The organism is Shinella yambaruensis (assembly GCF_050859155.1).
Classification (GTDB): Bacteria; Pseudomonadota; Alphaproteobacteria; order Rhizobiales; family Rhizobiaceae; genus Shinella; species Shinella yambaruensis.
Genome location: NZ_CP150638.1, coordinates 165,290 through 277,230 on the forward strand (window position 1 = coordinate 165,290; position 111,941 = coordinate 277,230).

The following is a 111,941-nucleotide window of genomic DNA, read 5'->3' on the forward strand; positions in this document are numbered from 1 at the left end:
AGACGGACAACGAATACGGCGACCATGACACGATCCACAGCTATTCCGACGAGGCGAAGCTGGCCTTCCGGCAATGGCTCGCCGCGCGCTACGGCACGGTCGAGGCGATGAACCGCGCCTGGGGCACGACCTTCTGGAGCATGCACTACAACACGTTCGACGAGGTGGACCTGCCGAACAACCTCGTGGAAGAGCCGACGCCGACCCATCTCGTCGATTATTTCCGCTTCTCTTCTGACCAGGTGAAGACTTTCAACAAGGCACAGGTGGACCTCATCCGGCAGCATTCGCCGGGCCGTCCGGTCACGCACAATTTCATGTCGCAGAACACCGACTTCGACCATTACAAGGTCGGCGAGGATATCGATATCGCCTCCTGGGATGTCTATCCGATGGGCGGGCTGATCAACGGCCGCCTCGGCGCGGAGGAGAAGGCGCGGTATCTGCGCGTCGGCGATCCCGACCAGCCTGCCTTCAACCACGACCTCTACCGCGCCGTCGGCCGCGGCCGGGTCTGGGTGATGGAACAGCAGCCGGGCCCGGTCAACTGGGCGGCGCACAATCAGTCGCCGGCAGACGGCATGGTGCGGCTGTGGACCTGGCTCGCCTATGCGCATGGCGTCGACATGGTTTCCTATTTCCGCTGGCGCCAGGCGCCCTTCGCGCAGGAGCAGTTCCATGCCGGTCTGCTGCTGCCGAACAGCGAGGTGGACCAGGGCTATCTCGAGGTGGCGCAGGTTGCCGAGGAGATGGCGTGGCTGCCGAAGGGCGAGGTGCGGGAAAAGGCCGACGTCGCGATCCTGCTCGATTACGAATCGCGTTTCGCCACCAGCGCCCTGCCGCAGGGGCGCGGCTACGCCGCCTCGGCCATCGCGCTCGACTGGTATTCCGCCGTCGCGCGCCTTGGCGTGGATGTCGATTTCATCGGCCAGCATTCCGATCTCTCAGGCTACGGCCTCGTGCTGGCGCCCGACCTCGTCATCCCGGATGCCGCCTTCCTTGCCCGGCTGAAGGTGTCGAAGGCCAAGGTCCTGTTCGGTCCGCGCAGCGGCAGCAAGACGCACGACATGCACATCCCCGCCGACCTGCCGCCCGGCCCGCTTGCCGAGCTCCTCGATTTCCGCGTGACGCGCGTCGAGTCCCTGCCGGACTACCACAGCGAGCCGGTGCTCTACGGCAATGCGAGCCACCCGGTGACCGGCTGGCGGGAGCTCATCCGCACGAACGAGACGGTGCTGGCCACCTTCGAGGGCGAGCATCGTCCCGGCTCCCCGGCGGTCATCGGCAATGATCGCGCGCGCTATGTCGGCACGCTGCCGCGCGGCGAATTCCTGGCGAAGCTGATGGGCGACACGCTCGGCTGGGCCGGCGTCGGGAGCCTGCCCGATCTCGGCGACGTCAGGATCGCCCGCCGCGGCCGGCTGCGCTTCGCCTTCAACTATGGCAGCACCCCCGCCGCCGTGCCGGCCGGCGCGGAGGCGACCTTCCTCGTCGGCGACCGGCAGCTTGCGCCCGTCGACGTGGCGATCTGGACGGAAGGCGGCCGCTAGGGCAATCCCGGCAAGAGTGCGAAGCGGTCCCGCGTCCGCAATCGCGCCGAAACGCTCCTGGCCGCGTCGGGGCGTCCCCTTCGTCCGGTCCCTCCGTCCCTCCCTGGGGAGAAGGACCGGATGAAGGGTTGCTTTGTTGCGTTTGCTGGTAAGAGCGGAAAAATTATCCGGCTCCCGTTTCCGCCTGGGGCTGCACCGGCCGGTGTGTCGTCTTGTTCCAGAAGAAGGGATTGTGGCGCAGCTCCCCCACGGCGCGCCAGGCGGCGACCGACAGCAGCAGCCAGTAGACGGGCGTCATCACCCAGTGCCTGCCCACTGCGGCCTGTTCCCTGTCCGTCATGCCGCCTCGCCCGAGTGCGATGAAAACCGCGTAGCTGCCGAAGATGTTGACGATGTCGATGGCAAAGAGGGTGAATTCGAGCGGTCCCACCATGAAGGCGGATTGGGAGAACAGCGACCAGGTGATGAGGCCGAGATAGGCGAGGATCAGCGGATGGGCGAGCGAGGAGAGGATGAGCCCGCCGATCAGCACCTGGAAGACGACGCTCGGCCAGAGGCCCATCTCCGAGACGAGGCGCGAGGGATGGCGCATCAGCACCAGCCAGGTCTGCAGCCAGCCCTTGAACCAGCGCGTGCGCTGGCCGAGCCAGGCGTCACGCCCCACGGGCGCTTCCTCGTAGGTCGGCCGGGTGAGCGTGCCGCAGCGATAGCCGAGCCTGTAGAGCCGGAGCCCGAGATCGGCATCCTCCGTGACATTGTAGGGGTCCCATCCGCCGGCCTGCTGGAGCACGCGCGTGCGAAAATGGTTGGACGTGCCGCCGAGCGGCATGGGCAGGCGCGCGGCGGCAAGGTGCGGCAGCAGCACGCGGAAAAGGCCGGCATATTCGAGCGCGAAGAGCGCGCTGAGCCAGCCTTCCCGTGCATTGGTGACGACGAGCGGCGCCTGGAGGCAGGCGATATCCGGCGGGCCGGCCTCGAAGGTCCGCCACGCCTCTTCCAGCTGCATGGGATCGACCCGGTCTTCCGCGTCGTAGATCACCAGGTAGTCGCCGCGCGCGGCGCCGAGCGCATAGGTGAGCGCCTTCGGCTTGGTGCGCGGCCGGCCGGGCGGCACTTCGACGATCTCGTACTGCCGGCCGAGGCGGGTGAGGGCGAGCGCATCGAGCGTTTCCTGGTCGTCCGCCTCGCAGATCAGCTTGATATCGAGCCGGGCCGCCGGCCATTCGATCCGGTTCAGGGTGTCGATGAGTTGCGGCACGACGGCCGCTTCCCGGTAGAGCGCGACGAAGATGGAATAGGTCGGGCGCGGCCGGGGCGGCGGGGACGGCACCAGCGCCCGGCGCTCCCGCCGCCATTTGGCGATGAGGGCGATCAGGCGGATCAGGAAACTGCCGAGGAACAGCAGGCTCAGCACGATGTGCAATGCCAGCGCGGCCAGCACGGGGGCGGCGACGGCCAGCACGAGGAGGAGCGTCACGGCGACGCCGGTATAAAAGCCCTGCCGCCCGCGCAGCGTGATGCGGGCGCTCGCCTCCGGCATGGTCGCGTGGAGGTCGTCCACCGTGTCGCGCAGCCGCCGGTGCCGGCCGGCCTGCCAGAGCGCGGCCCTCAGGGCCGAGGGCGTGGTCGCCGCCATCATGGTGCGCAAGCCAGGCGACTGTGCCAGCCGCTCGCCCAGATAGCCGAGCCGCTCGGCACTCGGCACGATCGCCGTCGTCGGCGGACGGGAAGGATGGCGCAGCCGCACCACGGTCGGATCGACAAGCTGTGTATCGGCATCGGGAAGATCCTCGACCTCGGCCGGATCCAGACGGTCGAGGAAGGGGATGTCCAAGAGTTCGGCCAGCGCCTCGTAATAGATGTCTTCCGAAATCGAACCGCTCGCCAAAAGCTCCGTTTCCAGCGACGTGCCGTGCTGGTTGGCACGCACCAGCATGGTCGAGATGAGGGGTTTGGGCAGGCCGAGGCGCCGGAAGAGCCGGGCTTCCGTCATCAGGCGGGACGGCACGGTGTCGTCGCGGGGTGGCGGCAGCTGTGCCGGCAGGATGCCGATTGCGGTAGCGAAACCGATGTCGTCGGGATATTCTGCCAGTCGCATGCAGCCACCGCAGCCGCGCAGGCGGCTGCACCCCTTTTAAACCCCAAGTTGATTGTAATGCGGCACACCGGAAATTCACCTCTTAAAATTTATGGGCTTTTTGCGCTTTGTCTGTTGATGGCGGCGGCCAAGCCCCTGGGCGTCGCGGCACAGGAGCGCGCGCCGGTCGACCTGCCGATCCTGTTCGACACGCGCGAGCGCATCGGGCGGCCCGATCTGTCGGGCATCGTGCGGCTGCGCTTCCTGACCACGGTGGATTTCCCGCCGTTCAACTTCATCGACCAGACCGGCAAGCTCGCCGGCTTCCATGTCGACCTGGTGCGGGAGATCTGCCGGGAGCTGGCACTCACCGAAAAATGCCAGATCCAGGCTGTGACCTTCCCGGAGCTGGAAAAGGCGCTGGTCGACGGCAATGGCGAGGCGGTCGCCGCGGGCGTCGCCGTCACCGCGGAGCTGCGCAAGCGCTTCCTCTTCTCGCGCCCCTTCATGCGCCTGCCGGCCCGCTTTGCGGTGACGAAGAAGGCGCCGCCCGCCGGCGAGACCGCGGCGGCGCTCGATGGCAAGCGGGTCGGCGTCGTTGCGGCGAGCGCGCATGAGGCGATGCTGAAGGCCTTTTTCCCGCGCGTGCAGGCGGAGGCCTTTCCCGATCGTGCCGCCCTGCTGGCGAGCCTCAAGGACGGCAAGGTGGAGGCGGTCTTCGGGGATGGCATGCAGCTCGCCTTCTGGACGAGCGGCTCGGAATCGGCCGGCTGCTGCCGCCTGTTCGACGGCCCCTACCTGTCGGAGCGGTTCCTCGGCGAGGGGCTGACCATCATGTTCCGCAAGGAGGACGCGACGATCACCGGCGCGATCGACCATGCGCTGCTGGCGCTCTCGCGCAGCGGCCGCCTGCAGGAGATCTATCTGCGCTATTTCCCGGTCAATCTCTACGGCGGCTGATGCGCCCTACTGGCTGGCCCAGATGATGCGGGCGATCCAGTCGACGTCGTCGATGTCGAAATTGCGGTTCGGATGCTCGGGATTGAGCGAGACGAGCTCGATCGTGCGCGGCGTCTGGCGATGCAGCACCTTGGCCATGACCTCGCCCTCGCGGGTCTTGACCACGACCCGGTCGCCGCGGCGCACCTGCGCCCCCGGCTCGACAATCAGCACGTCGCCGTCGCGGTAGAGCGGCAGCATGCTGTCGCCCTGCACCTCCAGCGCATAGACGCCGGGCTTGCGGTCCGGCGAGGCGGGAAACTCCACCACGTCCCAGCCTTGGCCGGCGGGAAAGCCGCCGTCGTCGAAGAAGCCGCCGGCACCGGCCTGGGCGAAGCCGAGCAGGGGAATGGCGCCGGTCTGCGGCGGAAAGGCGCCCTGCGGCAGGGCGGCGTCGCGTGCCGGGTCGGCCAGCATGAAGAATTCGTCGATCGAGGCGCCGGTCGCGTCGAGCACCTTGGCGATCGATTCCGTCGATGGCCAGCGCTGGCGGCCGTCCGCGCCCTGCCGCTTCGATTTGTTGAAGGACGTCGGGTCGAGCCCGGCGCGGCGGGCAAGGCCGGACGGCGAGAGCCGGTTGCGCTCGGCAAGGGCGTCGATCGCTGCCCAGATCCGGTCGTGGGAGAACATGCTGAAAAACCCTGCCAAGGCAACGGGCCGGCCAGTGCCGGTCCGACTGGCCGGAAGCATATCCAAGGACGGTTTCCGAGTAAAGAAAAAAGGATTATTTTCCTGTATGCTTTCCAGGCAGGTTTTCCGCCGCCCGGCGGCGTGCCACCACGCTCTCGCGCCACACGGTGAAGATGCCGGCCCCGACGACGATGGCCGAGCCGAGCACCATGTTGAGGTTCAACGTTTCGCCGAAGATGCCGACGCCGATGATCGCCGCCAGCACGACCTGGAGATAGGTGAGCGGCTGCACGGCGGCGGCATCGAGCAGATCGTAGGCGCGGATCAGGAAATAGTGGCTCGACATGCCGGTGATGCAGAGCAGGCCCATCCACAGCCAGTCACCCGGGGTAAGGTTCATCCAGAAGAAGGGGCCGACGAGGGAAATCGCCGCCGCGCCGGCCACGCCGATATAGAAGAAGCTCGTCGAGGCGGTGTCGTCCCGGCTGACGAGGCGGGTCGCGATGACATAGACCGCGAACATGAGCGCGGAAACCAGCGGCAGCAGGACGCCCGTGTCGAAGCCGCCGCCGCCCGGGTTGAGAATGATCAGGACGCCGCAGAGCCCGACGCTGATCGCCGTCCAGCGCCGCCAGCCGACCCTTTCGCCGAGCAGCGGCATGGACAGGAGCGCGACGAAGATCGGCCCCGACGCCAGGATCGCCTGCGAATGGGCAAGGCCGACCGTGGTGAAGGCAGTGATGGTGACGACGATCTGGCAGGCGAGGAGCACGCCGCGCAGGATCTGCAGCGCCGGCCGTTTCGTCGCCGCCGCCACCCTCAGTCCGCCCGGGCTGCGCGCGCCCAGCGCCATCGCGAAGGCGCCGAAGGCCCAGAAGCGCAGCATGGCGATGAAAACCGGCGGATAGAGGCTGCCGAGATGTTTCGAGATCGCGTCCTGCAGGCTGAAGATCAGGATGGCAAGTAGGGTGAAGAGGTAGCCGGTGCGTTTGGAGTCCATGGCTCGCGCATATACCTGTGCGGCCCCGCTTGCACGCCGAAACTTGCCGGCGCAGCGGACTTTTCGCGGCAGGATTCACGGCGGTGGGAAAAATTTCCTCCCCCCGTGATTTTCTGCCTCTTTCGCTGCATCGAGCGGCGCGCTATCAAGGCGGAGCGCGGCGTTTCCGCGCCTTCGAGGCCCATTCCGTGCAAAAGACCGTCTCTTCCGGCATTCTGCTGACGTCCTTCGCCTATTTCATGTTCTCCTTGCAGGATGCGACCGTCAAATGGCTCGTCGCGGCCTTGCCGGTCTGGCAGATCCTGTTCGTGCGCAGCTTGACGATCTTCGCACTCTGTCTTGCCTTCGGCGGGCGCCCGCTTCTGCAAAGCGCGCGTCGCTCGCCGGTGCTGAAGCCGCTCTTCCTGCGCAACCTGCTGCTGCTCGCCGCCTGGCTGTCCTACTACACCGCCGCGCGCGATCTCGGCCTTGCCGAGCTGACGACGCTCTACTATGCCTCGCCGGTCGTCATGACGATCCTCTCCGTGCCGATCCTCGGCGAGAAGGTGCCGGGATACCGGTGGTTCGCGGTGGTGATCGGTTTCGTCGGCGTGGTCGTCGCCTGCGGGGTGGCGGCCGAGGGCCTGCGGCTTTCGCTGCCCGTCTATCTCGCCCTGCAGGCCGCCATCTTCTGGGCGATCGCGACGGTGCTCTTGCGCAAGACGGCGCTGCACGAGCGCACGCAGGTGCAGGTGACCATATCGAGCGGCTTCTTCCTCCTCTTCACCGCCGTCGCGCTGCCCTTCGTCTGGCAGCCGGTCGCGCTGCTCGACCTGGCGTTGATGGCGGGAACCGGGGTGATTGCCGGCCTGGGGCAGTTCGCGATGTTCGAGGGCATGCGCCGGGCGCCGGTTTCCGTGCTCGCACCCTTCGAATATTCCTCGCTCGTCTGGGCTTTCGTGCTCGGCTATCTCATCTGGAGCGACGTGCCCGGCTCGAATGTCTTCGTCGGCGCCACGCTGATCTTTTCCGCCGGCATGGTGATCATCGCCAGCGAACGGTTCGCCGGGCGCTTCCGGGCCCGGATTTGACCTCTTAAGTAACGAAACAACCAAAAGAATTCCGTTTTCATCACACTGGTTGGTTGCAAGCGGTCATGACAACGATATTGTCGCCGTCCTGTGGACGGCTTGAACCGGGGGAGTAGATGCCGATTTCGAACGCCGCCTTCGTGCGCTCGACAGTTATCCTGCTGATTGCAGGCATGCTTGCCTTGCTTGGCATCGTCGGCACGTCGCTCTGGCTCGTCAGCAAGGTGCAGGGCTATTTTGCCGGCTTCATCGAGGTGCGCGAGGCGCGCAGTGCCGCCGCCGATCTCCTGTCCATCCTGAAGGATGCCGAAACGGGCCAGCGCGGTTTCATCATAACAGGCGACACGGCATTCCGGGCCCCTTATGACGATGCGCTGCGCGGCGTCGCCGAACAGGAAAAGGTCTTCCTCGAGAAGGCGATGCGCCTTCCCGCATATGCCGAGCGGGCGACGCGGGTCGGCACCCTCGTCGAGCAGAAGCTGGCGGAGCTTGCCGGAACCGTCAGCCTTATGGAGCAGGGCCGCCAGGCGGAAGCGATCGAGGAGGTCAAGACCGATCGCGGCCGGGTCCTCATGGATGAGCTTCGCGTCGAAATCGGCTCCATCATGGACGATGCGGACCGGAGCCTGGAGGAAAGCGTCGTCGATACGCTCCGGTCCGCCAGCGCGCTGCAATGGACGACGGTGATCGGCGCCATCGCCATCATCGGCGTGCTCGGCGGCGCGGCCGCCGTCATCATGCAATATACCCGCGACATCATCGTCGCCCGCCGCGAGGTCGAGACGCTGAACGCCACGCTGGAAAGGCGGGTGGACGAGCGCACCGAGGAACTGATCCGCGCCAACCAGGAGGTGCAGCGCTTCGCCTATATCGTGACGCACGACCTGCGCGCGCCGCTCGTCAACATCATGGGCTTCACCAGCGAACTGCAGGCCTCGCTCGCCGCCATCCAGAGCTATGTGCTGGCCGACGGCAAGGCGCCGAGCGAAGGCGACATTCTCGAGGCGCGCCGCGCGGCTTCGGAGGACCTGCCCGAGGCGATCGGCTTCATCCGCTCCTCCACCAAGAAGATGGACGGCCTCATCAATGCCATCCTGAAAATTTCGCGCGACGGACGGCGGGAGCTCAGGATCGAGCGCGTGGACGTCAAGGCGCTGGTCGAGGCGGGCGCGGCGGCCGTGGGGCATCAGGTCGGCGAATCCGACGGCGAGGTCACTATCGACGACAAGCTGCCGACCGTCATTTCCGACCGGCTGTCGCTGGAGCAGGTCTTCGGCAACCTCTTCGACAACGCCATCAAGTACCGCTCGCCGGACCGGCCGCTGCGCATCTACGTCACCGCGAAGAATGGCGGGCGCGCCGGTTTCGTCATCGAGTTCACCGACAATGGCCGCGGCATCGCGCCCGAAGATCACGAACGGGTCTTCGAACTGTTCCGCCGCTCGGGCACCCAGGACAAGCCCGGCGAAGGCATCGGCCTTGCGCATGTGCGTTCACTGATGCGCAATCTTGGCGGTGATATCGTCGTCCGATCCGAACTCGGGCAGGGGACGACATTCGTGCTTCGTCTGCCGCCCGACCTCAGCAAAGTAGTCAGGAGTATGCAGGCATGAACGGTCTGGGCAAGGAAGTCACCATCGTCATGATCGAGGACGACGAGGGCCATGCGCGCCTCATCGAGAAGAACATCCGCCGCGCCGGCGTGCACAACGAGGTCGTGCCCTTCACCAATGGCACGGAGGCGCTCGATTTCGTGCTCGGCAAGGATCGGTCGGGCCTTGCCAGCGCCGGCAAGTTCCTGCTGATCCTGCTCGATCTCAACCTGCCGGACATGTCCGGCATCGATATCCTCCAGCGCATCAAGACCAATGTCCACACCAAGCGCCTGCCGGTCGTCATCCTGACGACGACGGACGACGAGCGGGAGATCCAGCGCTGCTACGATCTTGGCGCCAACGTCTACATCACCAAGCCGGTGGAATACGAGAGCTTCGCCCATGCGATCCGCCAGCTCGGCCTGTTCTTCTCCGTGATCCAGATTCCCGAGACGCAGTAAATGAAGGAAGGCGCCGCCCGCATCCTCTATATCGACGACGATCCGATCCTGGCGCGGCTCGCCGAGCGCGCGCTCGGCCGTCTCGGCTACGCGGTGCTGCATGCCGAGGACGTGGAGCACGGCCGCGCGCTTTTCGCCGAAGGTGGTTTCGATGCCGTCGTGCTCGACCATTTCCTGCAATCCGGCACCGGCCTTTCCTTCCTGAGGGAGCTGGTCGATGCGCCGGGTGCGGTGCCGGTCGTCTATGTGACGGGGTCCAACGACGCCCAGGTCGCCGTCGAGGCGCTGAAGGCGGGCGCGGCCGACTATGTCATCAAGTCGGTCGGCGAGGATTTCATGCCGCTTTTGGCCAATGCGCTCGGCCAGGCACTGGAAAATGCCGAGCTGAAGCGTGCGAAGCTCAGGGCCGAGCAGGAGATCCGCGCCGCCAAGGAACGGGCAGAGGTGCTGCTGGCCGAGGTGAATCACCGGGTCGGCAATTCGCTGGCGCTCGCCGCCGCCCTCATTCGCCTCCAGATGTCGAGCGCGTCCGACGAGGCGGTGAAGGAAGCGCTCTCCGAGACACAGGCCCGCATCACGGCCATCGCCGGCATCCATCGCCGGCTCTATACGTCGGAGGATGTGCGCCATGTCGACATGGGCGCCTATCTCTCGACGCTGCTGTCCGAGCTCGACACGTCGATGAAGGGCCAGGGCCGCAATGTGCGGCTCAACCGCATGCTGGAGCCGTTGCACGTGCCGACCGACAGGGCCGTCTCGCTCGGCGTCATCGTCACGGAGCTCGTCACCAATGCCTTCAAATACGCCTATGGCGAGACCGGCGGCGAGGTGCGGGTCGGCTTCACCCGGCTTGACCCTGAAACCGCGCTGCTCTTCGTCGAGGACGACGGCATCGGCTGGCGCGGCGAGGGCCCGGTGCGCGGTACCGGCCTCGGCTCCAAGATCATCGGCGCCATGGCGTCGAGCCTCGGCGCGAAGCTCGCCTATGCCAGCCGCACCGTCGGCACGCGTGCCGAACTGCTGGTGCGCATGGCCGATGCCGCGCGGCAGGCGTAGCGCGGAACACCGGACGGCAAAAGACCCGGAGGCTGGGCTCCGGGCCTTTCGCTCAAAGGTCTGTGCCGGGGACGCTTACTTGCAGACCTTGATCTTCTTGAAGATGACATTGCCGTAGTAGTCGTAGGCCTTGACCTTCTTGATGAAGCAGTGCGGCTTGTAGCCGTAGCTGTAATAGCCGGCCTGCGAGGGGGCGGCGAAGGAGATGGCGGCAACGGCGGCGATGGCGGCGGAAACGATGATCTTGCGCATGGGGTCTCTCCTGATCTCTCTTTGGGGATGAGCCTCTCTCATCCGGTGATCAGAAGATCGCATAGCGCCCCGCCGCGCGCTGTTCCTCAGGAAACAGTAAAAAATGTCCCATCCCCGGAGCCGATATGCGCATCCGGTTCAGGTGGCTGCGGGCGCTGTACGCTTGCGGGATTTGCGGGGCGGCTTGGGCTCCGACTCGACCGGCTCCTGTTGCAGGCGCAGGGCGCGCAGCCGGGCGGTCTTCTTGTCCCGCGCGGTCGCTTCGGCGGCGATGATGGTGCGCGCCGTCTGGTCGGTCGCCGCCGCCTTGTCCTGCGCGGAAAGCTTGACGGGATTGAAGAATTTTTCCTTGGTTGCGGTCATGACCTCTCCTTTCTGGATCGTCAGGGCAGTTCCGGCAAAGGGCGAAGCGGTTTGCGTTCGCGATTGCGTAGAAGCAACTGCTCTAGCGGGTCGGACGCACCGCGCGCTTGGGCGCGGGCAGCAGACCTTCGCGCTGCAATTTCTTGCGGGCAAGCTTGCGCTGGCGGCGCACGGCTTCTGCCTTCTCGCGGACCCGCTTCTCGGACGGCTTCTCGTAGGCGCTGCGCGCTTTCATTTCGCGAAAGAGACCTTCGCGCTGCATCTTCTTCTTCAGTACGCGGAGCGCCTGGTCGACATTGTTGTCTCTGACGAGAACCTGCACGATATGTCCTTTCTCTCGCGGCTTGCGCCGCACTGGGGGGTGGACGATGTCGCCACAGCGTCATCGACCTGCGCGGGATGGTTTTAAGGCACCGCGCCCGCGCAACGCGTTCGGCCCGTGATCGCAAAGCGGCCGCAGGCTCCGCGGCGTCATTTTCCGATGCGGATGCTCGACGGCTTCAGCCAGGGGCCGCCCTTGCCGGCAGCCGTCGTCCCCGCCTTGCGCGCCGCGGGAGCGGCGGTCTCGTCGGCATCGATGTCGCTATGGACGACGCGCCGCTCGAAATTCTCGTTGTCGAGCCGCACGCGATACTGGGCTTCGCCATGGTCGGCCGGCAGGACGCCGACGATCCGGCACGTCCGCGCGCCCGTTGCCGTGCGGGACAGGCCGGCCTTCAGAACGACATGGTCGCCGACGGCATGGGTTTTCCGGCTCATGACCTTCTCCTTCGGGGCTATGGAAACAAAAAGGCCGGGCGTGACCCCGACCTCTTCCCGTCATTCGAACGCTCCGCCGCCAGTACATCCGTGGTCGGCGGGCAGAATGACAATCTTATGCGGCGCGAAGGTTGTCGGCCGAATTCTTGCCGGACTTGCGGTCGCGGACAATTTCGTAGCTGACCTTCTGGCCCTCGGCGAGCGAGCCGAGGCCCGAACGCTCGACAGCCGAGATGTGGACGAACACATCCGTCGCGCCGTCGTCAGGCTGAATGAAGCCGAAACCCTTGGTGCTATTGAACCACTTTACGGTACCTGAATTCATAACGATATCCTTTCCATCGCTAGTGTAACCGGACGATACATTGTCCGTTTTGATCGATCTTGAAAGGAAATCTGACAGAGCTGGTTAGCTCGAAGACAAAGGTCGCAAGCAGTTTTCGATATGTTCTATATAAAGTTTATTTCGGAAAGTGCAATGGTCGGTGGGAATTTTTCTGGAATCACATCGGAGAAAAGGCCAAAAAGCGCAATGATTTCCTGATTTTTCTCGAAATTAATTTACGGGTCGAGCCGTTTTATTTTTCGTGGATCGGGAGATGGAATTGACGGTGCCAAACGAAAAAAGGGCGGCGCCAAGCCACCCTTTCTTATCCGTGAGGCTCGTTCAGGCCGCCTTCTTGGCCTCCGGTGCGAAGCGGCTGTAGAAGGTTTCGCCCTTGGCGGCCATGTCCTTCAGCAGCGGCGTCGGCTGGAAGTGGCTGCCATACTTGGCGGCGAGTTTTTCGCACAGCGCCACGAAGGCCTTCACGCCCATCCCGTCGATATAGGACAGCGTGCCGCCGGTATAGGGCGCAAAGCCGAAGCCGAGGATGGAGCCGACATCGGCCTCGCGCGGATCGGTGACGATGCCCTCCTCCATGGTGCGCGCGGCCTCCAGCGCGATGGTGACGAGCAGGCGCTCCTTCAGCACCGTCACGTCGACATCCTCGGGCTTTTCCTGCGGGTAGAGGTCCTTCAGCCCAGGCCAAAGCTTCTTCTTGGCCGGCTTCGGCGGATAGTCGTAGAAACCCTTGCCGGCCTTGCGGCCAAGGCGGCCTTCGCCTTCCACCAGCTTGGTCACCAGGTCCATATGGCGCGGATCGACCGATTGCGGCCCGAGATCGGCAATGGAGGCCTTGAAGATCTTGTAGGAGAGATCGACGGCGACCTCGTCGTTGAGCGACAGCGGCCCGACCGGCATGCCGGCCATCTTGGCGGCGTTCTCGATCATCGCCGCCGGCACGCCTTCGATCAGCATGTCATAGGCTTCGGCCATGTAGCGGAAGACGCAGCGGTTGACGTAGAAGCCGCGCGTGTCGTTGACGACGATCGGCGTCTTCTTGATGGCCGCGACGTAATCGAGCGCGGTGGCAAGCGCGCGGTCGCCCGTCTCCTTGCCGAGGATGACCTCCACCAACATCATCTTGTCGACCGGCGAGAAGAAGTGGATGCCGATGAACTGCTCCGGGCGCCGGGAATTCTTCGCAAGCCCGGTGATCGGCAGGGTCGAGGTGTTGGAGGCGAAGATCGCGTCCTCGCGCAGCACCGCCTCGATCTTCTCGGTCACGTCCTTCTTGACATTGCGGTCCTCGAAGACGGCCTCGATCACGAGGTCCGCATCGGCAAGCGCGGCATAGTCGGGTGTCGGCGTGATGAGGGAGAGCAGCGTCTCGCCGTCCTCCTTCGTCATGCGGCCCTTGCCGATCGCGCCGGTGACGAGCCCCTGCGAGACAGCCTTGCCCTTGTCGGCGGCCTCCTGGTCGCGGTCGACCAGCACGACCGGAATGCCGGCGGCGGCCGTCACATAGGCGATGGAGGCGCCCATGAAGCCGGCACCGACGACGGCGACCTTCTTCAATTCCGCCTTCGGCTGGCCGGCCGGGCGGCGGGCGCCCTTGCCGAGCTCTTGCATGGAGATGAACAGCGACCGGATCATGGAGAAGGCTTCGGTCGTCTGGAGGATGTGGGTGAAATAGCGCTGCTCGATCCTCAGCCCCGTCTCGAAGGGCACCTGCAGGCCTTCATAGACGCATTTGAGGATGGCGAGCGCACCCGGATAGTTGCCGGCGGTCTCGCGGCGCAGGATGGCGGGCGCGGCGGGCCAGAGCTGCGCCGCGGCCGGCGTCCAGATGCCGCCGCCGGGGGCCTTGAAGCCTTTTTCATCCCAGGGCTGGACGGGTTTCAGGCCGTCCTTGATCATCTGCCTGGCGGCGGGGATGAGTTGGTCGGGCTCCACGACCTGATGCACGAGGTTCATCGCCTTGGCGCGCGCCGCGGTCAGCGAGGAGCCGGTGGTCATCATCTGCAGCGCATCCTGCGCATTGGCGAGGCGCGGCACGCGCTGGGTGCCGCCGGCGCCCGGGAAGATGCCGACCTTCACCTCGGGCAGCGCGATCTTGACCGACTTGGCATTCGAGGCGACGCGGCCGTGGCAGGCGAGCGACATCTCGAAGGCTCCGCCCATGCAGGTGCCGTTGATGGCGGCGACCCAGGGCTTGCCCGAGGTTTCCAGCTTGCGGAACAGCCAGGTCATGCGCCCGGTGGCTTCGAACAGCTTTTCGACGGCGGTAGCCGGATCCTTCGCCTGAGCGTCCTTCAGGAGGTCGAAGCTCGCCTGGATCATCGAAAGATCGGCGCCGCCGGAGAAGGAGGATTTGCCCGAGGTGATGACGACGCCCTTGACCGCGCCATCCGCCACGACCTGATCGATGATCCTGTCGAGCTCGTCCATCACTTCGATGGTGAAGACGTTCATCGACTTTTCCGGCATGTCCCAGGTGACCAGCGCAATGCCGTCGGCGTCGGTCTCGATGGTGAAATTCTTGTAGCTCATGATGGGATTCCTCTTCCCTGAAATCTCTCTGGCGAGGCGACTGTTGCCCCTCATCCGCCTGCCGGCACCTTCTCCCCGTGAACGGGAAGAAGGGATTTGCCGCGCCGTCGCCGGTCCCCTTCGCCTCGCTTGCGGGGAGAGGGCGCGCCGAGCGCAGCGGAGGCGGGGTGAAGGGCTTTCATGCGCACGCCCTCTAGACCCGTTCGATGATCGTCGCCGTGCCCATGCCGGCGCCGATGCAGAGCGTGACGAGGGCGGTGTTGAGGTCGCGGCGCTCCAGCTCGTCGAGCACCGTGCCGAGAATCATCGCGCCGGTGGCGCCGAGCGGATGGCCCATGGCGATGGCCCCGCCGTTGACGTTGATCTTGTCGTGCGGGATGTCGAAGGCCTGCATATAACGCAGCACCACGGCGGCGAAGGCTTCGTTCAGCTCGAAGAGATCGATGTCGGAAAGCTGCATGCCGGTGCGGGCGAGCAGCTTCTCCGTGACGTCGACGGGGCCGGTCAGCATAAGCGCCGGATCGGAGCCGATATTGGCGAAGGCCTTTATGCGCCCGCGCGCCTTCCTGCCGAGGATCGCGCCGCCTTCCTTCGAGCCGAGCAGGACGGCGGCGGCGCCGTCGACGATGCCGGAGGAGTTGCCGGCATGGTGGACGTAGTTGATGCCCTCGATTTCCGGATGGGCCTGGATGGCGACGGCTTCGAAGCCGCCCATCTCGCCGGGCATCTGGAAGGACGGCTGGAGCTGCGCGAGCGCCTGCATGTCCGTGCCGGGGCGCATGTGCTCGTCATGGGCGAGGATGGTGAGACCGTTGATATCCTTCACCGGCACGACGGAATTCTTGAAATAGCCGTTCTGCCAGGCGTGCGCCGCGCGCTTCTGGCTCTCGACGGCATAGGCGTCGACGTCGTCGCGGGAAAAGCCGTACTTGGTGGCGATGAGGTCTGCCGAGACGCCCTGCGGCATGAAATAGGCCGGGAAGTTGACGGAGGGATCCATGAACCAGGAGCCGCCCGACATGCCGAGGCCGACGCGCGACATGCTCTCGACGCCGCCGGCGATGACGATGTCGTCCGCCCCTTGCGCGATCTTCGCCGCGCCGAAATTCACGGCGTCGAGGCCGGAGGCGCAGAAGCGCGAGATCTGCATGCCCGGCGCGCGGGTCGAATAGCCCGCCTCGAAGGCGGCGGCCTTCGGGATCACCGAGCCGGCATCCATGACCGGATCGACGCAGCCCATGACGATGTCGTCGACCTTGGCGGTGTCGAGCCCGTTGCGGTCGCGCACCGCCTCCAGCACCTTGGCGGCAAGGCGCACGGACGGCACTTCGTGCAGCGAGCCGTCCTTCTTGCCGCGCCCGCGCGGGGTGCGCACATGATCGTAGATGAAGACGTCGGTCATTGGTCTCTTCTCCCTGGCGGCGCCGTGGCGCCCTGTCGTTCGAAACTGTCGCGGGGATTTGCGCTGACGGCAACCCCCTCTCGCCTGCCGGCCATCCTCTCCCTCGCACAGGGAAGAAGAATCGCAGGGCCGTTTTCCGTTCCACGCCGGTACGGCGGTGAAGCCCGCTCCTTTGCGGGAAGGCGTGTCAGAACGCCTCGGCCGGAAGCTCCATCATCGTGTCGGCGCCGGCCTCGATGCGGGCCTTGCGCAGCGCGGTTTCCGGCATCAGGCGCTCCATGAAGAATTTCGCGGTGACCAGCTTGTTCTTCAAGAAGTCCTCGCGCTTGCCCGCGCCGGCCGCAAGGCCATCCTCGGCGGCCTTGGCGATCTTCGCCCACATGTAGCCGATGACGACGAGGCCGAAGAGGTGCATGTAGTCGGTCGAGCCGGCGCCGGCATTGTCGGGCTTGGCCATGGCGTTCTGCATGAACCACATGGTGGACGCCTGGAGGTCGTTCAAGCCCTTCTTCAGGTGCTTGGTGAAATAGGCGAGCTTCTCGTCCCCCCGGTTCTCCTCGCAGAAATCGCCGATCTCCTTGAAGAGGGCCATGACGGCGCGCCCGCCGTTCAGCCCGAGCTTGCGGCCGACGAGGTCGAGCGCCTGGATGCCGTTGGCGCCCTCGTAGATCATGGCGATGCGCGCATCGCGCACATACTGGCTCATGCCGTGCTCTTCGATATAGCCGTGGCCGCCGAAGACCTGCTGGGCCATGACGGCGTGGTCGAAACCCTTGTCGGTCAGCACGCCCTTGAGGATCGGCGTCATCAGGCCGAGGATGTCGTCGGCGGCCTGGCGTTCCTTCTCGTCGGCAGCGCGGTGGGCGATGTCGGATTTCAGCGCCGTCCAGAGCGTGAAGGCGCGGCCGCCCTCGGTCCAGGCCTTGATGGTCATCAGGGCGCGGCGGATGTCGGGGTGGACGATCAGCGGATCGGCCTTGCCGGCGGGGTTCTTCGCACCGGAGAGCGAGCGGCCCTGCAGGCGCTCGCGGGCGTAGTCGGCGGCGTTCTGGTAGGCGATTTCGGCGATCGACAGGCCCTGGAGGCCGACGCCGAGACGGGCCTCGTTCATCATCACGAACATGGCGTTGAGGCCCTTGTTCTCCGCCCCGATGAGGTAGCCGGTCGCCTCGTCATAGTTCATGACGCAGGTGGCGTTGCCGTGGATACCCATCTTGTGCTCGATGGCACCGCAGGAAACCGTGTTGCGCGCGCCCGGCGTGCCGTCTTCCTCGAGCAGGAATTTCGGCACGATGAAGAGCGAGATGCCCTTGGTGCCTTCCGGCGCGCCCTCGATGCGGGCGAGCACCAGGTGCACGATGTTCTCCGACATGTCGTGCTCACCGGCGGAGATGAAGATCTTCTGGCCGGAAATCCTGTAGGAGCCGTCGGCCTGCGGCACGGCCTTGGTGCGCAGAAGCCCGAGATCGGTGCCGCAATGGGGCTCCGTCAGGTTCATGGTGCCGGTCCAGACGCCTTCCACCATCTTCGGAAGATACGCGGCCTTCTGCTCCTCGGAGCCGTGCACGAGGATCGCGGCGATCGCGCCCTGCGTCAGGCCCGGATACATGGTGAGCGCCATGTTGGCCGAGGACATGTACTCGCCGACGGCGGTGTGCAGCACGTAGGGAAGGCCCTGGCCGCCGAATTCCTCGGGCACCGCAAGGCCGATCCAGCCGCCCTGGCGATAGAGATCATAGGCCTGCTTGAAGCCCTTCGGCACCGTGACCGTTGCATCGTCGTGGCGCTTGCAGCCTTCCTGGTCGCCGGAAAGGTTGACCGGGAACAGCACTTCTTCCGCCACCTTCGCCGCCTCGCTGGCAATCGCTTCCAGCATGTCGCCCGTCGCGTCGGCGAAGCCGGGCAGGTTGTTGTACCGCTCCAGCGCCAGAACGTCGTTCAGGATGAAAAGCGTGTCATTCACGGGGGCCTTGTAGGTCGGCATGCTCGGATTCCTCACCTGTCCTGCGGACATGCGTCCGCTCCTTGGCAAGGGATACTATAAAACTTTGACGTTTGCGTAAACGTCAAAACATACCGGAGCGGTGAAATTTTCCTCGAGCGGGGAGGGATGGTGCGTCGCTGGCGGGTGGCGGATGGAATCCCCGCGCCCATGGCTGTGCCGCAAACGGTCGCCTTTCCCCGCGAGGACCATTCTATGAGCAAATCGTTAAAAAATTTCCGGGGCGATTAACCCCTTGTTTACCATGTTTCATGAATTGTGACGCCTGAGGGCGTGGGATCGGGAATCATTTCGGCTTCCCTTTGTGACGACCGGACAGGCGGTCCGGAGCCGACAGGGGCGATACTGTTTCCCATTGCGCATGCAGTGTTTGACGGCGGGGATCCGCCGATATGGAAGAAAAGGCGCAGCCGGGCGGCAGTGCTTTCAAAAGTATCTCCCGGCAGGCCGGATGGCCGCCAAAGCGAGGCGAAAGATGAACGGATCGCGAAACCCGCAACGTCACGGCGAAAGATCCTCGCTCGACGCGCTCAATCGCACCATCGAGGGGCTGGAAGCCCGCATCGAGGGCCTGATGGCGGGTGGCCGGGAGGCGCGCGGCCGCGGCGAGGAGCGCTATGCACCCCGCGGCGAACAGCCCCGTTATGATTCGGCGCGCGCGATCCCGTTGCGCGACGACCCGGTTTCCGAAATCGTGCAGCGCCAGCGCGCGATCGACGGGGGCCGCGAACGCGTCGCCCAGCGTCTGGAGCGCCGCCCGCTTTCGGCCGATCACCATGCCGCCGCCCAGCAGGCCCATGCTGCCTATGGCGGCCAGCAGACAAGTGCCGCTTATGGCGGCCAGCAGGCGCATCCGGCCTATGGCCATCAGCAGGCCGCACCTGCCCGTGCGGACAATTCCGTCGAGGATATCGCCAAGGCGCTCGTTTCGCTGCGCCAGGACCTGAAGAAGGACATCGCCGACGGGCTGGAGCGCGAGATGCAGTCGCTGCGCTCGGAGATCCGCGGCATCCGCCAGATGGCCGAAGGCCGCGACAACAATGACGACCTGCGCGAGGAGCTGCTGCGGCTTTCCACCGGCATCAACCAGCTCGGTCGCCAGTCGGGTCAGGCGGTCGGCCAGACGGAAGGCCTGCGCGTCGAATTCGACGAACTGCGTTCGGTGCTCGACGGGCTCGCCCGCGAGGATTCCGTGCGCCGCATGGAGGATCGCTGGAGCGGCGTCGAGAAGAAACTCTCGATCTTCGACCAGACGCGTGACGACGAGCTGGTGGCGCTTGCCTACCGGCTGGACGAGCTGAAGAGCCAGCTCGGCGCCATAAGCGCCACGCCGGCCATCCACGCGCTCGAAGGCAAGATCGAGACCATCGCCCGCGCCATCGACATGCTGGCCCGCCAGGCGCAGCCGGATGACGGCCGGTTCGTTTCCGCCGTCACCTCGCAGTTCGAGGGGCTGGATGCCCGTCTCGACGAGATCAGCCGGGCGATCGCCGCGGCCGGCCGCATGCAGCAGTCGTCCATGGCCGACAACGGCATGATGCAGCGCCTCGAAGGCCGCATCGCCGATCTCGCCGGCCAGCTCGATCTCATCGCCCACCGTCCGGAGCCCGTGCCGGACCAGGGCCTTGCCTTGCGCATCGAGGCGCTGGCGAACCGCATCGAGGACCTGTCGAACGAGCGCACGGCGCTGCGCCTCGAGGAGCGGATCGAGCAGCTCTCGCAGATGCTGGAGCAAAGCCAGCAGGCCGCGCCCGCCCAGGGCAGCGACGAGCTCGCCTACTATCTCTCCGACATTTCCCGCAAGATCGACGCGCTTGACCAGGGCAGCGTCAACGACCAGCTTGCCGAGCGGCTGGACGCGCTTGCCCGCCGCATCGACAGCCTCGACGTGCCGACCGGCAGTCCCTTCCAGGAAGACCGTTTCGCCCATATCGAGGGCCGCCTTTCGGCGATTGCCGACCGGCTCGATGCGACCCGCGTCGCCCCGGCGGGCGACCATGAGGCCCTGCGGGGCCTCGAGGCGCAGATCGCGCATCTCTCCACGCTGATCAGCACGCCGTCCGCCGCGGCGCCCGTGCCCGCCGAGTTCGAGAACCGTCTTGCGACGATCGAGGACTACATGGCGACCAATGACGAATATATCGTCGAGGCTGCCCGCCAGGCGGCGGAAGCCGTGATGGAAGCCTACCGCCATGCCGGTCCGGCCACGGCCGCCAGCACCGACATGGAGGCAATCGCCGGCCTTGCCGACGACCTGCGCGTTCTGGAGGAACTGACCCGCTCGAGCGAGGAGCGCACCGCGCGCACCTTCGATGCGTTGCACGACACGCTGGTGCAGATCGCCGGCCGCCTCGAGCAGCTCGACGCCCCGCACGAGACCTTCGGCCGTCGCGAGGCTGTCATGCCGCGCGCAGAGATGCCGGCCATGGACGTGGAGCGCCACGCTGCTCCCGTCTCCAGCATCTACGGCAACGACTACCCTTTTGACGATGACGGCTTCGGCGCCCGCGAGACCCGCAAGGCCGAAGCCGAGGCGCCGCAGGAGGAAAGCCGCTTTGCCGAGATCGAGGTCGAGAACATTCCCGTTCCCGAGCGGCCCGCCCCGGAAGAGGCGCTTGCGGACGAGCCCGCCGCGCTCGCTGCCGGCCAGCCGGCGGAGGTCCAGGCCAAGGGTGGCCTGCTCGCCGGCCTGAAGCGCCGCTTCGCCCCCGGCCGCAAGGAGGCCGCACCGCAGGCCGAACGCCAGCAGATCGACCCGACGCCCTCGCTCGACCCCACGGACGAACTGGCGCCGGAAGAGGCGAACCAGCTGCTGGAGCCGGGCTCCGGCGTGCCGGACGTCCGCCGCATCCTCGAGCGCGTGCGGGCCGGCCAGGCTTCGGGAAGCCGCCCGGCGGCCGGCAGCGAAGGCGAGAAGGCGGATTTCATCGCCGCCGCCCGCCGCGCCGCCAAGCTTGCCGCCGAGGAGACCGATACGATCTCCCGTGTCGCTCCCGCCAGGAAGACGGAAAAGCTGGCGAAGGGCGAGAAGCCGGCATCGGCGCTGTCGCGCCATCGCCGGCCGATCCTGCTTGCCGTCGGCGCCGTGCTGCTGGCGATCATGTCCTATCCGCTGGTCAACACGCTGGTGGCGGGTGACGAGGCGCCGGCCGTGGTCGAGCAGACCGCCATCACGACGAACGAGACGGCACCGGTCGAGACCACGACGGGCGCGGGCGACACCGCGACCGCCAGCACCGCCGCCATGCCGGCCGCCGGCGAGGAAACCTTGACGGATCCGGTCGCCGGCGACGGTGATGATGCCGGGAGCGGGGCGACGCGCGGCCTTGCCGACACGCAGACGAATGCCGGCGCCGAGCCGACATCGACCCAGACCGCCGCCACCGGCAGCGCGGCGCTGACGGCGCCGGCCGAGACGACAGACGGCGCCGCGACGGCCGGCTTCGAGCCGGTGACGACGCCGGAAACCGCTGCCGTCGAGGAAGCGCTGCCGGTCGACCAGACGCAGACGGCGGCGATCGTCGTTCCGGAAGCGATCACCCCGGCCTCGCTCTCGAAGGCGGCGACCGACGGCGATCCGCTGGCGCTGTTCGAGATCGGCGCACGCTATACGGAAGGCCGCGGCGTTGCGATGGACCTCGCGGAGGCCGCCCGCTGGTACGAGCTTTCCGCCGCCCGCGGCTTCGCGCCCGCCGAATACCGCCTCGCCAACCTCTACGAGAAGGGCCAGGGCGTTGAGCGCGACCTGCCGCGCGCCCGCGAGCTCTACGAGGTCGCGGCGAACAAGGGCAATGCGAGCGCCATGCACAATCTCGCCGTTCTCCTCGCGACAGGCGTCGGCACCGAGCAACCGGATTTCGACGGCGCGGCCAAGTGGTTCCAGAAGGCCTCCGAGTTTGGCGTGCGCGACAGCCAGTTCAACCTCGCCATCCTCTATGCGCGCGGCAACGGCGTGAAGCAGGACCTGGAGGAATCCTACAAGTGGTTCGCCATCGCCGCCCGCGATGGCGACGGCGATGCGGCGCAGAAGCGCGACGAGGTGGCCAACGCCATGCGCCCGGAGCAGCTTTCCAGCGCCAAGGCGAAGGCAGACCTGTGGAAGCCGCAGCCGCTCGACGAGAAGACCAATTCGGCGGACCTGCCCGATGAATGGGTCGGCAAGCCGACGAAGACCGCCAGCGTCGACATGAAGAAGGCGATCCGCAACATCCAGGCGATCCTCAACAACAACGGCTTCAATGCCGGCACGCCGGACGGCGCGATGGGCAAGAAGACGGTCGCCGCCATCAAGGCCTTCCAGAAGTCCGTCGGCCAGAAGGAAACCGGCGAGATCGACGATGCGCTGGTGACGGAGCTCCTGAAGCGCAACAAGCAGCCGAGCTGATCGGCGGACCGCCGGAGAGGTCCTGAAAGCGGCTTCTCCGGTTGACTTGTCCCCACCCTGCGGGCATGACGCTCACCACAGTGCGGCACACCGTTCACGATGTGCAACGGACGCTGTGGCATTGTGTATTCGCCGCACGATTTCATCCTTAAATCGGCCCCGATTTCAGGAATGATGCGGTAGAAATTTTCATGTCGCTCCAAGATGATAAGCGTTCGAGAAACGTTATCATCCTGAAAGGGCGGCAGAGCGGTTCCCGCAAGCGTGCAGAATGCGCCTTGCGTCCGGAACTGCGAAAAAGAGCGGCGCGCGCCGGAAGGCTGCGCCCGTGCCCGATCCTTGCGTGATGCAAGGCGCAACCGGCTGCCGGAGGGGCCTCACCTTCCCGCGGCGGGGCGCTTCCGTGCATTCGCAGCCTGCCGAAGGAGAGCCGCGACGGCAGGCGGAACGGTCAGCGGCCGCCGGATGTCTTGAGCCCGCGCAAGCGGAAATTTGCCGATCGGGGTATTGTTGTGACTGTCTATCTGCCCATTGCAGAGCTCTCGGTGAACATCTTCATCATTCTCGGCATGGGCGCGGCCGTCGGCTTCCTTTCCGGCATGTTCGGGGTCGGCGGCGGCTTCCTCATCACACCGCTCCTCATCTTCTACAACATCCCGCCGATCGTCGCCGTCGCGACGGGTGCCAACCAAGTCGTCGCCTCCTCGATATCGGGCGCGCTTTCGCATTTCCGGCGTGGAACGCTGGATGTGAAGCTCGGCACGGTGCTGCTCTTCGGCGGCCTTGCGGGCGCCACCGTCGGTATCTGGATCTTCTCGCTCCTGCGCAGCGTCGGCCAGCTCGATCTCGTCATCTCGCTGCTCTATGTCGTGCTGCTCGGCACCGTCGGCATCTTGATGCTGCTCGAGAGCATCCGGGCTCTGCGCCGCGCGGCGAACAACCAGCCCGTCTCGCTGCGCCGGCCCGGCCAGCACAGCTGGGTGCATCGCCTGCCGCTGAAGATGCGTTTCAAGAAGTCGAAGATTTATCTTTCCGTCATCCCGGTCATCGGCCTCGGTTTCGGCATTGGCATTCTCACCTCCATCATGGGCGTCGGCGGCGGCTTCATCATGGTGCCGGCCATGATCTATCTCCTGCGCATCCCGACCAATGTCGTCGTCGGCACCTCGCTGTTCCAGATCATCTTCGTCACCGCCTATACGACGATGATGCAGGCGACGACCAACTATTCGGTCGATATCGTGCTCGCCTTTATCCTGATGGTGGCGGGCGTCATCGGCGCGCAGTACGGCGTGCGCGTCGGCCAGAAGCTGCGCGGCGAACAGTTGCGTGCGCTGCTGGCGCTGCTCGTCCTTGCCGTCGGTGCCCGCCTTGCCGTCGATCTCGTCGTCACGCCGGCCGATGTCTATTCCGTCGTCAGCGAGGGGGTCTATCGATGAGAGCCGTCGCCGCGCTCCTTCTTGCCCTGGGTCTTGTTTTTCCCGCTGCCGCGCAGGTGCTGGAGGACAAGCCGGTCGAGTTCCCGGAAAAGCTCGAGATCGGCATCTCGACGGACGAGATCGCGATCTCCTCGGATTTCCGCGGCGCGGACCTGACGATCTTCGGCGCCATCGAAGGCTATGATCCGTCCCTGCTCGCCCAGCGCAAATACGATATCGTCGTGGCGCTGGAGGGTCCGAAGGACAACAACACGGTGCGCGTGAAGGAGCGCGTCTTCGGCATCTGGATCAACCGCCGCTCGATGACCTTCGAGCTCGTGCCGGAATCCTATTCGCTGTCGAGCACGCGGGATGTCGAAACGATCGCCGAACCGCCGGTGCTCAACGGCGTCGGCGTCGGCATCCAGCATATCCGCCTTTCGCCGATCGGTTATGTCGGCGACGGCAGCACCATCACGGAGTTCCGCGAGGCCTTCCGGCGCCTCAAGGAGAGCGGCGGCTTCTACCAGCGTGATCCGGGCGGCGTGCAGTTCATCAGCGCGAGCCTGTTCAAGGCGACGGTGAAACTGCCGGCAAGCGTACCGAACGGCACCCATGTCGTGCGCGCGCACCTCTTCCGCGATGGTGTCTTCATTGCCGAGAAGGCGCTGCCGCTGCGCGTGATGAAGACCGGCATCGAGCAGATGATCTCCAATGCCGCCTACAACAACGCGCTCGCCTACGGCGCTTTCTCCGTCCTCCTCGCCGTCCTCACCGGATGGCTGGCCAGCATCGTCTTCCGCAAGGACTGAGCGTCAGGAGCGGTAGACGAGGACGGGCACCTTGGCGTGGCTGAGCACCTTCGTCGTGACGCTGCCCATCAGGAAGGCGCTGACGCCGCGCCGGCCGTGCGAGGCCATGGCGATCAAATCGCAGCCCTTTGCCTTGGCGGTGTCGACGATCGCCTGCCAGGCGTCGCCGGCCGTCACCTGCAGCGTCTCGACCGGCACGCCTGCGGCGTTCGCCTTCGCCTCGACGGCGCCGAGGATGCGGATGCCGTCCTCCTTCACATGCGCTTCGTAATCCGTCCTGAGGCTGGCGGTCGCGCCGGGGGTCACGGGCAGGAAATGCAGCGGTTCGGCCACCGTCAGCGCCGTCACCCTCGCGCCGAGCGTCCTGGCGAGCTGGAGCGTCTGGTCGATGGCGGCGTTGGAAAGGTCCGACCCGTCCGTGGGGATGAGGATATGCTTGTACATGGTGCAGCCTCCTTTTTGCCCAGACTAGAACCGGCGTCCGGTGCTGCCTTGATGGAAATCAACCGCGACGCTTTCGTCAAGCATCGGCTGCGGCGGCGCGGCGGGCGACGACCGCCTGATAGGCGGCCTGCAGCTCGTTGAAGACCGAGCGGGCAGGGCGCGGCGCGCCGAGATGGATGGCCCGCAATTCGTCCATGAAAGCCGCCCACAACGGCGGGCCGCCCTCTTCCAGCAGCTCCGCACGGATCGACAGGTCCTCCGTCACCGGCAGGAAGCGCCGCCCCCAGGCCCCCATCATGGCGAAGACCGGCACCAGTGCAATGCCCATTTCGGTGAGGCTGTAGAGCGCCTTCTGCTTGTGGCTCGGATCGTCCGCCTTGCTGACAAGACCCTCGTCGACGAGGCGGCGCAGCCGGTCCGCCAGGATGTTGGAGGCGATGCCTTCCTCCGATTTCGTCAGGAGTTCGCGGAAATGGCGGCGATTGCCGAACATCATGTCGCGCAGCACGATCAGGCTCCATCGGTCGCCGAGGATTTCGAGCGTCAGGTTGATCGGGCAGCCGGAGCGGCGGGTGTCTTTCATCGAATTCTCCAAAACTGCTTGCACATTACAATCGGTTTCGCTATCCATCAACCAATTGCAATTCGCAACTGGTTTAAAGGCGCGCGGCAAACGGCCCGCAAGGGAGGGAAGGACGATGGCAAGGGTAATCATCTGGAATCTCGTGACGCTCGACGGCTTCTTCGAGGGCGAAAAGAAATGGGACCTCGACTTCCACAACCGGGCCTGGGGTCCGGAGCTGGAGAAGCTCAGCACCGATTTCGGCACGTCGGCGAGCCTCCTCGTCTTCGGCCGCGTGACCTATGAGGGCATGAAGGCCTATTGGACGACGACCGAGGACGAGGGCGCCGTGAAGGCCTTCATGAACGCCCTGCCGAAGCTCGTCGCCTCGCGCACCATCACCGCCTCCGACTGGAACAACACCGAGGTGACCGCCGACATCGTCGCGGCGCTTTCGGCCCGCAAGGCGACGCTCGACAAGACGATCTACGTCTTCGGCAGCGCCGACCTCACGGATTCGCTGCTGAAGGCCGGGCTCGTCGACGAGGTGATGCTGGCGGTGGTGCCGGTGCAGCTCGGCAAGGGCACGCCCTTCTTCAAGGAGGGCGCGCGGCGTGACTTCACGCTGCTCGAGGCAAGGCCGCTCGAAAACGGCACGGTGCTGGTGCGTTATGCGCCGCAGGCCGTCAGCCGATAAGGTTGGCGAAGCGCACCGAATAGATGCGGTCGCGGCCGAGCATGTGCGCGACGAGGTTCGGCCGCTCGAAAAGGCCGGTCATCGCCCTGTGGCGCAGATCCAGGCCGCCCGTCATCAGGCCGAAGGCGGGCATCAGGAGGCGCCGCCCGTCGGTCGCGAAACACGGTCGGCGCACGGCCTTCTCCCGGCGGATGACGGTGGCGGCCGGATGAAGGTGCCCGGCGATCTCGCCGGCCGGGGAAATCAGCGACGGCTCGTGCCGGAAGGCGAGGCCCGCATAGTGCAGCTCGTCCGCCGACTGGCCGGGCAGGTCCACCGTCCCGTCGGGATCGTGGTTGCCGTTGATCCAGATCCAGTCGCGCCCGCGCGCCAGCTCCGTGATCTTCGTGCGAAAAATGTCCGGAAGGTGGGCCGAGCCGACGCGGTCGTGGAAATTGTCGCCGAGGCTGACGACGATCGCCGGATCGTGCCTGAGGATGACGGCTTCGAGCACCTTGAGCGTGGCGAGCGTGTCGTAGGGCGGCAGCATCATGCCGCGCCGCGCAAAGGCGGCGCTCTTTTCCAGATGCAGGTCCGAGACGACGAGAAGGCGGGTTTCCGGCAGGTAGAGCGCGCCGAGCGGATCGCACACCACTTCCACGCCCGCCACCACGGTGCGGGCCGAAACGGCGCCGAAATCCTCGATCTTCGCCGATGCCAGCGCGAGCCTCTGCATGCCTGTCGTTCAATCCCTTCAGATGGCCGCCTCGCCCATCGCCTCGGCGATCAGGTCCTCCGCCGCTTCCGCCAGCAGAGAATCCTGTGCCTCGCCCGCCACCGGCTCCTTGCCGATTTCCAGCATGATCGGCACGGCGAGCGGCGATATGCGGGTCAGCCGCCGGTGGGTGATGTGGCCCTTGATTCGCGCCAGCATATCGCCCAATCGCTGAATATCCAAAAGCCCCGCCGCCGCATCGTTGCGCGTGGCTTCCAGCAGGATGTGGTCCGGCTCGTGGCTTCTCAGCACGTCGTAGATGAGGTCGGCGGAAACGGTGACCTGCCGCCCGGTCTTTTCCTTGCCCGGATGGCGCTGCTCGATAAGCCCGGCAATCACGGCGCAATTGCGGAAGGTGCGCTTCAGCATGAAGCTTTCGTCGAGCCAGGCTTCCAAGTCGTCGCCCAGCATGTCCTCGTCGAAGAGGTTTGCGAGTGACGGGCGCTCTACCGCAAAACTGTAGCCGAGATCGTCGAGCGCCCAGACGGCAAGGGAATAGTCCGTGGCAACGAAGCCGAGCGGCCGGCGGCCGGCGCGCTCCAGCCGGCGCGTCAGCAGCATGCCGAGCGTCTGGTGCGCCAGCCGCCCCTCGAACGGATAGGCGACCATGTAGTGCCGGCTGCCGCGCGGAAAGGTCTCGATGAGCAGTTCGTCGCGCTTCGGCAGGGCGGAGACGTCCCGCTGCAGGGCCAGCCAGTCGCGCACCTGCTCGGGCAGCCCGCCCCAGCGGTGGGGATCGTCCAGCATGCTGCGCACCTGGTCGGCGAGATAGGTCGAGAGCGGGAACTTGCCGCCGGCATAGGCCGGCACCTTCGGATCGAGCGAGAAGGCCTGGGAGACGAGACATTCGTTCTCGCGAATGCCCTCGAAGCGCAGCACCTTGCCGGAGAAGAGGAAGGTATCTCCGGGCGCCAGCATTTCGAGGAAATATTCCTCCACCTTGCCGAGCGAGGCGCCGCCGCGGCCGATCGCGCCCTTGGCGCCGCGCTTGACCATGCGCACGTTCAGCATCGGCATCTCGACGATCGTGCCGAGGTTGAGGCGGTATTGCTGCGCGACCTGCGGATTGGAAACACGCCACAGCCCGTCCTGCGTCTTGCGGATGCGGGCATAGCGCTCGTAGGTCTTCAGCGCATAGCCGCCGGCCGCGACGAACTGCACGATACGGCCGAATTTTTCCCGTGGCAGACCGGTATAGGGCGCGGCTGTGGTGATCTCGGCAAAGAGTGCGTCCTCGTCGAAGGGTGCCGCGCAGGCCATGCCGAGGACGTGCTGGGCGAGCACGTCGAGCGCGCCGTCGCCCACCGGCGGCGTATCCTGCGCGCCGAGATAGTTGGCGTCCAGCGCCGCCTGGCACTCCATCACCTCGAAGCGGTTGGCGGGCACCAGGATCGCCCGGCTCGGCTCGTCCATGCGGTGGTTGGCGCGGCCGATGCGCTGGGCAAGCCGCGAGGCGCCCTTCGGCGCGCCGACATGGATGACGAGATCGACGTCGCCCCAGTCGATGCCGAGGTCGAGCGTCGAGGTGGCGACGACGGCGCGCAGGCGGTTTTCCGCCATGGCGGCTTCCACCTTGCGGCGCTGGCCGACATCGAGCGAGCCATGGTGCAGCGCGATCGGCAGCGTGTCCTCGTTGATGTTCCAGAGCTCCTGGAAGAGGATTTCCGCCTGGCTGCGCGTGTTGACGAAGAGCAGGGAGGTCCTGTGGTCGCGGATCGCCTCGTAGACCTCGGGCATGGCGTATTTCGCCGAATGGCCGGACCAGGGCACGCGCTCCTTGCTCTTCAGGATGGTGATGATCGGCCGCGCCCCGCCCGGCGCCGTGACGAGGCCGGCATGCCGCGTCTCGCCGGGCTCTTGGGCGACCAGCCAGCGGCGCAGGTCCATCGGCTCGGCGACGGTGGCCGAAAGGCCGATGGTGCGAAGGCCGGGGGCAAGACGGCGCAACCGCGCGAGCCCCAGCGACAGGAGATGGCCGCGCTTGGAGGTGACGAGCGAATGCAGCTCGTCGAAGATCACGTATTTCAGGTCCTTGAAGAAGCGCGGCGCCTCGCCGCTGGCGATGAGCAGGGCGACCTGCTCGGGCGTCGTCAGCAGGATGTCGGGCGGATTGAGGCGCTGGCGCTGGCGCTTGGCCTGCGGCGTGTCGCCGGTACGCGTCTCGATGGTGATGGGCAGGCCCATCTCCTCGACGGGCTTCATAAGGTTGCGCTCGATATCGACGGCCAGCGCCTTCAGCGGCGAGATGTAGAGCGTGTGGATGCCGGTGAAGGCGCTGCCGGGCGGGATCCTGCCGCGGCGCGTCAGGCCGGTGAGGGCCGGCAGGAAGCCGGCGAGCGTCTTGCCGGCGCCGGTGGGCGCGATGAGCAGCAGGCTTTCGCCCGCCGTCGCCCGCGCAAGGAGCTCCATCTGGTGCGCACGCGGCTGCCATCCCCTGGCCGAGAACCAGGCGGTGAAGGCAGCGGGCAGGAGGCTGGGGCCGGTGGTGGAATCGACGGTGCTCACCGGCCTAAGCTAGTGAGCGCCGGACGAATGTGAAGCGGCCCGCCGAAAAATAGCCTCACATGGCGATGTAGCGGTCGGCGCGGTGGTTGACCGTCAGGAAGAGGTTGAGCACGAGCGCGCCGACCACCGAGCAGAGCACGATGAAGGGCGCAGCCACCGAGAAGGCCGCGATGAGCACGACGACGTCGAAGGCGAGCTGCACGAGGCCGGCGCGGATGCCGAAACGCTCCTGCATGTAGACCGCGAGCACGCCGATGCCGCCAAGGCTGGCGCGGTGGCGGTAGAGGCCGAGCAGGCCGAAGCCGAGCAGGATGCCGGCCAGCACCGCCGTCCACATCGGATCGATGCTCTCGATCGTCACGAAATGCGGCTGCAGCTCGGTGATCAGCGAGGTCATCGTCACGGCGAGCACGGTCTTGATCGTGAACGCCCAGCCGAGGCGCTTCAGCGCCAGGATATAGAAGGGGATGTTCACGACGGTGTAGTAGACGCCGAAGCTTACGCCGGTCAGGTAGTGCAGCACGAAGGCGACGCCGGCGGTGCCGCTCGCCACCAGCCCGGCGCTGCCCATCAGGGCAAGGCCGAGCGCCGCGATCATGCTGCTGGCGAACAGGCCCTGTGCGTCTTCCAGCGGCGTATGGCGGGTGGGAGTGGGATTCCAGAAGCCGAAGCGCCGCTTGTCGCCGTCCATGCCAGATCTCCGAGGGTTTCTTTTGTTGTATAGGGCGCAATGGCCGGCGCAAGCGCTGCCTTCGGCTAGGCTTCGCGCCTTGCGAGGAAGAGCAGTCCGTGCACCGGCTGGCCGGCATCCTGCCGGATCACGCTTTTCTCGGCGGCGAGGATGGCAAGACCACTCTCTTCGGCCCTTTGGCGGATGAAGCGTTCCGGATGGGCATAGCGCAGCGACGGGCGCAGCAGCGGTGCATCACCCGCCCCGCCGTCCTCGACGGAAAAGGCGAAGACGCCGCCGGCCTTCAAGAGGCGCGCGGCGCTCGGGAAGACCTCGGCGAGATCGCCGAGATACATCAGCACGTCGGCGGCGCCGACGAGGTCGGCGCGTTCCTCCGGCGCAGTGGCGAAAAGCCCGCTCTCTGCGGCCGGCAGCGACAGGTCGGCCTGCGCGAGATGGTCGTAGACCCCTTTCTCCGCCGCCTTGGCCAGCATGCCGGCGGAAAGGTCGAAACCCTCGAGCCGCCCGGCGCTGGCGCGCAGTTCCACACCGAAGAGGCCGGTGCCGCAGCCGATATCCGCGACGAGGCCGAAATACGCATCCTCGCCCGCATGCCGGCGCACCAGCCGGGCGAGCGTCTGCGGCACCGTATAGTCGAGCCGTTGCACGAGGGCGGTGTCGAAGCGGTCGGCATAGTCGTCGAAGAGCCGCTCGACATAGGCGGTGGAGGGCGCGGCGGGCGTTTCGGCAGCGCCCAGCACGGCCAGTTTCAGGCCGGCGCCGAAGATATCGGCCGGGTCGAGGGCGACGACCTTTGCAAGGGCGGCCGTCGCCGCCTCCTTCCGGCCCGATTTCTCCGCATATTCGGCGAGCCGGAACCAGCCGGCGGCCCAGGAGGGTACCTGTTCGAGCGCCTGTTCCATGAGTTCCGCAGCCTCCGCGAATTCGCCCGATTCCGCGAACATGCGGGCATAATCGGCGCGGCGGTCGGCGATGAGATCGCCGGAGGAGAAGTGCGGGCTCGTCATGGGGGCTCGAAAACGGAAAAACGGACGGCGCTACATGGCAGGGCCGCGGCAAAAGGCAAGCGAATTCTCGCGGGAGCCCCTTGCTTGCCGTGGAACCGGTGACGGCTTATCTGGAATGGACACGAGTTTTTGGAGAATCAATCGATGTCGAATGGCGTGAACGGGTTCCTCGGCGATACACCGATCCGCGTGATCACCAAGCTTCTGATCCTGTCGGTGGCCGTGGGCTTCCTGATGTCGATCTTCGGGCTCTATCCGGACGACATCCTCTTTGCCGTGCGCGATTTCATCGTCGATCTGTGGAACACCGGCTTCAAGACGCTGGGCCGCCTGGGCGACTACCTGCTGCTCGGCGCCGTCATCGTCGTGCCCGTCTTCATCCTCATCCGCGTCCTGAGCTACCGTCGCTGACCATGATGTCCCGTCGTGCCTTTCTTGCCGCCTCCGCGGCGTCCGTCGCCGTGCTCGCCGCGGGCTGTTCCACCACCGGCGTTCTGACCCCGTCGGCCGGCACCGGCAGCGACCAGACGACGGCCTCGCTCGCCTTCGTCAACAAGATCAGGACCGAACGCGGCCTCTCGCCGCTTTCCTCCGACAAGGCGGCGCAGCGCGCGGCCATGGACCAGGCAAGCCGCATGGCGAGCGCGGGCAGGATGGAGCACAATATCGGCTTCGGCGCGAATTTCCTGAAGCGCATGAAGGGGATGGAAGTGCCGCTGCCGGCAGCGGAAAACATCGCGGCCGGGCAGGACAGCGCGGCGGAAGCCTTCGATGCCTGGTATCGCTCGCCGAAGCACCTGGAAAACATGCTCGGAACGGGCTATCGCGGCCTGGGCGTCGCTGTCGTCTCCAATCCCGCGTCCGGCAACCGGCCCTATTGGGCGATGGTCCTGTCAAGCTGAGCGGGCTGATCCCTTCGAGATGATCGCCTGCGGAAGTCAGCCGGCCCGTAGTTTTTTGGACCGGGCCGGGGATTATCCCCGACCCGAGCGCTCGGCCCCTCAAAAGGGCTGGTCGAGCTGCGTGTCGATGTCGCGCGCATCAAGCGGCTTTCGGGGCCGTGCCGGCTTCAGGCGCGCAATGCGGTCGGGATTTTCCGCTGTCGGATTCTCGGGCACGGTGCCGGGCGGAAGCGTGTTGCGAGCGATGTCAGATTTGCTGGTTCGTTCCAATTCCTCGCTTGGATGCATGTCCGGGCGCAGAATGAGCCCGCTCCTTGCGAAGATCGACACTTCGCCTTCCTCCTCGCGCACATCCGCCCTGGCGCGCAGCCAGTGGGAATATTCGCGGCCTTCCGGGCGGCCTTCTTCTTCCCATATTTCATGGGCCCTTTGCCGGATCCGTTCGTTGTGATCATCCATGATATCGTCCCTTCCTGGCCTTTTTGGCCGTTATGGGCGGGATCGGTGCAGGCTACCGTCGATGCGAATCGGCATTTGCCGAACACTCCACCCGCAGGAACGAAACCCTTCAGGAGGACTATGGTTCCCGTGTGGCGGTCAGAGGGCGCGATCGGCCCATTGGGCGGTGCGCGTGCCGCGAAGCGCGGAGATCGAGGCGATCTGCTCGCGATCACAAATGCGCGAGAGGCCTTTCACGATTTCGCCGGGCAGGGTCGGGCCGGCATAGACCATGCAGGAATAGAGCTGCACGAGGTTCGCGCCGGCGCGGATCTTCTCCGCTGCCGTCTCGGCGCTGGAGACGCCGCCGACGCCGATGATCGGCAGGCTTTCGCCGACGCGCCGGCGCATCTTGGCGAGCACCACGGTCGATTTCTCGAAGAGCGGCTTGCCGGAAAGCCCGCCCGCCTCGCCGGCCTGGCGCGTGTCGCCGAGGCCTTCGCGCGACAGCGTGGTGTTGGAGACGATGAGGCCGTCGAGCGGATGGGCGAGCGCCACTTCGGCGATGTCGTCGAGGCCCTCCTCGGTGAGGTCCGGCGCGATCTTCAGGAAGACCGGCACATGGCGGCCGAGTCTCGCCGCCTCCTCGGCGCGTGCGGCGAGCACGGCGGACAGCAGGGCATGCAGGCTTTCCTTGGCCTGCAGGTCGCGCAGGCCCGGCGTGTTGGGGGAGGAGATGTTGGCGGTGAAATAGTGCGCTACGTCGTAGAAGGTGCGGATGCCGGCGACATAGTCGGCGATGCGGTCGGTGCTGTCCTTGTTGGCGCCGATGTTCACGCCGATCAACGCATCGCGCCGGCAGGCCTTCAGGCGGTCCAGCGCCGCCGCATGGCCGGCATTGTTGAAGCCGAGGCGGTTGATGACGGCATCGTCCTGCACAAGGCGGAAGATGCGCGGCTTCGGATTGCCTTCCTGCGGGCGCGGGGTGACGGTGCCGATCTCGGTGAAGCCGAAGCCGAGGCGCAGGAGGGCCTCCGGCACTTCGGCATTCTTGTCGTAGCCCGCGGCCATGCCGAGCGGGTTGGGGAAGGCAAGGCCGGCGACGATCTGCGCGAGGCGCGGATCGGCCTTGGCCGGGCAGGCGGGCACGAGACCGGCCTTCAGCGCGGCGATCGACAGGCCATGCGCGGTTTCGGGATCGAAGAGGAAAAGGCCCTTGCGGCCGAGGGTGGACAAGAGCGACATCAGAGCGGCATCTCCGGAAACTGGTGGGCGCCGTCCGGGCCGAGCGGCAGGGGCTTTTCCCAGAGCACGGCGGAGAGCGGAAGGGCGGCGTAGAGATGGGGGAAGAGGTCGCCGCCGCGCGAGGGTTCGTAGACCAGCCTTTCGCCGAGCGCCTCGCCATCGACGGCGACGAGGAGGAGGTCGGTCTGGCCGGCGAAATGGCGGGCGGCCGTCTCCTTCGCCTGCGCGGCGGTGGAGAAATGGATGAAACCGTCCGAGAGGTCGATGGCGGCGCCCTCGAAAATCCCGGTCGCCTTCGCCTTCTGCCACAGACTTGCCGGAACGATCTTGTAGATTGTTTTGGCCATCTCGTCCGTTCCTCCACTGGCTGCTGTTTTTCAACGGTAGCGCTTGCCGCAAAGAACGGCGAATGTCCACCGGCGACAGGCCCGCAAACCGGCTCTTGGAGGATTTTGCATGCGAATTCACGCTCTGCCTTTCATCTTCGTCGCCGCCCTCGTGGCGGGCTCCGCCCAGGCCGAGGGCGAGGGACGCTACCGCATGGAGAAGACGGACGGCGGTTTTGTCCGCCTCGACACCGCGACGGGCGAGGTTTCGCTGTGCCGGGAGCAGGAGGGCCAGATCGTCTGCCGCATGGCGGCGGACGAGCGCGCGGCCTTCGAAAAGGAGCTCGACCTTCTCACCAAGCGCGTCGAGGCGCTGGAAAAAGGCGGCGTGACGGGCGAGACGGCCGTAAAACCGTCGCTACCCACGGATGAAGAGATTGACCGGACCATGACCATCATGGAAAAGATGATGCAAAGGTTCATGGGCATCGTGAAAAACCTGGAGGAGGGTGAGGAGGAAACCGCCCCCGGGAAGGACGCGATCCCGCAGAAGACCTGACGGACATTCTTCGCCGGCCAAGGCCGTGCTGTGTCCGTCGCGGGTCCGTCTACTCCGGGGAGGGAGCGCATGGCATCGGCACTCACGATCATCATCGCGGACGACCATCCGCTGTTCCGCGGCGCTTTGAAACAGGCGCTGACCGGAATGGCGGGCAATCCTGATATCGTCGAGGCCGGCGATTTCGAGGCGGCGCGCAAGGCGGCCGCCGACCATTCGAACGCCGACCTCATGCTGCTCGACCTCGCCATGCCCGGCGTCAGCGGCCTGTCCGGCCTGATCTCGCTGAGAGCGGAATTCCAGAGCCTTCCCGTCGTCATCGTCTCGGCGAGCGACGACCCGGTTACCATCCGCCGGGCGCTCGATCTCGGCGCATCCGGCTTCATCTCCAAATCCGCCTCCATCGAGGATATCCGCGAGGGCATAGGCTCGGTGCTGGAGGGCAATATCTATACGCCCGGCGGCTATGTGCGCGGGCCGGAGCAGGACAGCGAGGTGGCGGACCTGATCGCGCGCCTGCGCACGCTGACGCCCCAGCAGTCGCGCGTGCTCGCCATGCTCGCCGAAGGCCTGCTCAACAAGCAGATCGCCTATGAGCTCAGCGTCTCCGAGGCGACCATCAAGGCGCATGTCTCTGCCATCCTCCTGAAGCTCAACGTCGACAGCCGTACCCAGGCGGTCATCCAGCTCGGCAAGATCGGCAGCGCCCAGGCCGCCGCCTGAGACCTACTCCGCCGCTTCCCGCTGCGTCGTCGAAAGCTGCGTCAGCCAGGCCCGCATGGAGGCGGGGCGGACGGGCTTGTTCTGCACGAGGATAGTGTCGCGCTCGGCCTCGGCGCGCACGTCCGGCGTGCGGTCTGCGGTGACGAGCAGGGCCGGGACTTGCCGGCCGAGCGCCGCCCGGAGCTTTCCGATCGCGGCAATGCCGGTGCCGTCGTCGAGATGGTAGTCGGCGATGACCGCATCGAAGGCGGGGGTGCCGGCTGCGGCCAGCGCCTCGACCGCGGCCACCGATTCGGCGAGCGTCACCGCGCAGCCCCAGCCGGAGAGCAGCAGCCGCATGCCGTCGAGGATCTTCGGCTCGTTGTCGACGCAGAGGACGCGCAGCCCCTTGAGCGGTTCGTCGCTTGCCGGCAGCGCGGCGGGCTTGTCGGCGACGTGGCGGCTTGCGACGGCATCGATCGGCACGCGCACCTTGAAGTTGGTGCCGCGCCCCTGCGTCGATTGCAGCTCGACCGGATGCGACAGCACGCGCGAGATGCGATCGACGATGGAAAGCCCGAGCCCGAGGCCCGGTGCCGTGCGCGCACCCTCGTCGAGGCGGGCGAACTCCTTGAACACGGTGCGGAATTTCGAGGCGGGAATGCCGATGCCGGAATCCAGCACCTGGATATAGGCGTGCCCGCCCTTGCGCCGGACGCCGACGAGGACCTTTCCCGAATTGGTGTACTTGATGGCGTTCGAGACGAGGTTCTGCACGACGCGGCGCAGGAGGTTCGGGTCGGTGCGGATGGCGAGCGAGGAGGGGAGCACGGTGAATTTCAGGCTCTTCGCCCGCGCCATGGGCGCAAAATCGGTCTCGATGCGCTTCAGGAGGTCCTTCAGCGGCACCGTCTGCACGCGCGGCTTCATCGCGCCGGTGTCGAGGCGGGAAATGTCGAGCACGGCGCCGAGAATGGCTTCCACCGATTCCAGCGAGGAATCGATGTTGTGGATCATCTGGCGGTTCTCCGTCTCCCCGAGCCGTTCGACGAGGGAGGAGGAGTAAAGGCGGGCGGCGTTCAGCGGCTGGAGGATGTCGTGGCCGGCGGCCGCGAAGAAGCGCGTCTTGCTGATATTCGCCTCCTCGGCGGCCGCGCGCGCTTCGGCGAGTTCCGTGTTGACGCGCGTGAGCTCGGCGGTGCGCTGGGCGACGCGCTGTTCCAGCGTCTCGTTGACCTGCTTGAGGGCCCGGTCGGCCGCCACGCGGTCGGTGATGTCGGTATAGGTGGAGACGAAGCCCTTTTCCGGCATGGCATTGGTGCGCACCTCGATGATGCGCTCGCCGCCGGAAAGCACCAGCGCAAAGGGTTCGTCGAAGGTCATGGTGCGCGTCACCGCGGCCTCGCGGTCCTCCTCCGCGATATCGCCGCGCTCGACGAGGATTTCCACGATGTCGGAAAGCGGAAAGCCGACCTGGCCGACATATTCCGGCAGGTCGAGCAACTGGCGGAAACGGCGGTTCCAGACGGTGAGGTTGCCGGCGCTGTCGAAGACGGCGATGCCCTGGTCCATCTGGCCGAGCGCGGTCTGCAGCATGTCCTGGTTGTATTGCAGGGCCTCGCTGGCCTGGTCGAGCAGCCAGTCCGTATCCGTCGGCGTGTCATCGATGCGCTGGAGCACGAGCGACAGGACGAGGCGGGCGGAGGAGGAGCCGATGGCGCTGCCGAGCAGCTGTTCGGAAAAGTGCACGATGGCGGCATCGGCCGGCGAATTGTCCTCCAGCCAGCGACCGACCTGCCGCTCATAGGTATGGAAGGAACGCTGCATGCGCTCCTCGCCGAGATACTTTGCGATGGTGGTCTTGAGATCCTTGACCGTCACCTTGGTGCGCCGGCCGCGGAAGGCCCGTTCGAGACGCGGCTTGGGACGGATGAAGGTGCCGGCCTGGAGCCGTTCCAGCGAGGTCGGGTTGCGGGTGAGCGAGCCGATGACATAGGCGCCGATGTTCACCATCATGGCGAGCAGCGTGGCGTTGACCAGCGGGTCCGCGTTCTCGCCAGTGAAGATGGTCGCACCGGGAAACAGGAAGCCGAGCACGGTTTCGGCGATATAGGCATTGTCGGCGACGCCGATACTCGGCAGGAAGAGCAGGTAGGCCCAGACGACGAGGCCGGAGATCATGCCGGCCATGGCGCCGCGGGCATTGGCATTGCGCCAGAAGAGGCCGCCGAGCAGCGTCGGGGCGACCTGCGCCGCCGCGGCGAAGGCGAGCAGGCCCATCGAGGCGAGGCCGGCATTGGCGGTCGCGGCGCGGTAATAGGCATAGCCGAGCAGCAGCACGAAGAAGATCGCGAGCCGCCGGATGCGCAGCAGCATGCGCGACAGGTCGTCCTGCTGCTCGACGCCGCCGATGAGATTGCGCCGCAGCACGACCGGGATGACGATGTCGTTCGACACCATGATGGAGAGCGCCACCGAGGCGACGATGACCATGGCGGTGGCGGCGGAGAACCCGCCGATGAAGGCGATGAGCGTCAGGACGGGCTGGTCGAGCGCGAAGGGCAGGGTCAGCACGTAGAGGTCGGCATCGCCCTGGCCGTTGAAGGTGAGCACGCCGCCGATGGCGACGGGCAGCACGAAGAGGTTGATGGCGACGAGGTAGAGCGGGAAGAGGATGCCCGCCATGCGCAGCTCGCCGGCCGTGCGGTTCTCCACGACCGTGACGTGGAACTGGCGCGGCAGCATGACGATGGCGAAGGCGGAGAGCACGATGAGCAGGATCCAGCGCGCGACCGGCGTCTCGTAGGTCAGCGCCTGCATGACGCGTTCGTTTTCCGCCGCGCGCTGCCAGAGGTCGCCGAGCCCGTCGAACATGAAGTAGATGACATAGATGCCGACGGACGCGATGGCGACGAGCTTGACCAGCGATTCCATCGAGATGGCGAGGATGAGGCCGTCCTGGTGCTCGGTGGCGTCCGTGTGGCGCGTGCCGAAGACGATGGCAAAGCAGGCAAGGAACAGCGTGACGACCAGCGGCAGGTCGATGAGGCCGCCGGAAGCGGCGATGCCGAAGCCGGTGGTATCGACCATGGCCGAGACGGAGCTCGAGACCGCCTTCAGCTGGAGCGCGATATAGGGAATGTAGCCGATCAGCGAGATGAGGGCGACGACGGCGGCAACGCCGGGATTCTTGCCGTAGCGCGCGGCGACGAAGTCGGCGATCGAGGTGAGGCGCTCGGATTTGGCCAGCGTCACGATGCGGCGCAGGAGCGGCATGCCGAGCGTGAACATCAGGATCGGGCCGATATAGATGCCGGCAAATTCGAGGCCATTGGTCGTGGCGAGGCCCACGCCGCCGAAATAGGTCCAGGAGGTGCAGTAGATCGCAAGGCTCAGCGCATAGACGAGCGGCCGGCCCTTCGATGTGCGGCCGGTGCGTTTTGCCTTCCGGTCACCGTAACTTGCGACTGCGAAGAGCAGGAGCAGATAGGCGAGCGCCAAGGCGAATATCAGCGAGCCCGGCATGCTTCCTCCCGCAGTCCTTCGGCCTTTCAAACGAGAATAGGCCAAAGCGGACGGGAAGGAAATTGCGTCGAAGGTCGAGGATGAAAAGGAGCGGTGTGTAACCCCGTCGATATTGATGGAACGCAGTTCCATCTCCATGAAAACTAATCTAGGTTGCTCGGGCTTTGCAGCAACAGGAGACCCTCATGCTCAATGAGTTCAAGGCGTTTATCGCCCGCGGCAATGTCATGGACCTCGCCGTGGGTGTCATCATCGGTGCAGCCTTCAACAAGATCGTCGAATCCGTCGTCAATGACCTCGTCATGCCGATCGTCGGTGCCTTGACCGGGGGCGGTTTCGACTTTTCCAACTACTTCCTGCCCCTGTCGAGCAATGTGACGGCCTCGTCGCTCGCCGCCGCCCGCGAGCAGGGCGCCGTTTTCGCCTATGGCAGCTTCATCACCGTATTCATCAACTTCCTCATCCTCGCCTGGATCATCTTCCTGATGATCAAGGGCGTGAACCGCATGCGCGCGTCGCTGGAGAAGGAAAAGGCTGCCGGTGCCGCCGAGCCCGCACCGCCGCCGGAAGACGTGCTGCTTCTCACCGAGATCCGCGACCTCCTGAAGAGCCGTCCGGTCGCCTGAGGCATCCAAAGCTGGTTTTTGTAGGTGAAAGGCCCGGTTCGCCGGGCTTTTTATACCGCGGGCCAGCCCGTCGCGCGGGCCTGCTCAAGCGTGGCGACGAGGGCATCGGCCGGTGAGAGGCCGAGACGCTCGCTCCGGCGCATGAGCCAGCCGGCATGCACGAGCCGGATTTCGACGGGAATACGCTCGATGCCGAGCGTGAGCGCGGCCGCCATGCGGTGCTTGCCGTTGGTATGGCGGATGAGGGTCCCGTCGGCGCCGATCGCCACGCCGATGTCCCGCTCGGCAAGGTCCTGCCAGAACGTGCGTGTCCAGCGGTGGCGCCGGCCGGTCTGGCCGCGCAGGCCGAGATCGGAATGCGGCACGATACCGTTCTTCTCGATGTCGGCGATGAGCGCCAGATAGTATTCGAAGAAATTGTCGAGCTTGTCGATCGTGTCGAGGGCGATGCGGTTGCGCTTGACCGTCGCGCCGCCCCTGATGCGCTCGGCATAGGCCTGGTAGCGTGCCCCCGCGCGAAAATCCTGCCGCGTTTCGACGAGTTCGACGATCTCCGCATGGGAGGAGGATTTGTCGAGCGGTTCGACGACGCGGCTCCAGTCGCTGCCGTCGAGGAAATGTGTGCCGATCCAGCGAAGCTGGCCACGATCGGAGATGTTGTCGCGCAGCCGGGTCGTCAGGCGTTTGGTGGCGACGGGGATCACCAGCTGTTCGCCGAAATGGAAGTGGCCCTGGGCGGCGAGGATGGCCGGGCCGCCCTCGCGGTCGAGCCGCCGGGTCGCGCGGTTGAACCGGACGGTAAAGCCGACATGGGCCGCTGCGAAGTCGCGCATCGGCACCCAGTCGAGCGCCTTCTGGATGAGCGAGGGCACGGGAGGCCGCGCACCGGGCGGCACCCTTTGATAGACTGGTCCTGGAAAAGCCTGCTGGTCCGCCAACCTGTATTCGAGTCCGTTCCCGTGGCCGTCGGCGCAAGGGCTGGCAGACGGCAGCGCCATCCATGACAAATAAACGACGGCTTGCAAAGGCGTGGAATCGGCCAGCGCCGCCGGCGCCCGGAAAACCCGGGCATATCCGGGCTTTGCGTCGTCGGCCGGTCCGTTCGGGAACGTGCGGGGCGGTGTGCCTGATGCCTTGCCGCCGCGAATCAGGCCGTAGCGCCGGCTGTCTTCGTCTGGTGGATCTCGATGAGGCTCGGGCCCTTGCGGCCGCCTGCCTGCTCCAGCGCGGCCGGCAGGTCGCGCACGTCGGCGAGGCGTTCGGCGGGCACGCCATAGGCGGTGCCGATGGCGATGAAGTCGGGCGCGGAGGGTTTCACCCCTTCCGGCGTGATGCCGGCCTCGACCATGAAGTTCTCGATCTCCTGGTAGCCGTCATTGTTCCAGACGAGGAAGACGACGCGCGCGCCGGCATCCGCCGCCGAGCCGATCTCCGACAGGGAGAACTGCAGGCCGCCATCGCCGACAAGGCAGATAACCGGCGCATCGGGTTCGGCAAGGGCTGCGCCGATGGCGGCGGGCGGGGCGAAGCCGAGCGCGCCGTAGCCGGTCGCGGCGTTGAACCAGCTGCGCGGGCGCGGCGCGTCGCAATAGTAGTTGCCGGCATAGACGGCCTGGGTGGAATCGCCCACGATGATCGCCTTCGGCAGCGTGCGCCAGATGGCATCGATGACGCCGATTTCCGCCTGCATCTTCGCCGTCAGCTCGTTCCAGGCGCCCTTGCGGGCGGTTTCGGCGCGCGCGGCGCCGTTGCCTGTCGCCTTGTGGCCCTCGAGGAAGCCGAGCATGCCGGCCGCCGCCGTCTTGGCGCTGGAGAAGATCGAAAGCCCCGATTGCGGCGTGCGGGCAAGCTGGGCGGCGTCGATATCGATGCGGATCAGCGATTTCAGCCGCGGGAAGCCGTTGTCGACATTGATGTCATAGTCCGTCGGGCCGAATTCCGTGCCGAAGGCGACGACGAGGTCGGCATCGGCAAGCAGCCGGCGCACGGCCTTGAGGCTGGGGCTGGCCGGCACGCGCAGGGCACTTCCGGCAAGCATCCCGCGGGCATTGACGGTGGTGACGACGGGCGCGCCGATCCGCTCGGCAAGGGCGCGGATCTCCTCTTCCGCCGTCACCGCCCCGCCGCCGGCGAGGATGACGGGGCGCGAGGCATTGGTGCACAGGATGGCGGCGCGCTGCAGGGTTTCCGCATCGGCGCGCGGGCGCGTGGCGACCGCGGCGGGGAAGCTGCCGGTCTCGATGGGCTTCGCCATCACATCGGTCGGGATTTCGATATGCACCGGGCCGGGGCGGCCGGACAGCAGCACGGCAAAGGCGCGTTCCATGACGAGCGGCAGGTCGGCGGGATTGAGCAGCGTGTGCGAATAGAGGGCGAGCGTCTTCATCATGCCCTGCTGGTCCGGCAATTCGTGCAGCAGGCCGCGGCCATGGCCGAGCGAATCGCGCCGGTTGACGCCGGATATGACCAGCATGGGCACGGAATCCTGCCGCGCCTGCGCCATCGCCGTGATGGTGTTGGTAAGGCCGGGGCCGGTGATGACCAGCGCGACGCCCGGCTTGCCGGAAACGCGCGCATACCCGTCCGCCATGAAGCCGGCGCCCTGTTCGTGGCGCGGCGTGATGTGGCGGATCTTCGCGGCGGCAAGGCCCCGATAGAGCTCGACCGTGTGCACGCCCGGAATGCCGAACACGACCTCGACGCCGTTCGCCTCCAGGAGGTCGACGAGAACTTCCCCGACGGTTTTCGTGCTCATGCGCGGCGCTCCTTCGGCATGGTGGAACGGGTTGCGAGCGCGGTGATGCGCCGGCAGGCCTCGTCGATATGGGCATCGGGCACGGTCAGGCTGAGGCGGATGAAGCCTTCCGCCTCCTCGCCGAAGGAGGAACCCGGCATGACCGCGACACGTTCCTCGCGCAGGAGTGCCCGGGCGAAATCCTCGCCGCTCATGCCCGTTTCGGAAACGTCGACGACGATGAACATGCCGGCCTCCGGCGGCAGCGGCACGAGGCCGGGTGCGCGCGACAGGGCTTCGGCGAAGCGGGCGGCACGCGCCTTGTAGCTCTGGCGCATCGTCGCGGCGGTCGAGATCGGGTTGTCGAGCGCATAGGCCGTCATGTCGGCGATGAAGGGCTGGCCGCCGAACAGCATCGTCTCGGAAACCGAGAGCAGCCGCGTGCAGAATTCCGCCGGGCCGATCGCCCAGCCGCTGCGGAAGCCCGGCGCGGCGTGGGATTTCGAGATGGAGGAGACGACGATGGTGCGCTCGGCAAGGTCGGGATTGTCGAAGGGGGAGGCGAAGGCCGCGCCGAAGACGAGCTCTTCATAGACCTCGTCGCAGACGATCCACAGGTCGTGCCTGCGGCAGACGGCGCCGATCTCGGCGATCTCGGCGGCGCTCAGCACCGCGCCTGTCGGGTTGTGCGGCGTGTTGAGCAGCAGTACCCGGCAGGCCGGCGTGATGGCGGCTTCGAGGTCGGCCGCCTTCATGTGGAAGCCGTTTTCCGGGCGCAGCGGCACGGCGATGCGCTCGGCGCCGGTGGCGCGGATGACGCCCTCGTAGGTGGCATAGAGCGGATCGCCGACGAGCACCGCATCGCCCGCTTCCACGAGGCCGAGCATGACGGCGAAGAGGGCGGTCTGGGTGCCGGGGAAGCAGAGCACGTTGGCGGAGGTCACGTCGCAGCGGCGCTTCTGGTACTTGCGCACCAGCGCGTCGACCACGGAGGGTTCGCCGCGGCCGTTGGAATAGCGGTGGCGGCCGGCATGCATGGTGCGCGCGGCCTCGGCCAGCAGCGCCGGGTCCGGCGGCACGTCCGGCTCGCCGATGGTCAGCTCGATGACCGCCGCGCCTTCGGCCTTCATGCGTCGCGCCTCGGCGTGGATGGCCCATTTTTCAGAGCCGAGATTGGCAAGCCGATCTGTGATGGATGCATAGCGCATGGCCGTCCTCCGCATTTCCATTGGGTGTCGTTTATCGGTCGGTGCCTGCGGCGTCGACCGGTCTCAGGCGCAGCCCGAGCAGGGTTTCGATCGAGGTCAGCGCGATCTCGACGAGCTCGCTTTCCCCGAAAAGCTCGCCGGCCAGGCAGCCTTCCAGCCAGAGTCCGTCGAGCAGGCCGTTGATCGCGATGGCGAGCCTGCGGCAGCGCTCCGGCGAGGCGTCCGCGCCGCGCGCGGCAAGAAAGTCGCCGAGCAGGCCCTCCAGCGCGTTGCGGAAGCTCAGATAGCCCTCGCGGTGGATGGCGGCGAGTTCCGGATCGACGCTGACGCGGCTGATGAAAGAGGCCCAGAGCGAGAGGCTTCGGCTGTTGGCGACCGGTTCCGTCAGGTTGATGACGATGAAGTCCCGCAGCCGCGTTTCCGGATCGCCCGTCACCCGCTCGGCCTTTTCGGTGAGCCGGGCGATGACGACCCGATAGGCCTCCTGCAGGATGTGCTCCTTGGACTGGAAGTAATGCCGGATGAGGCCCGCCGTCACGCCAGCCTTGATGGCGATCTGCCGGACCGTCGCGCCCTCCAGGCCGTATTCCGCGATGCAGTCGAGCGTCGCCTCGATCAGGTCGTGGCGGCGTTCGGCCTCGGGGGCGCGATGGAAGGTCCGGCGGGCCATGGTTCCTCTCTAGTCTCTGCGCAATTCCGGACGCAAGGCTGCCCCCTTCCGCTGGAGCTGCTTCAGGCCGCGCGGCGCAGCACCGGCCGCGTCAGGCAGGTCGGCCCGCCTTCGCAGGCGATGCACAGCGCGTCGGCCTCGAAGGTTTCCACCGTGCAGCCGGCCGCTTCCATCGCCGCCTTGGTGGCCGGGAAGCCTTCGACCATGATGACCTCGTAGGGCCGGGTCGGCAGCACGTTGAGCGACAGGCCGTTGCTGGCGTGGAATTCGTCGGCCGGCGCCTCGATCAGGCGGATGCCGCGCTTCTTGAGCAGCTGGTAGAAGGCGGCCGGCAGCAGCGGGGCGAAGACGAGGGCAAGGTCGTCCGCCAGCGGGCTCATCACGCTCATCAGGTGGAGGCAGGCTTCCTCGCCCTGCCAGAGCGGCAGGTCGTAGGCGAGAACCGTGACGCCGTGCGGGCCGAGGATCTTCTTGATCTGGTCGATGCCTTCCTGGTTGGTGCGCACGCCGCGGCCGATGACGAGCGTCTTCGCATCGAGCCAGATGCAGTCGCCGCCCTCCACGGTGCCGTCGCCCTCGATGCGGCCGAGGATCGGGATCTGGCGTTCGGCATAGGCCTTTTCGTGCAGCGCGGTTTCGGCGACGCGCAACGGCTTGCCCATGCGCAGGAGGATCGCGCCGTGATCGGACATCAGCGAGGGATCGTGGGTGAACATGGCGTCGGCGAGCCCGTCGCCCTCGTCCTCCAGCCAGATGATCTCGGTGCCGGATTTTTCCACGAGCTCGGCGAAGGCCTTGTACTGGTGGACCGCGCGGGCGCCGTCGAAGGTCGGGCCGTAATGCCACTTGGCGGCATCGGCGCCCCTCAGGCTCTCGCCGGGGCGGCGCATCAGAACACGCATCAGGGGGGCCGACATTTCCTGCGAACCGTAGGCGGTCATTCACTGCTCCTAAGGGAAAATCATCTTGGACGGGCGCTGCCGGAAAAGTCAGCGATGCGCCTATTATACGCTTGAATAATTTCTTAACAAGTGCCACGATGCATTCCATAAGACGACACGACGGGCCGAAGATGCCCGCGGGAACGCTGAAAAACAGGGGAATTTGGCATGGGTCATGCATCGATTTTCCGCGCGCTGGAGACGGCTCCGCGATGACGGAACGCGCCGAGGCAATCGCGGTCAGGGACCTGCACAAGCGCTTCGGGCCGCTTGACGTTCTCAAGGGTGTTTCGCTGACCGCGCATGAGGGCGACGTGATCGCCATCATCGGCGGTTCGGGTTCGGGCAAGTCCACCTTCCTTCGCTGCATCAACATGCTGGAAATGCCGAGCGCCGGTTCGGTGACCATCCACGGCGAGACGATCGCCATGAAGAACGACGGCCACGGCGGCATGATGCCGGCCGATCGCAAGCAGGTGCAGCGCCTGCGCTCGCGCCTCGGCATGGTGTTCCAGAGCTTCAATCTCTGGCAGCACATGACCATCCTGGAAAACGTCATCGAGGCACCCGTCCATGTGCTCGGCGTGAGGAAGGACGAGGCGATCGAGCGGGCCGAGGCGCTGCTGCGCCGCGTCGGGCTCCACGAAAAGCGCGATGCCTATCCGGCCTTCCTCTCCGGTGGCCAGCAGCAGCGCGCGGCCATCGCCCGGGCGCTCGCCATCCAGCCCCATGTCATGCTCTTCGACGAGCCCACCTCCGCGCTCGATCCGGAGCTGGTCGGCGAGGTGCTCTCCGTCATCGGCGATCTTGCCAAGGAAAAGCGCACGATGATCCTCGTGACGCACGAGATGAAGTTCGCGCGCAATGTCGCGAGCCACGTCGTCTTCCTGGCGAACGGGGTCATCGAGGAACAGGGCCCGCCGGACGAACTGTTCGGGTCGCCGAAATCGGAGCGGCTGAAGAAGTTCATCAGCTCCATCCACTGAGAAGCAAAAACCAACAGAGGGAAGATCATGAAGAATGCCGTAAAGACAATCGCCCTTGCCGCCGCGATCGGCCTTGCCGCAGTGTCCGGCGCCGCGGCCCAGCAGGTCCGCGTCGGCTTTGCCGCCGAGCCCTATCCGCCCTTCACCTCGCCGGATGCCTCCGGCAACTGGGAAGGCTGGGAAGTCGACTTCATGAAGGCGATCTGCGCCGAGGCCAAGCTCGACTGCGTCATCACGCCGGTCGCCTGGGACGGCATCATCCCCGCACTGACCTCCAACAAGATCGACATGATCATCGGTTCCATGTCGATCACGGCCGAGCGCCTCCAGACGATCGACTTCTCCGACAAATACTATAACACGCCCACTGCCGTGATCGGTCCGAAGGGCCAGGACTTCGAGCCGACGCCGGAAGGCCTTTCCGGCAAGACGATCGGCGTGCAGGTCGCCACCATTCACCAAGTCTACGCCAACAAGTATTTCGGCGAGAATGGCGCGACCGTGAAGGAGTACCAGACCCAGGACGAGGCGAACAACGACCTCGCCGCCGGCCGAATCGATGCGGTGCAGGCCGACTCGATCGCCCTCAGCGATTTCCTGAAGACCGAGCAGGGCGCGGCCTGCTGCGACCTGAAGGGCAATGTGAAGGACGATCCGGAAATCCTCGGTGCTGGTGTCGGCGTCGGCCTGCGCAAGGGCGAGACCGAACTGAAGGAAAAGATCAACGCCGCGATCAAGGCGATCCGCGAGAACGGCACCTATGACGAGTTCTCGAAGAAGTATTTCGACTTCGACGTCTATGGCGGCTGATCGCCGGTCTGTGCTTGACGCCGGCGGCTCCCGCCGCCGGCCATGTTCCTTGCAAGGACGAAAAACCTCATGGCCGATGCCGGATCGCTGATCAACTGGAGCCTTCTCGCGCTCGAACCGCCAGGCTGGGGCGGGGTGCTTCTGGCAGGGTTGTGGCAGTCGGTCCAGATCGCCGTCGGTGGCTATGCGCTCGGCCTGCTGCTCGGCACGGGCGGCGCCATGGGCAAGCTCTATGGCGGCCCAGTGGCGAAGGACCTCCTCGAGGTCTATACGACCGTCGTTCGGGCCGTCCCCGAACTGGTGCTGATCCTGATCCTTTATTATGCCGGCACGGACGTGCTCAACAAGATGTCCGCCGCGCTCGGCTTCGGGCCGGTCGATATCAGCGGCCTTGCCGCCGGCATCTTCGTCATCGGCGTCGTGCAGGGCGCCTATTCCACCGAGGTCCTGCGCGGCGCGATCAAGGCGGTGCCGGCGGGGCAGATGGAGGCGGCGCGCGCCTATGGCATGTCGCCCCTTCAGGTCATGCGCCGCATCACGCTGCCGGCCATGCTGCCGCATGCCATTCCCGGACTTTCGAACCTCTGGCTGATCGCCACCAAGGACACGGCGCTTCTCGCGGTCGTCGGCTTCAGCGAGCTGACGCTGGTGACACGCCAGGCGGCCGGCAGCACCAAGGCCTATCTTCTCTTCTTCTGCGCGGCCGGCATGCTCTATCTGCTGCTCACGCTGCTCTCCAACGTCCTGATCGGCATCATCGAACGCCACTACCGGCGCGGCCTGACGAGGCATGCGTGATGAGCGAGGAGACCGTTTCCGCCCTGGCCCTCACAGAACTGCCCTCGAAGCGCGCGCTCCTCAAGCCGCACCGCATCGTGCTGATGGCCATCGCCGCCGTGCTGGTCTTCTGCATCGTCTGGTTCATGCGCTGGGATTGGGTGCCGAAATATTCCGGCCGCCTCGTTTATGGCGTCGGCGTCACGCTGCTGATACTGTTCACCACCTCGATCCTCGGCTTCCTGCTCGCCGTGCCGATCGGCCTCGTGCAGGTGACCGGGCCATGGCCGCTGAAATTGCTGGCGCGCGGCTTCTGCACGATCATCCGCGGCACGCCGCTGCTGCTCCAGCTGTGGCTGCTCTATTACGGGCTGGGCTCGCTCTTCCCGCAATTCCCGGAAATCCGCAATTCCTTCCTCTGGCCCTATCTGCGCGAGGCGTGGCCCTATGGGGTGGCGGCGCTGACCATCTCCTTTGCGGCCTATGAGGGAGAGGTGATGCGCGGCGCCTTTGCCGGCGTGCCGGCAGGGGAACTGGAGGCCGCGCGCGCCTATGGCATGAGCCAGTTCACGATGTTCCGCCGCATCTGGCTGCCACGTGCCGTGCAGCGGGCGCTGCCGACGCTGAACGGCGAGACCGTGCTGCAATTGAAGGCGACGCCGCTCGTCGCGACGATCACCGTGATCGATGTCTACGCCGTCATCTCCAAGGTGCGGCAGGAGACCTACATCACCTATGAGCCGCTGCTGCTGCTCGCGCTCATCTATCTCTGCCTGACCGCCATCCTGGTGGTCGCCTTCCGCTATTTCGAACGCAGGATCCCGACGCGTGGTGCCTGAAAAGGACGATGACATGACGATCCATACGACCCTCCAGAACTCCATGCCGGAAATGGTGGCGATCCGCCGCGACCTGCACGAGCACCCGGAGCTGGGGCTGGAAGAGGTGCGCACGTCGGATGTCATCGCGCGCCATCTTGAAGGCTACGGCTACAAGGTCACGCGCGGCCTTGCGAAAACCGGCCTCGTCGCAACGCTCGTGAACGGCACCGGCCGCAAGTCGATCGGCATCCGCGCCGATATCGATGCGCTGCCGATCCACGAGGAGACCGGCCTTGCCTATGCCAGCAAGACGCCGGGAAAAATGCATGCCTGCGGCCATGACGGGCACACGGCCATGCTGCTCGGCGCGGCGAGGGCGATTGCCGAGCGGCGCAATTTCGACGGCACCGTGCACCTGATCTTCCAGCCGGCGGAGGAGAATTTCGGCGGCGCGAAGATCATGGTGGAGGAGGGGCTGTTCGACAAATTCCCCTGCGATGCCGTCTTCGCCCTGCACAACGAGCCGGGCCTGCCCTTCGGCCAGTTCGCGCTGCGTGACGGCCCGATCATGGCGGCGGTCGACGAGGCGCGCGTCACGGTGAACGGCGTCGGCGGCCATGGCGCGGAGCCGCAGGAGACGCTCGACCCGATCGTCTGCGGCGCCTCGATCGTCATGGCGCTGCAGACCATCGTCTCGCGCAACATTCACCCGCTCGATCCGACCGTGGTGACGGTCGGCTCGTTCCATGCGGGCTCGGCGAGCAACATCATCCCGAGCCGGGCCGAGATCGTCGTCGGCATCCGCTCCTTCGATCCCGTCGTTCGCGACGAGCTGGAGCGCCGTATCCGCCTCATCGCCGAGCGTCAGGCGGAAAGCTACGGCATGAGCGCCACGGTGGACTACCAGCGTTTCTACGATGCGACGGTCAACCACAAGGCCGAGACGGATCTCGTGCGCGACCTCGCCATCCGCTTTGCCGGTGCCGACAAGGTCGTCGACCTTGACCGCCCCTTCATGGGCAGCGAGGATTTCGCCTATATGCTGAAGGAGCGGCCGGGCACCTATTTCTTCCTTGGCGGCAAGGGCGGCGAAAACGACAAGTCGCTCCACCATCCCGGCTACAATTTCAACGACGACCTCCTGCCGGTCGGCGCCGCCTTCTGGACGGAACTGACCGAGCATTACCTGCGCGCGAGCTAGGGCCGCCGCGCCGGCGGTCAGCGTTTCAAGCGTCCGTTCTCACCCGGTGGTGCCTGGCCGCTCGCCAAACATGTCAGCGGGCGATGAGACGCCCGACCAGGTCCGGTGTCAGCTCGTCGAAATGGGCGATGACATGGTTCGGCTCGAGCTCGGCGACGGGCACGTCCGAATAGCCGAAGGGCACGCCGATGGAGGGCACGCCGGCATTGCGGGCGACGAGCATGTCGTTGAGGCTGTCGCCAATCATGACGGTGCGGCTGGGGTCGGCCTCGGCGAGGCGGACGGTGCCGAGCAGGTGCTCGGCATCGGGCTTGCGCACCGCAAAGGTGTCGCCGCCGGTGATCGCGGCAAAGCGCGGAGTAAGGGCGAGGCCATCGAGCAGCCGCCGGGCGAGGCCTTCCAGCTTGTTGGTGCAGACGGCGAGGCGATAGCCGGCGCCGGCGAGGCGGTCCATGGCGGCAAGGAGGCCTGGATAGGGCACGGAGACACCCGGCATGGCGCCGGAATAGTGTTCGACGAAGGCGGCGAGCATGCGCTGCAGTTCCGCGTCCGAGATCTCCCGCCCGCGCAGCGCGAAGGCACGCTTGATCATCACCTGGCCGCCATGGCCGACGAGATAGGTGAGGTCGCCATAGCCGACGGGATCGAGGCCCTCGAGGCCGATCGTGTGGTTGAGGCTCGCCACGAGGTCGTGCGCCGTATCGATGAGCGTACCGTCGAGATCGAAGACTACGAGAGAAGCGGACATGGGAAAACCTTGTATGGGGAGGAGGCAGGCAGGCCCCTCCGGTATGCGATGGCGGCGGCATTTGCAATCGCCTTCTCCACCCCGGCGGGCGCGCGGCCGGCATCGGAACATGCGGCGATTTTGGCTTTCGTTTGCCGGCAGGGGCGTGTAAGTGTCTCACCGGAATTCCGGTCGCTTCGGCGCCGGCTACGACCATTCAGGGAGTTTTGGGCCATGGACGCCCGGGAAATGAAAATCAAGGCCGCGGAGGTCGCGCTCACCCATGTCGAGGACGGCATGCGCCTCGGCATCGGCACCGGATCGACCGCGGAGGAATTCGTGCGGCTCCTGGCCGAAAAGGTCGCCGGTGGGCTGAAGGTCGAGGGCGTGCCCACCTCCGAGCGCACGGCGCGGCTCTGCGTCGAGCTCGGCGTGCCGCTGAAGTCGCTCGACGAACTGCCGGAACTCGATCTCACCATCGACGGCGCCGACGAGGTCGACGGCAGGCTGCGCCTCATCAAGGGCGGCGGCGGCGCGCTGCTGCGCGAGAAGATCGTCGCCAGCGCTTCGACGCGCATGATCGTGATTGCCGACGAGAGCAAGGTGGTCGAGACGCTCGGCGCCTTCAAGCTGCCGATCGAGGTCAATCCCTTCGGCCTCACCGCCACCCGCATCGCCATCGAGAAGACGGCGGCCCGCCTCGGGCTTTCCGGGGCAATCGCGCTGCGCGCCTCGGGCGACGGCACCTTCATGACGGATGGCGGACACTACATTCTCGACGCATCTTTTGGCCGCATTCCTGATGCAGATGCGCTCGCAAGCAGCCTCAATGACATACCCGGTGTCGTCGAACACGGCCTCTTCATCAACATGGCGTCGCTGGCCATCATCGCGGGACCCGCGGGTGCGCGCACGCTGACGGCGAAAGACTAGACAGGAGCACAGACCGACATGATCAAATTTGCTGGTTTCGGCCGGACCCTCGCGGCGACCCTCATCGTTTCGGCAGCGCTTGCCGGCGCCGCCAGGGCGCAGGACGTCACCGACGAGCAGGTCAAGGCCGCCCGCGCCGCCATCGACGCGATCGGCGCGACGAACGGTTTCGACAACATCCTGCCGGGCCTTGCCGTTCGCATCAAGGCGACGCTCGTCCAGGCCTCGCCGAACCACGAGTCGGAAATCAACGCCACCGTCGACGAGCAGGCCCTGGCGCTCGCGCCGCGCCGCGCCGACCTGGAGCGGGAAGCCGCGACGATCTACGCCAAGACCTTCACCCAGGAAGAGCTGAAGGCGATCGCCGACTTCTACAACTCGCCTGTCGGCAAGAAGCTGCTGTCGGACGGCCCGATCGCCACGCGCGAAGTCATGAAGGCCGCCGAGATCTGGGCTGTCGGCGTCGACCGTGACCTGCGCGCCGAAAGCGCCAAGAAGCTCAACCCGATCCTCGGCGCTGCCGCCGAAGGCGGCGAGGCGCAGCAGCCGCAGCAGTGATCGAATGACGAAAGGGCGGCGCACGCCGCCCTCTGTTTTATGACGGACATCGCCCGCCCACTACCGTCATCCCCGGGCTTGCCCCGAGGATCCAAGCGGCACCCGCGGCTGTGGATGGTCGGGTCAAGCCCGACCATGACGGAAGAGAGGTTTGGTGGACTTTGACGGCCGTCCGGCCAGGCTTGCCCGCAGGAGATCACCATGCCGACATTCGACTACGACCTCTTCGTCATCGGCGGAGGCTCCGGCGGCGTGCGCAGCGCGCGCCTTGCCGCCAGCATGGGCAAGAAGGTGGGTATCGCCGAGGAATTCCGCTTCGGCGGCACCTGCGTCATCCGCGGCTGCGTGCCGAAGAAGCTCTATGTCTATGCCTCGCAGTTCCCCGAGCATTTCGAGGATGCCGCCGGCTTCGGCTGGCAGGTCGGCGAGACGCGCTTCGACTGGCCGGCCCTCGTTGCCGCCAAGCAGAAGGAGATCACCCGCCTGGAGGGCCTTTACCGCAAGGGCCTCGACAATGCCGGGGCGACGATCCTTGCGACCCGCGCCGTGCTCGTCGGGCCGAACACGGTGCGCCTGACGGCGACGGACGAGCTTGTGACCGCCGAGCGCATCCTGATCGCGGTCGGCGGCCATCCGACGCCGCATGCCGACCTTCCCGGCCATGAGCTCTGCATCAGTTCCAACGAGGCGTTCGACCTGCCGGAACTGCCGAAATCCATCCTGATCGCCGGCGGCGGCTATATCGCCGTCGAGTTCGCCAACATCTTCCATGGCCTCGGCGTCGAGACCACGCTGATCTACCGCGGCAAGCAGATCCTGTCGCGGTTCGACCAGGACATGCGCCAGGGCGTGCAGGCGGCGATGATCGCCAAGGGCATCCGCATCCTTTGCGAGGACATCATCACCAACGTGAGCGCGGCCGAGGGCGGCGGGCGCACCGTCACCACCAAGGCGGGCGAGACGCTTGCCGTCGACCAGGTGATGCTGGCGCTCGGCCGGGTGCCGAACACCGGCAGCCTCGGCCTGGAGGCGGCGGGCGTGGCGATGGACGAGCGGGGGGCGATCCTCGTTGATGCCTATTCCCGTACCAACGTTCCGGGCATCTTCGCGCTCGGCGACGTCACGGACCGTGTGCAGCTCACCCCCGTCGCGATCCATGAGGCGATGTGCTTCATCGAGACGGAGTTCCGCGGCAACCCGGTTTCGCCGGACCACGACCTCATCGCCACCGCGGTCTTCTCCCAGCCGGAGATCGGTACCGTCGGCCTCAGCGAGGAGGCGGCGGCAAAAGCCTTCGACGAACTGGAGGTCTACCGCGCCGAATTCCGCCCGATGAAGGCGACGCTCTCCGGCCGGCAGGAGAAGACGATTATGAAGCTCATCGTCAATGCGGCCGATCGCAAGGTCGTCGGCGCGCATATCCTCGGCCACGAGGCCGGCGAGATGGCGCAGCTCCTCGGCATCTCGCTGAAGGCCGGCGTCACCAAGGACGACTTCGACCGCACCATGGCGGTGCACCCGACGGCGAGCGAGGAGCTGGTGACCATGTACCAGCCGAGCTACCGCGTCAGGAACGGACAGCGGGTCTGACGGACGGCCGCGTCTCGCCGGCCAGCCGGCCGGCGAAGCGGTCTTCGTGGCGCTTGAAGAGGTTTGCGAGGCGATCGAGGGCGAGCCGCATTTCCGGCCGGTGGCGGTCGTCGTCGTTGACGGCGAGCCAGAGCGGATGGCTGAGCGCCTCTATCGGCTCGCCCTCGCGCACGAGCGTCGGCATGGCATCGCCCACGAAGGCCGGCAGCACGCCGCGTCCCGCGCCGCCCGCAATCAGCCGGGCCAGCACGGCAGGCGCGTTCGTCCAGGTGTGGATCTGCGGCTCGTGGTTGCGGAAAACCCATTTCTCCGCATCGGAAACGGCAACTTCCGTGCCGATCGAGACCCAGGGCAGGTCCGCTTCGAGGGCGAGGTTTGCGGCGCGATAGACTGCATAGGCGACGGTCACCGACTTGCGCACGGCGACATTGCCGGTCTTCGGTGCGCTGTGGAAGAGGCCGATCATGCCGTGGCGATAGGTCAGGTCCCCTCCCGCCGGCAATTGCTTGCAGCAGAGGCGGAAGCTGTCGGCGGGGCCGCGCAGCTCGCTCGTGTTCTCCGCAACGAAGCCCATCAGCCAGATATCGCCGGCAATGGCGACTATGGGCAGCGCGAAGGCGTCGCCGTGCCAGCGGGTGATGTCGGCGGTCGTGCGGCGGATCGTCTGGACATGCTCGAACAGCACCATGCCGTCCGGGGCGAGCCGGTAGCCCTGCTGGCTGCGGATGAAGAGCGTGCGGCCCATGGCCCGCTCCAGCGCCAGCATGCGGCGGCCGATCGTCGGCGCGCTGGCGCCCGTGATCGCCGCGGCGCCGGCAAGCCCGCCCTCCGCCGCGACGTGGAAGAAAAGCTGCAGATCGCTCCAGTCGACTTCCGACATGCACCGCTCCTGTTGAACGCTTCCTTCTAGCGCAAAAGCCGCCGGCAGGCATCGCTCATCGGTGAAACGGGCGTTTCATTTCCGCGTCTACGCTTGCCGGGGTCCGGTCGCTATCTCGGGAAGGACACCGGAAACAGGAGGCCGTCATGAGCCCGGAATGGATGATCGCCCTCGACAGGGCGGAAAAGACGATGAAGCAGCGCCGGATAGACCCTTTGTCCGATCCGCTGGAAGCGGAAGCCTGGCGCGGGCTGGAAGCGGTGAGCGCGCTTCTTGCGCGCCTCCTCAACGGGCGCGGCCGGCCGGAGCCGAGGGGCACGCGACAGGCCCTGCCGGACAGGGCAGTTGCCTTGCGTGCAAGCCCGCGTCGCTTCTAGGCCAGACCTGTCGCCCTCCGTGCTCTACAGCCTGTCCCGGAGCGGAGGGCGGAGCCGTCGCAAATGCGCCGCTGCCGCTGGATCTGCGGCTATGCAAGACCCATCTAACGGTTTATAAGCCCGCATCTTCAAACGGACGTGGCGCCCCCCGGTTATCGCGGGCGCATCAGGACAGGTGAACATCATGGCAGAGAATTGGACCCCGAGTAGCTGGCGGCACAAGCCCATCCAGCAGGTTCCGGACTATCCCGATCTCGCCGCATTGGCGGCGACCGAAGAGCGCCTTTCGAAGTTTCCGCCGCTCGTCTTCGCCGGCGAAGCACGGCGCCTGAAGGCCTCGCTTGCGAGCGTGGCGGAGGGCAACGGCTTCCTGCTGCAGGGTGGCGATTGTGCCGAGAGCTTCGTCGAACACGGCGCCGACACGATCCGCGACTTCTTCCGCGCCTTCCTCCAGATGGCCGTGGTGCTGACCTTCGGCGCCCAGCAGCCCGTCGTGAAGGTCGGCCGCATTGCCGGCCAGTTCGCCAAGCCCCGCTCCTCGGGCATCGAGAAGCAGGGCGACGTGACGCTGCCGTCCTACCGCGGCGACATCATCAACGGCATCGAGTTCACCGAAGAGGCCCGCGTGCCGAGCCCGGAACGCCAGATCATGGCCTACCGCCAGTCTGCCGCGACGCTGAACCTCCTGCGCGCCTTCGCGATGGGCGGTTATGCCAATCTGGAGAACGTGCACCAGTGGATGCTCGGCTTCGTCAAGGACTCGCCGCAGGCCGAGCGCTACCGCAAGCTCGCCGACCGGATTTCCGAGACGATGGACTTCATGAAGGCGATCGGCATCAGCGCGGAAAACCATCCGGGCCTGCGCGAGACCGATTTCTTCACCAGCCATGAAGCGCTGCTGCTTGGCTACGAGCAGGCGCTGACCCGCGTCGATTCGACCTCGGGCGACTGGTATGCGACGTCCGGCCACATGATCTGGATCGGCGACCGCACGCGCCAGCCCGACCATGCGCATATCGAATATTGCCGCGGCATCAAGAACCCGCTCGGCCTCAAGTGCGGCCCGTCTCTGACCAGCGACGGCCTCCTGGAGCTGATAGACCTCCTGAACCCGGCGAACGAGGCCGGCCGCCTGACGCTGATCTGCCGCTTCGGCCATGACAAGGTTGCCGACAACCTGCCGAAGCTGATCCGCGCCGTCGAGCGGGAAGGCAAGAAGGTGGTGTGGTCCTGCGATCCGATGCACGGCAACACGATCACGCTCAACAACTACAAGACCCGTCCTTTCGAGCGGATCCTGTCGGAAGTGGAAAGCTTCTTCCAGATCCACCGCGCGGAAGGCACGCATCCGGGCGGCATTCATGTCGAGATGACCGGCAACGACGTGACGGAATGCACCGGCGGTGCGCGTGCGCTGTCGGGCGATGACCTCGCCGACCGCTACCATACGCACTGCGATCCGCGCCTCAATGCCGACCAGGCGCTCGAGCTCGCCTTCCTTCTTGCCGAGCGCATGAAGGGCGGCCGCGATGAAAAGCGCATGGTCGTGAACGGTTGATCTCCATCCGTTCATGCTTCGGTCCCGTAGATTAGCGGAACTGATGCAAGCATTCAGGAATGTGAAATTGACAGAACCGGGCCGGCTCGCGAAGCTGGCCCGGTTTCGTTTGGGGGGAATGCATGAGCGAGGAACATACCGGCCATTGTCTTTGCGGGGCGGTGCGCTTTCGCACCAAGGGGCCGCTGCGCGAGGTGATCGCCTGCCATTGCAGCCAGTGCCGGCGCCAGACCGGGCATTTCTACGCGGCGACCAACGTGCCCGATGACGCACTGACGGTCGAGGGCGGGGAGAATGTCACCTGGTATCGGGCGAGCGACATGGCGGGACGGGGCTTTTGCCGCACCTGCGGCTCGGCCCTGTTCTGGAAGGGCGACGGGACGAATTATACCTCGATCATGGCCGGTACCTTCGACCTGCCGACCGGGCTTGCCATCGGCAAGCACATCTTCTGCGCCGACAAGGGTGACTATTACGAGATCGAGGACGGCTTGCCGCAATATGCGCAGGGCTATTGAGGCGGCCGATCCCGCTATTGCACCAGCGCGGGGCGCTGGCAGCTGACGCCCGTGACGCGGATATCCGCCTCGCCGATCCGCACGCCGGCAAGAAGCAGCAGGTTGTAGAGCAGTTCGTCGATGGCGGGCGTGACGGCGCCGAGCGTGTTGCCGAGCGCGGAAGCGATGCCCGGAATGCCGATCGGCAGGCCGAGCAGCTTGATGTTGATCTCGGCATCGAGATTGCCGAACAGCGACCGGACGGCGGAGGTCAGCGTGTCCCGCGTGGAGACGGATTTCATCGTCCCGGCGGCGATCTCCGCCGGCGTGTAGGTGAGGCGGGTCTTCGCAAGGTTCTTCGCCTCGACATGCGCGATCGCATCGATGCTCAGGAGGGCCGAATCGACGATACGGGCCTTTGTCACGCGCGCATCGTCGGAAAAATCGGAGAGCACGGAGGGATCGACCTTGCCGATGGCGATCTCCGCGACGCCCGGCATCGCGTCGATCGCGACATTGGCATTGCCGAGCGAGCCGCCGTAGCAGCGGATATCGGTCAGCTTCGCCTCCGCGGCGGCAACCTCGACATAGAGCGGCAGCTTGATGCGCAGGCCCGCGAGCGCGGCAAGCCCGTCTATGCCCACCTCGACCGACAGCCGCGTCTGCGCGCTGCGCACCGCGCTGCCCGGCGCGCCGAGCCGGTGCGAGGGCGTTTCGACGGGCGGCTCGCCGATCGCAAGGTTCACCTTCACCGCGGCAAGGCCCGGCACGACCGCGCTGACATCGAGCGCCACCTGGTTCTTGCCGTTGGCGAGCGCTGCCGCGGCGGTGATCATCTGCAGGGCGTTGATCGACATCTTCCAGTCGCCGCCGGTGGCAACGGCAAGCCCCTTCTTCGGATCGAGGTTGAGGATGCGCGAGAGCGGCAGCTTGACCTTGCTGCCGGCCGTCGCCTGCTCGACGAGCCGGAGCGCCGAGCGTACGGGGCCGGAAAGACCCTCGACGGCGCGCATGGAGGCGAGCAGCTGCGGCATGGTGATGCCGGCATTCAGCACCTCCTCATAGGTCCCCGCGGTGAGGTTGAGGGTCGTCGCGACCGCCTTCAGGAAGGGGTGGACGGCGATGTCGGCATCGACCAGCGCGCGGTAGTCCATCACATTGAGGGAAAGGTTCGTGCCGAGCAGCTTGCCGAGCAGGGCGTTCAGGATGCCGTCATTGAGGCTGGCAAGACGCGTACCGATGGAAAAGGCGGCGGTCTTGGAGCGGGCGGCCGAGCCGGTCGCCGAGAGCATCGGCGATGTGGGTGTGAAGACCGCGGCGACGAAGAGATCGGAGGGGCGGGTGAGCGTCACCCGGGCGGCATCCGCATCGGCGCCGGCCGGCTTGAAACGCTCTTCCGGCGCGATGTCCGGATCGGCGGTGTAGCGCCCGCGCTCGACGAGGGCGGTGGCGGGCGTCGCCCTGGAGTTGTGCGCCGTGATCACGGCGGGGATGGTGGTGCCGTCCTTGCCGGTCACCGAGACGGGAAGGTTGTTGAGGGCGAAATAGGTGGCCGCGGATTTTTCGGCCTCGGCGACATTGGCGGCGGCGGCGATGGCGGCCAGGTCGGCGGCGGCCTGCAACTGGCGCTGCTGCACGGTGAGGTAGCCATAGTCGACGCCGAGGGCAAGCGAGAAGATGATGAGCGGCAGGCTGATGGCGGCAAGCGTGCCGATATTGCCGTCGCGTTCGCAAAGAAGGGTGCGCGGGGTCTTCATGGTTACAGCCCTCCCACGCGCACGGTGGAATAACGCTCGATCCTCTGGCTCGGCAGCGCGAAAGTGAAGAGGTTCCAGATCGGCAGGTCGCCGGAATCATAGGTGATCGTGACGGTGAACTGTTCCGGATTGGCCGGGTCGTCGGTGACAACGACCTGCATCTTCGCACGGTTGAGGAAGGCATAGTCGAAATGCGAGGCGTCGAGGTAGCGGTTGACCAGCGTGACGCGCTCGGTCGGGTTGAGGCCGGCGACCGCCGTGCGGGCGGCATCCGCCGCCACCTGCTGTACCGCATGGGTGACGCTGAGATAGATGCCGTAGGCGATCAGCGTGAAGAGGATGAGGAAGAAGAGGGGGGCGATGATCGCGAATTCCAGCGCCGAGGTGCCGGCGCGATCCTTCGACAGGCGGGACAGGGCGTGCATGACATCTCCTCCTTTGGATTGTCCGGCGACAAGGCGGTTGCACCTTTCAAAAGGAATGCACCTTTATCGTGCGCCCAGAGTCTTAAATTCTCCTATAGATTGCTTATTGTGAAAATGTGCAACTGATGATTTGCGCCTGCGTGTTGTCCCTGGCGGGGGCCGGAGTCGGCCTGTCTGACACAATGCGGACACAATTCAGGGCACGCCGAAAGCGATTTCAGCCGTGTTTTCACCCCCTCACACATTCGTGAAACTCTTGAAATCGGCGTTGCGGCTTTCAATGCCACAATTGTAAAGACGGCCTTCTCCCGCTGCAGCTTCCACGTGCGCCCTTTCCCTTCCGCGGCGGGAAGGATGAATATCATTACGATAAATCAATGGTTTGTATCATGAGGCTTTCCTCATGAAAAACCGTCTATATGGACGGTTTTGCCGGTTTTCGCCGACTTGGTTGTGTGCCGGAGCCGCGCTTTTCATTGTTCAAAAAACGTTGACGGCTGTTTCCAGTTTGAGACCCTTCCATCCCGCAAATTGAGGGACCATCTTTATTTCGCAAGAGCGGCCAACTGCTCCTGGAAGACCGATAGGAACGATGATGCCGGGCCATGATGAAGACGAGAGACGTGCGGCTGCCGCCATGCGGCCATCGCCTGAAAGTCAGCCGGATCGTCCCTGTCGCCATCGGCGGAACGCGATGTCCGCGGCCACGATGGATCCCGAACTGCCGTTTCAAGATGCATATATGAAAGGAACAAGACAATGACCAAGACCTTGAGCACGACCTTTGCGACCGCCCTTCTCGCCGCCTCCGTTTTCGGCGGCTCCGCAGCCCTCGCCGGTGGTGACGGCGATTATTATCGCGGTATCGACCGCGACCAGGCCCAGAGCCAGACCATCGACCGTGTCACCACGCAGAGCATCGACAGGAGCGACGCAAAGTCCACGGTGATCGTGGCGGCTGCCGGCCCTGCCAGGGGCGACTACTACAGGGGTCTCGACAGGAACGACCGCTGAGCGGCCACATCTGTAAGGCCAACTCCCAAGACTGACCAAGGAATGAAACAATGAGCAAGTCCCTCAACGCAGCCTTCGCGGCGACGCTTCTCGCCGCCTCGCTCTTCGGTGGTTCCGCCGCCTTCGCTGGCGGCGACTATTACAGGGGCGTCTCGCCCACTTCCGAGCAGGATCAGATGATCGAGGCGAAGCGCCAGGCCCGCATAGCAAACGGCCATGTCTATTCCCGGGCGGAAACCACGCCCCGGCGGATCGGCCCGGCCAATGGCGACTATTATCCGGGCCTCGACCGCACGGCGACTGCCGACCGGTAAGCGACGATCCCTTTGCCTGCCATCCGAAGCTCCCGGTTTCCCCGCTGGGAGCTTCGTCCGTTCGAGGCGGCATTTCGGCCGATATCGGCCGAAATGCCGCACGCGGGCGATTGTCGCGGTGCGGCAACGTGGGCGCGTGCACGGAATTGACCTTTGCCTGTTCCGGACCACATTCTTTCCTGCGAGCGCGGCCTGCCGAGGCCCGCGCCAGCCTTACGAAAGGACGTGGCCAATGTTCGAATCGTTGGACGCAACGCTGCTCGCCCGCTTCCAGTTCGCCTTCACCGTATCGTTCCACATCGTCTTTCCCGCCTTCTCGATCGGCCTTGCGAGCTATCTCGCCGTGCTGGAAGGGTTGTGGCTCTGGACGAAAGACGAGGTCTATTTCGCGCTGTTCAATTTCTGGAAGACGATCTTCGCGCTCGCCTTCGGCATGGGCGTCGTCTCCGGCATCGTCATGTCCTACCAGTTCGGCACGAACTGGAGCGTCTTCTCCGACAAGGCGGGGCCGGTCATCGGCCCGCTGATGGGCTACGAGGTGCTGACGGCCTTTTTCCTGGAGGCTGGATTCCTCGGTGTCATGCTGTTCGGCCTCAATCGCGTCGGTCCGAAGCTGCATTTCTTCGCCACGCTGATGGTCGCCATCGGCACGCTGATCTCGGCGACCTGGATCCTTGCCGCCAATTCTTGGATGCAGACGCCCGCCGGCTTCACCGTCAACGAAGCCGGCCAGTTCGTGCCGGTCGACTGGTGGGCGGTGATCTTCAATCCGTCCTTCCCCTATCGCCTCGTGCACATGGTGCTGGCCGCCTATCTGACAACCGCCTTCGTCGTCGGCGCCGTCGGGGCCTATCACCTCCTGCGCGGCGATGCGCCGAAGCGCGCGAAGACGATGTTTTCCATGGCGATGTGGATGGCGGCCATCGTCGCGCCGATCCAGATTCTTGCCGGCGACATGCACGGGCTCAACACGCTGGAGCACCAGCCGGCCAAGGTCATGGCGATGGAGGGGCACTACCAGAGCCATCCCGACGGCGCGCCGCTCATCCTCTTCGGCATTCCGAATTCGGCCGAACAACGCGTCGACTACGCCCTCGAGATCCCGAAACTGTCGAGCCTCATCCTCAAGCATGACCTTGATGCGCCGCTGCCCGGGCTCGATACGGTGCCGAAGGAGCTGCATCCGCCGGTCGGCATCGTCTTCTGGTCCTTCCGCATCATGGTCGCCATCGGCTTTGCCATGCTGGGCATGGGGTTCTGGTCGCTGTGGTGTCGGTGGCGCGGGACGCTCGGCAAGAACGGCTGGCTGCACCGTGCTGCCGTGCTGATGGGGCCTGCCGGCTTCCTCGCCGTGCTGGCCGGCTGGGTGACGACGGAGGTCGGCCGCCAGCCCTATACGGTCTACGGCCATCTGCTCACCGTCAATTCCGTCGCGCCCATCGATGCGCCCGCCGTCGCCACCTCGCTGATCGCCTTCATCGTGGTCTATTTCCTCGTCTTCGGCGCCGGCACCTTCTACATCCTGCGCCTGATGGGTCGCCTGCCGCGCGATCCCATGCCGGATCTGGCGGAAGGTCCCCTCCGTTCGGCCGGCATCATGCCCGCCGCCGCCACCCCGTCCGGGAGCCGCCACCATGGCCATTGATCTTCCCTTCATCTGGGCAGCCATCATCGCCTTCGCGGTGCTTGCCTATGTCATCCTCGATGGCTTCGATCTTGGCGTCGGCATCCTCTTTCCCTTCTTCAAGGAGAAACACGATCGCGACGTGATGATGAACTCCGTCGCGCCGGTCTGGGACGGCAACGAGACCTGGCTGGTGCTGGGCGGCGGCGGGCTGATGGCCGTCTTCCCGCTCGCCTATGCGACGATCCTGCCGGCGCTCTACATGCCCCTGGTGCTGATGCTGCTGGGCCTCATCTTCCGCGGCGTCGCCTTCGAATATCGCTGGCGCACCCGGCGCGGCGAGTTCCTCTGGGACATCGCCTTTTCCGGCGGTTCCATGGTCGCGGCCTTCACGCAGGGGGTGGCGCTCGGTGCGCTGGTGCAGGGCATTCCGGTGGAAGGGCGCGCCTATGCCGGCGGCTGGTGGGACTGGCTGACGCCCTTCTCCATCGCGACCGGCCTGGCGCTGATCGTCGGCTATGCGCTGCTCGGCGCCACCTGGCTGGTGATGAAGACGAGCGGCGACCTTGCCGAACGCGCCCGCGGCTATGCGCTGAAGGCCGGCCTCGGCACGCTCTTTGCCATGGGCGTCTTCAGCCTGTGGACGCCCTTCCTGGAGCCGCTCTATTTCGACCGCTGGTTCGGCTGGCCGACGCTGCTCTTCAGTCTGCTCGTGCCGCTTCTCGTGCTCGGCTGCTTCGCGCTGCTGGTCCAGGGCCTGCGCACCCGGCACGATTCGCGGCCCTTCATCGCCGCGCTCGGCCTTTTCGTGCTGGGCTTTGCCGGTATCGGCATCAGCTTCTACCCCTATATCGTGCCGGCCTCGCTGACGATCTGGCAGGCGGCCGCGCCCGAGGAGAGCCTTGCCTTTCTGCTGGTCGGCGCGCTGGTTCTGGTGCCGATGATCCTCGGCTACACGGCCTATGCCTATTGGGTCTTCCGCGGCAAGGTCGATCCGGAGGAGGGGTACCACTGATGACGGAGGGTTCGACCGGCCGCAGGCTGCTCTGGTTCGCGGGCCTGTGGGCGGGCGGCGTGCTGACGGTGACGATCGTCGGCTTCGCCATCAAGCTCGCCATCGGGACCTAGCCGGGTGCCGGAAACAAGGGGCTCACGTAACGTAAAAGCATCCAGCCTCGCGCCAGCTTGCTTGCCTAGGTTCCGCCTCGGCCAGCATGCAGGCCCGCAAGCAGAAGACAGGACCGCACCCTCCTTCCGCTTAACCCCCGGGCCTGCATGTGGCCTTGCGTCTCAGGAGACGTTCGCGGCTTTCCCCCAAAACATTCCTCTGCTATCGGGGTCCCGACAAGGGAGACCGCAATGGCGAAGACGGCCGCAGACTGCACGACGATGGCGGAAATCCGGGAAAACATCGACCGGGTCGACCGGGCGTTGATGGCGCTCTTCGCCGAGCGCTGGAGCTTCATCGGCCGCGCGGCCGAGATCAAGGCGGGCCTTGGCATTCCCGCCGACGTGCCGGAGCGCGTCCGGGAAGTGCGCGACAATGCGCACCGTAATGCCGAGGCCCTCGGCCTCGACGGTGCCTTCTACGAGGGAATCTGGGCAGAGCTCATCGACCGTGCCATCGCCCACGAAAAGGCGCTGCTCGGCGAAGAATAGGCGTCAGATCTGGTTGCGCTTGCCGAGGTGCTCCTCCCAGTCGAGCGCCGTACGCACGATGAAGCCGAGGTCGTCATGCTGCGGCTTCCAGTCGAGTTCCCGCATCGCGACGGAGGGGTTGGCGACGATCAGCACCGCATCGCCCGGCCGGCGCCCGGCAAAGCGCACGGGGAAGTCCTTGCCGGAAACCGCCTTCACCTGCTCCAGCACCTCCAGCACGGAGAAGCCGCGCCCATAGCCGCAATTGGCGACGATCGAGCCGCCGCCCGCCCGCATGCGCTGCAACGCCTTCAGATGCGCATTGGCAAGGTCGGTGACGTGGATATAGTCGCGCACGCAGGTGCCGTCCGGCGTCGGATAGTCGGTGCCGAAGACATCCATGCCGGCGCGCTTGCCGAGCGCCGCCTCGCTCGCCACCTTGATGAGATGCGTGGCGCCTGCCGTCGACTGGCCGGTGCGCCCGCGCGGATCGGCGCCGGCGACGTTGAAGTAGCGCAACGCCGTATAGGTGAAGTCATGCGCGGCGGCGGTGTCGCGCAGCATGATCTCGGTCATCAGCTTGGAGGAGCCGTAGGGCGATTCCGGCCGCAGCGCCGCGCTTTCCAGCACCGGTTCCGTGCCGTCGGGCGTGCCGTAGACGGCGGCGGTCGAGGAGAAGACGAAATGCGGAATCTTCGCCGCGACGGCCGCGGCGATCAGCGCCCGTGACTTGACCGTGTTGTTGTCGTAATAGGAGAGGGGATCGGCGACCGATTCCGGCACGATGATCGACCCGGCGAAATGGATGATCGCGTCGATGCTGTTTTCGGTGAAGATCTGCGCCAGCAGCGCCGCATCGGCAAGGTCGCCCTCGTAGAAGCGCGCCTCGGGCGCCACGGCCCAGCGGAAGCCGGTCGAGAGCCGGTCGAGCACCACGACCTCCTCGCCCGCATCGATGAGCGTCCAGACCATGTGGCTGCCGATGTAACCCGCGCCGCCCGTAACCAGAACCGCCATGTCATTCCCCGAATCGACTGAATTGCCGGCATATCACCCTGCCGGCCGGCAACACGCAACCGCAATTGCGGCGCATTTGCGGGCCCCTCCCGCCGAACAGAAGGAAGACCGTCATGTCCGATCGTTTCATCGTGCTCTCCGGCTGCTCCGGCGGCGGAAAATCCACCCTCCTGGAAGAGCTCCGGCGGCGCGGCCACGCCGTTGTCGAGGAGCCCGGCCGGCGTATCGTGCAGGCGGAGCTGGCGAGCGGCGGCACCGCCTTGCCCTGGCTGGACCTTGCCGCCTTCGCCCGGCGCGCCATCGCGATGGCGCTCGCCGACCAGGCGGCGATGCAGCAGCATCCCGGCCTCGTCTTCTTCGACCGCGGCCTGATCGACGCCGCTTCCGCCCTCGATGCCGAGGGCGGGGAGCCGGTGCTGCCGGGTTTGGCCGCGGCGCACCGCTACAACAGGCGGGTCTTCCTCACGCCGCCCTGGCCGGAGATCTATGCCGCAGATCCGGAACGCCGGCATGATTTTGCGGCCGCGCTCGCCGAATATGAGCGGTTGGAAGAGACCTATCCCGCGCTCGGTTACGAGGTGGTGGTCGTGCCGAAAATGCCGGTTGCCGCGCGTGCCGATTTCGTGCTCGGCCGCCTTTGATCGCCCTCAGCGCGCCGCGATGTAGCGGGCAAGCCGGTCGGCCGCCTCCGCGACCTGCCCGGGGTCGCGCAGGAAACAGGCGCGCATGAAGAGCTCGCCGCCCGGCCCGAAGGCCGTTCCCGGCGCAAGGCCGACATTGGTGCGGTCGACGATGTCGAGCGCGGCGAGGCGCGAATCCGTCATGCCGTCGATCTTCAGGAAGGCGTAAAGCGCCCCGTCCGGCTTCAGCGTCTCGACGCGGTTGGTGGCGATCAGCGCGTCGCAGAAGACATCGCGGTTCGTTGTGGCCTTGTCGATATTCGCCTGCACGAAGGCATCGCCCTCGTCGAGCGCCACGATGGCGCCCTGCTGCAGGAACTGTGGCACGCCCGAGGTAGAATACTGGATGAGGTTCTCCAGCACCTGGCCGATTTCCGGCGGCGCGACGATCCAGCCGACGCGCCAGCCGGTCATCGACCAGTTCTTCGAGAAGGAATTGACGAAGACGACCTTGTCGCCTTCCTCCATCACGTCGAGGAACGAGGACGCCCGCCCGCCGGCATAGTGGTAGAGCGCATAGATCTCGTCGGCCATGATCCAGAGGCCATGGCGCCGTGCGATGGCGAGCAGATTGGCAAGGTCCTTACGCGTCGCCGTCCAGCCCGTCGGGTTGGAGGGCGTGTTGACGAAGAGCACGCGGGTCTTCGGCGTGATCGCCGCTTCAACGCGGTCAAGGTCGACCTGCCAGCGCCCGCCGGCAAAGACGAGCGGCACGGCGACGGGGGTGGCGCCCGAAAGCTCCGCTGCCGCCGCGAAGTTCGGCCAGGCCGGCGTCAGATAGACCATGTCGTCGCCCGGCGAGACGAGCGCCTCGATCGCCAGCTTGATCGCCTGCATGCCGGAGCCGACGACATAGAAATGCTCGTCGGGAAGCGCCGCGCCGAAACGGCGGGCATAGTAGCGCGAGAGGGCGGCGCGCAGCTCCGGAATGCCGCGCTGCCAGGTATAGAAGGTCTCGCCGCGCAGCAGCGCGTCGGCCGCGGGCCGCGCAATGAAATCCGGCGTCGGCAGGTCCCCTTCGCCGACCCAGAGCGGGATCAGCCCTTCGCGCCCGCGCGCATAGTTGACCACTTCGACGATCCCGCTTTCCGGGGCGCGGAGCGAGCGCGGGCTGAGGCTTTCGATGAAGGACATGGAACATCACTCCGGCAGGATTGGACCGCGCATCGATGATGACGCGGCCCAAGACCTAACCGGTTTCGTCCCGTCATTCACGCCAGTTTCGCTGACAGACCCATCGAAATCGGTGATGGAAGCGCGGGATGTTGTCCTTGCCGCTGGCGTTCAGGCTCCTGTCAGGCGCACGCCCGATCCTGCCGCCACGACTGGCAGGGAAGGCAAGCATGAAGCGGTTCTTGAAATGGGTTGCGCTCGCCTGTGGCGCGGCGGGCGTGGCGCTCGGCATCTATCTTGTGGCGATCCAGCTGACCGGCAACTTCGCCGCCGTGGTACCCGGCGAGGTCTACCGCTCGAACCAGCCCACGCCGGGCGAGATCGCAGCCTATGCCGCGCGCTACCGGATCCGCACCATCGTCAACCTGAGGGGGCGGAACGAGCGGGCGGCCTGGTACAGGAACGAGGTCGCGGCGGCCAGGAGCCTCGGCCTCACCCTCATCGATTTCCCCATGCAGGCCGACCAGCGGCTCGACCCCAAGGCCGCGGACGAGCTCGCCGCCCTCCTCAGGGACGCGCCCCGCCCGATCCTCATCCACTGCCGGTCCGGCGCCGACCGCACGGGCCTCGCCTCCGTCATCTACCTCGCCCGCATCGCCCGCGTCGACGAGGAAACCGCCGAACGCCAGCTCTCCATCCGCTACGGCCACATCGGCGTCCCCTTCCTCTCCCCGACCTATGCCATGGATGAAAGCTGGGAGGAGCTGGAAGAAGCGGCGCGCTCAGCTGGATAAAGCGTGTGTCTAAGCACACGGAAACCGCGTACTCTTCTCGATACCCTAATCATTTCAGGAGATTAATGGTGCCCGGAGGCGGATTTGAACCACCGACACGCGGATTTTCAATCCGCTGCTCTACCAACTGAGCTATCCGGGCATCTGGTTGGATTTCGCCTGGAAATCCGTGGGGCGCTTGGTTTCGCCCCGGAAGCGAGCGGGTTATAGCATCTTGCGAAAATGTGTCCAGCCCTCCCGGGCGTTTTTTGCGGGAAAATTGGCTGGCTTTGCAAGTGACGGAAAAGATTGTGTTTTCGACGTGTGACAGGGACGTCACATATCGTCCTCGTCGGCCTTTGTCTCATCGTCGGCGACGGGGATGGCATAGGAGCCGGAGAGCCAGCGGTTGAGGTCGACGTCGCGGCAGCGGTTCGAGCAGAAGGGATAGTGCTCGCGCGCCGAGGGGCGCTTGCAGATCGGGCAGGGCACGGCCTTGCGCAGCGGGGCGACGATAGCCGCCGGCTTTTCGCTTTCGTTCGTCATGTCAGGCATCCGTCCAGCCGGCATGCACGTCGAAGCCTTCGCCGGAAAGCAGGGCGAGGGTTTCGTAGAGCGGCAGGCCGACCACATTGGTGTAGGAGCCGACCAGCTTGACGACGAAGCTGCCGGCAATGCCCTGGATGGCATAGCCGCCCGCCTTGCCGCGCCATTGGCCGGAGGAAAGATAGGCTTCGATGTCGGTGGTCGAAAGGCGCTTGAAACGGACCTTCGTGTCGATGACCTTCTGGCGCACCGTGCGGTCCGGCGTGATGAGGCAGACGCCGGTGAAGACGCGGTGGCTGCGGCCGGAGAGCAGGTGCAGGGCGCTGGAGGCCTCGTCGATCATCTCGGTCTTCGGCAGGATGCGCCGACCGACCGAGACGACCGTGTCGGCGGCCAGGATATAGCTGCCGGAAAAGGAAGGGTCGCCCTTGACGGCGGCGAGCGCCGCCTGGGCCTTGCACGTGGAGAGCCGGCGCGCCAGCGAGCGGGGATGCTCGGAACGCTTCGGCGTCTCGTCGATATCCATGGGCATCAGGCGCGCGGGCGTAATGCCCGCCTGCGCGAGCAGTTCGACGCGGCGCGGCGAGCCGGATGCCAGGATGAGCGTATCGGTCTGCGCCATGGGGTCTCCGGGGTGCGCCGGTTTCAGCTCTCGGGCCGCGGGCCGGACAAGGGCGCGGCCGCAGGTCCCGCTGGGAGGAGCTTACTTGAAACGGTAGGTGATGCGACCCTTGGTGAGATCGTAGGGCGTCATCTCGACCAGCACCTTGTCGCCGGCGAGAACGCGGATGCGGTTCTTGCGCATGCGGCCCGCGGTGTGCGCGATGATCTCGTGCTCGTTTTCGAGCTTGACGCGGAAGGTGGCGTTCGGGAGCAGTTCCGTCACGACGCCGGGAAATTCGAGGACTTCTTCTTTTGCCATCTTTGAGCGATATTCCTGTAGGGTGGATTCGGGGAGGCCGGATGCCCGCCTCGAAAAAGTTGCCGGAAACTACACAATCCCCGGTGCTTTGTGAACACCGAAGCGCCGGCTTTCTGCATTTGTCGGAAACAGGGCTGCCCTGCGCCTAGCCGGGGGCCTTCAAACGCTTCTCTATCAGCATCTTCAGGAATTCGCGAACCTCGCGGTAGGAGCTGAGAATCTGCTCGCGCGTGCCGGTCGCCACCGTCGGATCGGGCGTCGGCCAGTACATGACGTCGACGGCCATCGAACGGGTGAGCTCGAGCGCGGCATGATGCGCTTCCGGAGCGAGCGTCACGATGAGGTCGAAGTAATCGTCCTCCAGCTCGTCGAGCGAATGGGGCGCATGGCGGCCGAGCGACAGGCCCACCTCGCCGAGCACGGCATCGACGAAGGGGTCGCGCTCGCCGGGGCGCACGCCGGCGGAGGCGACATAGGTGCCGGGCAGCACGCTGCGGGCGATCGTCTCGGCCATCGGCGAGCGCACCGCATTCATGCGGCACATGAAGAGAATCGAACGGGGCGTTCGCGACCGGGCTTCCTGTGGTGCCGGGAAGACGCCCTCCATCCGCTCACCCGCGCCAGTAGAGAACGCAGACGAGCGTGAAAAGCCGGCGGGCCGTGTCGAAGTCGAAGCGGATCTTCCCCGAGAGCCGGTCCATCAGCGTCTGCGAGCCCTCGTTGTGGATGCCGCGCCGGCCCATGTCGATCGCCTCGATCTGGCTGGGCGTTGCCGAGCGGATCGCCTGGTAATAGCTCTCGCAGATCATGAAATAGTCCTTCACGATGCGCCGGAAGGGCGTCAGCGAGAGGATATGGGTGGCCACTTCCTCGCCCGCCTCGGTGCGGATGGCGAAGACGAGCTTGCTATCGAGCAGCGAGAGGTTGAGGCGGTAGGGGCCGCCGGCATGGCCGATCGGCTCGAACGAGTTCTCCTCGATGAGGTCGAAGATGGCAACGGCACGCTCGTGCTCCACATCCGGCGTGGCGCGGCCGATCGTGTCGTCCAGCACCACGTCGCAGAGGCGGAAGCTGCCCTTCTTGCCCATGCCCTATGTCTCCAGGTTGAGCCGGATGGCGACGGAACGGGCATGCGCGCCGAGCCCTTCGGCCTCGGCAAGCGTGATGGCCGCGGGGCCGAGGGCGCGGAGCTGGCCGGCACCGAGCCGGAGGATCGAGGTGCGCTTCATGTAGTCGAGCACCGAAAGGCCGGAGGAGAAGCGGGCGGACCGCGCGGTCGGCAGCACATGGTTCGAGCCGCCGACATAGTCGCCGATGACCTCCGGCGTGTGACGGCCGACGAAGATGGCGCCGGCATTGCGGATCTTCGGCATCAGCGCGTCGGGATCGGCGGTGGCGATCTCCAGGTGCTCGGCGGCGATGCGGTTGGCGAGCGGCACGGCCTTCGCAAGGTCGGGCACGAGGATGACGCCGCCGAAATCGCGCCAGCTGGCGGCGGCGGTCTCCGCGCGCTCCAGCGTCTTGAGCTGCCGTTCGACGGCGGCCTCGACGGCATCGGCGAGCACCAAGCTGTCGGTGACGAGGATCGACTGGGCGCCGACATCGTGTTCGGCCTGGGCGAGAAGGTCGGCGGCGAGCCAGTCCGGGTCGTTGTCGGCGTCGGCGATGACGAGCACTTCGGAGGGACCGGCGATCATGTCGATGCCGACCGTGCCGAAGACCTGGCGCTTGGCGGCGGCGACGAAGGCATTGCCGGGGCCGGTGATCTTGGCCACGGGCGCGATCGTCTGCGTACCGTAGGCGAGGGCCGCGACGGCCTGCGCGCCGCCGATGCGGTAGATCTCGTCGACGCCGGCGATGCGCGCGGCGGCAAGCACGGCCGGGTTGATCTCGCCGTCCTTTGCCGGCACGACCATGACGAGGCGCGGCACGCCGGCGACCTTGGCCGGCACGGCGTTCATCAGCACGGAGCTCGGATAGCTCGCGGTGCCGCCCGGCACGTAGAGGCCGACGGCGTCGATCGCCGTCCAGCGCGAGCCGAGGCCGACGCCGATGTCGTCCTCGTAGATGTCGTCCTTCGGCCGCTGGCGGGCATGGTGCTTTTCGATGCGCTGGGCGGCCAGTTCCAGTGCGGCGATGATCTTCGGATCGACCGCGTCATAGGCTGCCTCGATCTCCTCCAGCGAGACGCGCATGGAGGTGACGGCAAAGTCGAGGCCGTCGAATTTCCTCGAATAGTCGGCCAGCGCCGCGTCGCCGCGGGCGCGCACATCGTCGATGATCGCGCGCACGACGGCATTGACGTCTTCGGAGACCTCGCGCTTGGTGGTCAGGAAGGCAGCGAACCGGCTTTCGAAATCACTGCTCTGGTAGTCAAGTCTGATCGCCAAGTCGTCCGTCCTGTCGTCTTCCGGCCAAAGCGCCGGCAAATCCTTCAAACCGCCGGATGGCGGGGCTTCAAGCTGGTTTCCCATGCCCCGCCGGTATCTGCAAGCTGAACTTCGACGCATTCCACATCGAGCGCGATGGAGGCGCTGCCGGAGAGCACGAGTTCCAGCGTGCCGTCCGGGCCTTCGCCCTTCCGGGAGAAATTCACGGCGAGCAGGGAGAAGACGGCGTCCTGGTCCTTGCGGTCGATGCCGAGCGAGCGGACGGCATTGACGCGCTTGAAGGCGACGACGGCGCGGCGGCGCTCGAAGGCCTTGCCGCGGCCGACCGCCTTTTCCCAGACGAAGCGGTTGACGATGACGGAAAAGACACCGTGGCGGGGGTCATAGGAAAGGCCGTCGGTCTTGAAGACGGCGTCCTGCAGGTGGGCGGAAACGACGGAGAGGTCTTCCGTGTCGAGGGCGAGCAGTTTCAGGCTGTTCATGGTGCGTCCTTCGGGGGCAAGCCGGCAAGGGAGCGGGAAGCGCCTTCGCAAGCGGCATTGCGGGAAAATGCTTGGGGACACCGCGGTTTGCGGCATCCGGTCTTTTCCACGAGATAGGACGGCGCGCGGCAGACTGCAACGCCCGCCGCGCAGGGAAGATCAGTCGCTGACGCGTTCGACGACGGCGCCGCAGCGGGTGAGCTTCTCCTCGAGCCGCTCGAAGCCGCGGTCGAGGTGGTAGACGCGCGAGACCATGGTCTCGCCTTCGGCGGCAAGGCCGGCGATGACGAGCGAGACCGAGGCGCGCAGGTCTGTCGCCATGACCGGGGCGCCGCGCAGCCGCTCAACGCCTTCGATCTTGGCCGTCTGGCCGGAGAGCGAGATCTTCGCGCCGAGGCGGGCCAGCTCCTGTACATGCATGAAGCGGTTCTCGAAAATGGTCTCGGTGATGTGCGAAATGCCGCTCGACTTGGTCATCAGGCCCATGAACTGGGCCTGCAGGTCGGTCGGGAAGCCCGGGAAGGGGTCGGTGACGACGTCGACCGGCTTGATGCCGCCGCCATTGCGCACGATGCGGATGCCGCTTTCCGTCGAGGTGATCTCGGCGCCGGACCGGCGGATCGCTTCAAGCGCGGTTTCGAGCAATGCGGCATCGGTGCCTTCGAGCGTCACGTCGCCGCCCGTCATGGCGACGGCCATGGCATAGGTGCCGGTCTCGATGCGGTCGGGCAGCACGCGGTGGCGCGCGCCGGAAAGCTGGGTGACGCCCTCGACGGTGATCGTCGCGGTGCCGGCGCCCGATATCTTGGCGCCCATGGCGTTGAGGCACTTGGCGAGGTCCTGCACCTCCGGCTCGCGGGCGGCATTGCCGATGACCGTCGTGCCCCTGGCGAGCGTCGCCGCCATCATCAGGACGTGCGTCGCGCCGACGGAGACCTTCGGGAAGGTGTAGCGCGCGCCGACGAGGCCGCCGTCCGGCGCCGTCGCCTCGATATAGCCGCCGTCGATCTCGATCTTCGCGCCGAGCGCGGCGAGCGCCTCGATGAAGAGGTCGACCGGGCGCGTGCCGATGGCGCAGCCGCCCGGCAGCGAGACGCGGGCCTTGCCTTCGCGGGCGAGCAGCGGGCCGATGACCCAGAAGGAGGCGCGCATCTTCGAGACGAGCTCGTAGGGCGCCGTCGTGTCGACGATGTTGCGCGAGGTGAAATGGATCGTGCGGGAATAGCCTTCGCCCTGGCGCTCGCGGCGGCCGTTGACGGAAATGTCGGCGCCGTGGTTGCCGAGGATGCGGATGAGCTGCTCGACGTCGGCGAGGTGCGGCACGTTTTCCAGCGTCAGCGTGTCGTCGGTGAGGAGCGAGGCAATCATCAGCGGCAGCGCGGCATTCTTGGCGCCGGAAATCGGGATGGTGCCCTTAAGTTCGTTGCCGCCTACAATTCGGATACGATCCATGTGCGATTACGGGCCGGGCCCGCCTTTCTCAAAGAATTTCGGCTTTCGGAGATGGCGGCCTCTTTAGAGCATCGCGATCGAAAAATGAAGACCGTGCCGGCCGCCCGCCCTTTTGCGCGCGCCGGTTGGAAAACCATCCCCGTCGTCTTCGGGTGAAGACATGCCCGACTAACCGTCCGATTCGTCTTTTTTTGCGGCAGGACGTCCCCCCGGAAGCCCGGTCGTTTCATCCGCTGCGCCGGCCCGGCGGGCGCGCGCCTGCTGTTTTCGCCGCTGGAGATTGTCGCGCAGCGTCTTGGCCAGCCGCTCCGCGCGAATCTCCGCTTCGGTCCTGATCTTCCCGCTCTTCGTCTCGTCCTTGCCGCTCATGCCCGTCCTTTTATCGAAATCGATCCCGGCAAAAAAGCACTGCCATCACCAGAATTGTTGCAACAATCGCAAAATCGCCGCTTGCACTGCCGGATGACCTATGGCAATAGGCCCTCGCTCACGCGGAACAGACCTTCGTTTCGCCGGATGCTGCTATAGCTCAGGGGTAGAGCACTCCCTTGGTAAGGGAGAGGCCGAGAGTTCAAATCTCTCTAGCAGCACCATTCTTCCTCGTTTTCTTTCCATTTTCCGCACCCGTCGCCGCCTTCCTGCGCGTCTGGCCGGGCGGTTCGCCGACGACGCGTTTGAAGGCGCGGGCGAAGGCGGCCTGGGAGCCGAAGCCGAGGCGGCGGGCGGCGGTGTCGATCGACAGCTTGTCGCGGCGGAACCATTGTTCGGCAAGACGCATGCGCAGGGCAAGCACGTAGCGCTGCGGCGTCACGCCCGTCACCTCGACGAAGCGTTTTGCGAAGACCGAGCGGGAGCTGCCCATTTCCTCAGCCATGTCGGCGAGCGTCCAGTTGCGGCCGGGCTCGCGGTGGAGGGAGGCGATGACGCGGCCGAGGCGCGGGTCGCGCAGCGCCTCGATCCAGCCCGTCGCATCGCCGCAGCCGCATTCCACCCAGCCGCGCACGATGGAGGCGGCGACCACGTCGGCAAGGCGTGCGAGGATGCCGGCCGAGCCGACGCGCTCCTCCCCCATCTCCCGTTCCATCGCGTCGAGCAGCGGCATCAGTTCGGGCTGGCGTCCGATCAGCGCGCCGACCGACATGATCTGCGGCATGAGGCCGACGAGCGGATGCAGCGTGTCGAGCTCGAATTCCATGCGCCCGGTGAAGATCAGCGTATCGTTTTCCGGGTCCGCCGTCTTGATGCAGGCCTCCACCGCCGCCACATCGGCGCAGAGCGGCTTTCGCGTATAGCTCTCGTAGTCGCGGATCTGGACATGCGGTCCGGTGACGATCTCGTGCACCTCGCCGCGCGGCAGCAGCACGGCATCACCGCAGCAAAGTTCGCGCCCGGCCTCGCCCGGCGCGCGCAGCAGGACCTTGCCGCGGGCGACGAAATGGAAGCGGGCTTCCGGCCCCGCCGGAAAGCGGATGCCGAAAGGCGGGCTGAGCTGGAGCCGGCCGTAGCTCGCGCCGCGCAGGCGCATGCCCATCAGCAGTTCGCTGACGGGGTCGTGCAGGTTTTTTGCGGAGTCGGACGATCGATCAAACATTGCGGATAAAATGACATTGTGCGTCTTGCATTTCAACCCACCTCTTGGAGCACGCACTGCAACAGGAAAGGGATGGCAGATGACGGATGCAACAATCGCGGCGCCGCAGAGCGAAGCGGATGCGCGGCCGGCCTGGGGGGCCGTGATATCGATGACGTTCGGCGTGTTCGGGCTGGTGGGCGCGGAATTCCTCCCCGCAAGCCTGCTGACGCCGATGGCGGCCGATCTTCGGATATCCGAGGGCATGGCCGGCCAGGCGGTGACGGCGACGGCGGCGGTCGCGCTGGCGACGAGCCTGCTGGTCACGGTGGTGACGCGCAGGATCGACCGGCGGCTCGTGCTGCTCGGCCTTTCGGTCCTTTTGATCTTTTCAAACCTCCTGGTGGCGATGGCGTCGAACCTCGCCATGCTTCTGGCCGGGCGGGTGCTGCTCGGCATGGCGCTCGGCGGCTTCTGGACGCTCTCGGCAGCGACCATGATGCGGCTGGTGCCGGAGGCCTATGTGCCGAAGGCCCTGTCGGTCATGTTCCTCGGCGTGTCGGCGGCCACGGTCTTCGCCGCGCCCGTCGGCAGCTATGTCGGTGATATCGTCGGCTGGCGGAACGTCTTTCTGGGCGCCGCCGTGCTCGGTGCGCTGGCACTCGTCGTGCAGCTTGCGACGCTGCCCTCGCTTCCGCCGCGCGGCCATTCGCGCTTCGGCACGCTCTTCGAGGTGCTGACGCGGCCCGGCGTGGGTTTTGCGATGTTCGCGATCCTGCTCGTCTTCACCGGCCATTTCGCCTTCTTCACCTATATACGGCCGTTCCTTGAAACGGTGACGGGCCTCGGCGTCGAGGGCTTCTCGGCCGTCTTGCTCGGCTTCGGCATCGCCACCTTCTTCGGCAATTATCTCGGCGCCGTGCTGCTGGAACGTTCCATGCGCTTCACGCTGACGATCATGCCGGTGGTGATGGGCGCGCTCGCCCTCTCGCTCGCCCTCTTCGGCGGCAGCCTTGCCGGCGATGCGGCCATGGTCGCGCTCTGGGGCCTCGCCTTCGGCGCGGTGCCGGTCGCCTGGTCGACCTGGATCACCCGCGCCGTGCCGGACGAGGCCGAAAGCGCCGGCGGCCTCTTCGTCGCCGCCATCAATTTCGCCATCGCGACCGGTGCCGCCGCAGGCGGGGCCCTGTTCGATACAACCGGCGTGACGAGCGTCTTCGTCGCCAGCGGCGCCGTGCTGCTGCTGGCCGCACTCACCATCGTCTCGGCGGTGCGCACCCGGCCGGCCTGATCGCACGGGATGGCGGCGTTCCCGTCCGCCATCTCCCTATTTTCGTTTGCGTGTGCCTGTCTTCACCCTGTTCCCCGTCATGCTTTTCGGTCTAGAACTCCAGTCGAGGATTCTTGGAGGAGCGGCGCGTGACGATGACGGCAGGCGATTTTTCGCAGGGAACTTTTGTCGGGCGCGTCTGGCGGCCGGATGTACAGGGGCCGGCAGTGGTCATGCTGCGCGACGGCAAGCTGTGCGACATCACGTCCCGGGCCATCCCGACGATGCGGGACCTCCTGGAAACGGACGATCCGGCGGCTGTCGCCCGCGCGGCGCCCTGCGATCCGCTCGGCACGCTCGATACGGTGCTGGAGGCCTCCGTCGAGGGCGCCGGCAATTTTTCCCGCCTGCACCTGCTCGCGCCGTGCGACCTCCAGGCCGTCAAGGCCTGCGGCGTCACCTTCGCCCGCTCGATGATCGAGCGCGTGATCGAGGAGAAGGCGGCGGGCAATCCGGCGCTGGCGGACAAGGTGCGCGGCCGCGTCACCGCCATCATCGGCGACAGCCTGCGCGACCTGAAGGCGGGCTCGGAAGCGGCGGCCAAGGTCAAGGCGGCGCTGATCGAGGAAGGCGTCTGGTCGCAGTATCTGGAAGTCGGCATTGGGCCGGATGCCGAGGTCTTCACCAAGGCGCCGGTGCTGGCCGCCGTCGGCTGGGGCGCTTCGGTGGGGCTGCACCCGATCTCCAGGTGGAACAATCCGGAGCCGGAAATCGTGCTGGCGGTCGACAGCCAGGGCCGCGTCAAGGGCGCGACGCTCGGCAACGACGTGAACCTGCGCGATGTCGAGGGCCGCTCGGCGCTGCTGCTCGGCAAGGCCAAGGACAACAATGCCTCGGCGGCCATCGGTCCCTTCATCCGCCTCTTCGACGAGACCTATGCGATCGACGATGTGCGCAAGGCCGATCTCGACCTCCTGATCGAGGGCGAGGACGGTTTCGTCCTGAAGGGCCGCAGCACGATGCGCGAGATCAGCCGCGATCCGCTCGACCTCGTCGCCCAGACGATCGGCAAGCACCATCAATATCCTGACGGCTTCCTGCTGTTCATGGGCACGCTCTTCGCGCCTGTCGAGGACCGCGACACCCCCGGCCAGGGCTTTACCCACAAGACCGGCGACCGGGTGACGATCTCCAATGCCGAACTCGGCGCCCTCACAAACACCGTGCGCCTTTCCACCGAATGCCCGCCCTGGACCTTCGGCATCACCGCGCTGATGCGCAACCTCTCCTCCCGCGGGCTCCTCTAGATGGGTGAAGGCGGCATGGACGAGACGAGCCGCAAGATCCTGCGGCTGCTCCAGAGCGAACCGGAGCTGACGGTCGCCGAGATCGGCGAGCGCGTCGGCCTCAGCCATACGCCCTGCTGGCGGCGCATCAAGGAGATGGAGCGGCAGGGCATCATCCGCGGCCGCATCGTCGCCGTCGATCCGAAGCGCGTCGGCTTCGAGGTGTCGGTCTTCTGCTTCGTGCGGCTGAAGCAGCACGACGAGGCGACGCTGCTGGAATTCGAGAAGGCGGTGAAGCACATGCCGGAGGTCGTGCAGTGCTATTCCATGACCGGCGACCATGACTATGTGCTGCGCGTTCTGACAAGCAGCGTGCGCCAGTACGAAGAGATCCTGAAGAAGGCGCTGCTGCGCCTGCCGGGCGTTGGCTTCGTCAATTCCAGCTTCGCGCTCGACGAGCTGAAGAACACGCACCGCGTTCCGATCTGACGCGAAATGAGGATGGCTTTGCGCCCAGTGGCCGCTTTTGCGGATGCCATCCCGAAACTGTGATTCGCCGTCGCGAAAATAGGGACCCGCTCCTCCCATTCCATGGGTAAGCTCCTACATATGGAGGATGGCTTTCACGGAGGAGGGCCATCGAGGAGGAGGTCATGCTCAAGCAGAGCTTTTCTCTCGAGGACAAGTATATGGCCGAGGAGGGGAGGATCTTCCTTTCCGGCACCCAGGCACTCGTGCGCCTGCCCATCGTCCAGATGCGGCGCGACCGGGCCGCGGGGCTGAACACCGCCGCATTCATCTCGGGTTATCGCGGATCGCCGCTCGGCGGCTACGACCAGCAGCTTGCAAAGGCGAAAAAGCATCTGGCGGCGCACGACATCGTGTTCCGGCCGGGCGTCAACGAGGACCTGGCGGCCACCGCCGTCTGGGGCACGCAGCAGCTCCACCTCTCGCCGGGCGCGCGCTATGACGGCGTTGCCGGCTACTGGTACGGCAAGGGGCCGGGCGTCGACCGTTGCGGCGACGTGCTGAAGCATGCCAACGCCGCCGGCACCGCGAAACATGGCGGCGTGCTCTGTTTCGCCGGCGACGACCATTCGGCCAAGTCGTCCTCCATTCCGCACCAGTCCGACCATGCCTTCATGTCGGCGCTGATCCCGGTGCTTTATCCCTCCTCGATCCACGAATTCGTCGAATACGGCCTGCTCGGCACGGCCATGTCGCGCTTTTCCGGCTGCTGGGTCGGCATGAAGTTTATCGCCGACACGGTCGAGACGACGGCCTCCGTCGATCTTGCGGGCGAGCGCCGGCAGTTCGTCATCCCGCAGGATTTCGAGCTGCCGCGGGACGGCCTCAGCCTGCGCTGGCCCGACCCGCCGTTGCCGCAGGACGAACGCCTCCAGACCTACAAGGGCTATGCGGCCATCGCCTTTGCCCGCGCCAACCGGGTGGACGAGGTAACGCACGACGTGCCGCGCGCCCGCTTCGGCATCATCGCCTCGGGCAAGGCCTATGAGGATGTGCTGCAGGCGCTGAAGGAGCTTTCCCTCGGCCCGGCCGAGATGGCCGAGATCGGCATGCGCATCTACAAGGTCCGCATGCCCTGGCCGCTGGAGCCGGAAGGGGTTCGTGACTTCTCGCAGGGACTGGAGGAGGTGCTGGTCGTCGAGGAACGCCGCGAGATCATCGAGAACCAGATCAAGCAGCAGCTCTTCAACTGGCATCACGGCGAGCGGCCGCGCATCGTCGGCAAGTTCGACCATCAGGACAAGCCGTTCCTGCCGCTGTCGGAGGCTTTGTCCGTCGGCATGGTGGCGCGGGCGATCGCCGCCCGTCTCCTGCAGTTCGATTTCGACACCGGCCTGAAGACGGTCATTTCCGACGAGCTTGCCTATCTCCTGGAACGCGAGAAGATCCGCAAGGCGCACACGGCGCCGGTCGAGCGCGTGCCCTATTTCTGCTCCGGCTGCCCGCACAACACCTCGACGAAGGTGCCCGAGGGAAGCCGCGCCACGGCCGGCATCGGCTGCCACTACATGGTGCAGTGGATGGACCGTGACACCACGACCTTCACCCATATGGGCGCCGAGGGCGTGCCGTGGTCGGGCATCGCGCCCTTCAGCGACGAGAAGCACATCTTCGTCAATCTCGGCGACGGCACCTATTATCATTCCGGCATCCTGGCGATCCGCCAGTCCGTCGCCGCCGGCGTCAACATCACCTACAAGCTGCTCTACAACGACGCGGTCGCCATGACCGGCGGCCAGCCCGTCGATGGCCCGCTCAGCCCCGAGGTGATGACGCGGCAGCTGCATGACGAGGGCGTGGCGCCGATCTACCTCGTTTCCGACCACCCGGACGCCTATCCGCCGGCGATGCTCGCGCCCGGCGTCATCGTGCGCCATCGCGACGAGATGGACCGGGTGATGCGCGATATCCGCGAGGCGCCCGGCTGTTCGGCCATCGTCTATGTGCAGACCTGCGCGGCGGAAAAGCGCCGCCGCCGCTCGCGCGGCCTGATGGCGGATCCGCCGGTCCGCCTGGTGATCAACCCCGCCGTCTGCGAAGGCTGCGGCGACTGTTCCACCCAGTCGAACTGCGTCTCCGTCGAGCCGCTCGACACGGAATTCGGCCGCAAGCGCAAGATCAACCAGTCGACCTGCAACAAGGACTATTCCTGCCTCAAGGGCTTCTGCCCGTCCTTCGTGACGGTCGAGGGCGGCCGGCTGCGCAAGGCCGCGCGCTCCAACCCGGACATGACCGGTATTGCCGAGCCCGACATCGTGCGGATCGGCGACCGCGCCTACAACATCGCCATTGCCGGCATCGGCGGCACCGGCATCCTGACGATCAGCGCCATCCTCGGCATGGCCGCCCATCTCGACGGCAAGGCGCCGATGATCCTCGACATGGCGGGCCTTGCCCAGAAGGGCGGCGCCGTCATGAGCCACCTGCGCATCGGCCTTTGCGATGAGGATGTCTCCTCGCCGCGCATCGTCACGGGCGGTGCGGATCTCCTCTTGGCCGCCGACGACGTGGTGGCCGCCTCGAAGGATGCCGTGACGCTCTGCGACCACCACCGTACGACGGGCGTCGTCAACACGAAGCTGACGCCGGTCGCCGATTTCGTGCGCAAGCGGGACTTCGATTTCCGCCGCCGCGATGTCGAGGGCACGGTGCGCGCGGCGCTGCGCGACCCCTCCCATCTTCTCGATTTCACGACGATTGCCGAGAAGGTGGCCGGCAATGCCATGGCGACGAACATCCTGATGACGGGTTTTGCCTGGCAGAAGGGGCTGATCCCGCTGACGCGCCAGTCGATCGAACAGGCGATCGTGCTGAACGGCGTCGCCGTCGACGCCACGCTCTCCGCCTTCGGCTGGGGCCGCCTGATCGCCGCCGACCCGGCCCGCGCCGAACGCCTATTGACCCCCGGAAAGCCGGCCGCGACGCTGGAGACCATGGCGCCGGACGCGCTGGTCGCCCATCGCATGAAACACCTGACGGCCTACCAGAACGCCGCCCTGGCCGAACGCTACAAGGCGCTGGTCGAGCGCGTGCGCCAGGCGGAACGGGCGCTTGGGCCGGACGACCGGCTGATCCGCGCCGTCGCGCATGTCTATGCCCAGCTCCTTGCCTACAAGGACGAATACGAGGTGGCGCGGCTCTTCACCGATCCGGCCTTCAAGCAGGGGCTGGCCGAGCAGTTCGAGGGCAAGTACAGCATCGCCTTCAACCTCGCGCCGCCCTTCCTCAAGGGCGAGGATGCCAACGGCCGTCCGCGAAAACGCGGCTTCGGCCGCTGGATGCTGCCGGCCTTCGGCCTGCTCGCCGGCCTGAAGGGCCTGCGCGGCACCGCTTTCGACCCGTTCGGCCGCACGGCGGAGCGCCGCATGGAGCGCCAGCTCATCGCCGACTACGTGGCGCTCACCGAGCATGTGCTCGAAAACCTCTGTCGCGAGAACCTCGACGCCGCCGTTGCGCTGCTGTCGCTTTACGGCGAAATTCGTGGTTACGGCCCGGTAAAGGAGGCGGCGGTGAAGTGGGTGCGGGCGCGCGAGGCGGAAATGCGCCTGGCCTTCGACACGGCAGGACAACACAGGGCGGCCGCCTGAGGCCGCGATGGCGCCGGTCATCCGGCTCCGCAAATTGAGAAAGCAGGCGGATGCCGGGCATCCGACCGGGGAGGACGGACATGTACGATGCTGCGATGAGCTTCGGGCTTGGTGAGGAAATCGACGCGCTCAGGGAGAGCGTCCGGCGTTTTGCGAGCGACCGCATCGCCCCGCAGGCGGCGGAAATCGACCGCAGCAACACCTTTCCCATGCCGCTCTGGCGCGAGCTGGGCGATCTCGGCCTGCTCGGCATCACCGCACCGGAAAGCCATGGCGGGTCCGGCATGGGCTATCTCGCCCATTGCGTGGCGATGGAGGAGATCAGCCGCGCCTCCGCCTCGGTGGGCCTCAGCTACGGCGCCCACTCCAACCTCTGCGTCAACCAGATCGTGCGCAATGCCAGCGCCGCGCAGCGGGAAAAGTACCTGCCGAAGCTGATCTCCGGCGAGCATGTCGGCGCGCTCGCCATGTCGGAGCCGGGCGCGGGCTCCGATGTCGTCTCGATGAAGCTGCGCGCTGAAAAGCGCGGCGACCGCTATGTGCTGAACGGCAACAAGATGTGGATCACCAACGGGCCGGATGCGGATGTGCTTGTCGTCTATGCCAAGACGGATCCGGACGCCGGCCCGCGCGGCATCACCGCCTTCCTCATCGAAAAGGGGTTCAAGGGGTTCTCGACGGCGCAGAAGCTGGACAAGCTCGGCATGCGCGGCTCCAATACCTGCGAACTCGTCTTCGCCGATTGCGAGGTGCCGGACGAGAACGTGATGGGCACCGTCGGGCGCGGCGTCAACGTGCTGATGTCCGGCCTCGATTATGAGCGCGTCGTGCTCTCGGGCGGCCCGCTCGGCATCATGGCGGCCTGCCTCGACGTGGTCATCCCCTATCTGCACGAGCGCAAGCAGTTCGACCGGCCGATCGGCGAGTTCCAGCTGATGCAGGGCAAGGTGGCCGACATGTATGTCGCCCTCAACGCCGCGCGCGCCTATGTCTATGCCGTGGCCGCCGCCTGCGACAGGGGCGAGACCACGCGCAAGGACGCCGCCGGCTGTATCCTGCTCTCCGCCGAAAGCGCAACGAAGCTAGCCCTCGAGGCCATCCAGGCCCTTGGCGGCAACGGCTATATCAACGACTATCCGACGGGCCGCCTGCTGCGCGATGCGAAACTCTACGAGATCGGCGCCGGCACCTCGGAGATCCGCCGCATGCTCATCGGCCGCGAAATCTTCCAGGAGACGCTGTGATGCCGGTCATCCCCTCGGCCGTGAACATCCGCAGCGAGACCTTTGCGGTAAACCGCAAGGCCATGCTGGAGGCACTCGCCCTGGTGGAGGCGGCGGCGGGCCTTGCCATGGATGGCGGCGGGGCGAAGGCGCGCGAGCGCCACGTTTCCCGGGGCAAGCTCCTGCCGCGCGACCGCGTCGCGCAATTGCTCGATCCCGGCTCCGCCTTCCTCGAAATCGGCCTCACCGCCGGCCACGGCCTCTATGACGGCGCCTCGCCTTCCGGCGGCATGATCGCCGGCATCGGCCGCGTCTCCGGCCGCGAATGCATGATCGTCTGCAACGATGCGACGGTGAAGGGCGGCACCTACTATCCCATCACCGTGAAGAAGCATCTTCGCGCGCAGGAGATCGCCGCGGAGAATCGGCTGCCCTGCATCTATCTCGTCGACAGCGGCGGTGCCAACCTGCCGAACCAGGACGAGGTCTTCCCCGACCGCGATCATTTCGGCCGCATCTTCTACAATCAGGCGCAGATGTCCGCCGCCGGCATTCCGCAGGTCGCCGTCGTCATGGGCAGCTGCACGGCCGGCGGCGCCTATGTGCCGGCCATGAGCGACGAGACCGTCATCGTCGAGAACCAGGGCACGATCTTCCTTGCCGGCCCGCCGCTGGTGAAGGCGGCAACGGGCGAGGTGGTGACTGCCGAGGATCTCGGCGGCGGCGACGTGCATACCCGCCTTTCCGGCGTGGCCGATCATCTCGCGCGCGACGACCGCCATGCGCTTGCGATTGCCCGCCAGATCGCCGCCAATCTCAATATGCGTAAGCCGGAGTTTACGAAGGTCGGCGACGGCGATGCACCGCTCTACGACCCGGAAGAGCTGCTCGGCATCGTGCCGGCCGATACGCGCACGCCCTACGACGTGCGCGAGGTGATCGCCCGCGTGGTGGATGGCTCGCGCTTCGACGAGTTCAAGGCGCGCTTCGGCACCACGCTCGTCTGCGGCTTTGCCGCGCTGCACGGTCTTCCCGTCGGCATCATCGCCAACAATGGCGTGCTCTTCTCCGAGGCCGCCCTCAAGGGCGCGCATTTCATCGAGCTCTGCGCCCAGCGCGGTATCCCGCTCCTCTTCCTGCAGAACATCACCGGCTTCATGGTCGGCCGCAAATACGAGGCCGAGGGCATCGCCAAGCATGGCGCGAAGCTCGTCACCGCCGTCGCGACGGCGAAGGTGCCGAAGATCACCGTCCTGATCGGCGGCTCCTACGGCGCCGGCAATTATGGCATGTGCGGCCGGGCCTATTCGCCGCGCTTCCTCTGGACCTGGCCGAACAGCCGCATCGCCGTCATGGGCGGCGAGCAGGCGGCGGGGGTGCTCGCCACCGTCCGGCGCGAGGGCATCGAGCGCGCCGGCGGCAGCTGGAGCGCCGAGGAGGAGGCCGCCTTCAAGCAGCCGACCATCGACATGTTCGCCCGGCAGAGCCACCCGCTCTATGCCTCGGCACGGCTCTGGGACGACGGCATCGTCGATCCGCGCAAGACGCGCGACGTGCTGGCGCTTTCACTCTCGGCGGCGCTCAATGCGCCGGTCGAGCCCACCCGTTTCGGCGTCTTCAGGATGTAGAGGAGGGAATGCCATGAACCGCGAAACCATCAATGCCAAGAACGCACCCACCCCGCGCGGCGGTTATTCGCAGGCCGTCAAGATCGAGGATTTCAAGAAGCTGCTGTTCATCAGCGGCCAGATTCCCGTGTCGGACGACGACAAGGTGCCGGAAACGTTCGAGGAACAGGCGCGGCTCGTCTGGCGCAACATCGATGCGCAGCTGAAGGCGGCGGGCATGTCCAAGGCCGATCTCGTCAAGGTGACGACGTTTCTCTCCGACCGGCACCACGCGACCGCCAACCGCGAGATCCGCAGCGAATATCTCGGCGCCATCGCCCCGGCGATGAGCGTCGTCATCTGCGCGATCTTCGATGAGAAGTGGATGCTCGAGGTCGAGGCCATCGCGGCACAGTAACGCGTGGGACCCGTCCCGCGTTTCCCTATCCGTTTTGCCGGAGGCAGGATGTTCAGAAAGATCCTCATCGCCAACCGCGGCGAAATCGCCTGCCGCGTCATCCGCACCGCCCGCCGCATGGGCGTTGCGACGGTCGCCGTCTATTCCGACGCCGACCGGCAAGCCCTGCATGTCGCCATGGCCGACGAGGCGATCCGCATCGGCCCGGCGGAGGCGGCGAAAAGCTATCTGGACATCCCCGCCATCATCGCGGCTGCCAAGGCGAGCGGCGCCGAGGCGGTGCATCCCGGCTACGGCTTCCTCTCGGAGAATCCCCATTTCGTCGAGGCGGTGGAGGCGGCCGGCCTCGTCTTCATCGGCCCCTCGGCAAACGCCATCCGGGCCATGGGGCTGAAGGACGCCGCCAAGGCGCTGATGGAAAAGGCCGGCGTGCCGGTCGTGCCGGGCTATCACGGCGAACGGCAGGAGGCCGATTTCCTCGCCGGCGAGGCGGAGGCGATCGGCTATCCGGTGCTGATCAAGGCCCGCGCCGGCGGCGGCGGCAAGGGCATGCGGCGGGTTCAGCGGCCTGCCGAATTTATCGCCGCTCTCGAAAGCGCCCGGCGCGAGGCGGAAAGCGCCTTCGGCGATGGCCGCGTGCTGGTCGAGAAATACATGGCAAAACCCCGCCATATCGAGGTGCAGGTCTTCGGCGACGGGCACGGCAATGTCGTGCATCTCTTCGAGCGTGACTGCTCGCTCCAGCGCCGGCACCAGAAGGTCATCGAGGAAGCGCCCGCGCCCGGCATGACGGCGGAGATGCGCGCCGTGATGGGTGCGGCCGCGGCGCGCGCGGCGGCGGCCATCGGCTATAGCGGCGCCGGCACCGTCGAATTCATCGCCGACGTCTCCGAAGGCCTGCGGCAGGACCGCTTCTACTTCATGGAGATGAACACGCGCCTGCAGGTCGAGCATCCGGTGACGGAGGCCATTACCGGCCTCGATCTCGTGGAATGGCAGCTGCGTGTCGCCGCCGGCGAGCCCCTGCCGAAGCGGCAGGAGGACCTTGTCATCGACGGCTGGGCCTTCGAGGCCCGGCTCTATGCGGAAAACCCGGCCCGCGATTTCCTGCCGGCGACCGGCCGCCTCGCCGTCTTCGACCTGCCGGGCGAAGCCCGCATCGATTCGGGTGTACGCGCGGGCGACATCGTCACCCCCTATTACGACCCGATGATCGCCAAGGTGATCACCCATGGCCGCGACCGCAAGGAGGCGCTGGCGCGGCTCGAAGCGGCACTCGCCGCCTGCCGCGTCGGCGGACTGACGACCAATGCCGGTTTTCTCGCCCGTCTCTGCCGCCTGCCGGCCTTCGCCGCGGGCGATGTCGATACGGGCCTCATCGGCCGGGCCGGCGAGGGACTGCTGGCCGATCCGGATGCCTCCGAGGAGGTCTTTGCGCTCGCCGCCCTCTCGGTGCTCGGCTTTCTCGACGCGCCGGCCGATGCGGACCCATGGGGCCATGTCCGTGGCTTCCGCTTGTGGGGTAATGCGGCCCAGACCGTCTTTCTCGATCATGGCGGCGCGGAACATGCCTTGCGTGTCACCGCGCTTGGCAAGGATCGCTTCCGCATCGACCATGACGGCATGGCAACGGATATCCGCGTGCAATCGGCAGATGGCCGTGCCGTCCAGGCGGATTTCGACGGGCATCTCCTGCCCGCGACGATCCACCGGAAAGGCGCCGATATCGCCGTCTTCTTCGCCGGCCACGGCCATGCCTTCGAGGTCACGCAGCAGGCCGGTCATCAGGGCGAGGCGGCGGCGGGCGGCGACCGGCTCTCGGCCCCCATGCCGGGGCTCGTGCGCATCGTCTCTGTCGCGCCGGGCGCGCGCGTCGCCCGCGGCGATGCGCTGGTGACCATGGAGGCGATGAAGATGGAGCTGGTGCTGGCGGCCCCGCGCGATGGCGTCGTGGCCGCCGTGCCCGTCGCCGTTGGCGACCAGGTGGCCGAAGGCGCGCTGCTCTTGGCGCTGGAGCCGGAGGAGGCTGCATGAGCCGGCACGTCGAAATCGTCGAGATGGCCGCCCGCGACGGCCTGCAGAACGAGAAGGCGATCATTCCCGCCGCCGACAAGATCGCGCTGATCGATCGCCTGTCGGATTGCGGCTTCCGGCGCATCGAGGCAACGAGCTTCGTCAGCCCGAAATGGGTGCCGCAGCTTGCGGACGGTGCCGAGGTGGTGGCCGGCATCGCGCGTCGGCCCGGTGTTTCCTATGCGGCGCTGGTGCCCAACATGAAGGGCTACGAGGCGGCGAAGGCTGCCGGCGTCGACGAGGTTGCCGTCTTCCTCTCCGCCTCCGAAGGCTTTTCGCGGGCCAACCTCAACTGCTCGATCGCCGAGAGCATCGCGCGTGCCCGGCCCGTCGCCGACGCGGCGAGGGCGGACGGCATTCCGCTGCGCGGCTATGTCAGCTGCGTCGTGCAGTGCCCCTATGACGGGCCGGTGGCCCCCGCCGCCGTGGCGCGGGTGACCGGGCAATTGCTGGATCTCGGCTGCCACGAGGTGAGCCTCGGCGACACGATCGGCCGCGCCCGCCCGGAAGAGGTCGCGGCCATGCTGGCCGTCGTAACTGCCGTCGCCGCGCCGGAGAGGCTCGCCGGCCATTTCCACGATACGGGCGGGCTGGCGCTCGACAATATCCGCGTCGCGCTCGATCATGGGCTCGCCGTCTTCGATGCCTCGGTCGGCGGGCTTGGCGGCTGCCCCTATGCACCGGGCGCGCGCGGCAATGTGGATACGCTGGCCGTCGCCGACATGCTGGCGGGGCAAGGCTATGAGACGGGGCTGGATCGCACGCGGCTCCTCGCCGCCGCCGCCTTCGCCCGCCGCATCGCCGGCAAGGAGGCGCCCGGCGCGCGGGGCTAGAGCAATTCCAGCAAAAGGGCGCAGCGGTTTGCGTCCGGAATTGCGTTAAGACAAAGAGAGCATTTCGGGCCGAAGCGGCACCGCTTCGGCGCCGGCTAATGCGGTGGAAACAAGAATCTGGAGCCGTTCCAGCCCGGATGTTCAGTGTTCAGCCAGGAGGAGATGCCGTCATGAATTTCGAGACGATTTCCGTATCCGTCGACCGGCGCGGCGTGGCCGCGCTGACGCTGCGCCGCCATGCGCAGCACAATGCGCTGTCCGGCCTGATGATCCGCGAACTGACGGTCGTCGCGGGTGTTCTCGGCGAGGACCGCGCAGTGCGCCTCGTCGTGCTGACGGGAGAGGGCGAAAGCTTCTGCGCCGGCGGCGATCTCAACTGGATGAAGGAACAGATCGCCGCCACGCGCGAAGAGCGGATCGTCGAGGCGCGCCGGCTCGCCCTGATGCTGAAGGCGCTGCGCGACCTGCCGAAGCCGCTCGTCGCCCGGATCAACGGCCAGGCCTATGGCGGCGGTGTCGGCCTCGTCAGCGTCTGCGATGCGGCGATCGCCGTGGAGGGCGCGCGCTTCGGCCTGACGGAAACCCGCCTCGGCCTCATCCCGGCGACGATCAGCCCCTATGTCGCCGCCCGCATCGGCCCCGCCACCTTCCTTCGCCTTGCGACGTCCGCCCGCCTGTTCGATGCGGCGATGGCGCGGGGCATCGGGCTCTTGAGCGGCATCGTGGCGCCCGACTCGCTGGACGAGGCGGTCGAGGCGGAGATCGCCCCCTATTTCGCGGCGTCTCCCGAGGCGGTTGCCGCGACGAAGGCCCTTGCGCATGCGCTCGCTTCGCCGATCGACGAGAAGGTCATCGAGATGACGTTGACGCGGCTGGCCGATACCTGGGAAACGCCGGAAGCGGCGGAAGGGATCGTGGCGTTTCTGGAGAAGCGCAAGGCGGGGTGGGTGCTGGCGGATACGGCGGGGTAATGTTCCGGTGACGTTGCGGCTCTGGCTTTGCCCCCCACCCTAACCCTCTCCCCGCAAGCGGGGAGAGGGACGTGCCCCACGAGCAGTTATTGCTTGAGGAAACCGGCGCGGCATATTCCCTTCGCCCCGCTTGCGGGGAGAAGGTGCCGGCAGGCGGATGAGGGGCAGCGCCCCGCTACTCGATGAACACCCTGACACTCGCCGCCCGCCCGGCGGCGTCGATGACGGTCAGCGTCGAGAAACCGGCGCCCTCCGGCATCCACTGCGCCGTGCGCCGGCGCGAGGCATCGGGCAGGACCTTGCCGTTGGCAAGCCAGCGGAAGGGCGCGCGGCCGCCCTGGAGCTTGAGCACGAGCGGGGAGATGGCCGCGCCCCTCGTCGCGCCGAGCTCCACATGGGCGCCTTCCGGCGGATAGACGATCTCCGGCGCCGGTTCGCGCGCCGTCGTGGCGACGAGGCCGCTTGCGGTGGTCGAGAAACGGCGAAGGCTCGCCGGTAGCTCTGATTGTGCAATGCGCACCGCGCCGGCCGGTGCCCGCGGCAGCGCCGTGATGGCGAGCCCGGACCGGGCGAAGGCTTCGAACAGGATGGGCGCGGCGGCACCATAGCCGGTCAGGCCCGGCACCGCGCCGTTGTCGGCCCGGCCGACCCAGACGCCCAGCACATGGCGGCCGTCATAGCCGACGGACCAGGCATCGCGATAACCGTAGCTCGTGCCGGTCTTGTAGGCGATGCCGAGGCGGCGGCTGCCGGTCGGCGGCGTGACCCCGGAGAGCGCATCCGAGACGTGCCAGACGGCGACGGGATCGAGCAGCGGGTCGCCCGTTATCACCGCCGCATCGCGCACGATGCCGTCGCCGAGACGCACCGGCATGCCGCGATTGGCAAGCGCGGCATAGAGCTGGGTGAGATCGCGCAGCGTGATGCCGACGCCGCCAAGGCCGATGGCAAGGCCGGGCGTTTCGCCCGGCGGCAGTTCGGGGTGCACCTCGGCGCGGCGGAAGCGCACCATCAGCCGCGTCGGGCCGACCGCCTCCAGGAGGCGCACGGCAGGCACGTTCAGCGACAGCTGCAGCGCCTTGCGCACGCTGACGTCGCCCTGGTAGGTCATGTCGAAATTGCGCGGCCGGTAGCCGGAAAAATCGGCCGGCCGGTCCTCGACGATGGTCTCCTGCGCGACGAGGCCTTCCTCGAAGGCGAGGCCATAGATGAAGGGCTTCAGCGCCGAACCGGGCGAGCGGCGGATGCGCGTCATGTCGATCCAGCCGGCACGGCTGCCGTCGAAATAGTCCGCCGAGCCGACCTCGCCGAGGATGTCGCCGGTGCGGGCATCGGCCATCACCATGGCGATCGAGACCTTCGGGCCGAGCCGCTCGGCCGCCTCGCGCGCCACCGTCTCCAGCCCGTCCTGCACGATGCGGTCGAGCGTCGTCTTGTGTTCGCTCGCCCTGGCATCCTTGCGCAGCGCAAGCTCCGAAAGGTGGGCGGCATAGGCGGGAAGCTGGCGGCGGCGGTCGGGCACCGCCTCGGTGCTCGCGCGCTCCGCCTCGCCTTCGCCGATGATCTCGGAAACGGCCATGCGGGTGAGCACGCGCTCGCGCGCCTTTTCCGCACTCGCACGGTGGCGGTCCGGCCGGCGCTTTTCGGGAAGCTGCGGCAGGGCGACGAGAAGGGCGGCTTCGGCGACGGAAAGACGCTTCGGCTCCTTGCCGAACCAGGCGAGGCTCGCCGCGCGCACGCCCTCCAGGTTGCCGCCATAGGGGGCGAGCGTCAGGTAGAGATCGAGGATCTCGGCCTTGGAGAGGCGCCGTTCGAGCTGGATGGCGCGGGCCATCTGGCGCAGCTTGGCCAGCATCGAGCGGTTCTCGCGCGGCTCGATCAGCCGGGCGACCTGCATGGAGAGCGTGGAGGCGCCGGAGACGATGCGGCCATTCGTGACGAACTGCCCGGCCGCGCGCAGCAGCGCCAGCGGATCGACGCCCGCATGCTCGTGGAACCGCCGGTCCTCATAGGCGACGAGCATGCGCAGGAACTGCGGATCGACATCGGCGGCCGTGGTCTTCAGCCGCCAGAGCCCGTCCGGCGTCGCGAAGGCGCGCAGCAGGCGGCCGTCCCGGTCGAGCACTTCCTTCGAGACGATATCCGCCACGTCGACCGGCGGCGGATAGGCGCGATCGGCATGGTCGAGCCCGGCGGCAAGGGCGGCGATGAACGCCGCCCCGCCGAGGGAGCCGATCAGGAGCTTGCGCCAGAGCGCCATCGGCCGGGCTCCCTACTCAGCCTTGACGACCTGCATGCGGCCGGTCGCCGTGCGGGCGGAATATTGCGGACGGTACATGTCCTCCACCTGCGCGGCCGGGTGGTCGTAGGTGCCCGGGGTCACGGCGCGCACGACATAGGCGAGCGTCACCTCGCGGTTGTCGCCCGCGCTGCGGTTGAAGGCCGCGACGAAACGGTCGTAGCGGAACTCCGTATGGGCCGGCTCGATCTCGCCGATCCAGTCGAAATTCGCCAGCTTCGCGCTGTCGACAAGGCTCGGATTGTCGATCTCGAAACCGGCGGGCAGCAGATCGGTGATGATGATGCGCGACGGCCAGTCATTGTGCTCCGTCACCTTCAGCACCACGACGTAGCGCTCGTTCTGCGTCGCCTCGGAGACGTTCGCCTCCTCGCCGTCGAGCGTGTAGTAGCTGCGCTCGATGGCAAAGCCGTCGCCGCCGGCCGGCAGCGGATCGGCCGGCGCCGCGACCGTCGTCAGCATGGCCGAGACCGGCTCGCCGGAGCGGTTGGCAACCGTCAGCGGGTTGTCCATCAGCGCCTTGCCCGTCATCTGCGCGGCATAGCCGCCCGAATGCGCGGTGCCGTTGATTTCGAGTGCCAGGCCCTTGTCGGCATCCTTCACGGACCGGGCGGCGAGCAGCATCCAGGTCTGTTCCTGCGTGCTGGTCCAGCGCTTGTCCTCCCACTGCTTGGCGACCAGCTTCGTCAGGTCCGGGATGATGGTCGGAACCGGACGCGCCTCGGCGGCCAGCGCCAGGATGGCGGCGCCGTCGCGCAGCGACGAACCGTAGTCGGTGCGCGAGAGGCTGGCGTTCATCACGCTGTCGCGCGACAGGCCGAGCGCATTGGAGAAGATCGTCATCGAGCGCTGGGCATCGCCGTAGAGCCCGAGCGCAGCGGCAAGATGCGCGCGGGAGAGCGGCGAGGAGAACTCCGAGAGCTTCGTGTCGGCATAGTAGCGCAGGTCGCTGATCGCGGCCTTGCGGTTGCGGGCGAGCACGTAGAGCGCATAGGCGATCTCGTTGCCCTGGCTGGAGACGTTGACGTCGTAGGAGAGCGCGTTCTGCAGGTTGGAAAGCGCCTGCAGCATGGCCTGTTCCGGCACGTCGAACTTCTGCTCGCGGGCCCGCGTCAGGAAGTCCGTGACGAAGGCATCGAGCCACAGGTCGCCGTAGCTCGGCCCCCAGAGGCCGAAGCTGCCGGAGGAGGACTGGTTGGCGAGCACCCGGTAGATCGCATCCTGCACGCGCTTTTGCGTTTCCGTGTCCTCGGCAAGGCCGGACTGCTTGGAAAGCTCGCTGAGATAGAGCAGCGGCAGCGCGCGGCTGGTCGTCTGCTCCGTGCAGCCATAGGGATAGCGGTCGAGCGCCATCAGGAGCGCCGGGATGTCGAAGGCCGCGGCGCGCGAAACGCTGAGGCTGACGGAGGCGCCGGCAAGCTGGCTGTCGGCCAGAAGCTGGTCGTCGATCGTCAGGCTGCCATTGGCGGCGATCTCGATCGGCCGGCGCGTGGTGATGGGCATGGCGGCCGGGCGCACCGGCACGTTGAGCGCCTGTTCCAGCGACAGGCCGGCGCCGTTCGAGAGCTTGACCGTCACGACGCCGTCGCCGGCCTCGCCGCCGATCAGCGGCAGGGTGAGCGCCGACTTGCCGCCGGGCTCGAGCCGCAGCGTCCGGCCGGCGCCGGTCTGCTCGACCATCACGGAGGCGTTGTGGGTGACCTCGACCGTGTAGTCGCCGGCCGGGGCATCGGTATTGGCGATGTCGAGCCTCAGGTCGGCGCGGTCCCCGGGGGCGAGGAATTTCGGTAGGCTCGCGGTCACGACGACCGGATCGCGGATGACGACATCCTTCGATGCGCTGCCGACGCCGGTCTTCGTCCAGGCGACGGTCATGATGCGGGCCGTGCCGTTGAACTGCGGGATGTCGAAGCTGACCCTGGCCTTGCCTTCGGCATCGAGCTTCACGGGACCGGCAAAGAATGCGACGAGCTTTTCGGTCGGCGGATTGCCCGACAGCGCCCCTTCGCCGCCATCACCGCCGGTGCGCAGCCGCCCCGTGGTGCCGAGCGAACCGTCGATCAGCCGGCCATAGAGGTCGCGGATCTCCATGCCGAGCCGGCGCTGGCCGAAGTACCAGCCGGCCGGATCGGGCGCTTCGTAGCGGGTGAGGTTGAGGATGCCGACATCGACGGCGGCGACCGTGACATAGGCCTCCTCGTCCGCGCCCGCACCGTTGATCGCAAGCGCGATGTCGAGCGGCTGGCGCGGCAGCGTCTTTTCCGGCACGTCGAGCGCGACGTTCAGCTTGCGGTCGGCGGGATCGACCTTCAGCCAGGTGATGCCGATGGCGCGCATCGGCATGCGGCTTTCCTGGTCGGTGCCCGGACGGAAGAGCGTCGCGGTGACATAGGAGCCGGGGCCCCATTCCCTGGTGACCGGGATTTCCACCTCGCCGCCCTCGGCGCCGATGGCGGCGGTCTTCGTGGCGATCAGGCTTTCGGCGCCGACGGTGATCAGCACCTGGCCGGCATGGCGCGGCGAGATCTTCAGCCTGGCCGTGTCGCCGACCGCATAGTTTTCCTTGTCGAGCGAGATTTCGAGCGCGTCCGGCGTTTCCGTCGAGGTCGCTGCGACGTACCAGCCGGCGTCGAACTCGATGCTGGTCGCCGGCCCGTCCGGCTCGGCGCTTTCCACTTCGAGGCGATAGCGGCCCCAGGTGACCGGCACGGAGATGCGCCCGCCATCCGCGCCGGCATCGACCGTGCCGTTGGCGATCTGCCTGGTCGCAAGCACCGGCTCGTAGCGCCACGAGCTGCCCTCGCGATACCATTGGTAGTTCCGCTCGACGGCGAGCAGCTTCCAGGGCATGCCCTGCATCGCCTGCCTGGAGCCATCCGGCGCCACGGCGACGACATGGAAGTTGGCGACGCTGTTCTCCGGAAGCTCGCCGGTAAATTCCGGCTTCACGCCGATCATCGCGCCGGCCGCCCTGACCGGCAGGGTGAGGTTGCGTTCGACGGCGCGGCCGCCTTCCTCCATCATGCGCAGCGTGACCAGCGCCTCGAGGCGCTGGGTGGTCGAGGGAAGGTCGGCGACGTTCACCTCGAAGGTCGCCCTGCCGTCGTCGTCGAGCACGTCGAGGTCTTCGAGCGAGGTGGTGCTCTCCTCGAGCGCCTCCTCGTCGGCAAGGCCGAAGACATAGCCGGGGAAGGCGGCGTCCTGGCGCGTCGGCTTCAGCGCGACGTCGCCCTCGATTTCAAGGCCGGCGCCCGGTGCGCCGTAGAGATAGCGACCCTCGACGGAGACTTCGGCGGGAACGCCGGCCTCGATGGCCTTCGCTTCGCTCGTCATGTCGAATTCGATGCGGTCGGGCACGAAATCATCGACGAGGAACTGTTTTTCGCCGATCGCCGTGCCCTTGGGATCGGTGAAGATCTGCATGGTCCAGGTGCCGCGCATGCTGTTTTCCTGCAGCGGCAGGTCGACGGCATGGCCGCCGAGCGCGGCCCCATCGCTGACGATGCGGCGGTCCTCCACGCCATCCGGGCGGTTGAAGACGAAGGTCAGCGGCAGTTTTTCCACGGCATTGGCTTCGATGTCGCGGGCGAGCGCCGTCGCGTGCACCGTCTCGCCGGCGCGGTAGATGCCGCGCTCGGTCCAGGCGAGCACGTCGATGGCGCCCGGTGCCGGGCGGCCGGTGACACCGCGGTCGGAAAGGTCGAAGCCGGCACGCGTCATGTCGAGGAAGACGAAGTCCGACGTGCCCTTCTTCGCGAGGATCACGGCGGGCGTGTTGGCGGCGGTGCCGCGCATCAGGCCAGCGGTGAAGGTCGCGCGGCCGTCCGTATCGGTCGTCGCGGTGCCGAGCACCTCGTTGTTCTTGGCGATCAGCTGGAGCTCGACGCCGTCGAGCGGTCCGGCGCTGTCGAGCGAGCGGGCGAAGACGTTGAGGCCGTCCGTGCCGGCATAGGTGGTGAGGCCGACATCCGAGACGACGAACCATTGCGTCGCCTTGGCATCCCATTCGTTCGAGCGGCCGTTCGAGGCGGCGGCGGTCAGGACGTAGACGCCGGGCTTGCGCTCCGGCAGCGCCTCGTCGACCGGGAAGCTGGTGACGACGTCCTTGTTGAGTTCGGGCGAGATGTCGATCTTGCCTTCCCAGACCAGTTCGCCGTTCTCGTTTTCGATGCGGCTGGCGGAATAGCCGTCGAGCTGGGTGAGGAAGCGGCTTTCGGAAAGCAGCGAGGTGATCGCGCGGTCACCGACGCGGTATAGCTTCAGGTCGGCGCTGTCGGTGTTGACGGAAACGATCGGGATGCCGCGGCGCACGCTTCCCGGCAGCACGAAGCCGTCGCCCGTGAAGCGCACCATGGCGGCGCGGTCCTGCACATAGACGTCGAGGTCGACGGCGGAAGCCAGCGGCTCGTCCACGGCGGAAGGCAGGCCGGGGCGGAACGCGATCTTGTAGCGCTGGCCGTGGGTGAGGCCCTCGACGCAGATCTGCCGGTCCTTCGCCTCCACGGCCTTCGGCGCCGCGCCGTCGAGCGTGACGAAGGAGGCGTAGTCCGCGCCGGACTTGACGAGCGGTTCGGAGAACTCGACGCAGGCACGTGGGCTCGCGCTGTCGGAATCGATCGTGTGATTGACGACACGGAAGCCCTGCCGGGCGCGAAGGCCGAGATAGGCCGAGCGCACAGCGACGTCCTCCTTCAGCGCGAGGCTCGCCTTGTAGGCGTTGATGCCGGCGCGGTAGTTGCTCGATTTATCGAGCGTGTCGGCGAGCACGGCGAGTGCGCGGGCGCGGGTCTCCGTCGTGCGCGAAAGCTGGTAGGCGTTGATCGCCGCAAGCGCGCCCTGGCTGGCGAGATAGCTGTTGTTGACGGCGCGGCCCATGGATTCGGCGGTCTCTATCCAGAGATAGTAGTCGTCCGGTGCGAGCTTGAGCGCGCCCCTGAAGGCGATCAGCGCCTGGTCGAAGCGGCTGGAGGCCGTCTCGATGCGGCCGAGCGAGGCGAGGCTTTCGGCGCCCTGGCCGGTGTGCTGGGTGGCAAGCGACAGGTTATCGTGGAAGGAGCGGGCATCGTTCATCATGTAGTCGCTGATGAAGGCCAAGGCCGGCGGCGCGCCGATATCGGCGGCGGCGTCCGCGCGCACGATCTTGCCGGCAACGGCGCCCTGGAAATGATTGAGCTGGTTGAAGTCGCTCTTCAGGAAGCACCACTTCACCTTGGGATTATAGGTGAAGGCGCGGCAGGACAGGTCGTCGATGCAGTCGGTCTTGCACTGGTCGAGCGTCACGTCCTGCACGGTGCGCAGGTCGAAACCGAAGTAGTCGCTGTTTTCAGAGGTGACCACGGTGCGCGTTTCTTGTGCGCCTGCGGGAAGGGGAGGGGAGGCGACGGCAGCCAGAAGAAGTGCCGAGAAACCGAAGAATGCGCGCATAGACATGAAGTCCTCCTAACGCTGCCCATCTCGTTGCCGCCGCCACTGTCCAGACCCGGATGCGGCTTGTCAATCGAAAGACGGAGCGCGTCGGAAGGGCCGGAAGGGGTGGCGCATGGAACCAGGGGGAAGACGTTTCAGGTTTGCCGTTCAATCGCCGGGACCGCAAAATTTTTGGCGCGGCGTCGCGTTAACCTTTTGTTAACCATATCGGCGCAGACTTCGGATCACGGGCGAACGTTCTCTGTCATATCGCTGTAACAGCGGGCCGGTAGAAACTTCGTCAGACACGAAAGTCGTGTTTCGCAAGCGCGGTGACCACGGATGTACTGGCACCCGCGCGGAACACTTCCCCGGCCAGGCCGGGATGAGGAAGCGGGGGGATAACCCTCGCTTTTTTCATTTGCGCGCCGCCCTTTCGCGCTGGACCCTCCAGAAGGATTGCCCTACCCATGAAGCCCGCAGGACGGCCGTCCTGCCGGTTTCTCCCTGCTTTCCGGGACGGTTTCATGTCCGACGTCGCCCTCAATGTGTTGCCCATCTTCGCGCTGATCTTCATCGGCTGGCTGCTCGTGCGAACCGGTTACCTGCGGGAAGCGCTGGGCGAGGGGCTGGGAGAGTTCGTCTTCCGGGTGGCCGTTCCAGTCCTGCTGTTCCGCACCATCGCGGAGGCGGATTTCGCCGGGGAATCGCCGCTGCGCATCTGGGTCGGCTATTTCGCCGGCGTCGCCTTCACCTGGACGGTGGCGCACCTCGTCGCCACGCTCGGCTTCAGGCGCGACCGGCGGATCGGCGTGCTCGCCGGCGTCTCCTCCGCCTTCGCCAACACCGTCTTCATCGGCCTGCCGCTGGTCTCGCGCATCGTCGGCGAGGAAGGGCTGGTGGCGATCTCGGTGCTGCTCTCCGTACACCTGCCCGTCATGATGATCGCCGGCACGATCCTGATGGAGCGGGCGGAACGCAAGGACGGCACGCGCGAGCCGCAGCGTATCGGCATGCTCCTCCTCGGCATCGGCAGGAGCCTGGTGCGCAATCCGCTGGTGATCGGCCTCGTCGCCGGGGCGCTGTTCCATACGGGTGGCGTGCCGCTCGCTGGCCCCGTGAAGGTGGTGGTCGACCAACTCGCGGGGGCGGCAGCGCCGGCGGCGCTCATCTCGATCGGCATGGCGCTCAACAAGTACAAGGTCGGCGGCAATGCCGGCATTGCGCTTGCGATGACCAGCCTCAAGCTCGTGCTGCTGCCGGGCTCCGTCTACGTCGCCTGCCGGCTGCTCGGCCTCAGCCCGGAATGGACGGCCGCCATGGTGCTGTGCTCCTCGGTGCCGACGGGCATCAATGCCTGGCTGCTCGCCAACCATTTCGGCGTCGGCCATGCGCTCGCCTCCTCGACGATCACCATGACGACGGCGCTCGGCGTCTTCACCGTCTCTTTCTGGGCCTGGCTTCTGGGGTGAAGCTGTTTCTTCGCGGCGGCAATAAAAAACCCGGCGCGATGGCCGGGTTTTTCGTCTCTAAGCGCTGGCGTCTTACTGAGCCGGCTGTTCCGTCGTGGTGCCCTCGGTGGCGGTGCCGCCTTCGGCCGGGGCCGCGCCCTCGGTCGTCGTTGCGCCGCCTTCTGCGGGTGCGGCATCTTGCGTCGTCGTTGCGGCGCCATCGGCGGGCGCAGCACCTTCCGTCGTCGTGGCGGCGCCGTCAGCGGGAGCCGCGCCCTCGGTGGCGGTCGCGCCGTCGGCCGGCGCGGCGGAGCCTGCATCCGCGCCTTCGTTGGAGACGGTCGGCAGCGGCGCCGGATTGTCGGAAAGCGTGCGCAGATAGGCGATCAGGTTGGCGCGCTCGTCGTTCTTCTTCAGGCCGGCGAAGCCCATGGCGGTGCCGGGAACGTGCTTCTTCGGCGCTTCCAGGAAGTAGCTGAGGTGATCGTAGTCCCAGAGGACCTTGTGGCCTTCGGAGAAGGTGGTCATGCCGGCGGAATAGCTGAAGCCCTCATGCGAGGCGACCGGGCGGTTCACGATGTCCCAGAGACCGGGTCCGACCTTGTTCGGTCCGCCCTTCTCCGAGGTGTGACAGCTCGCACATTTCTTGAAGGCCGTTTCGCCGGCGGCCGCATCGGCGGTGGCGAGCAGCGTGGCGATCGGAACGGTTGCAGCGGCTTCGCCGCCGCCGGCTGCCTCGCCGCCGGTTTCCTCGGCCACGATCGCGAAGCCTTCCTTCTCGGGGGCGCCCGAATGGAAAATGCCTTCAGAAGCGATCGACACGGACATAAGTACGAAAACGGTGCCGAGCAGGGCACCCACGCCCATGTTCACATAAGAGTTCATCCAAACGCTCCCCTAGGAACCGGCGGACACACGCCGGCCAGTCTTGAAATCGCGCGGAACCTATGTCTTTTGCTGCTTCGTTGCAACAGTGATTGTAGCCCCCGCACTGAGACTTTTTGACACTTTTCCCGGGGGTTTTGAAGGGCTGCAGATGAATTCCGCCAATTTTGACAGGACCCTCGTCCTCATTCCCGCGCGCATGGCCTCGACCCGGCTTCCGGGCAAGCCGCTCGCCGATATTGCGGGCCTGCCGATGATCGTGCAGGTTGCGCGCCGCGCGGCCGAGGCCGATGTCGGGCGGATCGTCGTCGCCGTCGATCACCAGGATATCTTTAACGCGGTGGTGGCCGCCGGCTTCGAGGCGGTGATGACCCGCGTCGACCACCAGTCCGGTTCCGACCGCATCCATGAGGCGCTGACCAGAAGCGACCCCGAGGGCCGGGCCGAGATCATCATCAACGTGCAGGGCGACCTGCCGACGATCGACCCGGAAACGATCCGCGCCGCCCTTCGCCCGCTGGAGAACGCCGCGACCGACATCGCCACGCTGACCACCGAGATCCGCGACGAGGAGGAGAAGACCAACCCGAACGTCGTGAAGGTCGTCGGCTCGCCGCTTGGCGAGAACCGCCTGCGCGCCCTTTATTTCACGCGTGCGACGGCGCCGCACGGCAAGGGGCCGCTCTATCATCATATCGGCCTCTATGCCTATCGCCGAAAGGCGCTGGAAGCCTTCGTCGCGCTGAAGCCCTCGACCCTCGAAAAGCGGGAATCGCTGGAGCAGCTGCGCGCCCTCGAGGCGGGCATGCGCATCGATGCGGAGATCGTTGACACCGTTCCGCTGGGTGTCGATACTCCGGCCGACCTCGAAAAGGCCCGCGCGATGCTCGCGGCCAACCCCATCTGACACGGACCCCGCCATGATCATGAAGACCAACAGGATCGCCTTCCAGGGCGAGTTTGGCGCCAATTCCGACATGGCCAGCCGCGACATGTTCCCGAGCATGGAGCCGCTGCCCTGCCAGACCTTCGAGGATGCGTTCCTGGCCGTCGAGAATGGTGATGCCGACCTCGGCATGATCCCGATCGAGAACACGATCGCCGGCCGCGTCGCCGACATCCATCATCTGCTGCCGGAATCGCGACTGCATATCGTCGGCGAATATTTCATGCCGATCCGCTTCCAGCTCATGGTGCTGCCGGGCGTGGCGAAGGACGAGATCCGCACCGTGCACAGCCATATCCACGCGCTCGGCCAGTGCCGCAAGATCGTCCGCCTCAACGGCTGGAAGCCGGTGATCGCGGGCGATACGGCAGGGGCGGCCAAGCTCGTCTCGGAGACCGGCGACCGCACCATGGCCGCGCTTGCCCCGCGGCTTGCGGCCGATCTCTACGGCCTCTCCATCGTCGCGGAGAATGTCGAGGACACGGAAAGCAACGTCACCCGCTTTGTCGTGCTGTCGCGCGATGCGGCGCCGGCGGAACGCGACGGGGACGAGATCATCGTCACCACCTTCGTCTTCAACGTGCGCAACATTCCGGCGGCTCTCTACAAGGCGCTCGGCGGCTTTGCGACGAACGGCATCAACATGACGAAGCTGGAAAGCTACCAGATCGGCGGCAAGTTCTACGCCACGCAGTTCTATGCCGATATCGAGGGCCATCCGGATGACCTGCCGGTGCGCCGCGCGCTGGAGGAGCTGCGCTTCTTCTCCGAAAAGGTCCGCATCCTCGGCACCTATCGCGCCCATCCGATGCGCAGCGCCTTCTGAAACTTGACGATCGTCAGGCGGGCCGGAACCGGCCCGCCGCAGGGGCATTTCCAAAGGAAGCGGGCCGCAGACGGCGGCCCTTTCCGGGAAAGGAGATGCCCATGCGCACGATCACCCACATAACGATCCTGGTCTCGCTGATGGTCAACGCCGTCGTCTTCGGCGTCGGCACCATCGCCATCCTCGCCGTGCCGGCGCTCAACGCGCAGGCCAAATACCTGCTGCCGGCCTGGATCGTCGTCACCTTCCTCATAAGCCCCGTCATCGCCCGGCTTCTGGCGCCGCGCCTCCGGCTGCGCGAGCATCCGGGCGACCGGCCGCATCTCGGCTGGCGCTGAGCGGCTCAGACCGCCCAGTCCAGCCAGTCGCGCATCAGGCGATGCGCGATGGCGCCCTTCGGCGGCGGGGTCGTGGCGCCGGGCGCAACGCCGGACATGGCGCTGCGCGCGATCATCGCCGCCGTCTCCTCGCGGGTGAACCAGCGGCAATCCTCCAGCTCCTGCTCGTCACGGCGGATGTCGAAGGAGATCGCCTCGCCGTAGCAGCCGATCATCAGCGAATGCGGCATCGGCCAGGGCTGCGAGGCATGGTAGCGCACGCGGCCTACCTTGATGCCGGATTCCTCCAGCGTCTCGCGGCGCACCGTATGCTCGATCGTCTCGCCCGGCTCCAGGAAGCCGGCGAGGCAGGAATACATGCCCTCCGGGAAATGCGGCGAGCGGCCGAGCAGGCAGAGGTCCCGCTCGATGTCGATGATCAGCATGATGGCGACCGGATCGGTGCGCGGGAAGATCGTGTGGCTGCACGCCTCGCAGACGCGGCGATAGCCGCCGATCTCCGAGCGCGTCGGCGCGCCGCACTTGCCGCAGAAGCGGTTGTTGCCGTTCCAGGTCATCAGGCTGGAGGCCTGGGCGAACTGGCCGAGCAGGTCGTCGTCGAGCATCTGCTGGCGATAGAGCGTGCGCCCGTCCGCCGCCCTCAGCGGCTCCTGCAGGGTCTCGGGATCGGCCCTGACGGGGATCGCCAGCCGCGGCTCGCCGTTCTTCAGGTAGCCGAGCAGGATGGCCTCCTCCGGCACCGGGCCGAGCTCGGCCAGCTCATAGGGCGCAAACAGCGGGTCGATGATCTTCTCGTCATGCTTGACGACGAGCTTTCCTCCGGCGATCGCGAAGGCATGCACGGTCTCGGCCTTGAAGGCCTGTTCCAGGCAGTCCGGCGCGCGGTGCTCCGACTGGCGGTCGAGGCTGTTCTCCGCGAAGGCCACCATGGTGCTGGGTTCGGGGTGCGGGCGGTAGAGGTCGAAGAGCGATGGCTTCATGGCGTGAGCGCGTCCAGGATCTTGGCCGCGAGGGCCTTGGTTTCGTCGGCCGAGCGCGGCTCGGCGGTGCCGAAACCCCAGACGGGGCCGGGCCAGTTCGGGTCGCCTTCGCTGCGCGCGATGACATGGACGTGCAGCTGGCGGACGATGTTGCCGAGCGCGGCGACGTTGATCTTCTCCGCCCCGGTCACCTTCTTCAGCGCTTCGGCGACCAGGGTCGTCTCGAAGGTCAGCATGGTCTGGTCGAGCGGCGTCAGGTCGAAGATCTCGCTGACATGCGGCCGCTGCGGCACCAGCATCAGCCAGGGCCAGCGGCCGTCCTTCATCAGGCGCAGCTCGCAAAGGCCGATCTTCGTCAGAAGGTCGCTGTCGCGCACGATCCGTTCGTCAAGGTGAAAGTCGCTCAAGGGGGTCTCCCGGCATGCCTGTTTTCTAGAGTCATGCCACGGCATCCAAATTCGCTCCAACAGTTTTTTATCGGCCGCGCTTGCATTCGGATGGAATATTGCCGATATGGGGGACGGGAGGTTGGTGGTGGACGAGCCACTCGCCAACCGGGTCAGGTCCGGAAGGAAGCAGCCCTAACGAGCCCCGGCACGGGTCATCGTGCCAGCCTCCCACCTTACCGTCCTGATCCTGGCCGTCCTGTCGGGACTGAAAGTTCGATTAGCGGCAGGGTCTATGAGCGACGTAACCCCCAATCCGTCCAGCGAAAAACCCGCCGCCTACCGGGTTCTCGCGCGAAAATACCGCCCCAAGGATTTCTCCGACCTGATGGTTGGTCAGGAGCCGATGGTCCGCACGCTGACCAATGCGTTCGAGACCGGGCGCATCGCGCAGGCCTATATGCTGACTGGCGTTCGCGGCGTCGGCAAGACGACGACCGCCCGCATCCTCGCGCGCGCGCTGAACTACAAGACATCCGAGATCGACCGCCCGACGATCGACCTTCGCGTGCCCGGCGAGCATTGCCAGGCCATCATGGAGGGCCGGCATGTCGATGTCATCGAGATGGACGCCGCCTCCCATACCGGCATCGACGACATCCGCGAGATCATCGAGCAGGTGCGCTACCGCCCGGTCTCGGCTCGCTACAAGGTCTATATCATCGACGAAGTGCACATGCTCTCGACGCAGGCCTTCAACGGCCTCTTGAAGACGCTCGAGGAGCCGCCGGAGCACGTCAAGTTCATCTTCGCGACGACCGAGATCCGCAAGGTCCCGATCACCGTCCTGTCGCGCTGCCAGCGCTTTGACCTGCGGCGCATCGGCGCCTCCGACCTCGTCGGCCTCTTCACCACCATCCTGGGCAAGGAAGGCGTGGAGTTCGAGCCGGATGCGCTCGCCATGATCGCCCGCGCCGCCGAGGGCTCGGCCCGCGACGGCCTGTCGCTGCTCGACCAGGCGATCGCCCATGGCGGCGGCCGCGTCGAGGTGAATGCCGTGCGCGGCATGCTCGGCCTTGCCGACCGCGCGCGCATCGTCGATCTCTTCGAACATGTCGTGAAGGGCGATGCCGCCGCCGCGCTCGCCGAGTTTTCCGCGCAATACGAGGCCGGCGCCAGCCCGCCCGTCGTGCTGACGGACCTTGCCGACTTCACCCATCTCGTCACGCGCATGAAATATGTGCCCGATGCGAGCGGCGACCAGTCTCTGAGCGAGATCGAGCGTGTGCGCGGCGTCGAGTTCGCCAATTCCATCGCCGTCACCGCGCTGTCGCGCATGTGGCAGATGCTGCTGAAGGGCATTCCGGAGACGGAGGCTTCCAGTCGTCCGGCGGGCGCCGCCGAGATGGTCATCATCCGCCTCGCGCACGCCGCCAACCTGCCGTCGCCGGAAGAGGCGGTCCGCCGCCTCGCCGAGCTCTCGGGCGGCGAGGGCGGCGGCAATGGCGCGCGTGCCCCGCAATCCGGCGGCTATGGCGGCAATGGCGGCCAGCCGACGGCGCAGGCCTCGGTCGCCGCCGTTTCCCGTTCGCCGGAGGCACCGGCCCAGCGCGCCCAGTCGGGCGGCGCGGCGGTGACCATGCTGCGTCCCGTGCCGCAGGCCGAGCCCGCATCCCAGCCGGTCGGCCGCATCGAGACCGCCCCGGCCGAGCAGCCGGCCGCCGAGCCGAAGGTACCGGTGAAGTCGGTCGCCGACATTGCCGACCTCTGCACGAAGAACCGCGACATCCGCCTGCGTGCCCTCGTGCGCGCCTTCGTGCGGCCGGTCAGCGTGGAGGCCGGGCGCCTCGAGATCAGCCTTGCCAACGATGCGCCGAAGTCGCTCGTCAACGACCTGTCGAACCGGCTGCAGGAATGGACCGGCATCCGCTGGATGGTGATCCTGTCGCGCGAACCGGGCGGGCCGACGCTGGCCGAGGCCGAGACGATGGCGCAGGAAGCGCGCGTTGCCGATGCGCGCCAGGATCCCGACGTGGCCGCCATCCTGCAGCGCTTCCCGGGTGCCAAGATCATGGACGTGCGCATCAAGGTCCAGGAAACGGAAGACGAGCCCGAGACCGTCGAGGTCGCGGCCGTCGCGGAATCCGCCGAGGGCGACATCCTGCCCGGCGACGATATCGAACACTAGCAGTTCCAGCTGAGGTGCATGGCGGAATTGCACGAAAACAAATGCTCTAACATCCAGTCAGAAAGAGGAGAGGCCGATGCGCGACATCATGGGCATGATGGGCAAGGTCAAGGAAATGCAGGCCAAGATGGAGAAGATGCAGGAGGAGATCGCCGCCCTTCAGGTGAACGGCACCTCCGGCGGCGGCCTCGTCTCGGTCACGCTCGACGGCAAGGGCAATCTCAAGGGCCTGAAGATCGACCCCTCGCTCTTCAAGGAAGACGACGTGGAAATCCTCGAAGACCTGATCGTCGCGGCTCACAAGGACGCCAAGGACAAGGCCGAGGCCGAGGCCGCCGAGAAGACCAAGGCGCTGACCGCCGGCCTGCCGATCCCGCCCGGCTTCAAACTGCCGTTCTGATCCTGTAGGGTCACGCTTTCCGAGGAGGACCTTCGATGAGCCTGATGACCCTCATTGTCTTTGCCGGCGCGCTGATGATGGCGGCCGGCTCGCCCGGCCCGAGCATCGCGGCGCTTGTCGCCCGCGTGCTGTCGCGCGGGGCAAGGGACGTGCTGCCCTTCCTCGCCGCCATGTGGATCGGCGAGGGCATCTGGCTCACCTGCGCCGTGCTCGGCCTTGCGGCCATCGCCGAGAGCTTCCATGCCGCCTTCGTCGCCATCAAGTGGCTGGGCGTCGCCTACCTTCTCTATCTCGCGTGGAAGATGTGGTTCGCGCCGGTGGAGACCGGCGACGGCGCCCTGCCGGAGGCGCGCTCGGGCGCAAAGCTGTTCTTCGCCGGCCTGACGGTGACGCTCGGCAATCCGAAGATCATGATGTTCTACGTCGCGCTCCTGCCGGCGATCATTGATCTCGGCGCCGTTACCCTCGTCGGCTGGGCCGAACTGGTCGCGACCATGTTCATCGTGCTGGTCGCGATCGACCTTGCCTGGGTCTTCCTCGCCTCGCGCGCCCGGCTGTTCCTGAAGAGCCCGCGCGCCGTGCGCCTCGCCAACCGCCTAAGTGCCGGCACCATGGCCGGTGCCGCGGCGGCCATCGCCACCCGCTGATCAGCCGGTCAGGGCCGCGCGCAGCTTGTCGTTGATCGGGGCGGCGAGATAGCGCAGCCGGTCTTCCTCCGAAACGTTCTTGCCATAGGTGCGCAGCAGCTCCGGCATGGTCACCGGCGCGCCTTCGAAGGGCGTATAGGTTGCCGGGTCGCCGGCCTGGATCACCCCGCCCCGCAGCACGCGGCAGTAAAAACCCGGCCGGCCGGCCAGCATGAAGCGTTTCGCAAAGGCCGGGTCGCCCATGCGGGCGGTCAGCGTGTTGCAGGGAATGCGCGTCGAGGTCACTTCGAGCAGCACGCTCTCCGTCTCGATCCGGTCGCCGACCGAGACGCTGCGGCTGTCGAGGCCCTCGATGACGAGGTTCTCGCCGAAGGTTCCCGGCTCCAGCGTGCGGCCGAGTTCCTTCGACCACCAGGCAAGGTCGATCGCGCCGAGGCCGTAGACCGCCTGTTCCGGCCCGCCATGGTGTTTCCGGTTGCAGATCGCGTCGCCCAGCAGGCCCTCGCGGTCGACGACCACGGCCGCATCGGTCGGCGTCTTGAAAATGCCCGTCTTGTAGCTTTTGCCGGGAAGCGGACGGGCAAGGCCCGTGCAAACGGCGAGAATTCTGATCAAGCGCTGCCTCCAGCAAGATGGATTCCGTTTCCCTTGGATATGGGCTAGATACCGGCAATGGCAAAACGAGTCACCGGCCCCGAAATCGAAAAACTCATCCAGCTCCTGGCGAAGGTGCCGGGCCTCGGCCCGCGCTCGGCGCGCCGCGCCGCGCTGCATCTCGTCAAGAAGAAGGACCAGCTGCTCGGTCCGCTCGCCGATGCGATGGGCGAGGCGCATCGCAAGGTGCGCATCTGCTCTTGCTGCGGCAATGTCGATACGAGCGATCCCTGCACCGTCTGCACGGACGTGCGGCGCGACCATGCGGTTATCATCGTCGTCGAGGATGTGTCAGACCTCTGGGCGCTGGAGCGCGCCGGCGCGATGAACGCGGCCTACCATGTGCTCGGCGGCACGCTCTCGCCGCTCGACGGCGTGGGGCCTGACGATCTCAACATCCGCGGCCTCGTCGACCGCGTGGCGAAGGGCGGCGTGCGCGAACTGATCATCGCCGTCAACGCCACCGTCGAGGGGCAGACGACGGCGCATTACATCACCGACCAGCTCTCCGGCCTCGAGGTGAAGATCACCCGGCTCGCCCATGGCGTGCCGGTGGGCGGGGAGCTGGACTATCTCGACGAAGGAACCTTGACGGCTGCGCTTCGGGCGCGCACGGCGATTTGAGGGAGGTTTGTTCATGCTAGGCTGGCTCTCGTGGCTCACCCCCCTCTGCCCTGCCGGGCATCTCCCCCTCAAGGGGGGAGATCGACCCGCGGCAGCCTCTCGCCAATCGTTGACGCTTCAGATTGCTGAAAGGGCGAATTCCTTGCCGATCTCCCCCCTTGAGGGGGAGATGCCCGGCAGGGCAGAGGGGGGTATCGCCACCCGCCTCGCATCGCTCCTCGCGCTTGCCGTCATCGCGATGGCCCTTCCCGCCCAGGCCGCCTCCAAGGCCGAGGTCGAGAAGATGTTCCGCGCCTGGATCGACAGCGACCTCTGGCCGGCCGCGCAGAAGACCGGCGTCAGCGAAAAGACGTTTCGCGCGGCGATGCAGGGCGTGGCGCTCAACTGGGATCTGCCCGACCTCGTGCCGCCCGGCTCAAGGCCGAAGACGGAGCAGGCGCAGAGCCAGGCGGAGTTCTCCTCGCCCGGTGCCTATTTCTCCGAAAAGCGCCTGCAGGGACTGGCGGGAACGGGAAGCCGGCTCGCCAAGACCCACGCTGCGACCTTGCGCAGGATCGAGCAGCGCTTCGGCGTGCCGGGCGAGGTCGTCGTCGCCGTCTGGGGCCGGGAATCCGGCTTCGGCAGCGCGAAGATTCCTTATTCGGCTGTGGAGGTGCTCGCCACCAAGGCCTTCATGTCGACGCGCAAGGACATGTTCCGCAAGGAGCTGATCGCGGCGCTGCATATCGTCGACGGCGGCGACCGGACGGTGGCTGAGTTGAAGGGTTCGTGGGCCGGCGCGCTCGGCCAGCCGCAGTTCATGCCCACCAGCTTCCTGCAATATGCCGTCGATTTCGACGGTGACGGCGTGCGCGACATCTGGGGTTCGGTGCCGGACAGCCTCGCCTCGATCGCCAACTACCTCGCCAAGAAGGGCTGGCAGGCGGGCCGCGGCTGGGGTTACGAGGTATCGATCCCGGCGGGCGTCTCCTGCGCGCAGGAAGGGCCGGATCTGGCAAAGCCCATCTCCGCATGGGCGTCGAGCGGCATCACGCGCATTTCCGGCAAGGGTTTTCCCTCCGGCGAGGCGAAGGCGTCCGGCATGATGCTTGTTCCGGCCGGCACGCACGGCCCGGAATTCATCGTCACGCCGAATTTCTACGTGCTCAAGGAATACAACAATTCCGACCTCTATGCCCTCTTCATCGGCAACCTTGCCGATCGCATCGCCTACGGCAGCGGCCCGTTCCGCGGCGCATGGGGCGATGTCGGCAAGATGCTGCGCTCGGATGTGCTCGCCATGCAGAAGGCGCTCGTCGCCAAGGGCTACGATGTCGGCAAGGTCGACGGCCTGCCGGGCTACAAGACCCGCCGCTCGCTCGGCGACTGGCAGGCCAAGAGCGGCCTGACGCCGACCTGCTATCCGGATGCCTCGCTCAAGGCGAAGCTGCGGTAGGGTTTCCCGCTCATCCGGCTGGGCAGGAACGGGACGGGCTTTGGCGCCTCAATGGATGTCGATCTGCCGCTTGAAGCGCTCGTATTCGTGCGGCACGATCGTCTGCCGCTCGATCATGCGGTGGACGCGCGGCGGTTCGGCGCCGCTGTGCAGCAGGCGCAGCTTCTCGCCGTTGGCGGCATCGGCATGGGTGCGGCGCTGGTTGTGGCGCACATATTCCACCCAGGTCGGCACATGGTAGGTCTCGGTCCAGACCGTCGGGTTCTCGAGGTCGCGCATCAGCGCCCATTGGCCGGCGCCGTCGCGGATGCGGATGCGCCGCCGCTCGGTCATCGCCTCCAGGAATTCCGGTATGTCGCCTTCGGCGATCTCGTAGTCGATCAGAACGACGATCGGGCCGCTGCGCGGCTTCAGGTCCAGCGGCAGGTCCGGCTCGCTGAAGCGGTTGAGCGGATCGACATTGAGGCTCTGCAGCTCGGGAAGCTTGAAGCGCAGGCCGAGAGCCGCGCCGGCGATCATCACGACGGCCGAGGCGAGGAGCGCGGCTTCGGCGCCGTGCGTGTCGGCCGTCGTGCCCCAGAGCCAGCTGCCCGCGGCAATGCCGCCGAAGGTGGTCGTCTGGTAGAGCGAGAGGGCGCGGGCGACGACCCAGCGCGGCGTCGAAAGCTGCACCGTCGTGTTGAACAGCGAGAGCGCCATGACCCAGGAGGCGCCGGCGATCAGCAGCACGGCCCCGGTCAGCAGCGCCGACGCGCTGACCGCCGAAACCCCGGCGCTGACGGCAAAGCCGGTGAAGGCGAGACGGGCAATGGTCTCCGTCGCGAAGCGCTCACGGACCCGCGCATTCATCAGCGCGCCGCCGATCGCCCCGAGCCCGAAACAGCCGAGCAGGATGCCGTAGGTCAGCGGCCCGCCCGAAACGAGGTCGCGGGCGATCAGCGGCAGGAGCGAGAGGATGGAGCTCGTCGCAAGGCCGAAGGCGAAGCCGCGCAGGAGCACCTTGCCGAGGTTCGGCGACATAGAGACGTAACGCAGGCCAGCCGATATGGCACGGCCGAAATCCTCGCGCGGCAGGCCGCTCGGCGAGATGTTCGGCTTCCAGCGGAAAAGCGCATAGAGGAGGGCGAAATAGCTGAGCGCATTGGCGGCGAAGGCGGCGGCCGCCCCCGCCGCGGCGACGATCGCGCCGCCGATGGCCGGGCCGACGCTGCGGGTGAGGTTGAAGCCCATGCTGTTGAGCGAGACGGCGGCGGGAAGGTCCTCGCGCGGCACCATGTCGCCGACGGAGGCCTGCCAGGCCGGGTTGTTGAGCGCCGTGCCGCAGCCGAGCAGGAAGGTGAAGGTCAAAAGCAGCCAGGGCGTGATGACGCCGTACCACGTACAGAGCGTCAGGCCGATCGCGACGGCCAGCATGAAACACTGCGCCGTCAGCATCAGCTTGCGCCGGTCGAAATTGTCGGCGAGCGCGCCGGCGGCAACGGAGAACAGCATGATCGGCAGCGAGGTCGAGGCCTGCACCAGCGCCACCATGTTGGCCGAGGAGGTGATCGAGGCCATCATCCAGGCCGCGCCGACGGACTGGATGAGCCCGCCGAAATTGGAGATCAGGCTCGCCGCCCAGATCACCCGAAAGGTTTCGTTCCTGAAAGGGGCGAGGGGGGATGTCCGGTCTGGCACAGGCAGGCACTCATTCTCGACGCAGCGTTGTCGACAATCTAGTCCATAGGACGAAAGGGGCAAGCCGGTGGCGGCAAAAGCTGTGCGATCCGGCTGCCCACAGGTGAGCAGGAGGGTCGACCTTGCAATTGTGACAGACACGGTCTATATCAGCCGCAAATTCTTGATCGTCAGATGAAGAGTGGGCCCGCGAGGACCCGCTCTTTTTTATTGGCCCGATCGAGTGCATGATAACGACTATCCCGGGAGGGCATGTCATGTCCGACACGAGTGAAACAGGAAATGCGGTCATCGAGCCGCGGCTGATCGTCGAGACCGGCCTCGACCGGCGCGTCGCCGACATCATCGAGCCGACCATCGAGCAGATCGGTTACCAGCTGGTGCGCGTGCGCCTCTCGGCGCAGAACGGCGCGACGCTGCAGATCATGTGCGAGCGGCCGGACGGCACGATGACGGTCGAGGATTGCGAGAAGGTCTCGATGGCCGTCTCGCCGGTGCTCGACGTTGAGGATCCGATCGACAAGGCGTATCATCTCGAGGTCTCGTCGCCCGGCATCGACCGGCCGATGGTCCGCAAGTCGGACTTCTCGCGTTGGCTCGGCCATCTCTTGAAATGCGAGACGTCGATCCTCGTCGATGGGCGCAAGCGTTTCCGCGGCACGATCACGGCGGCGGACGAAAACGGCTTCACCCTGGAGCGGGACCAGCCCGCCGCCGGCGACGAGCCGACGGTCGTCATCCCCTTCACGGCGCTTGCCGAGGGCCGGCTGATCCTGACCGACGACCTGATCCGCGATGCGCTGGCCGCCGACAAGAAGGCCAAGGCCGCGCAGGCCGCGAACCAGAACGACGAAGACGGCGACGAATAAGTTTGTGAGTGCGTTCCGTCCCGGGGGCGTTTGCCCCTTTTGCGGGCGGGGCGGAGAGGACGGAACCGGAGCGGTGCGCCGCTCCCCGATGCCGGAGGCCAAGGCCCCGGCCTGACCATGGAGACCTGAGACAATGGCAGTCAGTGCGAACCGGCTTGAGCTTCTGCAGATCGCGGATGCCGTGGCCCGTGAAAAGGTCATCGACCGCGAGATCGTGCTTGCCGCGATGGCCGACGCCATCCAGAAGGCGGCCCGCTCGCGTTACGGCACGGAATCGAACATCCGCGCCGACATCAATTCCAAGACCGGCGAAATCCGCCTCCAGCGACTGCTGGAAGTCGTTGAGCACGCCGAGGACTATTCGACCCAGATCCCGCTGGAACTGGCGCGCGACCGCAACCCGGACGCCAAGCTCGGCGATTTCATCGCCGATCCGCTGCCGCCGATGGATTTCGGCCGCATCGCCGCCCAGTCGGCCAAGCAGGTCATCGTGCAGAAGGTGCGCGAGGCCGAGCGTGACCGCCAGTACGACGAATACAAGGATCGTATCGGCGAGATCGTCAACGGCACGGTCAAGCGCGTCGAATACGGCAACGTCATCGTCGATCTCGGCCGCGGCGAAGGCATCATCCGCCGCGACGAGATGATCCCGCGCGAGAACATGCGCTACGGCGACCGCGTCCGCGCCTTCGTCTACGACGTGCGCCGCGAGCAGCGTGGCCCGCAGATCTTCCTGTCGCGCACCCATCCGCAGTTCATGGTAAAGCTGTTCACCATGGAAGTGCCGGAAATCTACGACGGCGTCATCCAGATCAAGTCCGTCGCCCGCGATCCGGGCTCGCGCGCCAAGATCGCCGTCATCTCGAACGATTCGTCGATCGATCCGGTCGGCGCGTGCGTCGGTATGCGCGGCTCCCGCGTCCAGGCCGTCGTCGGCGAACTGCAGGGCGAGAAGATCGACATCATTCCGTGGTCGCAGGATCCGGCCTCCTTCATCGTCAACGCCCTGCAGCCGGCGGAAGTCGCCAAGGTGGTTCTCGATGAGGATGCCGAGCGCATCGAAGTGGTCGTTCCGGACGAGCAGCTCTCGCTCGCCATCGGCCGCCGCGGCCAGAACGTGCGCCTCGCCTCGCAGCTGACCGGCTGGGACATCGACATCCTGACGGAAGCCGAGGAGTCCGAGCGCCGCCAGAAGGAATTCAACGAGCGCACCAACCTGTTCATGGATTCGCTCGACGTCGACGAGATGGTCGGCCAGGTGCTTGCTTCCGAAGGCTTCGCCGCCGTCGAGGAGCTGGCCTATGTCGATCTCGACGAAATCGCCTCGATCGACGGCTTCGACGAGGACACGGCCCAGGAGATCCAGACCCGCGCCCGCGAATATCTCGACCGCATCGAGGCCGAGATGGATGCCAAGCGCAAGGAGCTCGGGGTTTCCGACGACCTGCGCCAGATCGACGG

103 protein-coding genes, 2 tRNA genes and 1 other RNA gene (2 of these 106 running past the window's edge) are annotated in these 111,941 nt (G+C 66.5%); 56 read left to right on the forward strand and 50 right to left on the reverse strand.

Annotated features, from left to right (window positions below; genetic code table 11):
* On the forward strand, window positions 1–1,550 hold the 3' portion of the coding sequence (locus WMC41_RS00855) for a beta-galactosidase (protein WP_432346719.1). Its footprint begins 472 nt before the window's first position; 1,550 of the gene's 2,022 nt are visible here — the last part of the coding sequence; the start codon falls outside the window, past its left edge; it ends in the stop codon at window positions 1,548–1,550.
* Window positions 1,551–1,713: 163 nt separating this feature from the next.
* Here WMC41_RS00855 and WMC41_RS00860 read toward each other — a convergent pair whose 3' ends face one another.
* Window positions 1,714–3,648, reverse strand: coding sequence for a glycosyltransferase family 2 protein (locus WMC41_RS00860; RefSeq protein ID WP_432346721.1), 1,935 nt, complete (start codon window positions 3,646–3,648; stop codon window positions 1,714–1,716).
* A 57-nt stretch (window positions 3,649–3,705) separates the two neighbouring features.
* Here WMC41_RS00860 and WMC41_RS00865 point away from each other — a divergent pair, with 57 nt between their 5' ends.
* A complete protein-coding gene (locus WMC41_RS00865) occupies window positions 3,706–4,587 on the forward strand; it encodes a transporter substrate-binding domain-containing protein (protein WP_432346723.1) in 882 nt (293 codons plus the stop codon).
* 6 nt (window positions 4,588–4,593) lie between these two features.
* Here WMC41_RS00865 and WMC41_RS00870 read toward each other — a convergent pair whose 3' ends face one another.
* Complete coding sequence (locus WMC41_RS00870; protein ID WP_272804296.1) at window positions 4,594–5,256, reverse strand: S24 family peptidase; 663 nt, start codon at window positions 5,254–5,256, stop codon at window positions 4,594–4,596.
* A gap of 94 nt (window positions 5,257–5,350) precedes the next feature.
* A complete protein-coding gene (locus tag WMC41_RS00875; protein WP_288078232.1) occupies window positions 5,351–6,256 on the reverse strand; it encodes a DMT family transporter in 906 nt (301 codons plus the stop codon).
* A gap of 188 nt (window positions 6,257–6,444) precedes the next feature.
* Between WMC41_RS00875 and WMC41_RS00880 the strand changes: the two genes are divergently transcribed.
* The 4 genes from WMC41_RS00880 (at window position 6,445) to WMC41_RS00895 (ending at window position 10,438) form a co-directional block, all read left to right on the forward strand.
* Window positions 6,445–7,326 carry a DMT family transporter gene (locus tag WMC41_RS00880; protein ID WP_244767368.1) on the forward strand — a complete coding sequence of 294 codons (882 nt, stop codon included), beginning with the start codon at window positions 6,445–6,447 and terminating at the stop codon, window positions 7,324–7,326.
* A gap of 116 nt (window positions 7,327–7,442) precedes the next feature.
* A complete protein-coding gene (locus tag WMC41_RS00885) occupies window positions 7,443–8,939 on the forward strand; it encodes a sensor histidine kinase (RefSeq protein WP_432346726.1) in 1,497 nt (498 codons plus the stop codon).
* On the forward strand, window positions 8,936–9,382 hold the full coding sequence (locus WMC41_RS00890) for a response regulator (protein WP_272804299.1): 447 nt from the start codon (window positions 8,936–8,938) through the stop codon (window positions 9,380–9,382). Before WMC41_RS00885 ends, WMC41_RS00890 begins: the two co-directional genes overlap by 4 nt.
* On the forward strand, window positions 9,383–10,438 hold the full coding sequence (locus tag WMC41_RS00895; protein ID WP_432346729.1) for a sensor histidine kinase: 1,056 nt from the start codon (window positions 9,383–9,385) through the stop codon (window positions 10,436–10,438).
* Between the two features lie 75 nt (window positions 10,439–10,513).
* On the opposite strand, the gene WMC41_RS00900 is transcribed toward WMC41_RS00895, so the two are convergent.
* The 8 genes from WMC41_RS00900 to WMC41_RS00935 all read right to left on the reverse strand — a co-directional run bounded on the left by WMC41_RS00900 (window position 10,514) and on the right by WMC41_RS00935 (window position 18,073).
* Window positions 10,514–10,690, reverse strand: a complete 177-nt coding sequence (locus WMC41_RS00900) for a hypothetical protein (protein WP_272804301.1) — start codon at window positions 10,688–10,690, stop codon at window positions 10,514–10,516.
* Window positions 10,691–10,828: 138 nt separating this feature from the next.
* Window positions 10,829–11,053, reverse strand: coding sequence for a hypothetical protein (locus tag WMC41_RS00905; RefSeq protein ID WP_432346731.1), 225 nt, complete (start codon window positions 11,051–11,053; stop codon window positions 10,829–10,831).
* A gap of 82 nt (window positions 11,054–11,135) precedes the next feature.
* Window positions 11,136–11,375 (reverse strand): 30S ribosomal protein S21, encoded by a 240-nt coding sequence (rpsU, locus tag WMC41_RS00910; protein ID WP_432346733.1) that lies wholly within the window; start codon window positions 11,373–11,375, stop codon window positions 11,136–11,138.
* A gap of 149 nt (window positions 11,376–11,524) precedes the next feature.
* A complete protein-coding gene (locus tag WMC41_RS00915; RefSeq protein ID WP_432346735.1) occupies window positions 11,525–11,812 on the reverse strand; it encodes a cold-shock protein in 288 nt (95 codons plus the stop codon).
* Window positions 11,813–11,927: 115 nt separating this feature from the next.
* On the reverse strand, window positions 11,928–12,137 hold the full coding sequence (locus WMC41_RS00920; RefSeq protein ID WP_244767375.1) for a cold-shock protein: 210 nt from the start codon (window positions 12,135–12,137) through the stop codon (window positions 11,928–11,930).
* 342 nt (window positions 12,138–12,479) lie between these two features.
* Entirely contained in the window at window positions 12,480–14,690 is a 2,211-nt protein-coding gene (locus WMC41_RS00925; RefSeq protein WP_432348413.1) for an FAD-dependent oxidoreductase, read from the reverse strand.
* Between the two features lie 190 nt (window positions 14,691–14,880).
* Entirely contained in the window at window positions 14,881–16,089 is a 1,209-nt protein-coding gene (locus tag WMC41_RS00930; RefSeq protein ID WP_244767376.1) for an acetyl-CoA C-acetyltransferase, read from the reverse strand.
* A 187-nt stretch (window positions 16,090–16,276) separates the two neighbouring features.
* Window positions 16,277–18,073 (reverse strand): acyl-CoA dehydrogenase C-terminal domain-containing protein, encoded by a 1,797-nt coding sequence (locus tag WMC41_RS00935; protein ID WP_244767378.1) that lies wholly within the window; start codon window positions 18,071–18,073, stop codon window positions 16,277–16,279.
* Between the two features lie 493 nt (window positions 18,074–18,566).
* Between WMC41_RS00935 and WMC41_RS00940 the strand changes: the two genes are divergently transcribed.
* The 3 genes from WMC41_RS00940 (at window position 18,567) to WMC41_RS00950 (ending at window position 24,705) form a co-directional block, all read left to right on the forward strand.
* Entirely contained in the window at window positions 18,567–22,475 is a 3,909-nt protein-coding gene (locus WMC41_RS00940) for a peptidoglycan-binding protein (RefSeq protein WP_432346738.1), read from the forward strand.
* A 512-nt stretch (window positions 22,476–22,987) separates the two neighbouring features.
* The gene (locus WMC41_RS00945) at window positions 22,988–23,914 is read left to right on the forward strand and encodes a sulfite exporter TauE/SafE family protein (protein ID WP_244767380.1); all 927 of its coding nucleotides are present in this window, start codon (window positions 22,988–22,990) and stop codon (window positions 23,912–23,914) included.
* Window positions 23,911–24,705, forward strand: coding sequence for a TIGR02186 family protein (locus WMC41_RS00950; protein ID WP_244767381.1), 795 nt, complete (start codon window positions 23,911–23,913; stop codon window positions 24,703–24,705). The genes WMC41_RS00945 and WMC41_RS00950 overlap by 4 nt, the downstream gene beginning before the upstream one ends.
* Window positions 24,706–24,708: 3 nt before the next feature.
* On the opposite strand, the gene WMC41_RS00955 is transcribed toward WMC41_RS00950, so the two are convergent.
* Window positions 24,709–25,149 (reverse strand): universal stress protein, encoded by a 441-nt coding sequence (locus tag WMC41_RS00955; protein ID WP_244767382.1) that lies wholly within the window; start codon window positions 25,147–25,149, stop codon window positions 24,709–24,711.
* A 76-nt stretch (window positions 25,150–25,225) separates the two neighbouring features.
* The gene (locus WMC41_RS00960; RefSeq protein WP_432346741.1) at window positions 25,226–25,732 is read right to left on the reverse strand and encodes a winged helix-turn-helix transcriptional regulator; all 507 of its coding nucleotides are present in this window, start codon (window positions 25,730–25,732) and stop codon (window positions 25,226–25,228) included.
* 115 nt (window positions 25,733–25,847) lie between these two features.
* On the opposite strand from WMC41_RS00960, the gene WMC41_RS00965 reads away from it, so the two are divergent.
* Window positions 25,848–26,408, forward strand: a complete 561-nt coding sequence (locus WMC41_RS00965) for a dihydrofolate reductase family protein (protein WP_432346743.1) — start codon at window positions 25,848–25,850, stop codon at window positions 26,406–26,408.
* Here WMC41_RS00965 and pdeM read toward each other — a convergent pair.
* From pdeM to WMC41_RS00985, 4 genes are all read right to left on the reverse strand, one after another.
* Window positions 26,398–27,123 (reverse strand): ligase-associated DNA damage response endonuclease PdeM, encoded by a 726-nt coding sequence (gene pdeM / locus WMC41_RS00970; RefSeq protein WP_432346745.1) that lies wholly within the window; start codon window positions 27,121–27,123, stop codon window positions 26,398–26,400. The genes WMC41_RS00965 and pdeM overlap by 11 nt on opposite strands.
* 18 nt (window positions 27,124–27,141) lie before the next feature.
* Entirely contained in the window at window positions 27,142–29,667 is a 2,526-nt protein-coding gene (locus WMC41_RS00975) for a ligase-associated DNA damage response DEXH box helicase (RefSeq protein ID WP_432346747.1), read from the reverse strand.
* 55 nt (window positions 29,668–29,722) lie between these two features.
* Window positions 29,723–30,358 carry a YitT family protein gene (locus WMC41_RS00980; RefSeq protein ID WP_244767386.1) on the reverse strand — a complete coding sequence of 212 codons (636 nt, stop codon included), beginning with the start codon at window positions 30,356–30,358 and terminating at the stop codon, window positions 29,723–29,725.
* 65 nt (window positions 30,359–30,423) lie between these two features.
* Window positions 30,424–31,365: a methyltransferase domain-containing protein gene (locus WMC41_RS00985; RefSeq protein WP_432346750.1), complete on the reverse strand. Its 942-nt coding sequence runs from the start codon at window positions 31,363–31,365 to the stop codon at window positions 30,424–30,426.
* A 144-nt stretch (window positions 31,366–31,509) separates the two neighbouring features.
* On the opposite strand from WMC41_RS00985, the gene WMC41_RS00990 reads away from it, so the two are divergent.
* Both WMC41_RS00990 and WMC41_RS00995 read left to right on the forward strand, forming a co-directional pair.
* The gene (locus WMC41_RS00990; RefSeq protein ID WP_432346752.1) at window positions 31,510–31,776 is read left to right on the forward strand and encodes a DUF6460 domain-containing protein; all 267 of its coding nucleotides are present in this window, start codon (window positions 31,510–31,512) and stop codon (window positions 31,774–31,776) included.
* Window positions 31,777–31,778: 2 nt separating this feature from the next.
* Window positions 31,779–32,267, forward strand: coding sequence for a CAP domain-containing protein (locus WMC41_RS00995; protein WP_432346754.1), 489 nt, complete (start codon window positions 31,779–31,781; stop codon window positions 32,265–32,267).
* A 99-nt stretch (window positions 32,268–32,366) separates the two neighbouring features.
* Here the strand turns inward: WMC41_RS00995 and WMC41_RS01000 are convergent, their stop codons facing one another.
* The 3 genes from WMC41_RS01000 to WMC41_RS01010 all read right to left on the reverse strand — a co-directional run bounded on the left by WMC41_RS01000 (window position 32,367) and on the right by WMC41_RS01010 (window position 34,297).
* The gene (locus WMC41_RS01000; protein ID WP_244767389.1) at window positions 32,367–32,726 is read right to left on the reverse strand and encodes a DUF2934 domain-containing protein; all 360 of its coding nucleotides are present in this window, start codon (window positions 32,724–32,726) and stop codon (window positions 32,367–32,369) included.
* A gap of 138 nt (window positions 32,727–32,864) precedes the next feature.
* A complete protein-coding gene (locus WMC41_RS01005; protein ID WP_432346756.1) occupies window positions 32,865–33,950 on the reverse strand; it encodes a quinone-dependent dihydroorotate dehydrogenase in 1,086 nt (361 codons plus the stop codon).
* Complete coding sequence (locus WMC41_RS01010; protein ID WP_432346758.1) at window positions 33,950–34,297, reverse strand: DUF952 domain-containing protein; 348 nt, start codon at window positions 34,295–34,297, stop codon at window positions 33,950–33,952. The genes WMC41_RS01005 and WMC41_RS01010 overlap by 1 nt, the downstream gene beginning before the upstream one ends.
* A 109-nt stretch (window positions 34,298–34,406) precedes the next feature.
* On the opposite strand from WMC41_RS01010, the gene WMC41_RS01015 reads away from it, so the two are divergent.
* Both WMC41_RS01015 and WMC41_RS01020 read left to right on the forward strand, forming a co-directional pair.
* Entirely contained in the window at window positions 34,407–34,835 is a 429-nt protein-coding gene (locus tag WMC41_RS01015) for a hypothetical protein (protein ID WP_432346760.1), read from the forward strand.
* 69 nt (window positions 34,836–34,904) lie between these two features.
* Complete coding sequence (locus WMC41_RS01020; protein WP_432346762.1) at window positions 34,905–35,558, forward strand: response regulator; 654 nt, start codon at window positions 34,905–34,907, stop codon at window positions 35,556–35,558.
* 3 nt (window positions 35,559–35,561) lie between these two features.
* Here the strand turns inward: WMC41_RS01020 and WMC41_RS01025 are convergent, their stop codons facing one another.
* On the reverse strand, window positions 35,562–39,062 hold the full coding sequence (locus WMC41_RS01025; RefSeq protein WP_432346764.1) for a PAS domain-containing hybrid sensor histidine kinase/response regulator: 3,501 nt from the start codon (window positions 39,060–39,062) through the stop codon (window positions 35,562–35,564).
* Window positions 39,063–39,247: 185 nt separating this feature from the next.
* Here WMC41_RS01025 and mscL point away from each other — a divergent pair, with 185 nt between their 5' ends.
* On the forward strand, window positions 39,248–39,688 hold the full coding sequence (gene mscL, locus WMC41_RS01030) for a large conductance mechanosensitive channel protein MscL (RefSeq protein WP_064332380.1): 441 nt from the start codon (window positions 39,248–39,250) through the stop codon (window positions 39,686–39,688).
* A gap of 50 nt (window positions 39,689–39,738) precedes the next feature.
* On the opposite strand, the gene WMC41_RS01035 is transcribed toward mscL, so the two are convergent.
* From WMC41_RS01035 to WMC41_RS01055, 5 genes are all read right to left on the reverse strand, one after another.
* The gene (locus tag WMC41_RS01035) at window positions 39,739–40,560 is read right to left on the reverse strand and encodes a hypothetical protein (RefSeq protein ID WP_432346767.1); all 822 of its coding nucleotides are present in this window, start codon (window positions 40,558–40,560) and stop codon (window positions 39,739–39,741) included.
* Window positions 40,561–40,835: 275 nt separating this feature from the next.
* Entirely contained in the window at window positions 40,836–42,443 is a 1,608-nt protein-coding gene (locus WMC41_RS01040) for a 5-guanidino-2-oxopentanoate decarboxylase (RefSeq protein ID WP_432346769.1), read from the reverse strand.
* Window positions 42,440–43,630 carry a pyridoxal phosphate-dependent aminotransferase gene (locus WMC41_RS01045; protein ID WP_432346771.1) on the reverse strand — a complete coding sequence of 397 codons (1,191 nt, stop codon included), beginning with the start codon at window positions 43,628–43,630 and terminating at the stop codon, window positions 42,440–42,442. Before WMC41_RS01045 ends, WMC41_RS01040 begins: the two co-directional genes overlap by 4 nt.
* Window positions 43,631–43,661: 31 nt before the next feature.
* On the reverse strand, window positions 43,662–44,300 hold the full coding sequence (locus WMC41_RS01050; protein ID WP_244767398.1) for a TetR family transcriptional regulator C-terminal domain-containing protein: 639 nt from the start codon (window positions 44,298–44,300) through the stop codon (window positions 43,662–43,664).
* Between the two features lie 62 nt (window positions 44,301–44,362).
* Window positions 44,363–45,241, reverse strand: coding sequence for a dimethylarginine dimethylaminohydrolase family protein (locus WMC41_RS01055; RefSeq protein ID WP_432346773.1), 879 nt, complete (start codon window positions 45,239–45,241; stop codon window positions 44,363–44,365).
* A gap of 212 nt (window positions 45,242–45,453) precedes the next feature.
* Here WMC41_RS01055 and WMC41_RS01060 point away from each other — a divergent pair, with 212 nt between their 5' ends.
* The 5 genes from WMC41_RS01060 to WMC41_RS01080 all read left to right on the forward strand — a co-directional run bounded on the left by WMC41_RS01060 (window position 45,454) and on the right by WMC41_RS01080 (window position 49,836).
* Entirely contained in the window at window positions 45,454–46,227 is a 774-nt protein-coding gene (locus WMC41_RS01060) for an ABC transporter ATP-binding protein (protein ID WP_432346775.1), read from the forward strand.
* A gap of 27 nt (window positions 46,228–46,254) precedes the next feature.
* Complete coding sequence (locus WMC41_RS01065; protein WP_432346777.1) at window positions 46,255–47,037, forward strand: transporter substrate-binding domain-containing protein; 783 nt, start codon at window positions 46,255–46,257, stop codon at window positions 47,035–47,037.
* A gap of 69 nt (window positions 47,038–47,106) precedes the next feature.
* Entirely contained in the window at window positions 47,107–47,835 is a 729-nt protein-coding gene (locus WMC41_RS01070) for an ABC transporter permease (protein WP_432346779.1), read from the forward strand.
* Window positions 47,835–48,653, forward strand: a complete 819-nt coding sequence (locus WMC41_RS01075; RefSeq protein WP_432346781.1) for an ABC transporter permease — start codon at window positions 47,835–47,837, stop codon at window positions 48,651–48,653. Before WMC41_RS01070 ends, WMC41_RS01075 begins: the two co-directional genes overlap by 1 nt.
* A 13-nt stretch (window positions 48,654–48,666) precedes the next feature.
* On the forward strand, window positions 48,667–49,836 hold the full coding sequence (locus WMC41_RS01080; protein ID WP_432346783.1) for a M20 aminoacylase family protein: 1,170 nt from the start codon (window positions 48,667–48,669) through the stop codon (window positions 49,834–49,836).
* 73 nt (window positions 49,837–49,909) lie between these two features.
* Here WMC41_RS01080 and WMC41_RS01085 read toward each other — a convergent pair whose 3' ends face one another.
* Window positions 49,910–50,584 carry an HAD family hydrolase gene (locus WMC41_RS01085; RefSeq protein WP_432346785.1) on the reverse strand — a complete coding sequence of 225 codons (675 nt, stop codon included), beginning with the start codon at window positions 50,582–50,584 and terminating at the stop codon, window positions 49,910–49,912.
* 213 nt (window positions 50,585–50,797) lie between these two features.
* Between WMC41_RS01085 and rpiA the strand changes: the two genes are divergently transcribed.
* From rpiA to gor, 3 genes are all read left to right on the forward strand, one after another.
* Window positions 50,798–51,496 (forward strand): ribose-5-phosphate isomerase RpiA, encoded by a 699-nt coding sequence (rpiA, locus tag WMC41_RS01090; RefSeq protein WP_244767406.1) that lies wholly within the window; start codon window positions 50,798–50,800, stop codon window positions 51,494–51,496.
* Between the two features lie 18 nt (window positions 51,497–51,514).
* Window positions 51,515–52,054, forward strand: a complete 540-nt coding sequence (locus WMC41_RS01095) for a DUF2059 domain-containing protein (RefSeq protein WP_432346787.1) — start codon at window positions 51,515–51,517, stop codon at window positions 52,052–52,054.
* A 201-nt stretch (window positions 52,055–52,255) separates the two neighbouring features.
* On the forward strand, window positions 52,256–53,644 hold the full coding sequence (gene gor, locus WMC41_RS01100) for a glutathione-disulfide reductase (RefSeq protein ID WP_432346789.1): 1,389 nt from the start codon (window positions 52,256–52,258) through the stop codon (window positions 53,642–53,644).
* Here gor and WMC41_RS01105 read toward each other — a convergent pair.
* Window positions 53,622–54,524, reverse strand: a complete 903-nt coding sequence (locus WMC41_RS01105; RefSeq protein WP_272804326.1) for a LysR family transcriptional regulator — start codon at window positions 54,522–54,524, stop codon at window positions 53,622–53,624. The genes gor and WMC41_RS01105 overlap by 23 nt on opposite strands.
* A 146-nt stretch (window positions 54,525–54,670) precedes the next feature.
* On the opposite strand from WMC41_RS01105, the gene WMC41_RS01110 reads away from it, so the two are divergent.
* From WMC41_RS01110 to WMC41_RS01120, 3 genes are all read left to right on the forward strand, one after another.
* Window positions 54,671–54,901 (forward strand): hypothetical protein, encoded by a 231-nt coding sequence (locus WMC41_RS01110; protein ID WP_244767410.1) that lies wholly within the window; start codon window positions 54,671–54,673, stop codon window positions 54,899–54,901.
* Between the two features lie 184 nt (window positions 54,902–55,085).
* Window positions 55,086–56,459: a class II 3-deoxy-7-phosphoheptulonate synthase gene (locus WMC41_RS01115; RefSeq protein WP_272804327.1), complete on the forward strand. Its 1,374-nt coding sequence runs from the start codon at window positions 55,086–55,088 to the stop codon at window positions 56,457–56,459.
* Window positions 56,460–56,581: 122 nt separating this feature from the next.
* On the forward strand, window positions 56,582–56,977 hold the full coding sequence (locus WMC41_RS01120; RefSeq protein WP_272804328.1) for a GFA family protein: 396 nt from the start codon (window positions 56,582–56,584) through the stop codon (window positions 56,975–56,977).
* Window positions 56,978–56,991: 14 nt separating this feature from the next.
* Here the strand turns inward: WMC41_RS01120 and WMC41_RS01125 are convergent, their stop codons facing one another.
* The gene (locus WMC41_RS01125; RefSeq protein ID WP_432346793.1) at window positions 56,992–58,713 is read right to left on the reverse strand and encodes a pilus assembly protein TadG-related protein; all 1,722 of its coding nucleotides are present in this window, start codon (window positions 58,711–58,713) and stop codon (window positions 56,992–56,994) included.
* A gap of 2 nt (window positions 58,714–58,715) precedes the next feature.
* On the reverse strand, window positions 58,716–59,138 hold the full coding sequence (locus WMC41_RS01130; protein ID WP_272804330.1) for a TadE/TadG family type IV pilus assembly protein: 423 nt from the start codon (window positions 59,136–59,138) through the stop codon (window positions 58,716–58,718).
* Window positions 59,139–59,897: 759 nt separating this feature from the next.
* Between WMC41_RS01130 and WMC41_RS01135 the strand changes: the two genes are divergently transcribed.
* From WMC41_RS01135 to WMC41_RS01155, 5 genes are all read left to right on the forward strand, one after another.
* Window positions 59,898–60,152: a hypothetical protein gene (locus tag WMC41_RS01135; protein ID WP_244767415.1), complete on the forward strand. Its 255-nt coding sequence runs from the start codon at window positions 59,898–59,900 to the stop codon at window positions 60,150–60,152.
* Between the two features lie 50 nt (window positions 60,153–60,202).
* Window positions 60,203–60,466, forward strand: coding sequence for a hypothetical protein (locus WMC41_RS01140; RefSeq protein WP_272804331.1), 264 nt, complete (start codon window positions 60,203–60,205; stop codon window positions 60,464–60,466).
* A 232-nt stretch (window positions 60,467–60,698) separates the two neighbouring features.
* Complete coding sequence (locus WMC41_RS01145) at window positions 60,699–62,111, forward strand: cytochrome ubiquinol oxidase subunit I (protein WP_432346795.1); 1,413 nt, start codon at window positions 60,699–60,701, stop codon at window positions 62,109–62,111.
* Window positions 62,101–63,105 (forward strand): cytochrome d ubiquinol oxidase subunit II, encoded by a 1,005-nt coding sequence (gene cydB / locus WMC41_RS01150; protein WP_432346796.1) that lies wholly within the window; start codon window positions 62,101–62,103, stop codon window positions 63,103–63,105. The genes WMC41_RS01145 and cydB overlap by 11 nt, the downstream gene beginning before the upstream one ends.
* Before the next feature lie 344 nt (window positions 63,106–63,449).
* Window positions 63,450–63,749 carry a chorismate mutase family protein gene (locus WMC41_RS01155; RefSeq protein WP_432346797.1) on the forward strand — a complete coding sequence of 100 codons (300 nt, stop codon included), beginning with the start codon at window positions 63,450–63,452 and terminating at the stop codon, window positions 63,747–63,749.
* Between the two features lie 3 nt (window positions 63,750–63,752).
* Here the strand turns inward: WMC41_RS01155 and galE are convergent, their stop codons facing one another.
* Window positions 63,753–64,745 carry a UDP-glucose 4-epimerase GalE gene (gene galE, locus WMC41_RS01160; RefSeq protein WP_432346798.1) on the reverse strand — a complete coding sequence of 331 codons (993 nt, stop codon included), beginning with the start codon at window positions 64,743–64,745 and terminating at the stop codon, window positions 63,753–63,755.
* 113 nt (window positions 64,746–64,858) lie between these two features.
* Here galE and WMC41_RS01165 point away from each other — a divergent pair, with 113 nt between their 5' ends.
* Window positions 64,859–65,386 (forward strand): AAA family ATPase, encoded by a 528-nt coding sequence (locus WMC41_RS01165; protein ID WP_432346799.1) that lies wholly within the window; start codon window positions 64,859–64,861, stop codon window positions 65,384–65,386.
* A 6-nt stretch (window positions 65,387–65,392) separates the two neighbouring features.
* On the opposite strand, the gene WMC41_RS01170 is transcribed toward WMC41_RS01165, so the two are convergent.
* Window positions 65,393–66,559, reverse strand: coding sequence for a pyridoxal phosphate-dependent aminotransferase (locus WMC41_RS01170; protein ID WP_432346800.1), 1,167 nt, complete (start codon window positions 66,557–66,559; stop codon window positions 65,393–65,395).
* Between the two features lie 209 nt (window positions 66,560–66,768).
* Between WMC41_RS01170 and WMC41_RS01175 the strand changes: the two genes are divergently transcribed.
* A complete protein-coding gene (locus tag WMC41_RS01175) occupies window positions 66,769–67,332 on the forward strand; it encodes a dual specificity protein phosphatase family protein (protein ID WP_432346801.1) in 564 nt (187 codons plus the stop codon).
* Between the two features lie 66 nt (window positions 67,333–67,398).
* On the opposite strand, the gene WMC41_RS01180 is transcribed toward WMC41_RS01175, so the two are convergent.
* The 10 genes from WMC41_RS01180 to WMC41_RS01225 all read right to left on the reverse strand — a co-directional run bounded on the left by WMC41_RS01180 (window position 67,399) and on the right by WMC41_RS01225 (window position 73,472).
* Window positions 67,399–67,474 (reverse strand) — tRNA-Phe (locus WMC41_RS01180).
* A gap of 173 nt (window positions 67,475–67,647) precedes the next feature.
* Window positions 67,648–67,857, reverse strand: coding sequence for a DNA gyrase inhibitor YacG (gene yacG / locus WMC41_RS01185; protein ID WP_064328779.1), 210 nt, complete (start codon window positions 67,855–67,857; stop codon window positions 67,648–67,650).
* A 1-nt stretch (window position 67,858) separates the two neighbouring features.
* A complete protein-coding gene (locus tag WMC41_RS01190; protein ID WP_432346802.1) occupies window positions 67,859–68,479 on the reverse strand; it encodes a Maf-like protein in 621 nt (206 codons plus the stop codon).
* An 81-nt stretch (window positions 68,480–68,560) separates the two neighbouring features.
* The gene (gene infA / locus WMC41_RS01195; protein WP_004435948.1) at window positions 68,561–68,779 is read right to left on the reverse strand and encodes a translation initiation factor IF-1; all 219 of its coding nucleotides are present in this window, start codon (window positions 68,777–68,779) and stop codon (window positions 68,561–68,563) included.
* Between the two features lie 145 nt (window positions 68,780–68,924).
* The gene (locus WMC41_RS01200) at window positions 68,925–69,386 is read right to left on the reverse strand and encodes a low molecular weight phosphatase family protein (RefSeq protein ID WP_037405840.1); all 462 of its coding nucleotides are present in this window, start codon (window positions 69,384–69,386) and stop codon (window positions 68,925–68,927) included.
* 4 nt (window positions 69,387–69,390) lie between these two features.
* Entirely contained in the window at window positions 69,391–69,867 is a 477-nt protein-coding gene (locus tag WMC41_RS01205; RefSeq protein WP_133036693.1) for a UPF0262 family protein, read from the reverse strand.
* Between the two features lie 3 nt (window positions 69,868–69,870).
* Window positions 69,871–71,169 carry a histidinol dehydrogenase gene (hisD, locus tag WMC41_RS01210; RefSeq protein WP_432346803.1) on the reverse strand — a complete coding sequence of 433 codons (1,299 nt, stop codon included), beginning with the start codon at window positions 71,167–71,169 and terminating at the stop codon, window positions 69,871–69,873.
* 44 nt (window positions 71,170–71,213) lie between these two features.
* Entirely contained in the window at window positions 71,214–71,651 is a 438-nt protein-coding gene (locus WMC41_RS01215) for a DUF2948 family protein (RefSeq protein ID WP_432346804.1), read from the reverse strand.
* A 159-nt stretch (window positions 71,652–71,810) separates the two neighbouring features.
* Window positions 71,811–73,103, reverse strand: a complete 1,293-nt coding sequence (murA, locus tag WMC41_RS01220) for a UDP-N-acetylglucosamine 1-carboxyvinyltransferase (protein ID WP_432346805.1) — start codon at window positions 73,101–73,103, stop codon at window positions 71,811–71,813.
* Between the two features lie 168 nt (window positions 73,104–73,271).
* Window positions 73,272–73,472: a hypothetical protein gene (locus WMC41_RS01225; RefSeq protein WP_244767429.1), complete on the reverse strand. Its 201-nt coding sequence runs from the start codon at window positions 73,470–73,472 to the stop codon at window positions 73,272–73,274.
* A gap of 149 nt (window positions 73,473–73,621) precedes the next feature.
* On the opposite strand from WMC41_RS01225, the gene WMC41_RS01230 reads away from it, so the two are divergent.
* A tRNA-Thr gene (locus WMC41_RS01230) sits at window positions 73,622–73,696 on the forward strand.
* Here WMC41_RS01230 and WMC41_RS01235 read toward each other — a convergent pair.
* Window positions 73,675–74,694, reverse strand: coding sequence for an AraC family transcriptional regulator (locus tag WMC41_RS01235; protein ID WP_432346806.1), 1,020 nt, complete (start codon window positions 74,692–74,694; stop codon window positions 73,675–73,677). The genes WMC41_RS01230 and WMC41_RS01235 overlap by 22 nt on opposite strands.
* Before the next feature lie 79 nt (window positions 74,695–74,773).
* Here WMC41_RS01235 and WMC41_RS01240 point away from each other — a divergent pair, with 79 nt between their 5' ends.
* From WMC41_RS01240 to WMC41_RS01285, 10 genes are all read left to right on the forward strand, one after another.
* Window positions 74,774–75,964, forward strand: coding sequence for an MFS transporter (locus tag WMC41_RS01240; protein WP_432346807.1), 1,191 nt, complete (start codon window positions 74,774–74,776; stop codon window positions 75,962–75,964).
* Window positions 75,965–76,098: 134 nt separating this feature from the next.
* Window positions 76,099–77,250 (forward strand): fumarylacetoacetate hydrolase family protein, encoded by a 1,152-nt coding sequence (locus WMC41_RS01245; protein WP_288078846.1) that lies wholly within the window; start codon window positions 76,099–76,101, stop codon window positions 77,248–77,250.
* A gap of 15 nt (window positions 77,251–77,265) precedes the next feature.
* Window positions 77,266–77,718, forward strand: a complete 453-nt coding sequence (locus WMC41_RS01250; protein ID WP_024270192.1) for an Lrp/AsnC family transcriptional regulator — start codon at window positions 77,266–77,268, stop codon at window positions 77,716–77,718.
* A 164-nt stretch (window positions 77,719–77,882) separates the two neighbouring features.
* Entirely contained in the window at window positions 77,883–81,344 is a 3,462-nt protein-coding gene (locus WMC41_RS01255) for an indolepyruvate ferredoxin oxidoreductase family protein (RefSeq protein ID WP_432346808.1), read from the forward strand.
* Window positions 81,345–81,439: 95 nt separating this feature from the next.
* Window positions 81,440–82,588, forward strand: a complete 1,149-nt coding sequence (locus tag WMC41_RS01260) for an isovaleryl-CoA dehydrogenase (RefSeq protein WP_432348415.1) — start codon at window positions 81,440–81,442, stop codon at window positions 82,586–82,588.
* Window positions 82,588–84,195 (forward strand): carboxyl transferase domain-containing protein, encoded by a 1,608-nt coding sequence (locus WMC41_RS01265; RefSeq protein ID WP_432346809.1) that lies wholly within the window; start codon window positions 82,588–82,590, stop codon window positions 84,193–84,195. The genes WMC41_RS01260 and WMC41_RS01265 overlap by 1 nt, the downstream gene beginning before the upstream one ends.
* 13 nt (window positions 84,196–84,208) lie before the next feature.
* Window positions 84,209–84,592, forward strand: coding sequence for a RidA family protein (locus WMC41_RS01270; protein WP_244767435.1), 384 nt, complete (start codon window positions 84,209–84,211; stop codon window positions 84,590–84,592).
* 48 nt (window positions 84,593–84,640) lie between these two features.
* Entirely contained in the window at window positions 84,641–86,626 is a 1,986-nt protein-coding gene (locus WMC41_RS01275; RefSeq protein ID WP_432346810.1) for an acetyl/propionyl/methylcrotonyl-CoA carboxylase subunit alpha, read from the forward strand.
* On the forward strand, window positions 86,623–87,498 hold the full coding sequence (locus WMC41_RS01280; RefSeq protein WP_432346811.1) for a hydroxymethylglutaryl-CoA lyase: 876 nt from the start codon (window positions 86,623–86,625) through the stop codon (window positions 87,496–87,498). The genes WMC41_RS01275 and WMC41_RS01280 overlap by 4 nt, the downstream gene beginning before the upstream one ends.
* A 170-nt stretch (window positions 87,499–87,668) precedes the next feature.
* On the forward strand, window positions 87,669–88,469 hold the full coding sequence (locus WMC41_RS01285) for a crotonase/enoyl-CoA hydratase family protein (RefSeq protein ID WP_432346812.1): 801 nt from the start codon (window positions 87,669–87,671) through the stop codon (window positions 88,467–88,469).
* A gap of 175 nt (window positions 88,470–88,644) precedes the next feature.
* On the opposite strand, the gene pbpC is transcribed toward WMC41_RS01285, so the two are convergent.
* Together pbpC and WMC41_RS01295 are read right to left on the reverse strand one after the other, a co-directional pair.
* Window positions 88,645–90,729, reverse strand: a complete 2,085-nt coding sequence (gene pbpC / locus WMC41_RS01290) for a penicillin-binding protein 1C (RefSeq protein ID WP_432346813.1) — start codon at window positions 90,727–90,729, stop codon at window positions 88,645–88,647.
* 12 nt (window positions 90,730–90,741) lie between these two features.
* A complete protein-coding gene (locus WMC41_RS01295; RefSeq protein WP_432348417.1) occupies window positions 90,742–96,192 on the reverse strand; it encodes an MG2 domain-containing protein in 5,451 nt (1,816 codons plus the stop codon).
* A 509-nt stretch (window positions 96,193–96,701) separates the two neighbouring features.
* On the opposite strand from WMC41_RS01295, the gene WMC41_RS01300 reads away from it, so the two are divergent.
* Window positions 96,702–97,646, forward strand: coding sequence for an AEC family transporter (locus WMC41_RS01300; protein WP_432346814.1), 945 nt, complete (start codon window positions 96,702–96,704; stop codon window positions 97,644–97,646).
* A 72-nt stretch (window positions 97,647–97,718) separates the two neighbouring features.
* On the opposite strand, the gene WMC41_RS01305 is transcribed toward WMC41_RS01300, so the two are convergent.
* Entirely contained in the window at window positions 97,719–98,510 is a 792-nt protein-coding gene (locus WMC41_RS01305) for a c-type cytochrome (RefSeq protein ID WP_272804350.1), read from the reverse strand.
* A gap of 151 nt (window positions 98,511–98,661) precedes the next feature.
* Between WMC41_RS01305 and WMC41_RS01310 the strand changes: the two genes are divergently transcribed.
* From WMC41_RS01310 to WMC41_RS01320, 3 genes are all read left to right on the forward strand, one after another.
* On the forward strand, window positions 98,662–99,417 hold the full coding sequence (locus WMC41_RS01310; RefSeq protein ID WP_432346815.1) for a 3-deoxy-manno-octulosonate cytidylyltransferase: 756 nt from the start codon (window positions 98,662–98,664) through the stop codon (window positions 99,415–99,417).
* A gap of 13 nt (window positions 99,418–99,430) precedes the next feature.
* Complete coding sequence (locus tag WMC41_RS01315; protein WP_288078142.1) at window positions 99,431–100,282, forward strand: prephenate dehydratase; 852 nt, start codon at window positions 99,431–99,433, stop codon at window positions 100,280–100,282.
* A 101-nt stretch (window positions 100,283–100,383) separates the two neighbouring features.
* Window positions 100,384–100,620: a hypothetical protein gene (locus WMC41_RS01320; RefSeq protein WP_244767444.1), complete on the forward strand. Its 237-nt coding sequence runs from the start codon at window positions 100,384–100,386 to the stop codon at window positions 100,618–100,620.
* Between the two features lie 5 nt (window positions 100,621–100,625).
* On the opposite strand, the gene nudC is transcribed toward WMC41_RS01320, so the two are convergent.
* Together nudC and WMC41_RS01330 are read right to left on the reverse strand one after the other, a co-directional pair.
* Window positions 100,626–101,600 carry an NAD(+) diphosphatase gene (gene nudC / locus WMC41_RS01325; protein ID WP_272804352.1) on the reverse strand — a complete coding sequence of 325 codons (975 nt, stop codon included), beginning with the start codon at window positions 101,598–101,600 and terminating at the stop codon, window positions 100,626–100,628.
* Entirely contained in the window at window positions 101,597–102,052 is a 456-nt protein-coding gene (locus WMC41_RS01330) for an HIT family protein (protein ID WP_432346816.1), read from the reverse strand. The genes nudC and WMC41_RS01330 overlap by 4 nt, the downstream gene beginning before the upstream one ends.
* Window positions 102,053–102,123: 71 nt before the next feature.
* Between WMC41_RS01330 and ffs the strand changes: the two genes are divergently transcribed.
* From ffs to WMC41_RS01350, 4 genes are all read left to right on the forward strand, one after another.
* Window positions 102,124–102,221, forward strand: an RNA gene (gene ffs / locus WMC41_RS01335) — signal recognition particle sRNA small type.
* Between the two features lie 60 nt (window positions 102,222–102,281).
* Window positions 102,282–104,174 (forward strand): DNA polymerase III subunit gamma/tau, encoded by a 1,893-nt coding sequence (locus WMC41_RS01340; RefSeq protein ID WP_432346817.1) that lies wholly within the window; start codon window positions 102,282–102,284, stop codon window positions 104,172–104,174.
* 76 nt (window positions 104,175–104,250) lie between these two features.
* Window positions 104,251–104,574 (forward strand): YbaB/EbfC family nucleoid-associated protein, encoded by a 324-nt coding sequence (locus tag WMC41_RS01345; protein ID WP_064328809.1) that lies wholly within the window; start codon window positions 104,251–104,253, stop codon window positions 104,572–104,574.
* Between the two features lie 35 nt (window positions 104,575–104,609).
* Entirely contained in the window at window positions 104,610–105,221 is a 612-nt protein-coding gene (locus WMC41_RS01350; RefSeq protein WP_288078139.1) for a LysE family translocator, read from the forward strand.
* Here WMC41_RS01350 and WMC41_RS01355 read toward each other — a convergent pair whose 3' ends face one another.
* A complete protein-coding gene (locus tag WMC41_RS01355; protein ID WP_432348225.1) occupies window positions 105,222–105,833 on the reverse strand; it encodes an MOSC domain-containing protein in 612 nt (203 codons plus the stop codon).
* Window positions 105,834–105,893: 60 nt separating this feature from the next.
* Between WMC41_RS01355 and recR the strand changes: the two genes are divergently transcribed.
* The gene (recR, locus tag WMC41_RS01360) at window positions 105,894–106,499 is read left to right on the forward strand and encodes a recombination mediator RecR (RefSeq protein ID WP_023512375.1); all 606 of its coding nucleotides are present in this window, start codon (window positions 105,894–105,896) and stop codon (window positions 106,497–106,499) included.
* Between the two features lie 169 nt (window positions 106,500–106,668).
* On the forward strand, window positions 106,669–107,934 hold the full coding sequence (locus tag WMC41_RS01365) for a lytic murein transglycosylase (protein WP_432346818.1): 1,266 nt from the start codon (window positions 106,669–106,671) through the stop codon (window positions 107,932–107,934).
* A 48-nt stretch (window positions 107,935–107,982) separates the two neighbouring features.
* On the opposite strand, the gene WMC41_RS01370 is transcribed toward WMC41_RS01365, so the two are convergent.
* The gene (locus WMC41_RS01370) at window positions 107,983–109,611 is read right to left on the reverse strand and encodes an MFS transporter (RefSeq protein WP_244767450.1); all 1,629 of its coding nucleotides are present in this window, start codon (window positions 109,609–109,611) and stop codon (window positions 107,983–107,985) included.
* Window positions 109,612–109,868: 257 nt separating this feature from the next.
* On the opposite strand from WMC41_RS01370, the gene rimP reads away from it, so the two are divergent.
* Window positions 109,869–110,480: a ribosome maturation factor RimP gene (gene rimP / locus WMC41_RS01375; RefSeq protein WP_432346819.1), complete on the forward strand. Its 612-nt coding sequence runs from the start codon at window positions 109,869–109,871 to the stop codon at window positions 110,478–110,480.
* 133 nt (window positions 110,481–110,613) lie between these two features.
* On the forward strand, window positions 110,614–111,941 hold the 5' portion of the coding sequence (gene nusA, locus WMC41_RS01380) for a transcription termination factor NusA (protein WP_064328814.1). 271 nt of this gene lie beyond the right edge of the window; 1,328 of the gene's 1,599 nt are visible here — the first part of the coding sequence; the start codon lies at window positions 110,614–110,616; its stop codon lies beyond the right edge, outside the window.

Excerpts from the sequence above, each read along its gene's own strand:
- WMC41_RS01105 (WP_272804326.1), bottom strand. The coding sequence starts at position 54,524 with ATGTCGGAAGTCGACTGGAGCGATCTGCAGCTTTTCTTCCACGTCGCG.
- WMC41_RS00895 (WP_432346729.1), top strand. The coding sequence starts at position 9,383 with ATGAAGGAAGGCGCCGCCCGCATCCTCTATATCGACGACGATCCGATC.
- WMC41_RS01340 (WP_432346817.1), top strand. The coding sequence starts at position 102,282 with ATGAGCGACGTAACCCCCAATCCGTCCAGCGAAAAACCCGCCGCCTAC.
- WMC41_RS01350 (WP_288078139.1), top strand. The coding sequence starts at position 104,610 with ATGAGCCTGATGACCCTCATTGTCTTTGCCGGCGCGCTGATGATGGCG.
- nudC (WP_272804352.1), bottom strand. The coding sequence starts at position 101,600 with ATGAAGCCATCGCTCTTCGACCTCTACCGCCCGCACCCCGAACCCAGC.
- WMC41_RS01085 (WP_432346785.1), bottom strand. The coding sequence starts at position 50,584 with ATGTCCGCTTCTCTCGTAGTCTTCGATCTCGACGGTACGCTCATCGAT.
- WMC41_RS00960 (WP_432346741.1), bottom strand. The coding sequence starts at position 25,732 with ATGAAAGACACCCGCCGCTCCGGCTGCCCGATCAACCTGACGCTCGAA.
- WMC41_RS00870 (WP_272804296.1), bottom strand. The coding sequence starts at position 5,256 with ATGTTCTCCCACGACCGGATCTGGGCAGCGATCGACGCCCTTGCCGAG.
- WMC41_RS01250 (WP_024270192.1), top strand. The coding sequence starts at position 77,266 with ATGGACGAGACGAGCCGCAAGATCCTGCGGCTGCTCCAGAGCGAACCG.
- WMC41_RS01130 (WP_272804330.1), bottom strand. The coding sequence starts at position 59,138 with ATGCACGCCCTGTCCCGCCTGTCGAAGGATCGCGCCGGCACCTCGGCG.
- WMC41_RS01050 (WP_244767398.1), bottom strand. The coding sequence starts at position 44,300 with ATGGCCCGCCGGACCTTCCATCGCGCCCCCGAGGCCGAACGCCGCCAC.
- WMC41_RS01265 (WP_432346809.1), top strand. The coding sequence starts at position 82,588 with ATGCCGGTCATCCCCTCGGCCGTGAACATCCGCAGCGAGACCTTTGCG.
- WMC41_RS00950 (WP_244767381.1), top strand. The coding sequence starts at position 23,911 with ATGAGAGCCGTCGCCGCGCTCCTTCTTGCCCTGGGTCTTGTTTTTCCC.
- WMC41_RS00915 (WP_432346735.1), bottom strand. The coding sequence starts at position 11,812 with ATGAGCCGGAAAACCCATGCCGTCGGCGACCATGTCGTTCTGAAGGCC.
- WMC41_RS00985 (WP_432346750.1), bottom strand. The coding sequence starts at position 31,365 with ATGACGAGCCCGCACTTCTCCTCCGGCGATCTCATCGCCGACCGCCGC.
- WMC41_RS01345 (WP_064328809.1), top strand. The coding sequence starts at position 104,251 with ATGCGCGACATCATGGGCATGATGGGCAAGGTCAAGGAAATGCAGGCC.
- WMC41_RS00875 (WP_288078232.1), bottom strand. The coding sequence starts at position 6,256 with ATGGACTCCAAACGCACCGGCTACCTCTTCACCCTACTTGCCATCCTG.
- WMC41_RS00940 (WP_432346738.1), top strand. The coding sequence starts at position 18,567 with ATGAACGGATCGCGAAACCCGCAACGTCACGGCGAAAGATCCTCGCTC.
- WMC41_RS01055 (WP_432346773.1), bottom strand. The coding sequence starts at position 45,241 with ATGACCGCCTACGGTTCGCAGGAAATGTCGGCCCCCCTGATGCGTGTT.
- WMC41_RS01070 (WP_432346779.1), top strand. The coding sequence starts at position 47,107 with ATGGCCGATGCCGGATCGCTGATCAACTGGAGCCTTCTCGCGCTCGAA.
- WMC41_RS01020 (WP_432346762.1), top strand. The coding sequence starts at position 34,905 with ATGGCATCGGCACTCACGATCATCATCGCGGACGACCATCCGCTGTTC.
- WMC41_RS01060 (WP_432346775.1), top strand. The coding sequence starts at position 45,454 with ATGACGGAACGCGCCGAGGCAATCGCGGTCAGGGACCTGCACAAGCGC.
- WMC41_RS00935 (WP_244767378.1), bottom strand. The coding sequence starts at position 18,073 with ATGCCGACCTACAAGGCCCCCGTGAATGACACGCTTTTCATCCTGAAC.
- WMC41_RS01245 (WP_288078846.1), top strand. The coding sequence starts at position 76,099 with ATGACGGCAGGCGATTTTTCGCAGGGAACTTTTGTCGGGCGCGTCTGG.
- WMC41_RS01315 (WP_288078142.1), top strand. The coding sequence starts at position 99,431 with ATGATCATGAAGACCAACAGGATCGCCTTCCAGGGCGAGTTTGGCGCC.
- WMC41_RS01065 (WP_432346777.1), top strand. The coding sequence starts at position 46,255 with ATGAAGAATGCCGTAAAGACAATCGCCCTTGCCGCCGCGATCGGCCTT.
- WMC41_RS01120 (WP_272804328.1), top strand. The coding sequence starts at position 56,582 with ATGAGCGAGGAACATACCGGCCATTGTCTTTGCGGGGCGGTGCGCTTT.
- WMC41_RS00860 (WP_432346721.1), bottom strand. The coding sequence starts at position 3,648 with ATGCGACTGGCAGAATATCCCGACGACATCGGTTTCGCTACCGCAATC.
- recR (WP_023512375.1), top strand. The coding sequence starts at position 105,894 with ATGGCAAAACGAGTCACCGGCCCCGAAATCGAAAAACTCATCCAGCTC.
- WMC41_RS01270 (WP_244767435.1), top strand. The coding sequence starts at position 84,209 with ATGAACCGCGAAACCATCAATGCCAAGAACGCACCCACCCCGCGCGGC.
- WMC41_RS00920 (WP_244767375.1), bottom strand. The coding sequence starts at position 12,137 with ATGAATTCAGGTACCGTAAAGTGGTTCAATAGCACCAAGGGTTTCGGC.
- WMC41_RS00890 (WP_272804299.1), top strand. The coding sequence starts at position 8,936 with ATGAACGGTCTGGGCAAGGAAGTCACCATCGTCATGATCGAGGACGAC.
- WMC41_RS01000 (WP_244767389.1), bottom strand. The coding sequence starts at position 32,726 with ATGGATGATCACAACGAACGGATCCGGCAAAGGGCCCATGAAATATGG.
- WMC41_RS00980 (WP_244767386.1), bottom strand. The coding sequence starts at position 30,358 with ATGGACGGCGACAAGCGGCGCTTCGGCTTCTGGAATCCCACTCCCACC.
- WMC41_RS00965 (WP_432346743.1), top strand. The coding sequence starts at position 25,848 with ATGGCAAGGGTAATCATCTGGAATCTCGTGACGCTCGACGGCTTCTTC.
- WMC41_RS01075 (WP_432346781.1), top strand. The coding sequence starts at position 47,835 with ATGAGCGAGGAGACCGTTTCCGCCCTGGCCCTCACAGAACTGCCCTCG.
- WMC41_RS01275 (WP_432346810.1), top strand. The coding sequence starts at position 84,641 with ATGTTCAGAAAGATCCTCATCGCCAACCGCGGCGAAATCGCCTGCCGC.
- WMC41_RS01110 (WP_244767410.1), top strand. The coding sequence starts at position 54,671 with ATGAGCCCGGAATGGATGATCGCCCTCGACAGGGCGGAAAAGACGATG.
- pbpC (WP_432346813.1), bottom strand. The coding sequence starts at position 90,729 with ATGGCGCTCTGGCGCAAGCTCCTGATCGGCTCCCTCGGCGGGGCGGCG.
- galE (WP_432346798.1), bottom strand. The coding sequence starts at position 64,745 with ATGGCGGTTCTGGTTACGGGCGGCGCGGGTTACATCGGCAGCCACATG.
- WMC41_RS01300 (WP_432346814.1), top strand. The coding sequence starts at position 96,702 with ATGTCCGACGTCGCCCTCAATGTGTTGCCCATCTTCGCGCTGATCTTC.
- WMC41_RS01135 (WP_244767415.1), top strand. The coding sequence starts at position 59,898 with ATGACCAAGACCTTGAGCACGACCTTTGCGACCGCCCTTCTCGCCGCC.
- WMC41_RS00900 (WP_272804301.1), bottom strand. The coding sequence starts at position 10,690 with ATGCGCAAGATCATCGTTTCCGCCGCCATCGCCGCCGTTGCCGCCATC.
- WMC41_RS01140 (WP_272804331.1), top strand. The coding sequence starts at position 60,203 with ATGAGCAAGTCCCTCAACGCAGCCTTCGCGGCGACGCTTCTCGCCGCC.
- WMC41_RS00990 (WP_432346752.1), top strand. The coding sequence starts at position 31,510 with ATGTCGAATGGCGTGAACGGGTTCCTCGGCGATACACCGATCCGCGTG.
- WMC41_RS01215 (WP_432346804.1), bottom strand. The coding sequence starts at position 71,651 with ATGAACAGCCTGAAACTGCTCGCCCTCGACACGGAAGACCTCTCCGTC.
- WMC41_RS01260 (WP_432348415.1), top strand. The coding sequence starts at position 81,440 with ATGAGCTTCGGGCTTGGTGAGGAAATCGACGCGCTCAGGGAGAGCGTC.
- WMC41_RS01205 (WP_133036693.1), bottom strand. The coding sequence starts at position 69,867 with ATGGGCAAGAAGGGCAGCTTCCGCCTCTGCGACGTGGTGCTGGACGAC.
- WMC41_RS01125 (WP_432346793.1), bottom strand. The coding sequence starts at position 58,713 with ATGAAGACCCCGCGCACCCTTCTTTGCGAACGCGACGGCAATATCGGC.
- WMC41_RS01200 (WP_037405840.1), bottom strand. The coding sequence starts at position 69,386 with ATGGAGGGCGTCTTCCCGGCACCACAGGAAGCCCGGTCGCGAACGCCC.
- WMC41_RS01365 (WP_432346818.1), top strand. The coding sequence starts at position 106,669 with ATGCCCGGCAGGGCAGAGGGGGGTATCGCCACCCGCCTCGCATCGCTC.
- WMC41_RS01175 (WP_432346801.1), top strand. The coding sequence starts at position 66,769 with ATGAAGCGGTTCTTGAAATGGGTTGCGCTCGCCTGTGGCGCGGCGGGC.
- WMC41_RS01045 (WP_432346771.1), bottom strand. The coding sequence starts at position 43,630 with ATGCGCTATGCATCCATCACAGATCGGCTTGCCAATCTCGGCTCTGAA.
- WMC41_RS01015 (WP_432346760.1), top strand. The coding sequence starts at position 34,407 with ATGCGAATTCACGCTCTGCCTTTCATCTTCGTCGCCGCCCTCGTGGCG.
- WMC41_RS01295 (WP_432348417.1), bottom strand. The coding sequence starts at position 96,192 with ATGCGCGCATTCTTCGGTTTCTCGGCACTTCTTCTGGCTGCCGTCGCC.
- WMC41_RS01190 (WP_432346802.1), bottom strand. The coding sequence starts at position 68,479 with ATGGCGCAGACCGATACGCTCATCCTGGCATCCGGCTCGCCGCGCCGC.
- WMC41_RS01025 (WP_432346764.1), bottom strand. The coding sequence starts at position 39,062 with ATGCCGGGCTCGCTGATATTCGCCTTGGCGCTCGCCTATCTGCTCCTG.
- WMC41_RS00865 (WP_432346723.1), top strand. The coding sequence starts at position 3,706 with ATGCGGCACACCGGAAATTCACCTCTTAAAATTTATGGGCTTTTTGCG.
- WMC41_RS01145 (WP_432346795.1), top strand. The coding sequence starts at position 60,699 with ATGTTCGAATCGTTGGACGCAACGCTGCTCGCCCGCTTCCAGTTCGCC.
- rpiA (WP_244767406.1), top strand. The coding sequence starts at position 50,798 with ATGGACGCCCGGGAAATGAAAATCAAGGCCGCGGAGGTCGCGCTCACC.
- gor (WP_432346789.1), top strand. The coding sequence starts at position 52,256 with ATGCCGACATTCGACTACGACCTCTTCGTCATCGGCGGAGGCTCCGGC.
- WMC41_RS01280 (WP_432346811.1), top strand. The coding sequence starts at position 86,623 with ATGAGCCGGCACGTCGAAATCGTCGAGATGGCCGCCCGCGACGGCCTG.
- infA (WP_004435948.1), bottom strand. The coding sequence starts at position 68,779 with ATGGCAAAAGAAGAAGTCCTCGAATTTCCCGGCGTCGTGACGGAACTG.
- WMC41_RS01010 (WP_432346758.1), bottom strand. The coding sequence starts at position 34,297 with ATGGCCAAAACAATCTACAAGATCGTTCCGGCAAGTCTGTGGCAGAAG.
- WMC41_RS01080 (WP_432346783.1), top strand. The coding sequence starts at position 48,667 with ATGACGATCCATACGACCCTCCAGAACTCCATGCCGGAAATGGTGGCG.
- mscL (WP_064332380.1), top strand. The coding sequence starts at position 39,248 with ATGCTCAATGAGTTCAAGGCGTTTATCGCCCGCGGCAATGTCATGGAC.
- WMC41_RS01225 (WP_244767429.1), bottom strand. The coding sequence starts at position 73,472 with ATGAGCGGCAAGGACGAGACGAAGAGCGGGAAGATCAGGACCGAAGCG.
- WMC41_RS01240 (WP_432346807.1), top strand. The coding sequence starts at position 74,774 with ATGACGGATGCAACAATCGCGGCGCCGCAGAGCGAAGCGGATGCGCGG.
- WMC41_RS01005 (WP_432346756.1), bottom strand. The coding sequence starts at position 33,950 with ATGTCGCTCTTGTCCACCCTCGGCCGCAAGGGCCTTTTCCTCTTCGAT.
- WMC41_RS00905 (WP_432346731.1), bottom strand. The coding sequence starts at position 11,053 with ATGACCGCAACCAAGGAAAAATTCTTCAATCCCGTCAAGCTTTCCGCG.
- WMC41_RS01115 (WP_272804327.1), top strand. The coding sequence starts at position 55,086 with ATGGCAGAGAATTGGACCCCGAGTAGCTGGCGGCACAAGCCCATCCAG.
- WMC41_RS00995 (WP_432346754.1), top strand. The coding sequence starts at position 31,779 with ATGATGTCCCGTCGTGCCTTTCTTGCCGCCTCCGCGGCGTCCGTCGCC.
- WMC41_RS01330 (WP_432346816.1), bottom strand. The coding sequence starts at position 102,052 with ATGCCGTGGCATGACTCTAGAAAACAGGCATGCCGGGAGACCCCCTTG.
- WMC41_RS01310 (WP_432346815.1), top strand. The coding sequence starts at position 98,662 with ATGAATTCCGCCAATTTTGACAGGACCCTCGTCCTCATTCCCGCGCGC.
- WMC41_RS01235 (WP_432346806.1), bottom strand. The coding sequence starts at position 74,694 with ATGTTTGATCGATCGTCCGACTCCGCAAAAAACCTGCACGACCCCGTC.
- pdeM (WP_432346745.1), bottom strand. The coding sequence starts at position 27,123 with ATGCAGAGGCTCGCGCTGGCATCGGCGAAGATCGAGGATTTCGGCGCC.
- WMC41_RS01305 (WP_272804350.1), bottom strand. The coding sequence starts at position 98,510 with ATGAACTCTTATGTGAACATGGGCGTGGGTGCCCTGCTCGGCACCGTT.
- WMC41_RS01155 (WP_432346797.1), top strand. The coding sequence starts at position 63,450 with ATGGCGAAGACGGCCGCAGACTGCACGACGATGGCGGAAATCCGGGAA.
- WMC41_RS01095 (WP_432346787.1), top strand. The coding sequence starts at position 51,515 with ATGATCAAATTTGCTGGTTTCGGCCGGACCCTCGCGGCGACCCTCATC.
- WMC41_RS00955 (WP_244767382.1), bottom strand. The coding sequence starts at position 25,149 with ATGTACAAGCATATCCTCATCCCCACGGACGGGTCGGACCTTTCCAAC.
- cydB (WP_432346796.1), top strand. The coding sequence starts at position 62,101 with ATGGCCATTGATCTTCCCTTCATCTGGGCAGCCATCATCGCCTTCGCG.
- WMC41_RS01255 (WP_432346808.1), top strand. The coding sequence starts at position 77,883 with ATGCTCAAGCAGAGCTTTTCTCTCGAGGACAAGTATATGGCCGAGGAG.
- murA (WP_432346805.1), bottom strand. The coding sequence starts at position 73,103 with ATGGATCGTATCCGAATTGTAGGCGGCAACGAACTTAAGGGCACCATC.
- WMC41_RS00930 (WP_244767376.1), bottom strand. The coding sequence starts at position 16,089 with ATGACCGACGTCTTCATCTACGATCATGTGCGCACCCCGCGCGGGCGC.
- rimP (WP_432346819.1), top strand. The coding sequence starts at position 109,869 with ATGTCCGACACGAGTGAAACAGGAAATGCGGTCATCGAGCCGCGGCTG.
- WMC41_RS01170 (WP_432346800.1), bottom strand. The coding sequence starts at position 66,559 with ATGTCCTTCATCGAAAGCCTCAGCCCGCGCTCGCTCCGCGCCCCGGAA.
- WMC41_RS01040 (WP_432346769.1), bottom strand. The coding sequence starts at position 42,443 with ATGAGCACGAAAACCGTCGGGGAAGTTCTCGTCGACCTCCTGGAGGCG.
- WMC41_RS01320 (WP_244767444.1), top strand. The coding sequence starts at position 100,384 with ATGCGCACGATCACCCACATAACGATCCTGGTCTCGCTGATGGTCAAC.
- WMC41_RS00885 (WP_432346726.1), top strand. The coding sequence starts at position 7,443 with ATGCCGATTTCGAACGCCGCCTTCGTGCGCTCGACAGTTATCCTGCTG.
- yacG (WP_064328779.1), bottom strand. The coding sequence starts at position 67,857 with ATGACGAACGAAAGCGAAAAGCCGGCGGCTATCGTCGCCCCGCTGCGC.
- WMC41_RS01285 (WP_432346812.1), top strand. The coding sequence starts at position 87,669 with ATGAATTTCGAGACGATTTCCGTATCCGTCGACCGGCGCGGCGTGGCC.
- WMC41_RS01165 (WP_432346799.1), top strand. The coding sequence starts at position 64,859 with ATGTCCGATCGTTTCATCGTGCTCTCCGGCTGCTCCGGCGGCGGAAAA.